Genomic DNA, 115,343 nt, shown 5'->3' with positions numbered 1-115,343 from the left:
AACAAACTTAACAAGCAGAAGCGGAGACGTTAAACAGTAGAATCCATCAAAATGATGATTAAATTTGCTGTGATAAAACCTCTCAAACCATTACCGGAGAATAGTGATTTGAGAGGGTAACTGGAAAATAATTAAACAGTTATTAAAGTAGCTATATTACTGAGCAGGCTTGTAGACAGGTTGTCCATCGCTACCTTTTACATCGTTCCATTTGGCTTTAAACAATGCCACTGCCGTGTCTGAGAAAGGCACATAATCTAATGCCATGGCACTATCATCGCCTTGGCTATAAGCCCAGTCAAAGAAGTTCAATACGCCAGCCACTTGCTGAGGATTCTCTGGTTGCTTATGAACCAAGATGAAGGTTGCAGCAGCGATTGGCCATGCTTGCGCAGTTTCAGAGTTGGTAATAACTTTATAAAAACCGTCTTGTTTTGACCAGTCAATATCACCCGCCGCGGCAAATGTTTCTGCAGATGGCTGTACGATGTTGCCCGCTGCGTTTTTAAGCGCTGTGTGTGACATGTTGTTTTGCTTGGCGTAAGCATACTCAACATAACCGATAGAGTTTTTCATACGGTTGACGTAGCTTGATACGCCTTCGTTGCCTTTACCACCAGCACCAGTTGCAGAGGTTGGCCATTTAACCGTTTTATCAACACCGACCGTATCATTCCAATCTGTTGACACTTTGGCCAAATAATCTGTGAAGTTAAAAGTCGTGCCTGAACCGTCTGAGCGGAAAACGGTGGTGATCGCCGCATCAGGTAGGGTCAAATCTGGGTTCATAGCAGTGATAGCAGGGTCATTCCATTTGCTAATTTTACCTAGATAGATATTGGCTAAGGTTTCGCCATCTAGTTTCAACTGACCAGGCTCAATGCCATCGATATTCACGATTGGTACCACGCCGCCGATGACGGTTGGGAACTGAATAAGACCAGATTCTTCAAGTTCTTCAGGCGTCATTGGCGCATCAGAGGCACCGAAATCAACAGTTTTTGATTGAATTTGTTTGATACCGCCAGAAGAGCCGATTGATTGGTAGTTAACTTGACCGCCAGTCGCAGCGTTGTAGTCAGCAGACCATTTGGCATAGATAGGCTGCGGGAACGAAGCACCTGCGCCTGTAATGTTCATGGCAATGTTTTCAGCAGATTTAAAACCCGTGCCAGCAGCAGGGGCGGTGCTAGTGGTTGCAGTACCAGTGGTTTCAGTCGTGGTAACAGGAGCACTACTAGTATCAGCAGCGGTCTCTGTCGTTTCGGTCGATTTATTACACGCCGTAAGTGCTAAGGTACAGCTGACGGCCACTGCTAATAATGAATAACGCATGTAGGACTCCTAAAGTTTGACAACGATACAAAAAAACATTGTTTGTGACATGCGAGCTATAGTGACAAGTTTTTATGACAGTTTAATGACAACCTTTTTAATCTTTTATTTTGAGTCAAAGTTAGCCATTCATTTTTGCAGAACGTCTATCGTCAATATGACTAGAATCGAAACACAACCTTATGATGCGAGCCTAATGCAATTTTTTTGCAGACTCTGTCAGTATAGAAACAGACACAAGTACAGCAGGCAAAGAGAATCTGGGTCAGTCTCGCTATATTTTTTATGGGCAACATAGTTTTGGCAAAATATTTATCTTTAAATATCATTAGCCGTTAAGATAGGAATTTGCTAGTATAAAGTTGATTTACAACACTGACAGACTCGGGGTGCGGTGTCATATTGGCCTGTTTTAGTAAACTTGCTTTATTAAAATAGTCGCCTTTATACATTCGCTGAGAGATCACCCGCCGAACCTGATGCGGTTAGTACCGACGCAGGGAAGTCTTAGGCTTATGTTCTATATGTACAAAGGGCGCGCAGAAATGCCTTGTTATTATTGCCAACGTTTAGCAGCGGTTTTTTGCCGTTGTATGGCTTTAATAATTTGTGTCCATCAATCTTTGAGTGAATTACTACGCCTCGTTTTGGGCGCACGTTTGCTTTTTGACTGTATTTGTTCATTGCATACGGCTTCACCCCGCAGCGACTGGCGGTGTTGATTTTATTCAAAAACCAACACGCTAGGACAGCATATGAAACCTTCAGATATTCAAACAACATCGAACGTACAAAACCCTCAAATCCATACGCCAAATAGTGACGCGACTGCTACTTCACCGATGACTGATACTTCACCGACGACTGATACAATCAACAGCAAATCTGACAAAAAGTCTGAGGCGCTAAAGACCCCTGCTCACCGCACGGCAAGTGACGTACGCTTTGAAGAAGATGCCCGCGACCTTCATCGTATCCTCCCCGCCTCCAAAAAAGTCTATATCGAGGGCTCGCGTCCTGACATTCAAGTGCCCATGCGCGAAATCAGCTTAGCAAACACACCCATTCAAGGCGTGGAGGAGTCAAGTTGGGAACAAAACCCACCGTTTTATGTGTATGACACTTCAGGCGTTTATACCGACCCCAATGTCGATATCGACTTAACCCGTGGTCTGCCAAAACTGCGCGAACACTGGATTGCCGAGCGCGGCGACACCGAGCAGCTCAGCGGTCTATCCAGCTCGTACGGGCAAGCACGGGCACGCGATATCAGTACTGCCAATCTAAGATTTGCTCATATCGATAAGCCGCGCCGTGCCAAAACAGGCGAAGGGCTGGCAGGTAATGTCACCCAAATGTACTACGCGCGCCGTGGCATCATCACCCCTGAGATGGAATATATCGCCATTCGCGAGACGCAAAAGCAGCACGAGCTGACAGATATGCGCCAACATGATGGTGAGAGCTTCGGTGCCAACACGCCTCAAATCATTACACCTGAATTTGTGCGCAGTGAAGTGGCGGCAGGACGCGCTATTATTCCCAATAATATCAACCATCCTGAGTCTGAGCCGATGATTATCGGGCGCAATTTTTTGGTGAAAATCAATGCCAATATTGGTAACTCAGCGCTTGGTTCTTCTATCGATGAGGAAGTATCAAAAATGACGTGGGCAACGCGTTGGGGCGCGGATACCATTATGGATCTGTCAACGGGCAACCACATTCATGAAACGCGTGAATGGCTCATTCGTAACTCGCCTGTACCAATTGGCACCGTCCCGATTTACCAAGCACTAGAAAAAGTTGATGGCGTGGCAGAAGATTTGACGTGGGAGATCTTCCGCGACACTCTAATTGAGCAAGCAGAACAAGGCGTTGATTACTTCACCATTCACGCGGGTGTTTTGCTCCGTTACGTACCATTGACCGCAAAACGCCTGACGGGTATTGTGTCGCGCGGCGGTTCTATCATGGCGCAGTGGTGTCTTGCCCATCATAAAGAGAGTTTTTTGTACACGCATTTTGAAGACATCTGCGAGATTATGAAGCAGTATGATGTGGCCTTTAGTTTGGGCGATGGTCTGCGTCCGGGCTGCTTACAAGATGCCAATGATGAGGCGCAATTTGGTGAGCTGCGGACACTTGGCGAGTTGACAAAAGTGGCTTGGCAGCACGATGTACAGGTGATGATCGAAGGACCCGGACATGTGGCGATGAACCGTATTAAAGAAAATATGGACTTGCAGCTTGAGCTATGTGCGGATGCGCCGTTTTATACCTTGGGGCCTTTAACCACCGATATTGCGCCGGGTTACGACCACATCACCAGTGCGATTGGCGCGGCCATGATTGGCTGGTTTGGCACCGCCATGCTTTGTTATGTGACACCTAAAGAACACTTAGGTTTGCCCAATAAAAAGGATGTTAAGGACGGCATTATCACCTATAAGATTGCCGCCCATGCCGCCGACCTTGCCAAAGGTCATCCGGGTGCGCAGGCACGTGACAATGCCTTGTCCAAAGCCCGTTTTGAGTTCCGCTGGGACGATCAATTTAATCTGGCGCTTGACCCTGATACGGCGCGTGAGTTTCATGATGAAACTTTGCCAAAAGACGCGCATAAATCCGCGCACTTTTGCTCTATGTGCGGACCAAAATTTTGCTCAATGAAAATTACGCAAAACGTGCGTGAGTATGCAGCAGGACTTGATAAAGATGCTATTAATAAAAAGGTAACTAGCGAAAAAGTCACGCCGCAATCAGGTGATTTAAGCGATGCGGATCATTTGATCAAAAAAGTCGATACAGAACTGGTCGGACAAGTGGGTGAAGCCAGTAGCGAGGAAGTCCGTCAAGGTATGGCAGAGATGATGGAAAGATACAATAAGGAAGGACGTCAATTGTATAAAGAGGTTTGATTGTTTAATATTTAATGCTTAAGCTTAAATCTAGTCGCTAGGTTTAAGCTTTTTTTGCATCTAATTTTGAGTGTTGCGGAAGAACCCGTTTCAAATAAGAATCGCATAACTTCATAATGATTAGATAAAAAGGCAAAACTAGTGGGTAGCCAAAGATAACAATCAAAAATGTATAGCCATGATACTTGCTAGCATGCTCACCTAGTAACCAGTCTATAAAGTAAATTTTATAGAAAACTATTATCAATGCTATGAGAGGCATAATAAACACTCCCAACCAAAGGATTATTTTTGCTTGTTTAGAACGCCTTTTGTGACTCGAACGCAACGATCTATAATGCATAAAACCAAGTAATACTATCGATACTAAAAACACTACTCTTCCATCTAAATCAATCAGCCATTGAGCCAAAGAACTTGGTGGCTGACGGTAGGATATTTCTAATACATCTTTAGGGATGCGATCAAAATGCCACTTGGACTCTGTGGTTATCTTCCCGCCTACAGGCTTTCCAAGATTAGTCTTCAAGTATTGCGACTCATCAGCAATCTTTAGATTAACGGTCAGGTCACCAAAGCTTTTCCAAGTTTTAGCAGGTTTTAATGAATAGCTATAGATATATTGATTGGTCCAATCACTACGGTTTATTGTAGGATAGGCAGAATATTGAACGTTAACGACATGAGTGCCTTCGCTTAAGTTTATCTCAAAATATTTAGCGCTATTATTGAACTGTACAGACATATCCGTTTCCGGATCATAATAAGCGGGCAGTGAGTTTGACTGACTTTCATCGTCATAATTTATCAGTACTGGTACCGTTTGCCCATCCACTTCAACTTTAAAACTGTCGTCTGCATGACTACCTACACGATCAAATACTTCAAAAACCAAAGGTATTCGATAGCCCTCTTCAGCGCTATAAACCTCATAAGTAACATCATAGTTAGCGTGCTTAAAACCTTTATCAATATTGATGTCTATGGTTTCAGATAGTATATCGATATCTTTGCTTGAATAGGCCGTACCAACATTGGTGCCGTCGGTAGTAGGTGATGCCATATTGGCATAGCTGAGTATGCTATGACTTAATAAAAACAACCCTAAAACAATAAAGCGAGCCACAATATCTCCAAAGAATTAAAACAAACTTAAGTTTACTATTAATCTAGTGTAGATACCATTAAAAAAATCCCAGCAAACTTAAAGTCAGCTGGGATTATAATTTTTTTTAATTTCTATTGATTAAACCTTTGACGCCTCATAAATTGCTTGGATTGAAGTATTAATCGTATTGGCAAACTCGCTATCGCTTTGCTGACGGCTCAAGCCTTCGGTAAAGGCACGCGAGAAACTGGCAATGATACCAGGATTTTGTCTGAGCTTAGCGCAAGCCTCGTCACGGCTATAACCGCCAGACAATGCGACCACTTTGAGCACTTTTGGATGATCAATCAATTCTTGATAAAACCCTGCTTCTTCAGGCAGCGTCAGTTTTAGCATCACTTGATGCTCATCGTTTAAACGATCAAGATTGCGCAAGAGATTGGCTTTTAGCAGCACTTCGCATTCATGCTTGTTGGCACTATCGATGTTGACCTCAGGCTCGACGATAGGCATTAATCCTTTTGAGAGGATTTGTTTAGCAACATCGAACTGCTGCTGGACGACCAGCTCAATACCGTCGACATTTGGCTCATAAATCACAGAGCGCATTTTGGTGCCAAATATTGGAAAACTCTTTGCTTTATCTAATAAAGCGTCTAAATCTGGCATGGGACGCATGACTTGCACACCGCTCATTTGCTCAGCCAATCCTTTATCGACTTTTAAAAATGGCACAATATGTTTGTCTTCCCACAAGTAGTTGGCCGTCGATTTACCGTTGACTTCACGTTTCATGGTATCTTCAAATAAAATCGCGCCAAGCACCCGCTCGTTATCAAACGCGTCACAGGTCATAATACGGGTACGCATCTCATGCACCAAATCAAACATCGCGTCATCGTTGTCATAATCCTTATCGGTGACACCGTAATTCTCCAACGCCTTTGGCGTACTACCGCCACTTTGATCAAGGGCGGCAATAAAACCCGAACCATTTTTGATACGTTGTAATTGCTTGTCGTATTCCATTGAGAATGCATCCTATTTTTATTTATTGAAGTCAAAGATCACAAATGATTGGCTTATTGTCAGTGTTATAAGCTTCATTATTTTTAGACAACCTTATCATAGGACACTTTGCCTGCCTATATACGATACGTTAACGCTTTTGTAAACTCATCCACAGCCCGCAATCCATAGATCCTACTTTTAAGCCAAAAACAGCACCCCTACACAACCAATTGCCAGCAGTAGACCCAGCATATTAATACGGTTTAATGTCTCCTTAAACACGCCAACGCCGATCAAGGTAGCAACGGCGATCACGCCAACATTCATACCAGTGAAGACGATACTTGGCGAGTCGGACAACACTTGATGCGCGCGTATGTACGCATAGATATTGCCAACGTTCAACGCGCCCAATAGCACCCCAGCTGCCAACGCATTGCCTTGCCAGCGTACACGAGTGATCAATAGATAAATGAACAATAACAATCCTGCCAAACCAAAACTCACCAACAAAGTGAGTGGAAAAGCAGCGCCCTGTTTGGCAACTTGTTTAAACAAAATATCAATGATGCCATAACCTGCCCACACGCCAAATAGCAAAAGCGGTGTGTATTTGGCCGCTTTATTGACGCTCGTATGCTGCGGGCGATAGACCAAGGCACCCAGCGCCAAAAACCCCAATACCAATCCAAAAACCCGCGTACCAGTCAGTACTTCACCAAATAATAAAAAAGCGGCCACAATGGGGATAATCAAGGACAAGCGTTGAGCGGCATCGGTCGCAACCATACCCACTTCCTCAATAGTACGTCCAAGAATGATAAATACGGCGGGTAGTAATACGCCAAGCGCAATGATAATGCCCCACGCATGACCCAGTGATCCGATCTCGCTTGTTTCAGGTTTTAGCAAAACCCATGTCAGCAAAAAAGCCACCGGATAGCCTGCCACGATTGTTTGGCGTATGTCTATGTTTTTTTGGCGCAATATCTTTAGCAGTACCGAAACGGCAACACTACAAAGTACCGCTATCGTTAAATACATCATCAGCTTTTACCTGTTTAAACCGCATTTTTGCGTGATTGTTATTCGTCTATTAAGGATAAGGCATTACTGATATTCACCGCTTTTAAGTTGAATATCTATGCCATTGGTTTTTATGCCATTGTTCTTTATTAAACTGTTCTTTATCTAATCGAGATTTATCGATATAAAACGAGAGCAGAGTGCAGAATTACTCAAAGCTATAGAATGTAACAAAGTATTTCGACTCCAGCAATCTATTTATCGCTTTTAATACCTCAACAAAACGTATGGTCAGTGGCTTGGCAATTACAATTCATCTGCAGGTCGAATTGGGAAATTTGTTAAAATAATCGCTATCCCTAATAACAAAAGTAAAGATTCAAAATAACGAGTGATATCGTTGATTTTGACGTACTGCTATTGATGTTTGATAACTGCCTATGAATGCTTTATTTCGCTTTTTTGAAAATCGCCTCCCTGCCTTTCCTGAAACGCCTATGCCTTTGCCATCACCGCGTGATGGCATGCTTAAATTTATGTGGGCGTGTACCAACGGCCTGCGTGGTTGGCTGTTGCTATTCATGATTTTGTCCGCAGGTATTGGTATCTATGAGGCGATGCTATTTGCTTGGATTGGTAATATCGTTGACTGGCTAGGCGTCTATACACCGGAGAATCTATGGCTAGAAAAAGGCGATATGCTCCTTTTGATGCTGGCGGTCATGATCGTCAGTCCAATATGGATTGCCTTGTCATCGTTTGTGCATTTTCAAACCTTGCAAGGGGTATTTCCCATGCAAATGCGCTGGCGTTTTCATCAGCGTATGCTTGGACAGTCGATGCAGTTTTATCAGGACGAGTTTTCAGGGCGCGTATCGGCAAAAGTGATGCAAACTGCCTTGGCAGTGCGTGATACGGTCATGACGGTCACCGACATGTTTATGTATGTCGCGGTCTACTTTATTACCTCAGGCGTCATTTTGTTCAATCTAGACAGTTTATTATTGATTCCCTTTGTCATTTGGCTCATCTTGGTTGCGCTGTGCATTTGGTACTTTATTCCCAAGCTAAAACTGACCGCTATTGTACAAGCCGATGCGCGCGCGCTCATGACAGGTCGTATTACTGACGCTTATGCCAACATCATGACCGTCAAGCTTTTTAGTCATTCACGTCGTGAGCTGAGCTATGCCAAAAACGCCATGGGGCAATTTTTAGGCACGGTACATGCGCAAATGCGCTGGGTCAGCTATCTAGAAGTTTCAACCCATATGATCAGTGTCATTTTGGTTAGTAGCACGGCTGGTATTAGTATTTATCTGTGGCAACAAGGCGCGGTCGGCGTTGGCGCGATTGCCGCGGCAACAGCGATGGCGTTGCGTTTGAACGGTCTGACACGCTGGATTATGTGGCAAACCGCCAGCCTATTTGAAAGTATTGGTACCGTGCAAGATGGCATGCGCACCTTGTCTGCCCCGCAAAAAATCGTCGATAAACCGAATGCACCAGTTCTAAAAGTCACTGATGGCCGTATCGTGTTTGATCATGTTGATTTTAGTTATGAGCACGATGACAACACAGATCTAGAAGGTGAGCATATAGATGAAGTAAACGCTTCGACAGCCACAACGACCAAACTTCTCGACAACTTCTATTTGGATATCAAACCTGGCGAAAAAATTGGTTTGGTGGGACGTTCAGGCGCGGGTAAATCAACCTTGGTCAATCTGCTATTACGCTTTTTCGATGTCGACAAAGGTAAAATTTTACTCGACGGGCAAGCCATTGACGAGGTCGCGCAAGAGTCTTTACGGCAACAAATCGGTATGGTCACTCAAGATACGTCCTTATTGCACCGTACAGTACGTGAAAATATCGCCTACGGTCGTCCTGATGCGACCGATGAGGAAATCATTATTGCCGCCAAACAAGCGCAAGCATGGGACTTTATCAAAGACTTGTACGATGATAAAGGTAACAAAGGTCTTGATACGCAAGTGGGTGAGCGCGGCGTCAAACTCTCCGGTGGCCAACGCCAGCGTATCGCCATCTCACGCGTTATGTTAAAAAATGCTCCGATATTGCTATTGGATGAAGCGACCAGTGCGCTGGATTCTGAGATTGAGTTTGCCATTACGGAAAGTTTGAATGACATCATGACGGGCAAAACGGTCATTGCCATCGCCCATCGTCTCTCTACCATTGCCGCCCTCGATAGACTGATCGTCATGGATAAAGGACAGATTATTGAGCAAGGCAGTCATGATGAGCTATTGGCAATGCATGGGGTTTACGCGCGCTTGTGGCATCGTCAAAGCGGCGGCTTCTTGGGTGAAGACAGTTAATGCTTGCAAAAGAATAGTTATATTTACTTTACTTTAAAAGGCATTACGGTACTACTGGGGTAAATTTTGCGAAGCCTCTGTCATGCCTATGACAGCCAGCGAGAAAAATTCATACCAGTAGAACAATATTCGTTTGATCAATAATAGGCTTTGGACATAGCGATGACTGACCTGTTTGCACCCGCCCCTACAGACAACTTATTGCCTTATGATGGTCAGGTCAATGACTTGGGTATGGTCGTTGATGAACCAAGTGTTCTCTATAATGGCCTGTTAACCGAGCTGCCTTGGCAGACCGATATCGTTACCTTATTTGGCAAAACACATATCACGACTCGCCAAATTGTCTGGATGGGCGAAGCGGATACCAAATATCAATATTCAGGACACACACGTCGAACGATTCCTTGGTCAGAGACCGTGTTTCACGTGAAACAACGCATTGAGCAAGCTCTAAAAGAGATTGGTATTTCGGTCGAGTTTAATTCATGTCTACTGAATTACTACCCCTCAGGAGCTGATGGCATGGGCTATCACGCTGATGATGAAAAAGAGCTGGGTCACCAGCCGATTATCGCCGCGCTCTCATTAGGGGCTACCCGTAAGTTTGTTTTTAAGCATAAAAAAACCCAAGACAAAGTCGAGCTTTATCTTGAGTCTGGTCAGCTGATTGTGATGCATGGCGATACGCAAACGTTTTGGAAGCACACCATTACTAAAACCAAAACCGTTGCAGATGGGCGCATTAGCCTGACGTTTCGCTGTATGGTGAGCGCTTAACGTAAAGCGCTCTTACTCTATGCTAGTTAACCACTTACGCCTGTTGTTCCTGACGATCTAAAAAACGCTCGCGGTAGCATTGATAAGCCGCTTCACAAACGCTGGCTGTATAGTTGGCATTGACACCACCTGCGACCACCGCTCCTACTGCTGGAATGATTTGCGCCGCTTTGGTCTTAACCATATTTGTCGCCACTTTGGTCGCTGTCTGACGCAATACTCGCGACATGACCTCCTCATTGACTTGATTAAACGCCAATGTTTCCGGATCTTTCACCATCTTATAGGTATTATCGAGCGCCGCGTTACGCTCCTCAGCAGAAGAAGAAGTAGCCACAGCCAACAATGACATGGCAAATAATTGCTCGCCTTCTTTATTGATATCAAAGCCATAATAAGTGGCATATTCTCCAATGGCACGCAGGTTGGCAGTAATCAAACCCACCACATCAGCAGGAATACCTAACCAACCCGCCACCCCTGTAGTGACCCCTTGCGCACTGGTCAGTGCCACATATTTGCTTTTAAACAGTTTAACCTGTTTATCAACCACGGCAATGGGCAAGCGTTCAATGTCAGAAAGCGTCTTTATAGAAGAACCGGCGATATCAGACTCTTCCTGATAAGCATCGACAACTTTTTGAGTGTCTAGCGTCCAATTGGCCGCATCACTTAAGCGCGTAATGGTTTGTTCAGTGGCATTTTTTAATGTCTCACCAAACTGCGGCGCATTCATCAATGCATCACCTGCGCTAGCGATAGGAGCGTTTATTACGTTGAGTGCTTTATCCAATATACCTTTATCAGGGTTTTTCCAAGCATCTACTTCTTCACGCACTTGTGCCTTATAAGCCGCATGATCAGTCACTTTTTCATCGGTATTCTTATTGTCCGTGTTCTTACTGTCCGTAGTCTTATTAATAGTCATATTACTCCCGTTTCAAAAACTTTATTTATTAAAAACATCTATTTGTTTATGCTTATTCCTCTATGCTAAAGCAAATAGCGTTTGAAAGCAGAAGGGTTCTGTTGTTAAAGAGACGGGTTATGTGTGGTTTTATGAAGCACGTATAATATTTTATGGTTTTTTAATAACAGAGAACAATCCATTGACGATAAGTATTTATCTTCTTAACGTCAATGGACTGTCGACATGTTACCATGTAGGGTTCAATTAAGGATTGGCAGCAAGTACAATTTTGCCGAATGCGTCGCCTTTTTGAAGCTCATGATGCGCGGCGACGACTTCTGATAATGGATAGGTTTGCTGAATACGTAGCGTCAGCTTGCCATCAGCCACTTGTTGTAAAATACGTGCCATATCGTCGCCACTACGCTGCGCTTTATAACCTGCTACCTCTAAGTTTTTTTGCTGACCCGCTTCTTTGAGCTTATCGACCCAAATGGTTGGTAACACATTGACGCGCGCACCTGATTTGAGGACGCTCAGCGCGCGAACTCCTGCCTCATCGCCCACTAGATCTAATAACACATCAGCTTGCAGCGCTGGAAATGCTTCATCCTTGGTATAATCAATCCAACCTGCCAGCTGACTGACGTCTATCAAGTCCTTGAGCTTGGTATGTTTTTCAGGCGAACAAATCACCGTGACTTTAATGTTGTCTTTGGCAACCTTTTCCATTAATAGCTGAATCAATAAGTGCCCAACGCCGCCCGCGGGTGCATTCATGACGACATGCTCGCCTTCTTTAATATCAGCAAACTCCACAAATTGTAAAGCAGTTTGCCCAATACAAGGCAACGCCCCTGCTTGCTCTAACGTCACTGACTCAGGTACTTTTGCCAGCATCTTGGCATCGACTGCCACATACTCAGCATAACAGCCTCCGCCAAAGGTCAGGGCTGCTACGCTATCGCCGACCGCAAACTTATCGCTGTTACTGCGAACGACTTCCCCTGAAACATCAAACCCTAAAATCGCAGGCTGGCCATTGTCAAATTTTTCTTTACGAATATTCTCTGCGCCCCAGCCTTTGCCTTGACGGGTTTTATAATCGACCGGATTGATGCCAGCATAGGCAACTTTGACCAATACTTCATCGTTTTGTAGCTCGGGAATGGCGACACCGTCTTGGTATGTCATGACGTTAGGCTCACCAAATTCACGTATGAGCACGGCGTGTTGGCTGGTTGGTAATTGAGTGTTAGACATGATTCTATATCCTTATACGTCTGGGTTATTTTATTCTTGCTTCTAATGTCAGTTTTGATCGGTGTTTTTTTAATATAGTCGATTCACTTGAAAACCGGTATGGTGACCGTGCTACTGATATAAATTTTTCTTGCTTGCTGATAAACAGAGGCTGCGAAAAATTCATCTCAGTAGCACGAACATCTGTCATTCTTTTTGCCTGTTTTAGCACCCTATCATAATAAAACCAGCTCTGCACTGATGGGCAGATGATCCGACAATGTCGACCAAGGCTTGCCCGTATGTACCCATGCGTCTTTGACGCCCAGATTACGTATATAAATACGATCCAAGCTGAGCACGGGTAGCTTTGCTGGAAAGGTGGCCGATAGTTTGCCATGACAGTGTTTGAATGCCTCTGTCATCCCCAAGCTGGTAGCCAGCTTGTCACAAGACATTTTTTTCCAGTCATTAAAATCACCTGCTAAGATGAGCGGTTGATCAGCGGCAATCTCATTGCGCACATAATCGCTAATCGCTTGATACTGCTTAATACGATCGCGCTCAAGCAAATTTAAATGGGCGCACAGCACAACCACAGGACGCTCCCACCCGACCGGCTGCACTTCACAATGCAGCACCCCGCGCTGCTCAAGCTTATTGACCGTAATATTGACATTGTGTTTTGGGTCTAAAGGAAAGCGGCTGAGCACGGCATTGCCATGATGACCATTGTCATACTCAGAATTTTTACCATAACTGTTTTGCAGCTGCAAATACTCGCCAAACCATTCGTGCTGCGATTGGTCGGGGTATTCGTTATATTGCATATTGCGCTTGAGATTTTGACCTTGTACTTCTTGAAGACACAACACGTCAGAGCCGATGATCTCAAGAGCTTTGGCAATGCCCTGCAATTTTACTTGGCGATTTAGTGGTGACATGCCTTTGTGAATATTGTAGCTGGTCAAAACAAAAGAGGGGGTAGTCATAAATTCAGTCGTCATAAAAAGGTCGATAAGCAGATGAATACGTGACTGAGTATAACAGCAGTCGTATTTATCGACAGCAGTTAATCGGATATAACCTGTAGTAGTATTGCTAAATAAAACGGTTACAAGACATTAGGACACTTAACTGGAATAAATTTTTCTCGCTTGCTGTGCCGTTGCAGACAGAGGCTGCAAAAAATTTATTCCAGTCCCGCTGTATTCATTTTATATTGATCTGACTATCTTAAAAATAACTATCATAAAATCCTTTCGGTAGCTGGCATCAATGACTAATGTGTTGATTTGTTTGAGTCTAAAGGGATCATACGCGGGATATCTGGCATCTCATCCAGTGCAGGATCGACCTCTGGTTGCGGATTGTGAACGATACTATTAATGCGCGCTTTTAATTGTAAAAACGCCTCATCGGTCACGATGCTAGGATCACGCGGCCGTGCAAGTGGTACTTCAATAATATCTTGAACCTCACCAGGATTGGCTTTTAGTGCAATGATGCGATCTGAGAGCAGCACCGCTTCATCCATGTCGTGAGTGATGAATACAATGGTAATATCAATGTTACGCCATAAATCCAGCAGATGTTTCTGCATTTTTTGGCGAGTGTACGGATCGAGCGCTCCAAACGGCTCATCCATGATCAGCACTTTGGGTTCATTGATAAGCGCTCGGGCAATGGCTACTCTCTGCTTCATGCCACCTGATAGCTGATGCGGATAATGATTTTCGTATTTGGTGAGACCGACAATATCTAACCATTCACGGGCGCTACGCTCTGCGTTTGATTTACTGCGACCTTCCATAATGGGGCCAAACATGACGTTTTGCTTGACGGTTTTCCAAGGGAACAAGGTATAGCCCTGAAACACCATGCCGCGACTGGCGCTTGGGCCTTTGACTTTTTCTTTATCAACGATCACCTCCCCGCTTGGATACGCATCTAAACCTGCAATGATGCGTCCCAATGTCGATTTGCCGCAGCCAGAAGGGCCAATCACACAGACAAACTCACGCTCATGAATCTGTAAGCTGACATCTTGTAATATCACTTTTCGGCTACCACCTTGATCAAACGCTTGAATGAGCTGATCGACTTGCAATACCACATCTCGCTGGTAGAGCGCTTTAAAGTAATCATCCGTGTCGCCTTTAGCACTGGTTTGCGCACCTGCTACAGAGGCTAGAGCAATCATATCGTTCGTCATCATTTAATACTCGCTTTCCATTTGAAGAGTTTTTTACCAAGCTGATACAGCAAAATATCTGTACCCAATCCGATAAACCCAATGAGCAGAATACCTGCATAAACATTATCGAAATGCTGGTAACGGGCTTGCTGTACAATAAACCATGTAATACCGGACGTCGTTCCGATCAGTTCAGCGACAATCAAATACGTCCATGCCCAGCCCAATAACACACGCAAATCACGATAGACATCGGGCAGTACAGCTGGCAACAACACATAAAAAAAGCTTTTGAGTTTGGTCGTACCAAGCGTATATCCCGCTTCAATCAATCCAAGATCCATGGTGCGCGTGGTATTGGCGATAATGAGGATTTGTTGGAACAAGGTACCAATCACGATAATGGCAATTTTTGGTCCATCATAAATGCCGAGCACAGCAACGACTAACGGGCCAAACGCTGGCGCTGGTAAATAGCGAAAAAACTCGACAAAGGGCTGAGTAATTTGCGCTATTTTTTGAGAAAATCCGCACAATAGCCCAAGCGGTATCCCAATGATGGAGGAGATAAAAAAGGCGATAAATACCGTGCGAATACTTTGCCATAAGCTCTCATGTAACCACGGGCCATCGGCTTGCGCAGGCGGTGTGACAAAGGCGGTTACCATAGCAGTCGCCACCTCATCGGGTGCTGGCAAGTAAATAGGATTAACCAATTTGCCTTGCGGCGGTACCGCATTAGAAACCATCGCATCCTGTGCCTCTCGGTAAAATACCGATTTGTCGATACGACTGCCCTCTTGTAGATAGGTACTCGCTCCAGCATCTGTGATTTCAACTTGTGGATGCCAAATAAAGGGCAAATAGCTGACGGCGCACCAAAGTAAAATCGGAATCAAAAACGAGAGTATATTGAGTCCAAGGGTGGTTTTCTTGGTTGGATATTGATTGATATGACTCATAAGCTACCCTCTAAAACAATGATAAAGACATAATTTGCAGCGTCTTTGCGACAGACAACACCCGTATGGCGCTTACTGGGTAATTAAATTTGGATAAATAAGTTTATCGATATCAATTTTTTGATTATAAATTTGGTTGTCAATATTGAACTGGTTGACGTGATAGCTCGACCCATAAATGGAGGTTAACTCATCAGATTTGGCGAAGACTTTTTTGTTGTCTTCCAAACTCATCAACTTTGTCCCATTCAAAAAAGCCTTGTATTGATCAGCAGGAACGTTGGCTCGATTGGACATGATGCTGATGGCATCGTCTCTGGTTGCCGGATCATTGATATAGTTGACAACCTTGCCCCACACTTGAATGATTTTGGCGTACTCAGCCTTGTGCTCAGAGAGACTGGCTGGACTGACGGCTAAGGTGTCATAAATCAGACCGGGTTTGTCCGATGAGGTATAGATAGCCTTGGCGTTTGGTACATTTTTTAAGGCCTGATTGGCGTTGGGCTGCCAAATAGAGACAGCATCAATATTGTCATTGGTGAAGACTTGTGGCAGCTCATTGGTCGTGGCGTTCACTAGCGTCACGTCAGCTTCTGTCAGGCCGTTGTCAGTCAACGCACTATTAAGTAATAGGTGATCGACCAAGCCTTTTTCGACCCCAATCGATTTACCTTTTAAGTCTGCGATGCTGGTCACTGACGGTTTGACAATGATTTGATCGTTTCCTGCCGAGTAGTCATTGACCAAAATGATAATGCCTTCGCTACCACCAGCGGCGTTGACAAGGTTGTCACCGTTGGTCACAGAAATGGCATCCAATTGATTGGAAGCAAAAGCTGATAATGAAGCCGAATAATCAAACCATTTAAAATCGACATTCACGCCTGCCTCATCAAACCAGCCTTTATCAATCGCAATCTGCCAAGCGACCCAACCAGGCCAGTCGCTGTAACCAATCGAGATGGGGTCGGTGTTAACAGCAGTGGTTTTTTCTGCGGTTGCCGCGCCTTCTGGCATGGTGACGGTGGCGGTATTGTCACAACCAAATAGCATAAAGCTTGAGAGAACCGCAAAAGTAAATAAGCGTCGATTCATGAGTCTTGCTCCTTGAATAAAGACAGTGCCATGGTGGGCACGCCTACTGATAAGTGTGATGAGATAAAACGGTATTGCTTTTCTAAATAATGAATAAAATTATGCAGCTTAAGAGACTGGCACTGACTGCTTGGCTAGGTAGGACTTCCAGCCACCAAATGCCGTGACATCGGTACCGCCTGCAAATCCGTATTCTTCACAAATAAAGCTCTTAACCCAGCGCCCATCTGCCAATTCAACATTGCCAATCCCTAAGGGTGATGGCACCTCACTAACGATTTCTCCAAATCTCGCTTTGGGTATACGCCAAACCTCGACTGCAATCGAATCCCCGTCGCGATGCCGCTTTAGTCCCGGTTTGGCAGGTGTGGATCCTGCCAGCGCAAAAAGCTGATAGCTCGGTGCAGTTTGTGTTTTTTCGGACAACACCCCGCCTCTATCGGTCAGCTGATAATTGAGCGGCATACCACTCAAATGTGCGCCAACCACAGCCAGCTCAACGCTACTATCGCTGTCAAATACTGTGCTAAGAGGAATGAGCGATTTATCAGATTGCTCATCATAAGGTTGATCGTGGTCAGATTCATAAATTTTCTGAGAGATTCCCATTGGTATGTTTAGAGCGGCTTGCCACTGGTGACCAAAATTGGCTAGAGCTTCATCGTGCCAAGCCATTGCGATAAAGGTGACGCCGCGCGGTAAACCATCCTTAGCAATCACATTTGGTAATGCCAGCGCCGATAAGTCAGCCAAATTCACAAAATTGGTATAAGCGCCCATATGACTGTTTTTGGTTAAAGGATCAGTATTAACCGCGTCAATGGTATAAATGGTCGGCGCCGTTGGTACCATCAAGGCATCAAATTCAGACAGCACCTGTTGAATATGACGGCTGTGTGCGGCGCGCGTATATTCAGCACTCATTGCGTCAACGGCACTATAATTATCAGCTTGGCTAATGATTTGGCGAGTGATGGGCAAGATGTCATCACGGCTGACGAACTGGTCAATTGCAAAAGCGCGCTCACTGACCCAGCTATCGTTATACAGTGTCTCTGCCAGCTTATTAAAAACCGTAAAGTCTATTGGCGTGATCTCATACCCCATAGACTTAAGCTGCTTGATTGCAACTTCAAAAGCACGCTCTGACTCGGCATCGCCATAAAACTCCAAGGTATCTGGAATGGCAATTTTGCCAAGGCTAAAGGCAACTGGGGCAGTAGCGGGATGTACACGACTGTAATCGTCTTCTTTATCGTAGCCTTTCATGATCTGAGCCACTTGCCACGCCTCATCAACGCCCAGCGCAAAAATGGAAATCACGTCATTTAAACGGCAAGCAGGAATAAGTCCTGTACTCGATAACCATCCCTTTGTCGGCTTCAAACCCACGATATTGTTGTGACCAGCAGGTACCCGTCCAGAGCCTGCCGTGTCTGTACCGAGTGCAAAAGGAACCGTACCATTGGCCACACTGACGGCAGAGCCTGAACTTGAACCCCCACTGATATAGTCAGGGTTGAAGCTGTTAGCCACAGCGCCATAAGGTGAGCGCGTTCCTACCAGTCCTGTCGCGAATTGGTCAAGATTGGTTTTACCGACGACAACAGCACCTGCGGCCTTAAGCTTGGCAACCACATGCGCGTCTTTTTCTGCCAGATACAGAGGGGCTGAACAACCTGCTGTGGTATGAAAACCTGCCACATCAATATTGTCCTTTACCGCAAAGGGTATGCCGTATAGCGGTAAATCTTTGGCGTGTTGAGTCGCGATATGATCAAGTTGCGTTATGAGTTGTTCGGTAGTAGCAATCTCAATCCAGGCATGATTGTCATTGCCAATATCTGTCACGTAATCCAGCAAGTCACTCAACTGAATCTCGTTGTTAGCGTAAGCACTTTGCCAATCTTTGATCGTCCAATTCATTTGCATAAGGGTTCTCTCTGTTATCTTTATCGTTGCTGTTTCATCTGATGATTAACCAAATGTAATCAGACAATGTTGTTTAATTGACGGTATCGATCGTCAGTGCATCCGTTACGGTGATAGGTGCCAATACAAACAAAGGCTGCTCAGACTTTACTGTCGTACCAATCTCAATCTCAATGCTGACTACCTTCATCGCAACGGGCGACGTAATCGGAATCTCAATTTTCATGGCCTCTATGATCGCTAACGTCTGGCCTTCATCGACCACATCACCCACTGCACAAGATATCTTCCAGACACTACCCATCATGTGCGCTTTGACGACCACACCGCCCTCAGGTACATCGACCTCTGATGCGACCTCCACTGCGTCGATATCCTCACCAACATACTGATCTAACCCTTGTTGCTTCCAGCGTTGTCGCTCAGCCTCAAAGTTAGCTTGTTGCTGCTCTTTAAAGGTCTGAATGCTGTCTTTGTTCTCATTCAGCATGTCGTAGTAATCAGCAAGATTTAATACCGTGTCCTCAACCTCAATCGATAACTCCCCTGCCTTAAACGCGGTTCGCATAGATAGCAGCTCGTCTTCACTGACTTCATAAAAGCGAATCTGATCAAAGAAGCGTAGCAACCAAGGTTTTTCGGCTTCAAAACTTGGATGTGAGCGATAGCGGTTCCAGATTTGTAGCGTTCTACCAACGAACTGATAGCCGCCGGGGCCTTCCATGCCATAAATACACATGTAAGCGCCGCCGATACCCACGGCATTTTCTGGCGTCCATGTTCTGGCAGGATTGTATTTGGTGGTGACTAGGCGATGTCTGGGATCGAGTGGCGTGGCAACGGGTGCGCCCAAATACACGTCACCCAGTCCCATGACCAAATAACTGGCCTCATAAACAATGTCTTTGACCGCTTGGGCAGAGGCCAGCCCATTGATACGTCTGATAAATTCAATATTGTCAGGACACCAAGGAGCGTCAGGACGCACCAGCTGCTGATACTTTTCAGTGGCCAGTTTGGTTTGCGAATCTGCCCATGCCATCGGCAGATGGACAATTCTAGAAGGAACCTGCATATTTTTGATATCAGGCAAAGCACTTTCTGCTTGCTTGAGCATCGCTAGCAGGGCGGGCTGTGATAGCTTGAGTGAATGATAATGGATCAATAACGAGCGAATACCGGGTGTCAAATCGATAATGGCCTCAATCTTCTGAGCCTGTAGCCACTCCATTAGTGCCTGCACGCGGAAGCGTAGGTGTAAATCAAGCACCTGCTCACCGTACTCAATCAACAAGTAGCTATCCCCAGCAGGGCGATACACCACTTTTGGGTGAACCTCATTCATGGGTAATGAATCAAGTACGGCCGTCTGCAAGGTAGCGTTATCAGTAGCGACTGCTAAGCTGTAATCAACCAAATGGCTGTCGTCTGCCCGCAGCATGTCATCGTAGCGCTGATGCAAGTTTGCTGCTTGCTCGTAGCTGACAGGGACAAACTGGACTCGATCCCCCGCTTTGAGCTGTCCCATTTTCCAGCGCTCACCTGCGACAATGACGCTTAAGCACACAAAGCCGCCTAAACTTGGTCCGTCTGGGCCCAAAATAATGGGCATGTCACCTGTGAAGTCGATCGCACCAACGGCGTAGGCATTGTCATGAATGTTTGAAGGATGTAGTCCCGCTTCGCCGCCGTCTTCACGCGCCCACTCAGGTTTTGGTCCGACCAGACGGATGCCTGTGCGACTGGAGTTATGATGGACGTCCCATTCATACTCAAAGAACTGCGCCACATCTGCATCTGTAAAAAAGTCTGGCGCGCCGTGTGGTCCATACATAACCGCTATTTGCCACAATCCGTTAAATTCTGGACGCTGGGCGGTAGGTAAAATGTTAGTCACGCTAGGTGTGTCGCACTGCGTAATCGGTAGCATGTCGCCAATCAGTAAATTACGACCGGCGTGGCCACCGAACTGACCTAAGCTAAAGGTTGCTTGGCTACCCAAATATTCAGGTACTCCTATCCCGCCTTTGATGGCGATATAGCTGCGGCATCCTGAGGTGATATTGCCACAAGCAAGCGTCTGACCTTTACGCACCGTGATGGTTTGCCACATCGGCTGCTCTTCACCATCCAACTTACAAGCCATCGCGGCGCCAGTGATAGCAATCTGACTGTCACAATGAAAGCGTAGCGTCGGCCCAGTGACCACGCACTCAAGACCTGCGGTGTTAAACGGGTTGCCCAAAAGCTGATTACCTGTATTAAGACTCAAGCCATCTATCGCCCCTGACGGCGGCACGCCCACATCCCAATAGCCTTCTCGGCCAAGCACATCTTGTACGGCCGTCTGTACGCCCGACTGTATCACCTCAATCTTTTGACTGAGCCACGTAAACGTATTCAAAAATCGCGTGGTTTGTGTGCCTTGATAAAACGTCTCTGAGGCCACAATCTGCTGCAAATACTCAAGATTGGTCTCAAGGCCTGCCATGCGTGATATGGCTAACGTTTGGCTCATTTTTGCCAAAGCTTGCTTGCGGTCAGGCGCCGTGACAATAATTTTTGCGAGCATCGGGTCATAAAATGCCGATACCTCGCTGCCTGTTTCTATCCAAGTCTCAACCCGCGCATCTGTATCGAAATGCGCATCTGTTAAAACCCCAGTGCTCGGCTGAAAGCTTTTGATAGGATCTTCAGCGTAGAGGCGTACCTGAATTGAATGACCTGATGCTGGCAAAGGCAGCTTTGGTAATACAAACTCGCCTGCCGCCAGCTCAATCATCCAGCGTACCAAATCTACCTGATAGATTTCTTCCGTCACGCCATGCTCAACTTGCAAACGCGTATTGACCTCTAAGAAATAAAACGCTTGGGTCGATACGTCCATCACAAATTCAACCGTACCCGCAGAGCGATAGTTGACTTGCTGCATCAACTGGGTTGCCACTCGCTGTAGGTTTTGTCTTTGGGCATCTGATAGTAGTGGGGCTGGGGTCTCTTCGATCACTTTTTGATTACGGCGTTGAATAGAACAATCACGCTCCCCCAAAGTAATGATGTTACCCATCCCATCACCGAATACTTGCACTTCGATGTGGCGGGCATGCTCGACGAACTTTTCAAGGTAAAGACCTGCGTCACTAAAGTTGCTTTGTGCTAAGTGGTGCACGGATTCATACGCATCTTTTAATTCGGATGCATTCCAGACCAAGCGCATACCGATCCCGCCGCCACCTGCCGTACTTTTTAACATGACAGGGTAGCCGATACGCTCAGCCTCACACAGCGCTTCCTCAATATCTTGTAGTAACTCACTACCCGGTAGTAGCGGCACTTGGCTCTCAATAGCAAGCTTGCGCGCTGTATGCTTGAGTCCAAAGCTCAGCAACTGCTCAGAGGTTGGTCCAATAAATGCGATACCAGCCGCCGCGCAGCGCTCACAAAATGCAGCGTTTTCTGACAAAAACCCATAACCTGGATGAATGGCTTCCGCCCCTGAATCAATCGCAGCTTGCAGTACTTTGTCCATATTCAAATAGCTATCACTGGCAGGCCCAGCGCCTATTTTGATGGCTTCATCTGCTTGACTGACATGCAGTGATCCGCGATCTACATCGGTATAAACAGCGACTGAACCGACGCCCATTTGTTTTAACGTGCGTATGATTCGACAAGCAATAGCACCGCGATTGGCAATTAATACTTTTTTAAACATGACAATTTCCTCAGCTTTTTTATTCTTAGACCCTGTCTTTATAAACAGATCATGTCTTTATAAACAGACAGCATCGTTTGATTTGCAAACGTCTCACTTACTCATAAATCACAAGCTCAATCGGCGTGGGGTTGTAGCCATTGCAAGGATTGTTGAGTTGAGGACAGTTTGATATAAGAACGATCATGTCCATTTCGGCAGTGATATCGACATACTTGCCGGGCGCTGAGATGCCATCGTCGAATGCCAAACTGCCATCAGGTGTGATAGGCACATTCATAAAAAAATTGATATTGGGGCCGATGTTACGTACGGTCAGACCATACTTTTGCGCAATTGGATGCGTCGCAAGTGTGTGCATGAAGTTGTTGCGACAACTGTGCATAGGATACGTATCATGGGAATAGCGCACCGTGTTGCTCTCGCATGAGCAGGCACCGCCCAACGTATCATGGCGACCGCAGGTATCTTCTGTGATGGTAGCGATGACACGGTCTTTATTTGTAAAAAGCTGACTGCCCATCTCCAAAAACAGCTTTTGGTTCTGTGCCAATGTATCGGTTGCGCTATAACGTTCGGCTGTGTCCGCACAGCTTATAAATAAGGTATCGACTGCCTGATTGCCTTCGGTATCGATGATGCGTAGCGTCTGGCCTTCTTTTATTTCTGCCATCCATCCTTCGCCAGCGCCGCAAACCTCGCGCTGCTGAATGCTTTTAGAATCAATTGAATCGCTACTTTGTACATCGTTGTCTGTGTTCAAAAGGTCATTGTTATGGATAGTCATGATCTGGCTCTCTTATTGATGTGACTGGTTTCAAACGCTATAGGGGTAAATGGGATATAAATAAGCCTATAAAACTCGTTTGATCAGTCAAAAATTAGAAGGATTGCATCTCTTGTCTTATGCGCATATTCGGTAAGCCGACAGTGTTTATACGTTTGTATAGTCACCAAAATAGCGGGCATTGTTCTCAAATCCGCGCTGGTTTTGCTCACAAGAATCACGGCAGACATCAAACTCTGTCTTTGGCACAAGCGGCGCAGCAGGATGAACGGTGAGCTTAATGTCAGCCGGATCATAATTATCAGATGGGTCAAGGGGATGCGGCGCGTTGCAGATGAATACTAAGCAATTCATCTCAAAGCGTAAGGACACAGATTGATCGGTATTGTCGGCAGGCACGTAAGACAGCTGCCCTTGCAAATCCGAGGTAACTTTGGAGAAAAGATTGACCGTCGCACTCAGGTCACTTTCATTTAAAGAAAACTTCGACATTTCAGTCAGCAGCCCATCAAGACCGCTTTGATAGCGTTCATTACGAGCATCTTGGAAGGTTTTTTTGCCGTATTGATGGTGAATCATTGCGGCAGTGCTGGGACCACAAACTGCATCGTTCCAGCCGTGGTCATCGCTGATGATAGAGGCCAATACTCGGCCCATGTCTGAATAGAGCACATGACCTTTTGACAGATATAAAGTATGTTGTGCTTTTAGGCTGTCTGGCATATTGAAGCGCTCAAGCTTCTCATCGGCATTGACCACGTATAGGCTTGCGTTGGCATTGGCTGCCAGCGACTTGAGCGTTAATACATGGTTTTTATTAATTCGGCCGCACCAGTGATGACCACCGGGTAAAGGTGTGGTGAAATGGGCTGAAGATGAGCTATTTGACGTAGTGATTGGCAAGGATGACATAAAAAACTCCACAGTGATGAGCTTAAGTGAGCAGTGTCACTTATAGTCTCCCGGGCTTTTATCCCTCCGTGTAGTTCTTTCGAACCGCCATCTCTCGGACCAGTCATATAGTAGAAAGCGGGCTTTCTTTACTATATCGGAACCCTAGACGGCATTTTTTTAGCTCTTAGATTGATGATAAAACGGTCATTAACCGTGCATTAACAACGGTGCAAGCCCTATGCCAGCCAAAAACTATTACTATCGATTTATTATCCATACTTCGCTAAAAACAAAATTTTCTGATACAAATAACAACGACGACAGTCACTTAAGTCTTGGTAAAAAACAATTTTATAATTCATTACATTAACCGCCATACATGAGCTGTAGTTAATTTCATTGAAGCAACTCACTTTCTTAATGCCAATTATCGACATGAGAAATAACCGCCATAAAAATACTTTTTTGGGAGAGTACCAACCAAATGGGTCAGCGCACTATCGTAGTACATCGTGCACCACAATGATAAATAGCGCCCTATTCTGCACCGCTCAAAATGGATAGAAAATGGCTTTATGTCTATTGGTATAAGTATTTTCAGGCAAAAAAAAGCACTGATTCAGTCAGAATCAGCGCTTTTTAGTTATATCAATACTTAACTTTATTGAACTATAAATCAAAACCGTCTCTTAAACCTACTAGCCATAAGTTTTGTCTAGATACTTAATAATGTCTTTAGATTCAAACATTTTGGTCTCCGTGTTTGGATCAATAAGATAAGGAAACTGCAACTTATCTGGCATTACGTCATTCATGATATGGTCACGCTTGCCGCCTTTAATGGGATGATATTCACCCATATTCAGACGGACACCGAAGCCGCCCACATCTTGGATTTGCTCACGAGCGACATTGTGATTGATATAACCTACCTCCAGCTCGCTTAGTTTTTCTCGTACCAACCGACAAAAAGGACTGGCTTCAAACCCATATAAATGTAGCGGCTCATTAGGCTTACCACGCGCCTGATTTTTTTCAGGATGAACCGCTTTGACACCGCGCATCATCGACACTACGCTGGCAGACTTATTAATGAGCGTGGCATTATCGCCGCTAGGTGCTTTGAATTTATCTGATGTGCTGCCTTTTTTAGAATAATGAGCAAATAGGTGATCAATAATAGCCTGCGAGTCTAAGATTTTATCGCCTGTATTGTCATCGATTAAAAAAGGCACTTGCGCCTTGCCTGCCAGCTCTTTTAACTCATCTCGGTACACATGACCCTTGTGCGGACTGGGACGACTCTCATAATCGAGGTTTAGTCGCGTCATCACTTCACGAACACGGCGCGAATAGGGACACGCTTCATGCTCGTACAGAACCAGCATCTTCTCTGGCATGATCGGCTTAGAGGTGCCCATGTTACCTCGACCGCCGCGTAGTAGGGTGGTCATGGTGGATTGTAGGCTCTTTAAATGAAAGCCCAGTTTATTATTAGGAATAATCATAAAACATCCTTTTTTATCATGATTTTGATAACCGAATTTAATAACCGAATTTGATAACCGTCTCAGCGCTTTAAACAGACCGCTTTTAAGTACTAATAAAACCCAAAAACGCATTGGCTCGTAGTGAACCAATGCGCTTGTTTAGGTTGATCAAGGCATAGCCGATAAAACCATGCTTGATCTATTTATCAGTAGCTACCTACTTATCAATAGCGAGTGACCAAAGCGATTGGCTGATCTTCACTCATAATGTCTTGTGGCATAAACACAGCTTCACCACCATTATGAATCACATGTTCAATGATTTCACCGATAGCATCATCAGTGACATCTTCGGCAGCAGAATCACTTGCCATGCTCAATGTCTGTGCTTTTTCATCAATCTTCGCTGACTGGATATAACCGCGGCGGACATAAAGCGTCTCACCTGCCCCTTGGAAGGCACTGCGATAGACTTCTTGCAAGTCCGTTTGTAGCATGTTGGCACCGCGTGCTTTATCAATCTCACCCAAAGCCGCTTGATGCAATGAGGTGCGATACTCTTCTACGGCTTCTTGAACGCTATCGACGATGTGTTGAGCACTGCCATCATCTAAGTGAGTGGCGTTGGATACCGTCGCGATAATGTTATCTGGACGGTCACATACTTCTTTATAGTATGCAATGTTTTTGGCGTCACCAACGATAACCAGCGGCATTTTATGCTCGCCCCACAGCTCTTGTACGCTCTTATCCACTTGGTTAAAGAACTCTTTTAGATGGCTACTTTCATTGTTCGATGAGCGGTCAGAACCACCGTCACCTGTGGTGTACAATCCGTTGTTTTCGACAGGAAACTGGATGTTTTCCATTTTATTTTGCACGTCATCGTCTTTATCAAATTCTCTGATGACACGGTCATTAGACGCCTCGATTAAACGCGCATGATCGCGAGTCAATACGACGGTATAGTAATGGACGGCGCTTGCCATATCACGAACCAAGTCACGAGTGGCAAAACTGGTTGAAATCACTACACGCTCTTGGGTATCAATCGGCATACGAATAATCTGTACATCATCGACACTAGCAAAGATGGCTAAAGTATCTAAATTATAGTTATGATTGAGATCATCAGTCTTGGCATGAATATTTTCTAAGATAGTGGTGGCGGTACGTTTGTCATACTCATTGGTTAAGCGTTCTTCGACCACTTTTAATTGATTTTTTAGTGCAATCGGATCTTGGTCATTGGCAGGATGGGCACGATGGGTTTTGACGAAAATGCTAACCGCAGGATCTGCTTTTGTCTGGCGTAAGCTTTTGAGAGTTGCTTTCATATAATACTCCTTGTTTTATTATGATGTATGCTCAACGTTGTCGTTTTTCTAAATGTTAAGCAATAGGTACGTAAATACGGCGATATTTTTATTAATAGGTTTTTTATTAATAGCTATAAAAATTGATGAATAATATGAGCCAATGGCTAACAGTCAGTGTTTAACACTCAAAATTTACTCATTTGGGTTTTCCGACCATCCTTGGTCTCGTGTCTGATTGCGCTTATTGTTATAATTGTCTTATTATTATTTTATTGATTATGGCTCTATTTATTTTTTATTATTAATATCCGTGTGAAGACACTTTATTGATTTCTTATTCCATCACAACGATGCTAACAGTTGCCTCTGACCCACTATAGGGTTAATTTGCAAGCAAATGATGACGCTTTGTAAGCAGAACAAACAATACTGTTAAAACCCTATCCTATTCGTTTCAAACCTCTTTTCATCTCTCATTTAAAGCGCTTATGCACCGAACCGTTGCCAAATAGGTTGCATTTTTATTAAATGAACCCATCTTTTATATATCTTACATCCAAACAATAGAATATAAAAAACGCTAGAAACCCAGTATTCTTATACGTTGATACCGCAATACTAGGTGACATATCTGTCTGTTTCTTCGATTACCTCTCCCCCATTCATACCGGATATTTTTATGACCTCTACTCCTACTGATTTACATCTCGTCGATTTTGCTAATGCGGCACCAGATACGTTACAAAGCAACGTCAGTAACGCTATCGATAGTGCCAATGCTTTTTTAGACAAAATGACAGCAACGACGACTGACAATGACGGTGATGCGTCTGCTATCACTGCTGAACAAGCGCTTGCGGACGTCATGGCATTTGACCATATCAATTTGGCTCTAGATCGTAGCTGGGGTATTTTGTCGCACTTAAATAGTGTAATGAGCAATGATGAGATTCGTCATGTTCATCATGAACTACTGCCGAAGCTCTCAGCGTATGGTACGCGTGTGGGACAGCATCAGCCTTTATTCAGCCGCTATCAAGCCATTGTTAACGATACGGCGTTTTTTGCCGCGCTTGAACCTGCCCGTGCGCGCGCTATCGAGCTTGCGCTGCAGAGTTTTGAGTTGTCAGGCGTGGCCTTACCAAAAGCGGAGCAAGAGAAATTTGCTGAAATTCAAAGCAAACTCTCAACGCTATCGGCCACGTTTTCTGACCATATTTTGGACGCCACTCAAGCCTATGCGTTGCCGTTAAATGCTGAGCAATTAGCGGGCCTAACCGAAAGCGGTCTTGCGCTCCTAGCCGATGCAGGCGAGCAGTACAAAACCCGTGCGCTTGCCAGCGGTATATTAACGCAAGCCGACATAGAGGCGCTGCCAAAGCCATATTATGTTGCCAGTTTAAACATACCCGTCTATCTTGCTGTCATGACTCATGCAGATGACCGTCGTTTACGTGAAACGCTGTACCGCGCTTACGTCACGCGTGCGTCTGAGTTCGATGAGCATACCAATGCTAAGGGTGAGTCATTAAATAATGCCGACCTGATGAGTGAGATTCTGCAATTGCGGGAACAAAAAGCCAAATTATTGGATTTTGAGCATTATGCAGATGTGTCTTTATCGACCAAAATGGCGGATAGCGTCACAGAAGTTGAGACGTTCTTAAGAGATTTAGCAGCGCAAGCAACACCCGCTGCCAAACAAGACTTGGCACAATTACAAAAGTACGCGCAGGACTATGGCATTGATGAGTTGCAGCCTTGGGACAGCGCCTATATCGCTGAAAAAGTAAAACAGAAAGAATTCAGCTTGTCGCAAGAAGAGATTCGTCCTTATTTCCCATTACCCACAGTCATTAGCGGTTTATTCACGATTGTAGAGCGTCTCTACGGTATCAAAGTCAAAGAACAGACGCTTGACAATACAGATGCACACTCTGTCTCTCGCTGGCATGATGACGTACGTTTTTATCAATTGTTTGACGCGGACGATCACTTGATAGGTGGCTTTTACTTTGATCTGTTTGCTCGCAGTGGTAAACGCGGCGGTGCATGGATGAATGGTTTTCAGGCACGTTATCGTTATGAGGAACAAGGCCATCAGCAACTGCCCGTCTGCTTTATGGTTGGTAACTTTACGCCCGCCCTTGATGGTAAGCCAAGCTTGTTGACCCATGACGAGGTACTGACCTTGTTCCATGAGTTCGGTCATGGTCTACATCACTTATTGACGCAAGTGAGCGTGGGTGATGTCGCTGGTGTCAATGGCGTGGAGTGGGATGCCGTTGAGCTACCCAGCCAATTTATGGAAAACTGGGCATGGGATGCTGAGGGTATTGCGCTCATTAGTAGCCATGTCGAGACAGGCGAAGCCTTGCCTAAAGACAAGCTCGATGCATTATTAGCGGTTAAGAATTTCCAAAGCGGGCTACAAACACTGCGTCAAATTGAATTTGCTTTGTTTGACTTATTGATTCATGCGCATACACCAGCGCTTGATTATGAAGGTATTTTAGCGACTTTAAACGCGGTACGTAGCGATATCGCTGTCATGCAAACGCCTGATTATAACCGTTTTGCCAATGGGTTTAGCCATATCTTTGCTGGCGGTTACGCCGCCGGTTATTATTCCTATAAATGGGCAGAGCTTTTGTCGGCGGACGCTTTTAGTAAGTTTGAAGAAGAAGGTATCTTTAATCCGATAACGGGTAAAGCGTTTCGCGATACCATCTTGTCGGTAGGCGGTAGCTTCCCTGCCAAAACCAACTTTGAGAACTTCCGTGGTCGTAGTGCCAGTATCGATGCCTTATTGTGCCACAATGGTTTTACAAACGCTGGCGATGCGGCCAATGTCCAGACGACTCGTGAGGTGATCTAAATGCGCTATCAGTCCTCACGTCCAACGCGTCGATTTTTGGCCGGGGTTCGCTGTCCCAAATGCCAGACCATGGATGCAGTGGTACAAGTAAACATTGTGACGCCTGAGCCTGATGAGTACATTGAATGCACTCAGTGCGGTCATACGGAACATAGACCCGATCCTGACGCTATCAGTGCCAAAAACCATCTCGAAGATCAGCTTACTCGTGATGCTATGTCTACGGGCACCAGCGGAACAGTGAAGTTTAAACCATAACTCATAATTTCGAATCTCTCTGTTAATCAGAAATGCGATGTTTAACAGTGTTTTAAGCCTATCTATCAATAGATAGGCTTTTTATTTTGAGTTTGTTATAGTATGTGTACCTATCTCTTTGACATAAATTTGACCAACGTATGAACCATAAAAAAATACCTGCTCAATTCCAGCAAAAATGGTGGCTCGCCATTGTATTGGTAGCGCTATTGATTGGTTATGTAGGATGGAAAATTATTTCAACTGACACCGCTACCAGCCCTGCTCAAAACACAGATTCGGTTGCGCAATCAACTGAGGCCGCACCTAACGCTTCTACACCATCAGATGAAACAGGGTTGAACGAAGAAGCGCTATCAAGTGAAGATAGCTCGTCAACTGATCCAACCTTAAACGACTCAGCATTGGATGAAAGGGATGAGAACATCGGTCTTTCGGATACCTCGAACGGTCAAATACCAAGTCCAAAGGCTATCTTAAATGCGCCGCTGCCCCAAACAGACAGCCTTGCCAAAGAAGAGATAGATCGCTTGGAGGATGAACGTCAACGCTTGGCGGAACAAGAAAAACTGGCGGCCGAACAATTGGCCATGAATAAACAGCTCACTGATATGAAGGCTGAGCAAATCGCCTTACTTGAACAACAAATTGCGCAATTAGAAGCAGAAGATAGCGCTGTAGAATAAAACCATTATGTTTTATAGAGGGGCTGGAAATGGCGAACCTACAATTAACGCACGCCCCTATTTTAAATAGCAGCGCGCAACTGCTTATTCTGCCAGTGAATACGACTGGTATCCTTTTAGATCCTGTGCTCACAAGAACTAAGACTTTATTTCCTGATAATTATCAACATTACCATCGTACTTGCCGTGATGGAAGCTTGAATGTGGGCAGCTGCTTACTACACAAGCGCGCACTTGAACAAACAGGGCTTGGTGTCAGCAGTAGTGGCAACCAGCCAAGTCACATTGCCAACCTCGTCATATCGGATCATCCTTATCATCCAGCGCGAATGCGTTGGCTCAGTGCAGCCTTGATGGATCTACAACAACAGCTTATGCCACTCATTCGTTACCAAGGCATTCGTAAGGCGGCATTACTTGCACGTCCTCTGATCTTTGATAATCCGCGAGACCATCAGACTGATCCGTCCGACTTAACATATTCGCTGCCTTTAGATTGGCACACCGATACTTTGCCTTTATTGACTCAGCATCTACAATCGCTACCCAAACTTCGTATCGATATTCATCTTCCTAAAGACGTCAATATATAAGCCCATCACAGCCTTTGACTATAGTCGATTCATCTTAGAAAGAGTACGGTTCTACTGGGATAAATTTTACGAAGCATCTGTCACGCTTGCGAACAGCCAGTGAGTGAAACTTATACCAGTAGAACATGAGGACCGTATTTACTACTTTTACTTTAGATTAACTATATCTCTAACACATAAAAAAACCGCCTTGAGGACTTATAATAAGTCTCCCAAAGCGGTTTTTAATGATCTAAGCCAAACCAATCATTAAAAATTAGTTCTGCTCGATACCTTTCATGGTCAGTTTGATACGACCACGGTTATCAACGTCTTGTACAAAGACTTTAACCACCTGACCTTCTTTCAGATAGTCTGACACATTTTCAACGCGCTCTTCTGCGATTTGCGAGATGTGAACCAAACCATCGGTGTTTGGTAGTACGTTAACAAACGCACCAAAGTCGACGATACGAGCAACCGTGCCTTCATACGTTTTGCCAACTTCAACTTCAGCGGTCAATGCTTCGATTCTACCGATAGCGGCTTTGGTTGCGGCTTTGTTTTCACCAAAGATACGAATCGTGCCACCGTCATCGATATCGATAACCGCGCCAGTCTCTTCGGTTAGCTGACGAATCATCGCGCCGCCTTTACCGATCACATCACGAATCTTGTCTGGATTGATTTCGATAACCGCGTAGTTTGGCGCATGAGCGTTGATTTCAGTACGGCTTTCTGGCAATACTTTATTCATAGCATCTAAAATATGGATACGACCAGCATAGGCTTGCTTAAGCGCTTGCTCCATGATGTCAGGCGTGATGCCTTCGATTTTGATATCCATCTGAAGCGCTGTGATACCATCTTTAGAACCAGCCACTTTAAAGTCCATATCACCAAGATGATCTTCATCACCTAAGATATCTGACAATACAGCAAAACGCTCGCCTTCTTTAACCAAACCCATCGCGATACCGGCAACGGGTGCTTTTAATGGGACACCTGCATCCATCAATGCCAAGCTGGCACCACAAACAGACGCCATAGAAGATGAACCATTTGATTCAGTAATCTCTGATACCACACGAATGACATATGGGAAGCGTTCGCTGTCTGGTAGCATCGCTTGTACACCGCGGCGTGCTAGGCGACCATGGCCGATTTCGCGGCGCTTTGGAATACCTTCACGGCCTGTTTCACCAACAGAGAAATGCGGGAAGTTATAATGCAACATGAAATGGTCACGAATCGTACCACTAAGCGAATCAATCATATTGACGTCACGGCTATTACCGAGCGTGGTCGTCACCAGTGCTTGCGTCTCACCACGGGTAAATAATGCTGAACCATGCGTATATGGTAGGACACCCACTTGTACATCAAGGGCGCGAACGGTCTCAAGATCACGACCATCGATACGTGGCTTACCTGACAAGATATTGTCACGAACGGTACGATACTTAAGGTCGTTATAAATTTCTTTAAGCTCAGACACCGTATCAGCATAGTTTTCAGATTCTGGATCACCCGCAAGTGCATCGATCACCGATTGCTTAATCTCATCAAGCTTGGTGTAACGATCTTGTTTATTGGTGGTGGTATAAGCATCAGCCACTTGCGCGCCAAATTGCTCTTTCATGCTGCTAGTAAGCGATTGATCACGCTCAGGCGCAGTGAACTGCTGCTTAGCCGTACCGATCTCTTCTGCCATTGATACAATATTATCAATAACGATTTGCTGCTGCTCATGACCGTATAATACAGCGCCTAGCATTTGATCTTCTGATAGCTCTGCCGCTTCAGATTCGACCATCAATACCGCAGATTTAGTACCTGCAACGACCAAATCCAAGTCACTGCTTTCGAGCTGTTCAAGCGTTGGGTTAAGGACGTATTCACCATTGATGAAACCAACACGAGCACCGGCAACAGGGCCATTGAAAGGCGCGTCAGAGATAGCCAATGCTGCTGAAGCACCGATCATCGCAGCGATATCTGCAGACTGAGTCTTGTCCGATGACACAACCGTTGCTGTGATTTGAATTTCGTTCACGTAGCCTTCTGGGAATAGTGGACGAATCGGACGGTCGATCAAGCGTGAAGTTAGGGTTTCAAACTCGCTAGCGCGGCCTTCACGTTTGCCATAGGCACCTGGAATTTTACCAGCGGCATACATTTTTTCTTGATAGTTGACGGTTAGTGGAAAGAAGTTCTGGCCTTCTTTGGCGTCTGACTTTACCACTGCTGCGACTAATACTGTTACGCCGCCCATATGAACCAAAACAGAGTTGGCCTGACGTGCAATGCGACCGGTTTCAATAACAACCTGCTGGTCGCCGTACTGGAATTCACGCTTAATGGTGTTGAACATTGTCATATAATATTCCTAATGTTGACTGACAAAAGTAATATCAGCGCTCTAAAAGCTGATATCCGTCATTAAAATGCTTTATATATAATCATATATTGATAGGCGTTTGCTTACATATCCCAGCAATAAAGACTTATATTGAGATCTAATTATCTGTTTATGATAGTTATCGTACTACCATGTCTACCTAATTACTAAATGTTGCTGTTATTATAAATACTGTCATGAGGCAGAATTCATACATACGAGACGTTTTTAACCAATGGACGCTCTCACCTATAAAACGCTTACTTTATAGTTGGCGTATGAACAAAAGCCATTCTGTCAAACTTTCAATATATCATTTTACAGGGATTTGTCGGCATTGACCAATCAATTGCGAAACCGCACGTAGGCGATAGTTAATTCTAAATAAAATGGACACAGGAGTTCACCACACGTGACTCGTCGAGATTCTTCTTACTGGCGACGCCTTTACTGATAAAGGTGACAAGAAACTTATCTCTCTCACCTTATCTCTTTTTTACATCAACTTGACTGTCGTTTAATCACTTTAGCTTAAGTTCTTTAGCTCTTGCATGCCCTATTAGCACACATAAAAAAAACGGCGTGAAACTATTCCACACCGTTTTTAGAAGAAATCTATTTTATTAAAATCAGCAAGTAAGTGCTAAGCGGTTTGGTTAAATCTCGAAGGAACATCAAATAATGATGTCTTCGTTTTAGCAACCACTCAAACTATGGTCGCTAGATTAACGACGTAGACCTAACTGGCTAATAAGTGTGGTATAACGACCAAGATCTTTACCTTTTAAGTAATCAAGCAGCTTACGACGAGTATTAACCATACGGATAAGACCGCGACGGCTATGATGGTCAGCTTTGTGCTCTTTGAAATGGTTCTGTAAATCGTTAATACGAGCACTTAGCAAAGCTACTTGAACTTCTGGAGAACCAGTGTCGTTTTCGCCGCGCTGGTATTGGGCAATGATTTGTTCACGATCAGTATTAGTTAGCATAAATATCTCCGGCAATGCTAAAAGTCTTGAAACAGATTCGAATTGAATCGTCTTAAAGACAGTAGAATAATAAATAACATCACTTAAACGCCATTCAGGACAACCCTGCATTACTAGAGTTGACCTAGTGTACGATAAGCTCAATCGGTTGGTATAACAGTCATTTGAACAGGCACAGATTAGTTCAATATAGCTTTCAACTCAGTCATCAGCTTAGTGCAATGACAGCGAGTATGACTATTCGTCTAAAACCCGATCCAAATGTAGGGGCGATTATAACAAAAAACTGCTGAACTAGCAGCAGTTTTTCATAATAGTTTTACTAATAAGTGTGATCTAAAACAATGATTAAAATGGTTTTAACCCACTTAACGAGCAAGAACTTTATTTTTTAACATTTTTGTCAGCAGCGCTCTCACCAAGGTCATCATCTGATAAAGGAGCAGTAGTTGCTTCTGCCAAGCTATCAGGTGTTTTGTCTTCTCTTGGGTTGATATCTGCTGCCAGTTCTTGAATCTCTTGTTCCTGATCATCTAACTCTTTAGATGCATTATTCATAATAGCTCCTCATTCGTTATTGATAAGCCTTTTATTTTGATAAGCGTTAAAGTAATAAACATAATATTTAAACAATTAACTTACCTTTTGTGACTTATGCAACCTACATTACCTATTCCTTACCTTCTTTACCTACTTATCTTCTTTGGCATTTTTTAGGTTATTAGCAATACGTTCTGCAGCTGCTTCTGAATCTTCTGTATGATTATTTTCAGTTTGACCTTTAAGTGCGGCAGTCGCTGAATCAGCACGTTCTTGTTCAATTTTAGTATCGTTTGGATTAGGGTTTGACATAATATTTTCCTTGGTTTTATTTATAATTAAGTGAATAATTTTTAAATAGAGGTATGAGATAAAGGTTTAAGAAAGTGCTTTATCAATGGCTTCAACAAAGTTGTCGATATCATCAGGATTACGTGACGTGATTAGGTTCCCGTCTACTTGTACCGTTTTATCTACAAAAGTTGCGCCAGCGTTTTCTAAATCTGTTTGAAGCGACTGATAGGCAGTCAATGTTTTGCCTTTAGCAATCCCTGTATTAATAAGTGCCCATGGAGCATGGCAAATAACAGCTAAAGTCTTACCTGCATCGTTAATGGCGTTGATGATTTTGTGTGCTTCATCATTACCACGTATGGTGTCAGCGTTGACTGTACCGCCTGGCATGACCAAAGCATCATAATCACTAACATTTGCTTCACTAGCAAAGATATCAGCCTTAAAGGTATCACCCTTATTGACGTCTTGATTCATTGCTTGCACTTCTTTGTCTTTGTTAGTAGTGATAAGAACGGTCTTATAACCTTTGTCTTTTAGTTGGTTATCGACCTTTTCATACTCTGCTTGTTCAAAGTTGTTATGGAGTAAAAAAGCAATCGTTTTCATAATATCCCTTCTTCTTTTGTTAATGATTTATTTGTATGTAATCTTGTTTTAAGATTGTTTATTATTATATTTTATAATTATTGTTTACTAATTTTTGGCTTTATCTTATCTAACTTTCTTATTATAAAAATCCGTTTCTTTAACGTTATTATTATTTTATTAATAGTTATTTTTTAACTTTAAATTACTTTATTATTTTATTCAAAAATTCACTATTTTTTATTATTTTAGGGTTATCAATTTATTTTATTATTATTGTCATAATATAGTTGTTATCGTTATTATTTTCTTAAACAGTCCTCCCTAACTGACTTATCTACTATATAAAAAAAGCAGGTTTCACCATAGGAGAAACCTGCAATAAAATGTGACGATATGTGATTAGTGTAAACTGTTAGTAAGTTTACTCAGCGAGTCTTTAAAAAGCTATTCCTATCTCTGAATCAACTTTTTGGGTTGTAATCGTCCGTTAAGACTGACCGCGCCCAAACCAAGAAATTCACCCGATTCATTGAGCAGACGAATATCTACCGCAGTCTCGTATTTGATAGGCTGCGCGCTATAATCATTATTAGCACTGTCATCAGAATACTGATTATGAACAGATATCTGACGATCGGTCTCGTCTTCATCAATAGCAAGCTGGCTATCAACGTTGTCTGCAATGTACTGTTTGAGAGTATCTGTCAGCTGATCGGACACGTTTAAGCGTTGACCCATATGTATGCGAGCGCACTGTTCGGGCAGTAGAGTTAGTTCAGCAGCGATATTGATACAAGCATCTACTGGCATCAATTGTCCTGCTCTATCTGCAAACGTCATGGCTTCTAGTTCCGACAAAGCAATGGCATTATCAACCATAAAGTGACCCACTTGCGACCGTCGCAGCGCTGTCAGATGTCCTAATGTACCAAGCGCTTTGGCAATATCTTCGCCCAATACGCGTACGTAAGTGCCCTTGGTACAAGTCACCGTCAACTGAAGTTGTTCATGGTCAATTACTTTTATATCAATTGCTTTGATCACGATATCTCGCGGCGGACGTTCTAACTCGATACCAGCGCGCGCATATTCATACAGTTTTTTACCGTCTTTTTTCAACGCAGAATACATCGGTGGTATCTGCTGCTGAGCACCTAAAAACTGCTGAGCAATTTGTTCTAAGCATGCGTCATCAAACTTTGGAATAGGCGCTTGTGCAATGATTTGACCTTCTGCATCACCCGTATCAGTTTGGCTACCAAGTAAAATAGTGGCTTGATAAGATTTATCCGCATCCAATTGATAATGACTGAACTTGGTTGCTTCGCCCATACAAATAGGCAATAACCCCGTTGCCATTGGATCAAGGGTGCCAGTATGACCCGCTTTTTTGCTGTCATGGTTCGGTGATTTAAATAGGTACTTTACCTTTGACACCACTTGCTGCGAGGTCAATCCCTTAGGTTTGTCTATTAAGATAACACCAGAGACTTTTGTTTTGTTAGTTTGCTTGGGTGATATAGACATATAGTCAATCCAAATAAAAGTGATACATACAGCCGCCATGTGCTACTGGTATAAATTTTCCTTGCTGGCTGTTCGCAAGCGTGACAGATGCTTCGTAAAATTTATCCCAGTAGAACCATACTTTTTTAAACTGGCTCAACTATGACCGTGACTTACTCATCATTCTCATTTTGTTCTGTCTTAGTGACCGCCTGATTGATCAGATCCATCATATAATTACCACGAGCCGTCACTTCGTCATAATGAAAACGTAAACGCGGCGTGGTGCGAGTCTTTAAACTATGGCTGAGCTCAGTACGTAAAAATCCGGCCGCTTTGTTAAGCACTTTAATGCTGTCTTCATGATTGGTTTTGGTCATAGCATCGTTGAGTTCAGGCTCCATGATGGTGACATACACATCGGCGTAACCCAAGTCTGGACTGACTTTGACGCTAGAGATGGTGACAAAACCTGTCAAACGAGGATCATTGACTTCATCACGGATAAGAACGGCAAGCTCACGCTGAATTTGATCGGCTAAGCGTTGTAAACGTTGGTTCATGTTATTACCTTGTTTTTAATTTGGCTTATTTGTCTTTTGATCTATAGTCGGTGCATGATTAATCAGTACACCATAAAATACATACAGTGCTACTAAGATAGATTTTGCGCAGCCGCTGTCAACAACGGCACAGAACACAAGGAAAATCATCTTAGTAGCGCGTTGCAATATTCTTAAACCTTTTATTTAGGACTGACTATACTGACCTATTTATGAGGTTGAGCATAACTATTTGCTAAAAAAGGCCTAGCAGGGTGTACCTGATAGGCCTAAGTACAGCTTATACGATTAAATATTCTGCTATGCAGTCATCACTTTAGTAATGACTGGCTAACAAGTACTTATTAAATAGTACGAGCGAACTCTTGAATCTCAAAGACTTCGATCTTATCGCCAGCTTCAACATCATAGCCACGAACCGCTAGACCGCATTCCATACCCGTACGTACTTCATTGACGTCTTCTTTATAACGACGCAATGACTGTAATTGACCCGTAAAGATAACTTGGTCATCACGCAATACGCGAATAGGTTTGTTACGATAGATAGTTCCTTCAACCACCATACAACCAGCAGCCGCACCAAACTTACTAGAACGGAATACTTCACGAACATCAGCAACACCAAGAATCTTCTCACGATGCTCAGGCGCTAACATACCGCTCATGGCTGATTTGACATCATCAATCAAACCATAGATCACGCTATAATAGCGAATATCCATGTTGGCCGCATCGGCTTTACGGCGTGCAGTCGCATCGGCACGGACGTTGAAACCTAACAATACCGCTTCACTAGATTCTGCAAGCGTCACGTCAGACTCAGAGATCGGACCAACGCCTGAGCTGATGACTCTGACTTTTACTTCATCAGTCGACAACTCATTCAAAGCAGAAAGCAAGGCTTCAAGTGACCCACGCACATCGGTTTTCAATACGATATTTAAGAATGATACATCGCCTTGACCCATCTGATCGAACATGCTTTCTAAACGCATGGCATTTTGACGCTCAAGTTGACGCTCACGCTCACGGTTTGTTCTGAAATCAGCCACTTCACGTGCTTTCTTCTCATCAGTTACGACTAAGAACTCACTACCAGCAGCTGGCGTTTCAGGCAGACCTAAAATCTCAACAGGGATAGAAGGACCTGCAGATTGAATACGTTGACCATTCTCATCGGTCATTGCACGGACTTTACCGTAGGATTCGCCTGCTAGAACCAAGTCGCCTTGCTTTAACGTGCCTTTTTTGACTAGAACACTAACAACCGGACCACGACCTTTTTCAAGTCTTGATTCAATGACAACGCCCTGTGCAGCCCCGTCTAATGGCGCTTCTAATTCCATAAGCTCTGCTTGCAAGCTGATGAATTCTAGTAGATCGTCAATACCTTCGCCCGTTTTGGCTGAGATACGAGCCATAGGGGTATCGCCGCCCCACTCTTCTGAGACCACTTCTTTTGTGGTTAACTCATTAAGGACGCGATCAGGATCGGCGCTTGGCTTATCCATTTTGTTGATAGCAACAATGATTGGGGTACCAGCAGCACGCGCATGATCAATCGCTTCTGCGGTTTGTGGCATCATACCGTCATCAGCTGCAACGACCAATACGACGATATCAGTCGCTTGGGCACCACGAGAACGCATGGCACTAAAGGCGGCGTGACCTGGCGTATCAAGGAACGTAATAACACCGCGCTCCGTTTTGACATGATAAGCACCAATGTGCTGAGTAATGCCGCCCGCTTCGCCCGTTGCTACTTTTGTTTCACGGATTTTATCGAGTAACGATGTTTTACCATGGTCAACGTGACCCATGATAGTGACCACTGGTGGACGTGTTTGCACGTTACTGCTACGCTCATCAACCGCGTCTTGTAGATCGTCTTCAACCTTGGTATCGCTGACAGGTACTGGGTTGTGACCCATTTCTTCAACAAGCAAACTTGCGGTTGCTTGGTCAATGGTATCTGTCTCACGAGCCATCTCACCCATTTTCATAAGCAGTTTAGTCACTTCGCGTGCTTTAACTGCCATACGTTGAGCAAGATCAGCAACCGTAATATGTTCACTGATTTCGACATCATAAACGATCTTTTCGACCGGTTTTTCAAATTTGTGCTGTGAGGCTTGAGTAGAGCGTAGACCGTTTTTGCGGTTTTTAATTTCACGCTCATCTTGATTCTTACGGCGACGACCACGAGTGCCCGTACTATTGGCACCGCGCTTAATTTCACGACGCTCTTTTTCAAAAGATTCTTCTAATGCGTCACCGACCAAACCTTCTGCCAATGGCTCATCTTTACGAACTTCTGTCACTGGCTCACGATCAGTATATTGACCTGCCATTTTACGCATCTGCTCAAGTGTACGTTTTTGAGCTTCTTCCGCTTGAACGCGGCGAGTCTCAGTTTCGATTTCGCGCAGACGAGCTTCTTCTTTCTCACGAGCTTCGCGCGCTTTACGCTCTGCTGCTGTCTCAACTTTTGGCTTCGTTGCAGCGACTTTTTTCTTGGGCTGATCTTTAGGCTTGACTTCAACAGTCGCTTTGCCGCCTTTTTTCACAACCACTGATGTTGAGATGTCGTCGTTTTTATCGTCTGATTTTTTGCTAGAACCTAGACTTGCACGCATCGCTGCTAAGGTTGCTGCTTGACGTTCTTCAGCTTTTTTCTTAGTTGCCGCACGCTCTTCAGCATCTTTAGCGGCACGTTCTTGCGACTCAATCATCGCTTGTTCACGCGCAGCCAATTCTTCAGCCATTTTTTCTGGATCAGGCTTTTCGAACACTTTCTTTTTACGCACTTCAACATTGACGCTCTTAGATTTCCCTGAAGAGCCGGTCACGCGCGCAGTGCTAGTCGTCTTAGATTTCAGACTGATACGACGCTTTTCTTGCTGACCATGACTTTGCTTTAAATACGTCACCAACTTCTCTTGCTCAAGCTCGGTGACTAGGTCACTCTCTGCACGAGCAGGCAGTCCAGCATCTACCAATTGCTGTTGTACAGCATTTGGAGTTTTGCCTACCATTTCTGCCAGTTCTTTGACGGTCTTATCTGCCATGTATTATCACCTACTGTCTATTATTTGCTATATGTTCAATTCAGTTGTTGGCTACAAATGATTGGGTTAAGGCCAGTATTTATATTACATTCATACCAGCACTTTATTTTCGATAGCATATCACCAAAAGACAGCGATATGCAGTTACCGCCTATTCATTGAACCAAGATTCCCGAGCTTTCATGATGAGTTTTCCTGCGGTTTCAGAGTCTAAACCTTCGATATCTTCTAGATCGAAGACGGCTTGTTCTGCCAAATCATCAACGGTAAGAATGTCTTTTTGTGCCATTTTATAGGCCAAACTGACCGTCATACCTTCAAGCTCTTGTAGCTCTTGACTTGGCTCTTTCATGTTTTGTTGTTTGACCAGCTCATCAGCGATGACCACTTCTTTTGCACGTTCTTGAATCATCTCAATCGCTTCGTCGTCTAATCCTTCGATGTCATAAAAAGTTTCAACGGGAACGTATGCCACTTCTTCAATACTGGTAAAACCAATATCAACAAGGGCTTGAGCTAGGTCTTTGTCTACTTCTAAGCGTTCATAGAATAATTCAATGAATGCTTTTGATTCGTTTTCTTGACGCTGTTGATACTCTTCTTCGAGCATCATATTTAATTTATAGCCTGTCAGCTCTGATGCCAAGCGTACGTTTTGACCTTGTGAGCCAATGGCACGTGCTAATTGATCATTGGTGCTAAAGATAATGTCAGCCGTTTGCATGTCTTCATCTAAAATGATGCTGCTAACGTCAGCGGGTTCTAAGGCACTAATGATAAATTGAGCAGGATCATCAGACCAAACCACCACGTCAATACGCTCACCATCAAGCTCTTGCTGTACCGCTTGGATACGCGTACCACGCATACCAATACAAGCGCCCACTGGATCGATACGATGATCGTTTGTTTTGACTGCTATTTTAGCACGCGTGCCTGGCAAGCGAGCGACGTGACGAATCTCAATAATTTGTTCTGCAATCTCAGGCACTTCTTTTTGCATCAAGGCAGATAACATTTCAGGATGAGTACGAGAAAGCAGTAACTGTGCACCGCGGTTTTCACGGTTGACATGATATAAGATGGCATTGATACGAGATTTGGCACGCAGTTGCTCACGTGGCAACATTTGATCGCGTGACAAATAGCCTTCTGCGTTATCGCCTAAGTCGATGATATAACCATCGCGAGTCTGTTTTTTGACTTCGCCATACATCATCTCGCCCACACGTGGCTCAAAAGCATCAGCGACTAGCGCACGTTCGGCTTCACGAATTTTTTGGATGATGACCTGCTTGGCTTGCGTCGCAGCAATACGACCAAATTCAATCGATTCGATTTGCTCTTCTTTGACATCACCGATTGACCACTCGTTTTCATCAAGATCGCTGATCGCTAGCTGACAAGCTGGCATTTCATGGTCTTCATCTGCAACCACTGTCCAATAACGATAAGTATCATAATCGCCCGTGGCACGGTCGATGGCGACCCGTACAGCCACTTCTGGTTGTTCGGTATAGACTTTTTTCTTCGTCGATACCACCAAAGCGTCTTCTATGGCCTCAAAGATATCTTCAGGATTTAAGCCCTTCTCATTACTGACAGTTTCTACTACCGTTAAGATTTCACGACTCATGCTATACCTGTCCTATCATTTTTTAATTGACTTAAATTTTATAATTTGTGTACCAATACTTTGATTCCACCGCAAGTGATCAATTATTTGGAGAGTAATATTTTGATGTATCAAACATTAACCAACCGAATATATAAACATGAGCTCAAGTGAAACATTGCAATAGACTATACATTTTTATAAGACTTATGCGTCTTCATAAACCAAATTGGCTTTATCAATATTGCTTAATGCAATCTCAAACTGCTCGCCATCACTTGACGTCAGCATTAATGAGCTGGCATCGATACTATCTAAAGTACCCGTTGCTTTACGGCGCTTTTGATCACCTTCACCAATGGCTTGAATCAAACGCAAGCTTACTTTTTGACCAACATAGGCATGCATTTGCTCATCTGAGAAAAATGCACGATCAAATCCTGGTGAGGATACTTCTAAAATGTACTCGCCAGCAATAGGGTCATGTACCTCAAGAATACCGCTCACTTGGTGATTGACGGCAGCACAGTCTTCGATGGTTACTTGCTTATCTTGAGCTTGCTCTTCTGGCAATGCCTCAATATAAATACGTAACAAAGAGCGGCGGCCTTGTGGTGCAAATTCTATACCCCATAGCGCCACATCACAAGCGGCAACGGCAGGGGCAATAATATTGGTCAGTTCTGCAACTTTGGTCGAAAGCTTCATAATCTATTTATATTTTCCTATTCACTGATCTATCGTACTTAGTAAACCGTCGCAAAATTCTAATGGTGCTCTTTTAATGTGTCTGTTTCAAAGTCTCTTTCGCTGTCGAAGCTGTCAAAGTTACTTTTGCTGGTAGACATCACGGTCACTATTGTATTTTAAACCATAATCTTTGTGTGTTGTGCTTTTATATAAGGATGAGCATAGAAAACATCAAGCTCAATCAGCCAATGCTTTTATTATTCGTAAAGCAGTACTATCGATAAAAGAGTCAGGAGTAATAGATAGTGTTGCTTAAGGAAAATCGCGTTATTGATAGCGGCAAGTGACGAAGAGTGTTGTACTCTATAGACCTAGAGATTAGCACAAGTAGGATAGATACCGCGATAACACTGACCGTCAGATACAAAAAAACCCACAAACATAATGGTGGGCTAATCGTTACTGACAAATTTAGTATACAAAACATCAGTATAAAAAGTGGTAGCGGGGGCTGGATTTGAACCAACGACCTTCGGGTTATGAGCCCGACGAGCTACCAGACTGCTCCACCCCGCATCAATCTAGAACGCACATTATAGGGAGGTTTGATAGATGTGTCAATGTTTATTTTAAAATAAATTTAAATGAACCAAATGACGACTATAAAACAGAACCTTACGCTGTGCAGCGTATTAAAACTTGGTGCGATTGGGGGGACTTGAACCCCCACAGCTTGCGCCACCACCCCCTCAAGATGGCGTGTCTACCAATTCCACCACAATCGCATTTTACCTATGTTTTTCTAGCAACCAATGTATCATTAATGACGCTTAAGGTAGGCGTCGATAGCAAAGGCGCTGTAAAAACAGAACAGCATTGTAAATCTAACCCACCAAAATAGCAAGGGCTGCTTGCTTAAAAGACCTTTACTCAGGATTCTGTGTCAATGGGCGCGGCGTTTGCGGTGCTGAAACAGGCGCATCTAAACGAAACTGATCTTCAGCTTGTTTACGGGCATGAACCGCAAGCGTCATACTGGTGATAAAGAATATAACCGTTAATACCGCCGTTGCACGGGTCAAAAAGTTGGCCGTACCAGCCGCACCGAACACGGTCCCTGATGAGCCTGCCCCAAAAGAAGCGCCTGCGTCTGCCCCTTTACCATGCTGTATCAAAATCAAGCCGATCATGGCAATCGCCACAATAATGTGCAGGGCTAATATAAACGTAAACATGGTGGCCTCTTTTGCCGCATAATGACGACTGATAACAGAAAATAAATCTTAACTTTCAATAAGGATGACGATTAGCGTTTGATGACGCAAAATCGATTATATAAATAAGGCGCATTGTACACGATTGCAAGGGCACTGTTAAACTTACTTTTTTTAACTGATAAAGACATTTTGCATGTCCGTTGGCTGTGCCCTGCCTAAGCTTTGTTTAGTGCCATTAACTATGGGCTTGTTCAAAAGCATTGGCGATCGCTAAAAAACTCTCTGCTTTTAAGGAAGCACCGCCCACCAAGGCACCATCGATCATAGCATCGGCCGCAAAACTGTCCGCGTTTTCAGCATTGACACTGCCGCCATATAAAACCGTCATGTTATCTGCTGTAGAAGCAAAACCTGCAACCGTTTGTTTGATATGCGCGTGAGTCTTACTGACTTCCTCTACGGTTGGCACTTTACCCGTACCAATGGCCCACACAGGTTCATAGGCGATGATTAAGCGATTAGCAAGCGATGCAACCAGCTCTGGTTGCTGAGTCATTAAGTCTTTGATAACTGATAACTGCGTATCAATCACTTCAAGGGTTTGCTTATTATCGTATTGTGCCTGAGTTTCGCCAATACAGAATACAACCCTCAGGTTTTGTGCAAAAGCATGCGTTAGCTTTTTGACTAGGCTATCATGAGCTTCACTATGGTACTGGCGACGCTCAGAATGACCAAGTAGTGTCCAAGTGGCTCCCGAATCTGCAACTTGCTTGGCTGAGCAGTCCCCTGTGTACGCCCCAGTGTTGGCGCTATGTTCGCTAATGTCTTGAGCGGCGCATATTACTGGGCTATGCTTTAAACGCGTACTGACTTCAGCCAAATGGATACAGCTTGGTGCCACCATCAACTGACAATGTCTGTCTGAATGACTGCCTAATAGCGACGTATTAGCTTGCGCTTTGGCATCAATCTCAGTCAATAGATTGTCCAATAACGCATTGACGTCATGTCTCGTTGCTGGATTTTGCTTCCAATTGCCAATTACCCAAGCTTGCATATTCATCTACCTTGTCTCATGTGTTTATGCCAATTCGGCTAATATGCGCGTCAGTATAACAAATAATCTACAAGTGCTATAGTATGCTACTGCCAGAAACAAACAGACGTTTAAGAGGCCTTGGCTACTGACTTGATACGACGCGGTGTTTTTTTCTATATTACTGGTTTAATAGTTCATATAAAGTATCTACACTAAGCCCATTCTTTATTTTATACCATCATTAAACCATACAACTTTATCAAAACAATTTTATCAAATAGTTAAACCATTAAGCTGCTAGTAACGGCACACCTGATTAAAAAACATGAACGGTTGCACATAGCGATATTGATATCTTTTAAAGCAATATTGGGATCTTTTGAAAAGTAACGCGCCATCCACTCTTATACAATAAGTTAAAGGTTGGTGACGACTTAAATAAGATGTCTGTCAAATGCTATCAATAGTGCGTGAGTTTTAACTAAGGATGCACAGTACTGAGTATTAAGGAGAAGTCGTAATGTCTGTCACAGCGAGTAAATATGGTGGATTGGCGCAGCAGCTGATCAGCGAAGGTATCGTTAGCGAAGCGCATATGAAGACGGCGCAAACCGAGTCGCAGCAGCAACAGATTGGGTTAGTCCCTTATCTAGTAGATAATAAATTGGCCAATGCTTATGATCTTGCCCAAATGCTGTCCCAATCCTTTGGTGATCCTTTATTTGATCTTGATGCATTGAGTGTCGATGTCGTGCCAAAAGACTTGGTGGACGAAAAAATTGTTCGTAAGTTTAATGCTTTGCCGCTTTTTAAGCGCGGACAACGCTTATTTGTCGCACTCAGTGACCCAACACGCGTAGATGCGATTGATGCGATTGCCTTTAACTCTCGCTTGTCCGTTGAAACCCTGGTCGTCGAAGAAGATAAACTAAAAAGGCACATCGAAAATCTGTATGCCGATAGCATGCAAAACTTCGACAGTTTCTCTGACGGCGATTTGAATGTGGGGTTTGAAGAGGGCGAAGAAGAGGAAGGTGAAACCAAGCTGACAGATGGTGTCGATGAAGCGCCTGTTGTGAAGTTTGTGAATAAAATGCTGGTTGATGCCATTCGAATGGGTGCCTCTGACTTACATTTTGAGCCTTACGAAAAAACGTATCGCGTTCGCTTCCGTGTTGATGGGGTCATGCAAAAAATGGCCAGCCCGCCAGTACAATTGGCAGGGAAAATTGCGGCCCGTCTAAAAGTAATGTCACAAATGGACATCTCCGAACGCCGTGTCCCGCAAGATGGACGTATTAAACTCAAGATTTCTAAAAGTAAAGCCATTGATTTTCGTGTGAACTCCTTACCGACTTTGTTTGGTGAAAAAATTGTCCTACGTATTTTGGATCCCTCTTCAGCCATGCTTGGCATTGAAGCATTGGGTTACGAGCCTGATCAAAAAGAGATGTTTTTAGAGGCGCTGCACAAACCGCAAGGCATGCTCCTCATTACGGGTCCTACGGGTTCTGGTAAAACGGTCTCGCTTTATACAGGTATCAACATTTTAAATACTGGCTCAACCAACATCTCAACCGCTGAAGACCCCGTAGAGATTAACCTAGAAGGTATTAATCAGGTCAATGTGAACGCTAAAGTGGGGCTGACCTTTGCCAATGCTCTCAAGTCATTTTTGCGTCAAGATCCTGATATCGTCATGGTAGGTGAGATTCGTGATCTCGAAACGGCGGAAATTGCGATTAAAGCGGCGCAGACAGGTCACATGGTTCTCTCAACCCTGCATACCAACTCAGCACCCGAGACTTTGACGCGTTTGCGCAACATGGGTGTGGCGTCTTTTAATATCGCCACCTCTGTCAATCTGGTTATCGCTCAGCGCTTGGCACGGCGCTTGTGCAAAAACTGCAAAAAACCCCTTAGCATTCCCCGCCAAAGTCTATTAGAACTTGGTTTTACAGATACTGATTTGGATAATGCAGACAATGTCATTTACGAGCCTGTCGGTTGTAACGAATGCCGGGAAGGCTATAAAGGGCGTGTGGGTATTTATGAAGTGATGAAAGTCAGTCCTGATATTTCACGCATTATCATGGAAGACGGCAACGCCATCGACATCAAAGACGCAGCTCTTAGAAACGGTTTCCGTGACTTGCGGCGCTCTGGGATTTTAAAGGTATTGCAAGGGGTTACCAGCATCCAAGAGATGATGCGCGTGACTTCTGAATAATTATCCTTTGATAATGAACTGAAGCACTTAAAAATAAAACAGATAGACACTGGTTTTTTACGTTAAAATACAGTATATGATTTCGCACGATTGAATAGTCTATCGTTGCTATATCTTAATATCCAAATTGTAATATCCAATCAGACAATTTTTAAGAGCAATAACTTTGAGGGTAATGCCATGGCAAAAGCTAAGACGGATGCGCTGTTAGACTTTGTCTATGATGGGGTAAACCGGCGCGGACAAAAAGTAAAAGGCGAAACGACCAGTCGTAGCTTGGAGCTTGCTAAAGCAACACTGCGTAAGCAAGGCATTACAGTCAAAGGCATTAAGAAAAAGCCGAAGCCCCTCTATACTTTCAAAAAATCCATCAAACCCATCGATATTGCTATTTTTGCTCGTCAGTTGGCGACGATGATGAAAGCGGGCGTGCCCTTGACCCAATCTTTTGAGATTGTGGCCGACTCGCTCGACAATCCGAGCATGAAAGACTTGGTGTTGCAGATAAAAGCGGACATTGAAGCTGGGGGCACGTTTGCTTCAGCCCTGCGAAAACATCCGCGCTATTTTGATGATCTGTTTTGCTCGTTGGTTGAGTCTGGTGAACAATCAGGTGCGCTTGAAACCATGCTTGAGCGCGTGGCGACCTATAAAGAAAAAAGTGAATTACTTAAAGCCAAAATCAAAAAAGCCATGAAGTATCCCATTGCGGTTGTCATTGTGGCCATCATCGTTACCATGATTCTGCTAATCAAAGTGGTTCCCGTATTCTCTGGATTATTTGAGTCTTTTGGTGCTGAATTGCCCGCGTTCACACAGATGGTAGTAGGTATGTCTGAGTGGATGCAGTCATGGTGGTTTATTTTGATTGCCGTTATTGGCGGCGCAATTGTCGGTTTTTCAGAAGGCAAAAAACGCTCTAAAAAATTCCGTGACTTTTTAGATAGAGCCGCATTAAAAGCGCCTATATTTGGCAATATCGCTTATCAAGCCGTCATCGCTCGTTTTGCTCGTACGTTAGCGACAACGTTTGCTGCTGGTGTACCGCTGATTGACGCCTTAGACTCTACGGCAGGGGCAGCCAACAATGTGGTTTTTTACAATGCCATTCAGCAAATTAAGAACGATGTAGCGACTGGTCAACAATTGCAGTTTTCGATACGTTCAACCAACCTATTCCCAAGTTTGGCGATTCAAATGGTCGGTATCGGCGAAGAGTCTGGTAGCTTAGAAGAGATGCTAGACAAGGTGGCGGTTTATTACGAAAACGAAGTCGATAATGCGGTGGACGGTTTAACCAGTTTGATGGAACCACTCATTATGGCGGTACTCGGGGTGTTGGTCGGTGGCTTGGTTATTGCAATGTATTTGCCGATATTCCAAATGGGCTCAGTGGTAGGATAACGATTTGATGCAATTTATAGCGTTGTTACAAGACAACATGGCAATGGCTTTGGTCGTATTTGGTCTATTAGGCCTTTGTATCGGCAGTTTTTTGAATGTGGTGATTCATCGTTTGCCACTCACCATGGTTTATGATTGGCGACAAGAATGTAGCCAATTTATGTCTGACCAAGTCGATATGCCGCGTGAACACACTCAGCCTTTGGCCACTATCGTGGCAACCGACCAACCCATTACCTTGAGTCGACCAGCATCACGCTGCCCGCATTGCGCGCACAAAATTAAATGGTATGAAAATATCCCCTTAATCAGCTGGCTCGTACTACGCGGTCGTTGTTCGGACTGTAAAGCGTCCATCGGTCTACGCTACCCACTGGTCGAGCTGGTTACTGCCCTGCTCTCAGTATTGGTGATTTATCAATTTGGTGTCAATGCAACTGGGCTATCAGCGCTGGTTTTGGTATGGACGCTCATTGCTTTAACTGGTATTGACTTTGATACCCAGCTACTACCTGATCGTCTCACCTTTCCATTGGCAGGTTTGGGATTGGCCGTCAATTCACAGGGCTGGTTTGTTTCCCCCACTCAGTCAATCTGGGGTTTGTTGCTTGGGTTTTTGTTGCTATGGATAGTGGTGAAAATATTTTATCTGATCACCAAAAAACACGGCATGGGACAGGGAGATTTTAAATTATTGGCGGTACTGGGCGCTTGGCTTGGTCCCATGATGTTGCCATTGATTATTTTATTATCATCTCTGCTTGGGTCTATTGTTGGACTGATCTTGATGAAAAAACAAGGTGAGAGTCGACCGTTCGCTTTTGGGCCCTATATCGCGGTGGCAGGTATCGTGGCATTATTATATGGCGCAGATATCGTCAACTGGTATCTTGGGATGTATACTTAATAAATTAGATTAGCAAATTTTCGGCAGTTACCTTCACGCTTTGAAGTCAGTCAATTTTTAAAAACTGGCTTTTTAAGGGGTGACTGCCACTTTTATCATATCAGTCAGATAAGTCATTATTATGTCAAAACATAGCGCCGCTCCCCTTTATTCACATCAACCTCAAAGCCTGCCTGCAAAAAGCAAAACCTTAGTCGTCGGTCTAACAGGCGGTATCGGTAGTGGCAAATCTGCTGCCAGCGCTTGGTTCGCTGAGCAAGGTATCGATATTATCGATGCGGATGTGATTGCGCACGAAGTCGTTGCCAAAGGCAGTGCAACTTTACGCAAAATCCAGAAAAAATTCGGTGATTGGGTATTAAACAGTGATGGAACGATGGATCGCGCAGCGGTAAGAACACATGTGTTTGCGTCTCCTGAAGCACTGATTGATTTGGAGGCGATCACGCATCCAGCGATACGTGAGGCCGCAAAAGCACAGCTGGTGGCCAGCACATCGCCTTATGTGGTTTTGTCAGCGCCCTTACTCATTGAAGGCGCAGAAGCGGGACTTGCCAATTTATGCCAACGCATTTTGGTGATGGATGCCACTGAAGACACTCAGTTGGCACGTGCCAGCCGACGTGACGAACAAAGCATACAAAAGATTAAAGCGATCATGACCAACCAGCTAAGCCGCGAAGAGCGCAATCGTCATGCCGATAACGTCATACTCAATGAGAGTGATCTCGCTTCTCTTTATATCAAACTTGCACCCTTGCACCAAGAGTATCTTACACTTGCCCAGCAGCTAAAGTACGCTGTCGATTGACCTCGTATAACGCCATGCCTGTGGCAACACTGACATTTAAGCTTTGTAGGTTGCCATGCTCGTTGCCTGACATGGGAATATAAACCAGCTCATCACAGCTCTCTGTCGTCAGGCGGCGCATGCCCTCACCTTCTGATCCCATAATGATTGCAGTCTTACCTGTCAAGTCAGCGGCATGTAGCGGCTTGGCATCCGCATTCAATGCCGTACCAAAAACAAAGACACCCGCGTTTTTAATTTGCGACAACGCCCGTGCCAAATTGGTCACACTGATAATCGGCATCATCTCGGCCGCGCCCACAGATACTTTGGCAACGGTTGGCGTTAAGGTTGCTGCATGATGTTTAGGGCAAACGACCGCGTCCACTCCCATCGCCACTGCTGTACGCAGGCAAGCTCCAAAATTATGGGCATCAGTGATTTGATCGAGTACCAATAACAAACACTGCTCACGTCCAGCAATCGTCTCCAGTAAGCCTTCATCCGCAAAGCCCAATGGACGGGCATGAAGCACAACACCTTGATGCTGCGGGCTACCACATAACTGTGTCAGCTTGTCTTTTTGCGCCGCCTGAATACTAATACCATTATCACCAGCTTGCGCCATGATGGCTTGTACATGACTGTCGCTCTCGCGTCCTTGCTGTACAAATAAGCTGAGCCCATCAAGCGGACGGTGTTCGAGTAAGGCATCAATCGCGTGAATGCCGTAAAAATAAATAGGTTTTGCCATAATAGGCCTATTAAATATGAGTGGGTATCGCGCAGGGCGATAAAATAAAAAAGATGGCTTCATCGCATTAACCAATACTGTGCTGACCAATACTGTGCCAACCAGTATTGTACCAACCAATCAACGACTGGTTATCAATAATGTCTGCCAAAAAAAGAAATAAACAATACCAATCGGATATTGTTTATTTTTTGAGTGCTTCAGAATAAGTGTGATAGCGCACTACCTGATGAGTATATCCTGCGTACTAACCAACCACTTAGCCTTCTAAGTGGCAGACATACTGAACAATCTCTTCGGTGCGTAGATTGAAGCCACTATTGCCTTCGACTACGAATGATTGACCCGCACGGTAGTAACTAAAGTCCTCATCACCATTTATTTTGACTTCACACTCGCCGCTCGTGATTTCGATACGCTCAGAGGTATTGGTACTAAAGTGATAATGCTCAACCAAATTATCACAAGGCAAGATCACACCCAATGTTTTATGGCGACCATCTTCGAACATAATGGTATGGCTCGAACAACGACCATCATAAGATACTGTCGCTTGGGCATTGACGGTTACATTAGTAAATTGCGCCGCTGTCATAGTGGCTTCCTTATCAAATAATTATTGTAAAACTAAAAAATAAGTAACTGATTTGAATCAGTTATTGAGGGCGTTTTTTAAGAAGTGCTCAACATTAAATGCTGGATGCTTTCGTACTAGAGACCTGTGCGCTATCTATAGAGCCAAGTTTTATAAAAACGTGCTGACGTCATGGTTCAGTTGCCATATTTTCTTACTATATGCCTCTATTTTTACGAAATTATGACGTAATGTCATGGCATACGCTGCATAAAACTTATAGGAAGAGTTTATCATTATGTGAGATTATGCTACCACATTATCTCTATAAAGTTTGTTACAGCACGAAGTAAATTCTGTCCGATAGGATGTGTGCTGTTTTCTACTGCTTGGTAGTTTAGCCGCTCTTACCATTATAATAGATATGCCCCAAAAAGCTGTCTTTTAATCCAATAACGTATTTTTTAAGAAATGAGATGGAAAGACAAGCTAAGACTAATGCTCAATTTTTATCAACTTTATGATAGTCTTAACAAACCCATGTATCATATTAACGGTCTTTAATATTTGTATTTAACCGCATTTAACACCATAATATTTGCCAATCATCTGTATCTAGTAACCCGATTAATTGAGCCCATTCATTCCTTTATTCATCCTATTTGAGACATGACTTCTAACGACTGCTTATCACCAATAAGTTTTACAATTGAAGGTCATGGTCTGTCATGAGAGGCGTTGATGCTAGTATCATTAACTTTACATCAGTTTGCGTTAATCGCTCAGCATGAGCTGAACGTGGCTGAAGGTTTTAATGTCATCACCGGTGAGACGGGCGCTGGCAAGTCGTTGTTATTAGATGCGCTGTCCTTGTGTGTGGGCGAGCGCGCAGACAGTGCCATGGTCAGACATGGCGCGGCGCATGCCGATATCTATGCGCAGTTCGATGTAGAGGACAATGCGGTCGTCGCGGATTGGTTTGTTGGAAATGACCGATCGCTCGAAGAGCCTGAGGTGTTGATTCGTCGCCAATTGAGTAATACGGGGCGCTCAAAGGCGTGGTTAAATGGCACGCCGGTAAGCTTGTCGGAATTAAAAAGCTTAGGTGCCTTACTGGTTAACATTCATAGTCAACATGCTCAGCAAGCCCTGCTCAAACCGCAATTTGTGGTGCAATGGCTCGATGAGATGGCGCAGATAACGCCTCTTGCTGCCCAAACGGCCAGCAGCTACCAGCAGTATCAACAGCTCAAACGCCGCGCTGATGACATTGCCAGCCGCGAATCCCAGCGCCAAGACCGTATTCAACTGTTGCAAAACCAGCTGGCCGATGTTGCACCTTTACTGGCTGTTGACTATGCAGAGGTCGAGGCCGAACACGAAGAGCTGTCTAATATTGAAGCGCTAATGACGGAAGCCAGTCACGGTTTGCACCTGCTAGATAATGATACCGACGAGCCGGATGTCATGACTTTGCTCGGACAAGCCATCAAGCTTTGTGACCATCAAGTGGGTGTCAGTCCAACCTTTGAGCAAGCGTCTGAACAGCTACATTTGGCGCAGCAGCAAATCACGGAAGTGACCGCGCTTCTCTCAGATTATGCCGAGCAGCAACTGCCTGACCCTGAGCGTTTGCAAGCATTAGACAATTTAATCAGCTTGGGTCACCGCTTATCCCGCAAACACAATCTGCCTGCAAGCGACCTGATTGTTGAAGCAAAGGATTGGCAAGCGCAGTTAGAACAATTAGAAAATGAGCCAAGCAGTGACGCGATGGCATCGCAAATTGAGCAAGCTTGGCAAGACTATTTGGCATTAGCCACACAATTGAATACAGCGCGCTCAAAGGCTGCCCCTAAAGTCAGTAAACAGCTGATCAAACAATTACAACCTCTGGCACTGCCCAATGCTCGTTGCGAGTTTGTGTTTACCAAAAAAGCAGAGGCCAGTCAGTACAATGCGCAAGGTTGTTTTGAGATTGATTTATTGTTTAGTGCCAACGTCGGTATGCCGATGCAGCCGCTACATAAAATCGCCTCAGGTGGCGAGCTGTCACGTATGGCACTGGTGATGCAAGTACTGCAAGCGACCAGTGCCGATCACAATGCCGCCAAGCCCATGCTGGTATTTGATGAAGTCGATGTCGGTATCAGTGGTGGTACAGCACAAGTGGTCGGAGAGCTGCTGCGTACGCTTGGACAAACGCAGCAATTGCTTGCCATCACTCACCAAGCCCAAGTCGCCGCGCAAGCCCATCAACATATACTAGTGCAAAAACATCATCAGGAGCAGACGGAAAGCGAGCTGCTAATACTCACAGGCCATGCGCAAGTCGATGAGCTGGCACGTATGTCCGGCGGCGTGACCATTACTGATATCACGCGTGACCATGCTCGTAGTCTATTGAGCGATGTTAAATAAAAATGCATGACTCTCAACCACTGACGACTCGTTGATAAACAACGGCTTTGGTTGATTTTTGACTCATTATCGCCATATAGTGGTCTCTCACCTTTATTTAGGTTGCGTTTGATTTTATGTCTAAAGCCAATTTGACCCACCATTTCTTAATTGCGGCACCAGAGCTGTCAGACCCAAGGTTTGCCCAGGCTTTGATCTATATTTGTCGTCATGATAAATATGGCGCACTCGGTTTGATGGTCAATCGCCCACTGACAAGCTCTCGAGTCGGTAAGCTGTTGGAGGATTTGAGCATTGAGGTGACTGATCCGCAAGTGATGGAAGATTTTGCCTTAGAAGGCGGCCCTATGTACCCTGAAGTTGGTTTTGTGTTGCACACAGGCCAGCCAGAATGGGCCTCTTCTTTTGCGATTTCAGAAAACGTCTGTATCACGACCAGCCAAGATATTCTCAAACGTATCGCAGCAGGTCAAGGCGTTGGGCATTATCAGCTGTGCTTGGGGCACGCCAGTTGGGGCAAAAAACAGCTAGAAAAAGAGTTGGGTAATGGCGATTGGCTGGTGTGTCCTGCCGATTTAAACTTATTGTTTGATACGCCCTTTGAAGAGCGTTGGCAAATCGCCGCTGATAAAATTGGTGTGAATTTTGATTATCTCAGCAGCGATATTGGTCATGCTTAATACGTTTTAACTCATGTACCATTTATATCACAAACTTTGTGAATACATACCTAACCATAGGAAATCCCCTTTATTATGGTAGATAGCACGCTTATAAAAGATGCCATAGAAGCGATTGATGATAGCGTTTCTGCACCGGCGGTCAAACCGCATCTTGTTTTGGCTCTAGATTATGGGGTCAAAAAGATGGGCATGGCCTTGGGCAATACGGTGACCGAAACCGCGCGTGCCTTTGATATTTTGGCGATGGATAACGGTCAACCTGATTGGGACAACCTACTGGGTATTATCAAGGTATGGGGCGTGGCAAAAGTGGTGGTTGGCCTGCCTTTGAACATGGATGGTAGCAGCTCTATGCTATCAAAGCGTGCGCACAAATTCGCTCGTCGCCTTGCTCATAGAATCATGGAGCAGCATTTGCCTGTTATTGTCTCTTTATGTGATGAGCGCCTAACCTCGGTTGCTGCACGAGAGATCGCGTGGGACAATGGCTGGATCAAGCATGAGCGCGACCCGATTGATGACATCTCTGCCTGTATTCTGATGTCCACTTATTTTGCTGATCCCAATACTAGTATCGCCATCGATGCGATTAAAGCAGATTGATGACTATGACCTCTGTTTCAGACCAAGCCTTGCACAATAAGTCGCAACATGGTTTTGCTCCGCTTGCTATTGCGCGTATCAAAGGCGCTCAGCGTATCAACCAAATAGCGATTTATCTTATTTATGCGGCGATTCTTGCCTTTGTGGTTTTTGGCACCATTGCCAGTATTAAAGCGTTCCATGACAATCAGCTGCTGTATCAATTGTTTTATAACCTGCCCTACGCGTTGGTCGCGCTGACGATTCCTATCACCATTTATGATGCCTTGGTGATTTATCGTTATCGCTTGAATCAACCGTCAATGATTGCGCTCAGTATTGGTGTGTCGACCATAATCTTAGTCGGTGAGTTAATCCTTTCTAATACCGCATGGTTAGGGTTGTCCTGTTGGTTGGGCGTGGCTTTTTTATTCAAAGTGACTTTTAAGCGCTTCTTTAACTTCATAGAGATGCAAGAAGACGCTGATATTGTTGAAGAAGCTTAACTCACACGATTGAATATACGCCAGAAAATAGACATGGCTGACTCAAAATAAAAGCATTATATAAAAAAGTTATGCTGGTAACAATTTTCCTCGCTTGCTGTGCCATTGCCGACAGAGGCTTCGAAAAATTCTTCCCAGCATTCTATATCTTTTCTCGATTGAATTGCCCATAACAAAATATCTGTAAACCTACCTTATTGAATCAAAAATATATTATGACCACTTCTACCATGCAAACGACTATCAACCATCATCTAGACACGCAAGGACTGATCTGTCCTGAACCGGTGATGATGCTGCATCGAACCATTCGCAAAGCAGAGGGCGGTGATGTGATTGAAATACTCGCCACTGATCCTGCCACCACTCGCGACATTCCTAATTTTTGTCGTCATTTGGGTCATGAGCTGCTCGGTCAGGAGACACTGGCTGAAAACGTGAGTTTGGACGCTGATCCTGACGAGATCAGGGTTGCAGGCGATGATGTGACATCTATAAATAATACGCTATATCGTTATTTGGTTAAAAAGAAAAGCGTCTAGTGATGAATAAGTTAGCAAATTAACTGCTCAAAAATTTTGCCTCGAATCCCCTAAAATCTAACAAGGAAGACTGATGAATAAAGTTGATATTGCAGAAAAATTCACTCTATTCACTGAGGAATGGACACCAAAAATCATCGCAGAATCAAACGGTCAATTGGTAAAAATAGCCAAAGGTAGTGGCGAGCTGGTTTGGCATCAGCATGATAATGAAGACGAGTTGTTTATCGTGTTCAAAGGCAAGCTCACGTTGCAGATGAGAGATAAAAATATTGAACTCGGCATAGGTGAGATGTATGTGGTACCAAGAGGGGTTGAGCATTGCCCACTTGCTGAGCCAAATACGCATTTTATGATGATTGAACCTGCTCAAACGGCTCATACTGGTAGCGTAAGTGATGATGTAACTGTTGCTTTAGAAGATCAGCATTGGATTTGATGCGCTAATCTTACTCTATAGAATCTGAAGACATAGTACATAACGCAAAATACAAAATGCAAAAATACAGTTTATTTTTTGAGACTACCTTATGAGCCGTGATCGTGCTGTACAACAAAGGCAACCCAAGTCACTGGCAGTCGATGATGAACCAAGCTATATGACGGAGTTTCGTCAAGCCATGCTGGCTCGTGGTTTGGCGACGCGCACCCGTAACGCTTACGTCCGCGATTTGCGTTCTTGTGAGTTGACCAATCCTATCGCGCTGACACGTTGGCAGCCTGATGATGTGCTGCATTGCTTGTCCCTTCTCACTCAAGACGGCAAAACACCACGTACCCAAGCACGCATGCTTTCAAGCTTGCGTCAATTTTATCTGTGGATGATCGCAAGCAATTTGCGTGAGGACAATCCGTGTGAGCGTATCAAAAGCCCAAAACTTGGCCGTCCACTGCCGAAAGATTTGAGCGAAGCAGATGTTGATAATTTACTTGCCGCGCCCGATACCAGCACCGCACTGGGACTACGTGATAAAGCCATGTTAGAAGTGCTCTATGCCTGCGGTCTACGCGTCAGTGAGCTGATTAATCTGTCATTAGAACAAGTCAATCTCAATTCAGGCTGGCTACAGATCACGGGTAAAGGCAATAAGACGCGGCTGGTACCACTCGGCGAATATGCTAGCGATGCGCTAGAAGATTATCTGTCACATGGGCGTGGGGATTTGATTGCGCATCTAAAATCAGGCAACTGCCAAGCGGTGTTTTTGACGGCGCAAGGCGGTTATATGACGCGGCAGAACTTTTGGTACTTGCTTAAAAAATACGCGCAAGTTGCCAGTATCGATAAAGAGCTTTCACCCCATACCTTACGTCATGCTTTTGCCACGCATTTGCTCAATCATGGGGCGGACTTACGTAGCGTGCAATTATTGCTTGGTCATAGTGATCTATCAACGACGCAGATTTATACGCATGTGGCGACGGCGAGATTGCAGAAGTTGCATGCTGAGCATCATCCACGTGGGTGATTGATAGTTATTTCAACTGAAAATTCAATCACAGTGATATTTTCAAGTAAGAGAAATTATAATGAAACTATTAAAAAATATATGGCTTTATAGAATTATCTCTATAATCTTTTCATTGGGAATCGCAACTCCTTCTATGGCAACCTATTTTGAAATGGTTGAATCTTTAGCAAAGCAAGGAAATGCCAGTGCTCAACTTAGTCTTGCAACTATGTATTATGAAGGTCAGGGTGGTAGAAGATACCTCATCAGAATGGCTGATAGGCTTGAAGGATTAGACAATTATGCTGGAAACGCTTTTGATGATGAAGGTATTCCTAGAGATGATGAAAAAGCATTTGAATGGTTTGAAAAAGCAGCTAATCAAGGGCTTGTAGAGGCTCAGTATAAACTTGCAGAAGCATATGATAAAGGTATAGGGGTATCAAAAGATAAGGTTAAAGCATTTGAATGGTATCAGACCGCAGCAAATCAAGGATTAAGAGAGGCGCAAAAAAGTGTTGCTCTAGCTTATTTTGTGGGTGAAGGAATAAATAAGAATTATACAAATGCCTTTACATGGTTTAAGAAAGCAGGTCATCAAGGTAATGAGGATTCTCAATATTTTGTTGGTTGGATGTATGCTAGTGGATTAGGCACTCCTCAAAATTTTGGTGAAGCAATCAAGTGGTATCGAAAAGCTGCTGAGCAAGGAGACCTTAGTTCTCAAAAAGCTCTTGGTAAAATTTACAATGAAGGAAAAGTAGTTGTCAAAAATGATAAAGAAGCATTTAAGTGGTATAAAAAAGCTGCTGAGCAAGGCAATACTTTTTCACAATATACTGTTGGATCTATGTATGAAGAAGGTCGAGGTGTTACTAAAGATTATATTAAGGCAGTTAAATGGTATGAAGAAGCCTCGGATATGAGAGAAGGCGTTGCACAGTTTAGCCTCGGAAAAATGTACTACAATGGAAAGGGTGTTGATCAAGATAAAATTAAAGCCATAGAGTTGTTTGGTGAAGCTTGTGAGAATGAAGAGGATCGTGGTTGTAAATATTACCGAGAACTAAATAATTAATTTAGAATTGTAGGAGGATGATGTTAGATATTATTTTGGTTAAGAGGCGCAAGGTGTGCCTTACTTTTCTTCAATTCTTGCAACAATCCCATCAATCCCTAGCTGCAAACCTGCCCTTTTCTCGTTACAATACTCGTCATACTGCGTGAGCTAACTAATTGTACCGCGCACCCCCTTTTACTTATCTATTATTTGAGAATCTCATGAGCCATAGACCGCCTGCTGACCTACTAAAAAACGCCCAACATTGGCGCGAAGACATTAATTTTCGCCAAGAAGTACTGGGTAAGCCATTTGATTTTGCGACCACGTGGGGTATTTTTTCACCGCAAAAGCTTGATGATGGTAGCTTGATGCTACTTGATTATGTCGATTTCCAAGCGGATGATGATTCAATAGATTTGGGCTGCGGCTATGGCGTACTCGGAATGACAGCAGCGCGTGAATGTCCGAATGGTCAGCATACGCTGATTGACAAAGACTTTATGGCAGTAGAATACGCACGCCGTAACTGTGAGAAAAATGGTCTAAAAAATGTCGATGTACATTTATCAAACGGCTTTAATCACGTAGCAAAAGACAAAGACTTTAGCCTTGTTATGTCAAACCTACCTGCCAAAGTTGGTAAAGAGCAGCATTATTTGTATTTCCTAGATGCCTACGCCCGTATGCGCCAAGGCGGACGTTTTTATGTGGTGACCATCAACGGGTTGCGTCAGTTTATGAAACGCTCATTTACGGAAGTGTTTGGAAACAGCGAAAAGATCAAACAAGGTAAGACGTATACGATTACCATGGCGACCAAAGACTAAGTTTTTAAAAGCTTAATGTTAAAACCTAGCTATAAAGAACCCCGCTAAAACAGCACAGTCTTGGCGGGGTTCTTTATAGTGGACTGCTCTGTTTTACATCTTTCTTTTAAGCAAATAACCACCCAAGATCGCACTGGCAACAATCGGTAATAACACCATAAGCATGGGCGAAAACCCTGTCGCCAGCGAAACAAAACCTACCAAATCCTGAACGTAACTGAACAGCAAGCCGAATAATAAGGCCACGACGATACGCAAACCCAAACTGTGCGTCCGCAATGAGCCAAAGACAAATGAGCAAGCCACAATGACCAGCGATAAGATAGACAAAGGTGACAGTAGTTTTTGCCAAAATGCCAGTTCATGACTCAAAGAGCGCGTGCCTTGTTGACGCATAAACTGACGATGCTCATACAGCTGGGTCAATGACAAATCTTCTGCTTTACGCGTGAGCAAATACACAGATTCAGGGGCAAAAGGCAGACTTAAGGTATCAGATGGTGAGACGGCTTGACTGCTATCGAATCCTTGATTGATCGTCAGCTTGGTCATGTTATTCAGTTGCCACTCGTAACGATACTGCTCGCTTGGCTCGCTATCATTACTCTCTAACGGTTCGCGGCCAACATACTGCCCGTCCTCAGCATGGACAGCCGTTTGCAGATTGCCGTTATTATCTAAGTGCCAGCGTTTGACCTCACCGATATTGCCTTGCACATCCGCGTAATCGATATATAAAATATCACTACCATCAGGCGTTGTACCGCCCTCCGCCGTGCTGTCGAAACGCGGCTGCACTGTCCAATAACCACGTACCGAGGTGACCAATGAGCGGCTGTCTGCATCGTTGATCTCTTTTGCCAACTGATTGGAAGTCGGCAACACAAACTGGTTCACTGCCAGTGCCAACAGCACAAAAATCAATGCTGGTTGTAATACCCAGCCCACGATACGATACACACTCACGCCAGCCGCGCGCATCACGACCAGCTCGCTTTTATTCGCCAGTAGCCCCAGTCCTATTACTGCGCCAAGTAGCGCCCCTGTTGGGATAAACTGCTCTAAAAAGTAAGGTGAGCGGTAAAAGATGTATTTGATGGCCTGACCCATCGTATAGCTGTCATCTAAAGAATCCAGCTCAGACAGATAAGAGAACACTAATTGTAGCGCCCACAACCCGATGACCGCGCCGACGATGGCGAGTAAGGCGTTGAGTTTGACGTAACGACTAAGCACTTTTAGCTGACTTGGCATTGGAGACAGCTGCTCGTCAGATGCAGATTTTGAAAATAAGGCGCGCATTAAGACGGTCCTCCGTGCGAACCACTGCTTTGATGATTAGTGGCCGTTAAATGCTGGCTGTCCGATTTGCGAAAGCGCAAGCGATGCTGCACCCGGCTGCCCCAATTCATATAAAGGGCCAATGCCATAAATCCTATAACAAGCCACGCATACGCCCATACGCTCACGCTGCCTTTACTCACCGCATTTTTGAGCGAGATAATCCCAAGTGCGCAGCTGACAAATAGCAAAATAGATGGGAACAGACGCAGCCAGCGACCTTGACGCGGACGTACTTGCGCCAGTGGTACTGCCAGCATCGGCGCAATGATCATAAGCCATGGTAAGGCAAAACGATAACCAAGCTCACCCTGCGCGGCGCGTAACGAATTTTCACTACTCGTCTGCGTGCCCCCTGTGGCGGTCTGCCATAAAGGACCAATCGGTTGGGTCTCAATATTGTCTTCGGTGACCACTTCTTGAGAGGATTCAGTCAAGGTGATACGGTAACGATCAAAGCCGACCTGATTGTATTTTAAGCTGCCCGCGCCCACTTCATAACGGCGACCTTGGAATAAGTCCAACTGAGTCACGCCACTGTCGCCTGACTCCACTTGCTCTGCGCGTTTGGCCAAAGTAATCGTGTCTTTGCTAATGGCGTTATTGCTGATCAACGCGTTTGGTAGCTCTGGGATATCCAACTGCTCAGCCGTCTCGGCATCAATACGCTCATTGACCTCGACAGCGTCACTGTCGTCTCCTGCCTTACTACCTGCATTGCCCTTTTGCTGAGGCTCAGACTGAATCAGTATCACATCTTGTAGCTGTTTTTTGTCATCACTCAAGCTGCCCACGTATAAATGGTAATTGCCACTACTGATAAATTGGTTTGGGCGAATCAAATCAAAGGCACTGGTCAGCGCTTGTTGTTGCCAAACTTGCTCAGATGAGCGCACACCCCACGGTTTACCAACGATAGAAAGCGCCGCTTCACCCACGAATAGCGCCAATATCAGTGGCGTCATCAAACGCGCAAGCTTTCCACGCGACACGCCGCTGGCGTTGATTACCGCCATTTCTTGATCGACATACAAGCGCCCAAAGACCAACATCAGAGCAATAAAAAACGCCAATGGCAAAATCAGCTCTAAAAAATACGGTAAGTTGTAACCAATGATTGTGAATAACAAACTGATATCCAGATTACCTTCTGCTGCGATACCAAAGTAACGGATCAAACGACCACCCAGCATCATCACCACTAAAAACCCCAACACCAAAGCGGTCGTTGAGGCAACTTGTTGAGTCATATAGCGGCGTAATATCACAATAGATACTCTTTATAAATGGTTCTTTATGGGTTGGTATTGGCACAGCGCATCACACGCGTATTATCGATTCATAAGCACAGCAATGCTCAGCCACCCATTTAATAGCTGGGTAATACATCAGCCAAATGCGTGGTCAAAAGCAACACTAGAGGCGTTATTTATGCGCTCTGCCTTACAAATATAAGCGGCAAAGATAACCAAATATAGGCGACATATAGGCGACATATAGGCGACAAAGATAACCGCTAATCGTATCATATTTTGGTCAAAAATAGCGGTAAAATGTGTTTGCAATAGATTGCCTCAACCTTACTGTTTTTGCATCAGAATAGGCAAGCATGGGCATTAAAGGCAGATAAACAACTGAAACTTAGCGCCTTTATTCTCACACGTTTTTATTTTATTTACTTTAGCAAGGTTTGTTTGTCATTCGTATCATCGACCGCGCGTCTGCCCTATTAGTTGCTAGACTGATTGATTATCAACTTTCTCATTCATATCGCTCAAGGAGCCTATCATGTCTACGCCCTCAACTTTACTCGAACTCGCTGGCGGCGAATTTGCACCGCTTGATTGGTCAAATTGCACACTGGTTTTAATTGATTATCAAAACGAATACGTCGATGGCGCAATGCCGTTGGGTGAAGCAGGCAAAAAAGCGACTGAAAATGCGCGTTTATTGCTCGATAAAGCTCGCTTGCAAGACATTCCTATTTTTCATATTACTCACCACGGTGCCGATAATGGTAATGTGTTTGATCCGTTATCGGACAAGGTTGAGATTGTCAGCCAGTTACAACCGCAAGGCAATGAGACAACCATTGTCAAAAACCATCCCAATGCTTTTTATGACACGCAGCTGCACTCATTGATTAAAGATAGCAATAAATCGCAAATTATTTTTGCTGGGTTTATGAGCCACATGTGCGTCAGCTCAACCGCCCGCGCCGCGTTTGATTTGGGTTTTGATAGTATTGTTTGTCACGATGCCTGCGCCACTCGTGATTTGCCTAGCGCCAAATCCAGTGCTAAGCCAGAAACCATCAGCGCCGAGGTGGTACACCAAGCTGCGATGGCCGCGCTCCAAGACAGATTTGCAGCATTGGTCACGACTAATGAGCTGATTACTGACTAATTTGATACCTTTATGCCCATATTTTGATAAAGTATGAAAGTAACTGTTTATAACGACATATAGTTGATCCTAAATAAAATGGATACAAGACATGATAGCGCGAGACTGGAACCAATTTTTCTTGCTTGCTGTCCCTTCGCAGACAGAGGCATCAAAAAATGAGTCCCATTCTCGCTATGCCTTTTCTATATTGGATTGTCTATATATTGTCTATAACTTCACGTATGACTGTTAAAAAATCTCTTTTTAATATAGTCATACGTAAACGAGCTTAGCAGAGTTGTTCGAAGATATTACCTGAGCCTTGCTCACTGCGAACTTTCCTTGCAATATGCTACACTACGATGGCGGCTTCATGAGCCAAAGGATTAAACAAGTATAACCAATCAAATAAAACCTGCATTTTATTACTTTAAATTTCATAATTCTAAGTTTTATAACTCTAATAAGGATAATTATATGAATATTCAATTAACCCAAAGTTTGCCAAAGACACACACGCAAAAAATACTTAAAAAAGAAGCCAAAAGTAAAGACGCAGCCTGTCTTGTGGTTTTAGTCGATGATAAGAAAAACATCTTAGCCGAGGCCGCGTTGAGCGATTACCAAACGCGCATTGAGCAATTGATTGAGGTATCACACTTCAACGGTAAAGCTTGTGAAACCGTAGCAGATTATGCATTGGCAGGTGACAAAAAAACCACCAAGCAAAACCCCGTACAATTGCTTTTGGTCGGCGTGGGCAATGTTGATAAGCTCAGCCACAGCGTATTACAAAAGATTGCGAATACTATTTATCAAAGCACGCAAAAACGCGTTGATTCTATTACCGTAGCTCTAGGTGATGCGCTCGAAGAAAATCAATTTGGTCAATTGGCGTTAAATCTATTGGCAGCGACTTATCGCTTTGATAAATACAAGTCTGAGCAAACAACACCTGTATTAACCGATATTTACTTGCTGGCTGACAAATCATTGCAAGCGGCGTTAGAATTTGCCCAAGCTGTGTTTGCTGGTCAAAGCCTAACTCGTGACGTCGCCAATGAGCCGGGTAACATTTGCTTCCCCGCTTATATGGCCGAACAAGCACAGGAAATGGCAAACACGTATCCTGACCTGTTAAAAGTCACTGTATTGGGTGAAGACGAGATGTCAGCGCTGGGTATGGGCTGCTTCTTATCCGTCGCACAAGGTTCTACCAAAGAAGGTAAGCTGGTACTGATGGAATATCAAGGCAAATCGGCCTTTGGTAGCAATGCAAGCGCGAAAGTCACTGGCGGTCTCAAAGCGTTGGCTGATAAATTGCCTACGAAGAAAGCATCTAAAAAGGCAAGCAAAAATAGCGATGCCAATACTCAAACTGGTAATAACGACGCGCCTATCGTTTTAGTGGGTAAAGGCGTGACCTTTGATTCAGGTGGTATCTCAATCAAGCCAGGTGCGGCAATGGATGAGATGAAATTTGACATGGGCGGTTCAGCATCAGTACTCGGTACGATCAAAGCCTTGTGCGAAGCGCGCTTACCGATCAATGTCGTTGGCGCCCTTGCTTGTGCTGAAAATATGCCATCAGGTGATGCTACTCGTCCGGGCGATATCGTTAAAGCCATGAACGGCACCTCTGTTGAAATCCTAAATACCGATGCAGAAGGTCGTTTGGTACTAGCAGACACATTATGCTACGTACAGCGCTATCAGCCAAAAGCCATCATTGATGTGGCGACATTGACGGGCGCTTGTGTGGTTGCCTTGGGTCACGTGCGTTCAGCGGTCTATAGTAATGACGAAGATGTGTTATTCGATCTTGAAAATGCCAGTAACCTATCAGGTGATCTCATCTGGCATATGCCAATGGATGACGAGTACCAGTCGCAGCTCGAATCGCCTATCGCTGATTTGCAAAACATCGGTGGCAAGGCTGGTGGCTCTATCACTGCCGCCTGTTTCTTGTCTCGCTTTGTAGAAGAAGGTCAAGCATGGGCGCATTTAGATATCGCTGGCACGGCATGGAATTCAGGTACAAACAAGGCAGCCACAGGTCGTCCAGTACCTTTGTTTATGCAATACCTAAAAAACAGCGCCAACGTTGCCTAATTAACTTATAAAAGCTAATTTGTGAAAAGCATTTTATGAATATCAGTTTTTATGTATTAAGTGAGAGTAAAGCCCAAGATTTCTTGGGCTTTATTTGTCAGCTCACGCAAACCGCGCTTAACAAAAGCACGCAGTCTGTACTGATTCTTGTAGAAGATGAAGCGTTATTGTCAGCGCTTGATGAGGCATTATGGGCGCAAGAAGCGACCAGTTTTATACCGCATCAACGCCTGTTAGCTACTGACTCTGCTGACACGTCTGTTACTCATCAAGTATTGGCGCCTGTTCTGCTTGCCAGCTATTTGCCCGCTGATTTTAAAGGCATCGTGATTAATACCGCCTCACATCCAATCAATCGCTTTATCGCTGCAACCAACAACGCCCAGCCTACTCGCGTACTTGAGCTGATAAAACCCGATACGAACAGTGTGGATGAAGGTCGTCATAAATATAAAACCTATCAACAAGCAGGCTATCAGTTGACGCACTTTAAGGTCTAATCTATAGACCATCCTCCATAAAGCCAGTATAAATAGCGTCACGCGCTACTTAAATTCTTTATCAGTCATTATGTCGCATCTCTTTTCTTCTATAAAACTTTTCAGATAGGCTCTTAGGTAGGCGTCTACTGTAAAAAGTGCTACTATTCTTCGATTGCTTTTTTGTATCCATTACAAATGTATTATTTGCTTACTGATTTGAGGATGTATAGATGCGTTCATTGGTTGCGATGTACCAGCGGATAGGACTGGTGCCTTTGATTATTATGGGTTTGATATTGGGAGTATTAATCGGTTGGCTTGCGCCAAGCGTTGGTATTGCTTTGGGAATATTGGGCACGTTGTTCGTTGGTGCTCTAAAAGCCGTCGCACCCATACTGGTGTTTATTTTGGTGATGGCCGCTATTAGCCAGCACCGTAGTGGCAACGAAGTGTATGTCAAGCCTGTGCTTATTATGTACATGTTTGGCACTTTTTTGGCAGCCCTGACTGCGGTGATGGCAAGCTTCTTATTTCCAACCGATCTTGTCTTGGTCAATGCCTCGATTGAACAAGTTCCGCCCGCCGATCTAAAAGAAGTATTGACCAATCTTTTGATGAATCTGGTCGCAAACCCTGTCAGTGCGGTTGCCGAAGCCAACTATATTGGTATTTTAGCGTGGGCAATTATCATTGGTTTTGCGCTGCGTCAAGCCAGTGATACGGCTCGTGCCGTAGTCAGTGATTTTTCTGACGCGATCTCACAAGTGGTGAAATGGATCATTGCGCTAGCGCCTTTTGGTATTTTAGGTTTGGTGGCGAATACGGTCGCTGAAACCGGCTTTGCGTCTTTGGCAGGCTATGCGCGTATTTTGCTGGTCTTGGTCGGTTGTATGCTATTTATCGCGTTAATCGCAAACCCAATCATTGTACTTATTAAGACAGGTAAGAATCCTTATCCCTTGGTATTCACCTGCTTGCGTGAATCAGGTATCACTGCCTTTTTTACTCGTAGCTCGGCGGCCAACATTCCTGTCAATATGAACCTTGCGCGCAAACTGGGTCTTCATGAAGACACCTATTCAGTGACCATTCCGCTGGGTGCAACCATCAATATGGCAGGCGCGGCGATCACGATTAACGTGTTAACGCTTGCGGCGGCTCACACCCTTGGTATCGAAGTATCCTTTGCATCAGCCCTATTATTAAGTTTGGTTGCTACGATCAGTGCGTGCGGCGCTTCTGGTGTCGCGGGTGGCTCATTGCTTTTAATTCCGCTGGCAGCGAGTCTGTTTAGTATCCCCAACGACATTGCCATGCAAGTAGTGGCAATTGGCTTTATCATTGGGGTGATCCAAGATTCCGCAGAAACCGCGTTGAACTCTTCAACGGATGTACTGTTTACTGCCGCTGCTGATCCTACGTATTCACGTTAATCTCCTATCTGCATTAACCGATAGAACGCATTGCTATAAAATAAAAAAGGGCCCTTTAAAGGCCCTTTTTTATTGTTAAAAAATTTGGTTGTATGCACTAAGATATTTTTTTAATCTCAAAAACGATACATAGCACCATACGTCTTATTGAAAAACCCATTTATACTGCCCATCTCTTTTAGACTCTATTTCGCAGTTTTCACAGTCACCCTTACAGTCCTGTCTACATCAATTTTGGTGCTTAATCACCTCTATCGATAAATACTCCAAATACACGAATACCCTAGCCATTTATGGACAGGGGTTTTACCTATTATTAAAAGAAATTAACATGAACATTAACAGCATTATTTTTCCTATATCCTATATTACTTTTGTCCTCTGGATGGCAGTGGAGGCAAAGGCTATATGAATATCGACGAACCTAAAGCCTCTGAGCTTAACGCTCCACGTTTACCTATCTGGAAGCTGCTGGCATTCACACTAGCAGGCTTTCTCACTATCATGACCGAAACCATGCCAGCTGGTTTGTTACCACAAATTAGTGAGTCCTTAGGGGTTTCTAAGGCGCTAGCAGGCCAGCTGATTACGTTTTATGCACTAGGCTCTGTGCTAGCCGCTATCCCAGTTATTGCTGCCACTCGTAGTTGGAATCGCCGCCGATTGTTCTTATTGGCAATTGGAAGCCTATTGGTATTCAATATTATTACGGCCTTGTCGAACAGCTATGGAATCATTATAGCGGCACGCTTTGCTGCAGGTATGGCAGCAGGAGTGATATGGGGATTACTACCCGGCTATGTGTTACGTATGGTGGCAGACAACATGCGAGGGCGTGCATTAGCGATAACAGGAGTGGGTCAGCCAATTGCACTGGCTTTTGGCGTACCTTTAGGAACATGGTTAGGTCTGCTATTGGACTGGCGCGGCGTGTTTTGGATCATGTCAGCGTTAACATTGCTATCGTTGATTTGGGTACGTCTGGCATTACCTGACTTCGCTGGTCAGTCAGCCAAACAGCGCTTATCAATTCGGCACGTTTTTTCGATGCCAGGTATTCGCCCTGTATTGCTCACGTTGTTTGTATGGATCGCAGCTCACAACATTCTCTATACTTACATCGAGCCATTTTTAGCATCGGTCGGGTTGGCACAGCGAGTGGATGCTATATTACTGCTATTCGGCATTGCTGCTATAGTAGGGATCTGGCTTACTGGGCTGTTAGTAGATAACTGGCTACGGTTGATGGCTTTGATAAGTCTGAGTGTGTTTGCGATAGGAGCGTTAATATTGGGTTTCTCTGGTGGCTCTACAGCCATCGTTCTAGTGGGTATAGCCATATGGGGACTGACCTTTGGGGGCGCACCGATATTGTTACAGACCGCACTTGCAGGCGCCGCAGGTGATAACGCTGATGTTGCACAGTCCATGCTTGTGACAGTATTCAACCTAGCGATAGCTTGCGGCGGAGTAGCAGGTGCAATACTATTACAACGCCTTGGGGCAGTATCGTTTCCGTGGGCAGTCCTTGCACTTGCTTTATTAGGACTATCAGTAGTCTGGTCTGCTAAAAGAAATGGGTTTGTTTCGAGCTAAAACTTGAAGTTCTACTACCCAAAAGAGAATATGTTCGATAAAACATCAACGTATATCCGCTATTTTTGGTTATTCATAAACATAAAAAAGAGCCACTTGGCTCTTTTTGATCGTCTATTCTGTATGGTTATCTCACTACTTCAAATGATCAATGTCTACTTCAATGACAGTGGCTGGTTTGTCTATTTGCCGTTTGAGTTGGCGTAATTGCTCAAGCTCATCTAATAACTCTAGTATCAACCCAATCGCGGGAACACTAGCATCAAAATCGCGACTCAGGCGGGAAGCACGGCGCACAGTCGTCAGCTGATAACCAGTGAATTGCTCCTGCTCTGGCACATCATATTCGATGATGTTTTCTTCAATCAATTCAATGACCCATTGGCGATCTTGGCCACAGGTAGAAACCAGCTCATCTAAGCTCATGATAATGTCGGTAAATTCAGGCGAGTGTTTCATAACTATTATCCTCGTTTGCGCTTTATTTCATCGTTATCGGGTGGTGTTCGTCTCTCTTACAATGGTTTTTGGCTATGATAAAACACCACTATCAACGGTCAATATTGGTATCGGCAAAAGCTTGTTTTAGCTGCTCGTATGCTTGGGTCGCCGCTTCAGTACTGATATCGGGGTTAACAATGTTTAGGGTTAAATATAAATCGCCTGCTTGCTTGGCAGGAATACCTTTGCCTTTTAGGCGTAAGTTGCTACCCGATTTGCTGTTTTTGGGAATGGTCACGGCAAGCGTGCCTGTAGGCGTTGTAACATTGATTTTCTCACCCAATGCCGCCTCCCAAGGAGCGATATTCACGGTTTGATAGACATCAGCCCCTTCGATACGAATGTTGTCTGCGTGACGGATTTTCACTTTTAAAAACAAATCGCCATTACTGGCATCGCCCAACCCTGCCGCGCCTTGGCCTGCTAAGCGGATTTGTTTGCCATCCGTGATGCCTTTTGGAATTTTTATTTTTAGCGTTTTATTGTCGTAGGTAACGCTGCCATTAGGCTGACGAACTGGTACGTTTAATTTAATACTGTAGTCATCGCCAGTATAGACGGAGGCCAAGTCAACGGTGATCTCCGCATGTTGGTCTTGGCCTTTACTGTCTTGTGTACCAAAACCGCCACCAAATTGATCAAAACCACCGCGCTGCGACTGTCCGCCTCTTTGTCCATTGGTGGATCCGCGCGCCCCGCGACCAAATGCTGAAAAAATATCGTCAAAACGAAAGCCGCCTTCGCCAAAGGCTTCGCCGTCACCAAACTGACCTTTTATGTCTTCCCAGCGAAAACCGCCCTGACTGCCGCCCGCCGACTGACCAGCAAAACCGCCACCTTGACCAGCAAAAGGATTGTCTAACATGGCATCGTATTCTGCTCGCTTGTCTTTGTCCCTGATCGTTTCGTACGCGTTGTTGATTTCTGCGATCTTATTATCTGCGTCTGGATCGTCACTGACATCAGGGTGGTATTGACGAACAAGCTTACGGTATCTTTTTTTAATATCAGCGTCTGAGGCGTCTTTTTTGACCCCTAAAATGTCGTAGTAGTTTTTCTCTGCCATGTTGTGTTCCCCAAGATAAAAGTATGTGTACGATACTGGTATGCCTACTTTGAACGCCATGGTGTGAAAATTTGTTTAGCGGCGACATAGCCTGTGATGTTTATACTCTACTAATAATGATAGCAATAAAAACAACGAATACCGTTATAGAAATATTAACGTCAAATCCTTTAGCGAATGCTGATATAAATGTCCCTTGCATACTGCTAAACAGAAGCTACGAAAGACTCATCTCAGTACTGTATTGGTTTTAGAATAGATCAACTATAAGTGAGTCATGCTTTTAATACAGGCATAAAAAAAGAGCAAACACTCACTGTCTACTCTTTTTATGATGGAACGTTTCCAATACCTTTAAGGCATGAGGTACTTTACTATTTACAGAAAACTTTAGCTGTACGAGGGGTATAGATACCGAACGTTACCACGCCTAAAGCAACATCTGTAGGAGACTGAATGGTTTGTACTTTGGCTACATTTGCCGCGCCGCCACAAACTTCAGCCGCATTTACAGATTGTGTTTGACCAATACCAGCTATAAAGAAAGACTGTGATTTCGAATACGTTGGTGTCACTTGTTGAGTTGGCTGAATAAGTGCCGTCTGTGTAGCACAACCTGACGCCAATAATACTGAGCCCATCAATGCGATTGTTATGATTTTTTTCATAGTAGTATATCCTTACTTACAATAAACGCGGGTTTGACGGGGAGTATAAATACCATAAGAGACGATGCCCAATACGATATTGACAAAGTTACTTTGGGTTTGAATACTACCAACGTTGTCTTTACCTTCACATACTTGAGCGGCATCGATTTCCTGCTCTTGACCCAATCCACTCACAAAAAACGTCTGCATTTTGCTTTCATCTGCTTCAATGGCGGTACTCGGTGCGACTGGTGACGAAACCAAATAGTTTTGCGTCGCGCATCCTGAAGTCAAAATGGCCAATAATGCCACCGCAACAACTTTCTTCATATATTAATTCCATTAATTGATTTTTGTTCGGAGTGCAACATTACTCTTTAAAAATCTCAAATGCAACATAAATGTAATTAAATTTATAAAAATGTTTTATAAATGTAATAGTAGACATTAGAATAAGACTACTGCTGACCATACTGTAGAATTTAATCGTAAAAATGTAGAGGTTTTAATGCTATTTGCTAATGCATTTCAGTACAAAAAATGGGCAAATCATGAGCTGTTGATGTTTGGAGAACATCAAATCTCCAAACTCTCGGTCAGTAAGGCCACCTTTTTTGTTCGGATTTTAAATCATACAGCCGTCGTTGATAGTTTTTTTATTAGTCGAATTTTGGGTGAAGCAGACCCGTTTGCTGCGGACAATACTGAAGAGACGCCTACTTTAATAAAATTGCGTCAGAGAATGGAGACAAATGACAGCTGGTTGGTTAACTTTACACAAACCGTATCAGCTGCTGAGCTAGCGCGAGTCATATCATTTCAATTCATTGATGGAGACTTTGGTCAATTAACCGTAGAAGAGATTCTATTGCATTTGTTAACTCATGGTAGTAATCACCGCGGTATGGCCTCTAGAGTACTAGCGTCTAACAGTCTTGAACGTCCAAAAGACACCTTTACGCGTTATCTGCATTCGGCTGAACCATCAAGAAGACAGTTTGCCAAAGAAGCTATCATTAGCCAGACTATCACGACTAACGATTAGGACTGCTGAGACAAGCTGAATATCTATTACCAAGTTTGAAGAATATGACAGAAAGTAATGTAAATACACTTTTCGAAGACACTATCCTTTCAATTTTTATAAATAACAATATAGATATGATGTATCGCATGAACCATAAATCGTTCATTATAAAAACAACGACTATCTTGGAGATTATTTGAACTCGAGCGTTTTTTACATCTCTGTAAGAATACGACAAGCTCTGTATTGTAAAATATCCATATAATTCATACTCTTATTGGATATGGATAACATAGGCAGGTATATCTGTCTATTTCTTCAATTGCAGAAAGGTAAGAAAGGTATTAGATGTCTTATTTAATCAAGTCTTTGGTTGTCGCGTTATCACTTATGCTGAGCACGGCCGTTTTTGCGGGTAACACCAGTTTTTATGGCAGCAAATTTCATGGTAAGCGTACGGCAAGTGGTAGTATCTTCAATATGAACTCACTGACGGCGGCGCATCGCACGTTGCCGTTTGGTACGAAGGTACAAGTGACCAATAAAAAGACAAAAGAGAGCGTTGTTGTCAAAATCACAGACCGAGGCCCATTTATTAGCGGCCGTATTCTTGATTTATCAAAAGCCGCTGCTGGTAAAATAAACTGTCAACTGTGTACCACGACGATGGAAATTCTCTCTTACGGTGATGGTAAATACCGTAGGGAATAACGTAAAAAATAACGTAAAAAAAAGGGAAGGCTAATGCCTTCCCTTTTTTATGACTCTTTTTATCAATCAGTCAACCGATATAAATGAATAGCTGTTTCGATCCAAACCTTTTTATTCAAAACCCGCTTCCATGTCCTCTAAAGTCGTCATCGCTTGCAACAATGTCTCTTCATTATCGCTATGCTGCTGCTGCAATGATGTCTGCTCATTCAATAACACCAGCAAGTCAGACTTACGACTGTCTTCATAAAGCGTGGTATCAGCGAGCTTATCTTCGAGAACATTGAGTTTATTGTTAATCTGAGCCAACGTCTTTTCTAAATTTTCAATATCACGGCGAATAGGCGCGGTTAACTTGCGTTGTTCGGCCGCCAGCTTGCGCTGCTCTTCTTTACTTAGGGTCGAGTGAGCAGATGCTTTATTGCTCGCTGTTGTCGTATTAGCAGCGGTGGCTGATTTATTTTTGCTCTCTGCACCAACAGCTGGTTGATTGCTAGATGGCGTGTCATTCGTTTCACGTGAAACAAACTTCTTATTGGCTTTTTTGTTCTTTTTCTTGCTGGTACTTTTGTCTTGTGAGTTCTCTTGTTTGCGCTTTTCTGCCAGCCACTTACCATAGTCGCTGATATCGCCTTCAAACTCATCAATTTGACCATCATGCACCAAAAACAACTCATCACAGACATTGGCAATCAACTCGCGATCATGTGAGACCAGTACCACAGCGCCCTGAAAACCTTGCAAGGCGATGGTCAATGCTTGACGCATTTGTAAGTCTAAATGGTTGGTTGGCTCATCGAGTACCAGCACGTTTGGACGCTGCCAAACGATCAATGCTAAGGTTAAACGCGCACGCTCACCGCCCGAAAACAACTCACTGGGCGTATCAATGCGATCACCGCGAAAGTCAAAACTGCCCAAAAACGAGCGCAACTCAGCATCTGAGGTCTTGCCTGCTAGGCGACGCATCATTTGTAACGGCGTGGCAGCTGAGTCAAGCACGTCCATTTGATGCTGATTAAAATAACCGAGTTTTATGGTGTCAGACACCCGATACGTGCCTGATAGCACGCCAAGCTCGCCCACTAAGGCTTTGATCAGCGTTGATTTACCCGCGCCATTCATACCGAGTAAACCAAGACGCGTATCAGGCGTTACCTGTACATTGGCATTATGCAACAGCGGCGTATCACTATAGCCAATGTCAGCTTGGGTCAGCTCAATCAGTGGCGAGCTCATGTTTGCTGGCTCATAGAAGCGGAATGAGAATGGGTTGTCTGCCATCATGGGGGACAGCTCCGCCATACGCTCAAGTTGCTTGATACGGCTCTGCGCTTGTTTGGCCTTACTGGCTTTGGCGCGGAAACGACGAATAAAGTCATCCAAATGCGCTTTGGTCGCTTGCTGCTTCTCAAACGCTTGCTGCTGCTGCGCCATACGCTCATGACGCGTACGAATAAACTGCTGATAATTACCCGTGTACAGGGTGATTTTTTGTTGTTCGACGTGCAAGATATGACCGACCGTCGCATCCAAAAATGCTTGGTCATGCGAGATAACAATGACCAAACCGGTATAGGCATTGATCCAAGTTTCAAGCCACAAGATAGCATCCAAGTCCAAATGGTTGGTTGGCTCATCGAGCAGCATGAGATCCGCACGGCTCATCAAAGTTTTGGCAAGGTTTAAGCGCATGCGCCAACCGCCCGAAAACCCTTCTACCGGCAGTTCATGCTGGGTGGTGTTAAAACCAAGGCCTGCCATGATTTGCGCCGCTTTGGTTGGGGTGCGATAGCCATCGATTTCATCAAACTGCTGGTGCAATACGCCAATCTGCTCGTCGCTTACGCTACTCAAATCGTTTAATGCGGCATTGATCTCATACCACTGCTCGTCGCCGCTCAACACATAGTCAATCGCCGTTTGCGTGCTCGCACCCACTTCCTGTGCCATATGCGCGACATGCCAGCTGTCAGGAATACTGACCTCACCCCGATCCAGCGTGACTTCGGTTTCACCGGTGCCCATCTGCGTCAATAATAAGGCAAACAAGGTCGACTTGCCTGTACCGTTGTTGCCCGTTAAGCCAACCTTGTGGCCCGGATGTAGCTGAAAGCTTGCCCCCGCAAACAATTCACGGCCATCACGGCGAACACCAACGTCTTTAAATTCGATCATATAATTTCTTCATCTCAACAGTAATATAAAATATAAGGCAAGCAGAAAAACACACATCTGGCATGTCAATGGCGGCTATTATTTCAAACGCTTGCCCCATAGGCAAACGATTAAATAACTATTTCAAAACTAAGTATTTATTCAGGTCAAAAACGGTATGCTTGACCGTAAAAAGTAAAGGTCATAAAGCGTGTATGCAAGTGAGTTAAATTTGGTTGGCAGGAACACGCTTGACAAACGAATCCTCACCCCCATTATGATATACTGCTACCAAATAAGTGTCAGACGTCAGCGACGACGTGATGATGACACGCCTACACTATTTATTTTGCATTATAATGCGCTAATAGCATTGCTTTAATGACAGCACCCACTCGAATCAAACGCCGACCGTATCTTTATTTGCACTCTATAAATGGCAAACCCAAACAGGATGACGACAGCATTTGATCCTAGCAACTGAGGTAGATATGAACGAATCAGCCAACCAATTTAACCCAAGCGCAAGCCAGCCTGTAGATCCAACGGTATTAAAGCTAACCGATAGTGCCGCGCAAAAGGTTCGCCGCCTACGTGAAGAAGAAGGTGATAGCGACCTGATGCTACGCGTCTATGTAACAGGCGGCGGCTGTTCAGGTTTTTCTTATGGCTTTAATTTTGCCAATGACTTAAATGAAGACGATGCCAACTTTGATAATGGCGATGTGACACTGGTCGTTGACTCATTAAGCTATCAGTACCTACAAGGTTCTACCGTTGATTATACGGAAGGACTAGAAGGCGCACGCTTTATTGTGACCAACCCCAATGCCACCACCACGTGCGGCTGTGGTTCTTCGTTTTCTATCTAGCGCCATTAGTACCACTTTTCTGTCAGAGCGTTGTTAGTGAATGCGTCTAAATGGTTAGCCTGTGCTATGAGACAGCGCTCACTTGGCGTATTGAAAGCATCTATCCATTTGGTAGATGCTTTTTTTATACGTTTTATACCGTCACTCTAAAGTACAATTTGCGCCAAATATCTGCTGTAATCTAGACAGGTGCGTCCTTGTAAAGCTTATCGTATTTGTAATTGTTCGTGGTTTTCAAAGCAGGTTTGAGCTAAACTGACGGAATTCTAAATCTAATATTTACCTTCTTTATGGTCAAACACCCATCGTGTTTTGAGCCCCCATAATAAATAACAATAGATGACTATTATGAGTAATTTTGCGAGTAGCTTTGACATTCCTAGCTGGTTTGACAGCGAACAGTTAACAGGTATGCTGCGTGGTATTGAAAAAGAAGGCTTACGCGTTAGGCCAGATGGTTATTTGGCACAAACGCCGCATCCGAGCAAACTTGGGTCAAAACTAACCCATCCATTTATCACCACCGATTATTCAGAAAGCTTACTTGAGCTGATTACTGATCCCAAAACCACACCAAAAGAAACGCTAAATATGCTGCGTCAACTGCATGTCTTGGTCTATCAAGGCATACCAGAAGGTGAGCTGATGTGGCCATTATCGATGCCATGTATGCTGTCAGCCGATGATAAAGACATTCCTTTGGCGGATTATGGTAGCTCGAATACGGGTAAGCTTAAAACCTTGTATCGTAGTGGTCTTGGCATCCGTTATGGTCGCCGCATGCAGACCATCGCTGGTTTACATTATAACTTGTCGTTTGGAGATGGCTTGTTTGAAGTTTGGCAAGCACAAACGTCAGCTGCCCAAAGCCAAACGCTGACTGAGTTTAAAAACGAGAAGTACCTAGGGCTCATTCGTAATTTTAAACGTCTGACCAGTCTCATTCTTTATTTACTGGGTGCCAGTCCAAGTGTCTGTCCTTGCTTTGTCGCAGGCCGCGAACATGATTTAGAAAAGCTAAACGACTCAACCTTCTATAAACCTGCCGCCACCAGTCTGCGTATGGGCAAGCTTGGTTATACCAATAGTGTGCAAGAGCACCTTGATATTCGTTATAATTACCTACCAGAATATGTCGATGGACTGCGCCGTGCGATTCAAACGCCGCACTCAAGCTTTGAAAAGCTTGGCTTGAATGACGCGGATGGCAATCCAATTCAAATCAACAATCATATTCTACAAATAGAAAACGAATACTATAGCCCCATTCGCCCAAAACAGATCACCATGAGCGGTGAGACGCCAACCGAAGCCCTTGAGCGCCGCGGTATCGCCTACGTTGAGTTCCGTGCCATTGATCTTGACCCTTATAGCGATGTCGGTATTCGTCTGTCTAGTGCTTGCTTCTTAGAAGTGATGGCACTGTATTGTTTGCTTAGCGACTCGCCAGATTTGTTGCCAGAAGAAGAAGACACGCTGGCCATCAATCTTGAACGCGTGGTCAATGAAGGCCGCCGTGAAGGCTTGCACATTTTAGACGATGGCAAAGAGCAGTTACTAGAAAGCTGGATGCTTGAGCATTTAGAGCGAATGCAACCGCTTGCCGCTTTATTGGACGCTCATTATGGTGGCAACGATTACCGCGCCGCCGTGGCCTTAATGCAAGGCAAAGCTGGTCATCCTGAGTCAACCATCTCAGCGCAGGTCAACTCTGATAGTAAGCGATTGGGGAGCCTATGGCAGCTTGGCTTTACACTGGCGCAGCAGCACCGCGCGTCGTTGTTGCAACAAACGCTCAGTCCCAATACGCAGGCCAAGTATGAAGTGCTGGCAGAAAAATCTATGTTGCAGCAAACTGAGATTGAAAACACCGAAACAGAAGACTTCATGGAGTTTTTGCAGCAATACCGTTAAACACCAATGTTTATTTGTCAGTGATAGCTGACTAACTTGATAAGAGTAACCATCCGATGGAAAAGCTGACCACTTACCGCAGTTTACAGATATTTTTGGTACTTATGGCCGTTATAGGCATGAGTTTTGCACTGCTTTTCTTACAAAGTCATTTAGGACTTTCACCGTGTCCACTTTGTATTTTTCAGCGAGTTGGCCTGATGGTCATGGGTGGTTTTGCTCTGATAGCCGCTTTGTTTAATCCCAAATCGATGGGCGTTAGGTTGGTATTGTGGTTCGGTAGCCTAATCGGGATCGGTTGGGCGACGTTGGTAGCAGCACGTCATGTTTGGATACAACACTTACCAGCCGATCAGGTGCCATCATGTGGCCCTGGTTTGGACTACTGGCTCGATACCTTACCTATTTTACAAGTGTTCAGAGAGGTTTTTACTGGCTCTGGTGAATGTGCCGTTGTCGATTGGACATTTATGGGAATGAGTATTCCTGAGCAGTCTTTGATTTTGTTTACTGTCTTATTGCTGGTACATGTATTAATACTATGGCGCATCGTGCGTCCTGCTGCCCCTAAGCGTCTGGCTTAAAAGCGGGTTAGCATACACTATATTTTTTCGCTATAATTCTTTACCCAAACTAGGGCATAGTCTAATAAACTTATTTTATTATGACTAATCATTTAGATAAGGCGACTGTTAAGCCCCGCTGATAACGTTTATTAGTAACTTGTGTCTCTAGTAAACGTTTATTTTTACTTACTATAGCTTTTGGTTATAACAAAATATCCACAAAGATAAGTCAAACCTTTGATATCTTGAGACAGTTTATTCGATCTTTTCGTTGATTTAATAGCGGTAACAACTCGCTTAAGCGCTAAGAGGTATCGGCGATTGACAGTATGACACAATACGGTATTGTCCAATCTTGAAGACTCAAATAAATGGATTAAACTTACTATCTTTTATTTTTAAAGCATTCGTATTTTTATTATGTTTTCGATGATGACAGCAAATAAGTTGCCAAGCGTATTGGCAGTCTTTAGAAGCTATTGTTTTAGTAACACTGTTTGGAAAACTGTTTTTTGGGGTGACCATGATATATTTTGCGCTGACTCACGCTAACCGACCCACTGTCATCAAACGCCTCAGCTGCGCATTGCTGGTACTACCACTTTGTCTGGTACTGAGCAGTTGCGACAGCGCCTCCTCTAACGATAGTAAAGGGTTGAATACCAAGGTCGCTCTGTCTGACAACCTAGAAAACGCTGATACACAAGATCTCACCCAAAGCTTGCAAGACACAGATAATTATCAGTCAGATGCGGATGCAGTGGATAAAGTCGCAGAAGGACAATCGCTCATCGCAGCAGCCCAGTCAGTGAATGACGCGCACACCAACCAATCCCTAATGAGCGCAGAGTCAAATAATCGTAGCAACACCTTGCAAGCGACCCTAATGGGAGATTATGGCGGCATTGTTCCCTGTGGCTCTTGTAGTAGCATTGATGTCACTTTGAATTTGTTTTCTGATGGTACTGTCTTAAAGACCAGCGTTTATAATAATCCTGAAAATCCACGTGGGCCGCTCACTGAATCTGGTGTTTATCGCCAAGATAACGACACCATTATCATTGTCTATGAAGATAAGAAACTTGAAACATATAACATTCAAGACAATCATCTATTGTTATTAGATGAAGATGATAACGCCAATACTGACTATATCTTGTCGCGTCAATAACCACTTCTACCCTATCCTTTTATTCTCTTACTCTACGCTAGTACGGAACGTCTATGCATATTCACATTCTTGGTATTTGTGGTACTTTTATGGGTTCGCTGGCGCTGATTGCGCGTGCACTTGGACACAAAGTAACAGGTTCAGACGCCAATGTTTACCCGCCCATGTCCACCCAGCTTGAGAATGCATGCGTCACCATCCAATCGGGTTATCTGATTGAACACTTACAGCCAGCACCAGATTTGGTTGTGGTTGGTAATGCCATGAAGCGCGGCATGGATGTCATCGAATATATGCTAGACACCGGTCTGCGCTATACCTCAGGACCACAATTCTTATCTGAGCAGGTGCTACAATCACGTCATGTCATCGCGGTAGCGGGTACTCATGGCAAAACAACGACCACTACGATGCTCGCTTGGATATTGCATTATGCTGGAATGGATGCGGGATTTTTGATCGGCGGCGTGCCCTTGGTTAACACTACTGATAAGCACCTACAAAACGTTTTTGCCCATAGCAGTTATTTGGGAGCAGAACAGAGTAGTGAGGATAACTCACAGACTGGCTATTTTGTCATTGAAGCCGATGAGTACGACTCGGCGTTTTTTGATAAGCGCTCAAAATTCGTTCATTATCGCCCGCGCACCGCTATTTTGAACAATCTAGAATTCGATCACGCCGATATTTTCGCGGATCTCAACGCCATCCAGACTCAATTTCACCACATGGTGCGCATGATACCGAGCACGGGTAAAATCATCATGCCAGCCGCCACCATTAGTCTAGAAGACACCTTGGCAAAAGGCGTTTGGACACCGATTTGGCGTACTGCGGTTGTCGATGCCACTACGGCCAATGAAAACATAGAAGAGACTGATCTAAAAACTACCGATCTAAAAAACAACAGTGACTGGCAAGCAGAGCTAATCAGTCAAGACGGCGGTCAATTTAAGGTTGTTTTTGCTAATAACGGTAAAGGTGATAGCGGTGACACAGGTATCGTTGATTGGTCAATGAGCGGCATTCACAATGTTAATAATGCCCTAGTCGCGGTAGCAGCGGCCTATGATGTTGGGGTCAATGTTGCGACTGCTTGTGCCGCCTTATCTGCTTTCGCGGGCATCAAACGCCGCATGGAGCTCATTGGTGATGCTGGCGACGTTTTAGTGTTTGATGATTTTGCTCATCATCCAACTGCCATTGCTACCACGTTAGATGGTGCTAAAAAGAAGCTGGCTGGCAGACGCATTTGGGCGATTATAGAGCCGCGTAGTAACACGATGAAAATGGGCATTCATCAAGACAGCTTGGCTGAATCTGCTGCCCTCGCTGACTACACCTTGTGGTACGAGCCTACAGGCTTGGAATGGGGACTAAAAAAAGTCATCGATGATGCAAAGGCTACGAAAAATATTGGCAATCAACAAGTACTCTCTAGTATTGACGCGATCATTGAGCATATCAATACCCACGCACAAGCAGGTGATGCCATTGTGATTATGTCAAATGGTGGCTTTGAAGGGATTCATCAGCGTCTTTTAGCGACCCTACGTAGCCGCTAAAAACTGACTGACAAGAGATTAATACCCTTTTAGATATAGCGCATTATAGACAACACAAAGCGTCGCTTCGTAATTCACGAGTGACGCTTTTTTATATAGTCGATTCTAAATAAAACAGATACGTTATTTTATGACGCGGAACTAACATAAATTTCTCTGGCTTGCTGTGCCTATGCCTATGCCTATACCGACAGAGGCTAAAAAAAATCCATATCCATCCCGCTATATCGTTTTTATACCGAACTCACTACACTCAAAATTCTGCAAATAACTCCAATCGATGCTTAACGCTATTTGCGACTTTGCTACCTTTGTAACCTTTCATTTACTTATCCGCCTTCCATCTTAGCAAATCCCTGTTTTTTCTCACATAGCTCATACACTGGTAACATTTCGCGCTTACCTTTATTTTTGTGCAGTCCCTACAATAGACTTATTAAATTAACCAACATTATAAATGACAAAAAATTAGGAGAATGCAATGAGCTTTATTTGGATGATTATCGTAGGTCTGGTTGCTGGTTTGTTGGCACGTGCCATTAAGCCAGGTAGTGACCCTATGGGTTGGATTATGACTATTGTATTGGGTATTGTGGGTGCCATGTTAGGTGGCTTCCTCGCTGGTCTGATCGGTATTGATGCCGATGGCGGTTTCACTGGTCTTATCTTCTCAGTGATTGGTGCGATTATCCTTCTGTTCTTGTATGAGATGATTGTGAGCAAACGCCGCGTATAGAATTACGTGAGAGATGACGCAATTAAGCACATGAGATAAATAAGAGAAAGCCTTGCAAATAGCAGGGCTTTTTTGTTGCTGGGTTTAGCCAATCGTTTTAGGTGTTTAAACTCTTAAAACAAGGATATAGTCGCGAAAGTATTGATAAGCATTACTTTTGTCCCCATTTATCTTATAATATCAACCCTATTTTATCCTGATCATTAAGGTGAGCGTTATGGCACTACTCCCTATCCTAAATTACCCAGACCCGCGCTTGCGCACCATTGCCAAGCCTGTCAAGGAAGTGACTGCTGACATCAAAACCTTAATCGCTGATATGATTGAGACCATGTATGATGCTCAAGGTATTGGTCTGGCCGCCAGTCAGGTGGATCAACACATCCAACTTATCGTGATGGATCTGTCAGAAGATAAAAACAGTCCTCGGGTCTTTATCAACCCAAAAGTGACGCCATTGGTAGAAGAAAAACAAGCGTATGAAGAAGGGTGTTTGTCAGTTCCTGATGTCTATGACAAAGTTGAACGTCCTAATAAAGTGCGCATTGAAGCATTAGATGAAAATGGCGAAAAAATTGATGAAGTCGTCGAAGGGTTATTGGCGGTCTGTATCCAACATGAGATGGATCACCTCAATGGCGTCATCTTCGTCGATTACCTATCACGCTTGAAACAAACCCGTGCTCGTGACAAAGTACGCAAAGTTGTCAAAATAAGAGAAAAACAAGGTGAACTCGCTGCTGAAAAACAGCCAACCAATTCTTAATTTGATGTCTTTATCTGCTCAGCCAATCGTTGTTCAAATCCAGTTTTTATAGTCTTATATCGTTTTATAACGCACTGCGCCACATTGTCTTACCAAAATAGCGATGTACGCAGGTTCTTATTATTAAACACATATTGTCTTCATTAAAGGGTTCGTACCATGACCATGATCAAAATTGACCAGTATTTTGACCCTGCCAGCTGGCAGAAATTCACCAAAGCTGCTGAAGGTCGTGAAACGCCTCTTTTGGTAGTGGATTTGAGCCGTATTAAGACCAAATATCATGAAATGGTTGGGTTTTTTCCTAACGCTAAAATCCATTATGCGATGAAAGCCAGCCCAGCGGTCGAAGTCATCAATCTACTTGCTGATCTTGGCTCAAACTTTGATTGTGCGTCGATTTATGAGCTTGACCGAGTGCTTGATTGTGGTGTGGAACCGTCACGTATCTCTTATGGCAATACCATTAAAAAAGCGGAGCATGTCAAATACGCTTTTGAGAAAGGAATTGATTTATATGCCACTGACTCAGAAGCTGATTTAAAAAATATCGCGAAATACGCGCCCGGTTCAAAAATATTTGTGCGTATCTTGGTGCAAGGTTCTGAGACAGCAGAATGGCCATTGTCGCGTAAATTTGGTTGCCACCCTGATATGGCGATTGAGCTGTTGATTCAAGCGCGCGAATTGGGTTTGGTGCCTTATGGCATCTCGTTCCATGTGGGCAGTCAGCAAAAAGATGTCGCTGCTTGGGACGACGCACTTGCCAAAGTCAAATACATGTCTGACTGGATGAAAAATGAAGAAGGCATCAAGCTAAAAATGATTAACTTGGGCGGTGGTTTTCCAGCCAACTACATCAGCGAAGTGAATCCCATAAAAGTATATGCCGAAGAAATCAACCGGTATTTGACTGATGACTATGATGCTGAAGACATGCCTGAGATTATTCTTGAGCCAGGACGTTCATTGGTTGGCGGTTCAGGCGTACTGGTCAGTGATGTGGTCTTGATTTCGCGTAAGTCAAATACAGATTTGACGCGCTGGGTATACACGGATGTGGGCTTGTTCCAAGGCTTGATCGAAACCTTGGGCGAATCTATTAAGTATCCTGTTTATACCCCAAAGATGGAGACATCGACCAAGGAAGGGACGGTGGTATTGGCAGGCCCTACCTGTGATTCAACCGATATTATGTATGAAGAAGCGGGCTATCAGCTACCTGAAGAGCTTGAGATTGGTGATAAGATTTTTTGGTTGACGACGGGTGCGTATACCAATTCTTACTCATCAGTTGAGTTCAATGGTTTTCCACCATTAGAAGTCGTCTACGTTGATTAAAGATCAATGAATAAGCAGTAATTAAAAAGCGCGGCACTGTGATTGACAGTACCGCGCTTTTTTATGTGCATTTATTTATGTGCTTAGCTATATCGATTACCAACTATAATCAAAATATCTCAAAAGCGCTACGGTACTGCTGATATCAATTTTTGCAGCCTCTGTCTGCGCAGGCACAGCAAGCAAGAAAATGGATATCAGCAGTGTATGATGTATCGATATTACTTCTCACTGACTATATAACGATTACCTACTACTGCACCATCAAAGAAATAGGCACGCTATTATTGCTAGTGGTAACGCCATAACGACCACCACTGCTTCGTTGGTTTTGGTTGCTTTGAGAGATTTGACCGATATCAACCCACTGTCCCCGCGGCACAATAAGAGTACTGTTTAGGCTTTGACCCTGAATCTGATCTTGAACGCGATTGTTATTATAACGGTTTTGGGAATAAGACGAATTGGAACGTATCAAGGTTTCTTCAACTTGGGACAACCTTACTTCGACTTGACCATTCGGTAGTAGCCTTGGGGTCACGCTGATACCTTGCGTGGTTGGCAGTAATATCTGCTGTTGAATAATGATTTGCCCTGATGGCCGAGGATATGTCGACGCTATAGGATAATTACTTTGCGACAATGACCACAATGTCCCCGTGCCGATACTGGCCGCACTGCCAGACAGCGTTTGTACTTGATACAAACTGCTGCTTTGCTGTTGGCTATTACTTTGATTCCAAACGCCTGATCCTTGAATGCCGCGATTGGTAATCACGATTTGATTTTGTTGGTTGTCGTTTTGAGCACGGCTGTCTTGACCGACCCGCACACTGACGGTTAATGCTTGCGGCTGTCGATCAATTTGCGCCAGTAACTGCTGAACCGCTTGATAATTGGCAGGCGTCGTTTGCAATACCAGCTTGCCTTGATAAGTGGCAACCGTGCCGCCATCACGGCTGCTACTTAACTGCTGACGCACCGCTGGCAATAAGCTATCACCACCGTAAGTGGGAATGACGTAGGTTTGGTAAGGGGCTGCTATCGCTGACAAGCTATTCAAAGACAGCGTAGCTATCATCAGTAAAGCTATTTTTAAGTATCTAATATGAGCGTCCATAAGCGATTAAATCCGAATCAAGTGACCAAATAAATACTTCTACGTGTTTACTTCTATTCGCTTTGTTTTTTGCTTGAATGTCTTCATACTCTTTAATAATGGATAAGTCTGTCAAGCTCATACCTTCATTAGGTTTAGCAGCCGTTTTGTTTTGTCCAGCTTTATCAACAAATTCAGAGATCCATTTTTGCCATTCTAACTTTAGGTCAAAATCACTAATCTCAAATGGTGAGCTACCATTAAACGTTTTTTGCATCATATCTACAAACTGTTTAGCGATTCCTCGGCGTGTATCTCCATTGCCATTTTGGCTGATATGATTACCGACTTCTACTGCTACCACTAAAGGAATAATAAATCGACAGTTTGATTCAGCATAGGTTCTAAACTCACCTATAACCTTAACTCTATTCTGATTCTTATTCGGAACATTCAATATATTTAATATTATGCTAGTGTCTAATATACAAATATCTGCCATCTAATCAGCCCCTTGTAGCTGATTTAGCCAGTCCAATGCTTGTTTTTTACGCTGCTCTGATGTGGTTGGATGTTTTACAAAGCGCTCGACAATACCTTGAGTCACTAAGTCACCAAGCGTTCCTTGAGCAACTAAGCCAAGATAGTCATCTAAATCACCCAAACGCACCAATTTGCTGTCACCCTCTTTTGGATCTCTGTAGCAAAATACAACATCTGCCAATGCCTCATCAGGCAATGCATCCATCAAAGCAGGGTTGTGCGTTGACAACAAAAGCTTCAGATTACGCTCTTCTGCATATTGGCGCATCAAACTTAATATCTGATGTGCGCGTGTGGGATGAATACTGTTATCAATCTCTTCAATGACTACCGTTGACCCTTCAGGCACAGCTAATAGAGCAGCTGCAACTCCCAACACTTTTAACGTACCATCTGATAGTAAATCCATTGTACGTTCAACAGAAACGTCGCCGAAGCTTTCACACAATAAAAACTCTACTCGGTCCCTTTTATCTATATAAAATTTAATATCAGTAATGTCTTGCTCAGGTAAGCTTTGCACTAATCCTAATATTTTTCCTTTATATTCTAAATTTTCTTCACAAAGGTAAGACAATACGCCTGCTAAATTTGAACCACTATTATTTAACAAGCTGTCTTTAATACTGTCTTGACGCATGATACTAGGTACAAAATCATAGAAAAAAGTATTTGTTAAAAAATTTGCTAATTTGTCAAAAGAGCCTGTATTTTTTGGATTAACTTCGGCATCATCATAGAATCCTCTCCACAAAAAGATGTATAACCAATCTTTCATCGAAAGTACGGATGAGTCTTGCTCTGGAAAATACACCGAAACTTCAGAATCACTGATTTTTTGAAAAATTTCATTATTTTCTTTTTCATTTAAGTTCAAAATAGTTTCTAGTGGAGTAAGCTTTATTAGGTCACTAGCACTAGCATTAAAGTAACGCAGAGCTAATGCTGTGTATTCACTACTTCTATAGAAAAAAAACTTCTTTTCTTTCTCCTGATAAGTTTCACCAGTTAAATGAAGTTGCATATTCACGTTGAGAAATATACCAGAGTAGCTAATATCAGGAGTAAAGTTAAATGATAGTGAAAAACTATCTTCATGATTAAAAGCCAAATCTTTGATATTACCCCGAACAACCTTATCACTATCATTTACTCTATTTTTGAGTGTCGATAAACGCTCACCACCAGCGACCCAACTTAAAAATCGAAACGCTTCTATGGCATTGCTTTTGCCTGACGCATTCGCCCCTATCAGAAGAGTCAAAGGTGATAAAGGTAAGGTTGCATCTTTATAGCTTTTGAAATTTTTAATAGTAATACTGGCATTGTTTTCCATAACAACCTCACTTACGTTAGATGGCTTAAGACTACTCGCTTAACCCCAGCACATCTTGCATGTTATATTGTCCAACTTCTTGCTGGATCACCCAAGTCGCTGCCCGTACTGCCCCTGCTGCGAATGTCATGCGCGCGCGTGCTCGGTGGGTGATTTCAACCACTTCCCCATCTGCGATAAACATCACGGTATGGTCGCCCACGATTTCGCCGCCACGCACCGCATGAATACCAATTGTTCCCGTTTCGCGCTCGCCCGTCTGACCTTCGCGGCCATAAACAGCAACCTCTTTTAAGTTCTGTCCGCGAGCAGCTGCGACGGCTTCTGCCATCATATAGGCGGTGCCAGACGGTGCGTCGATTTTATGCTTATGGTGCGCTTCAATGATCTCTACATCGGCATCAGTCCCAAAGGCTTTGGCAGCCATCTCTAATAGCTTTAACGACAGATTGACGCCAGTGGAGTAATTGCCCGCGTATACGATGGCGATTTGCTCACTTGCTTTTGCTAACACTTGCTCTTGCTGCTCGTTAAACCCTGTCGTACCGATGACCATAGCCACGTTATACTCAGCGCAAAGCTGCATGTTTTTTTCTGTGGCATCCGGCAAGCTAAAGTCAATCAGGACATCAATGTCGTTCACCACCGCTTGCAAATCATCAACGATCTGCACATCCAAGCGTCCGATAGCGGCCACTTCGCCTGCATCCGCACCGACGAGACTTGAGCCTTGACGCTCAATCGCCGCCTTTAGCGTGGTTTGCGAGTTGTCCTTCACCGCTTCGATGAGCATGCGACCCATGCGGCCGCCCGCACCGATAACACCGACGTTAATAACTTTTTTACTTACTTGCTGACTCATATTTTTGTCCTAAGTACTTTGTACAGTCGATACCAAATAAAATGGGTACACGATATGATAACGCAAGACTGGCACAAATTTTTCTTGCTTGCTGTACCTTCGCAGACAGAGGCTACGAAAAATTTATCCCAGTCTCGCTGACTCTTTTTTATGTTGATCTGACTATAGTTGATATCGTTATTTTTGAATATCATTTAGCTTAATTTTAGCAAATATAGTCGGTGAAAAGTAATATCGATACAACACGTACTGCTGGTGCAAATTTTTCTTGCTTGCTGTGCCTTCGCAGACAGAGGCTGCAAAAAATTTACACCAGCCATACTGTAGCGACTTCAAGGTATTTTAACTATATCCGCCTATGAATGGTGCTTTATCCAGCCAATAAAAAGCCCAGATGTTTCATGTGAAACCTCTGGGCCTACTTTAATGGTTATTTAACTATCATTATTATTAGTCAAATAACTCGCCAATCTTTTTAAAGAAAGATTTTTTGTGCGGCGATTGCTGATGCTTGCTGTCATCATCTAAAGTGTCTTGGAACTGACGCAACAGGTCTTTTTGCTCACGCGTCAAATTCACGGGCGTTTCGATGACAACACGGCAGATCAAATCGCCTTTCATCGTCGTGCGTACTGGCGTCACGCCTTTACCACGTACACGCAGCAATTTGCCACTTTGTGTGCCTTCTGCTACCTTGATTTTTACTTTGCCATCTAAGGTTGGGATTTCAACTTCTTTACCAAGGGCGGCATCGGTAATGCTCACGGGCACATCCATATAAAGATCAGCCCCTTGACGGGTAAAGACATTGTGGGCTTTGACGCGTACTTCGACGTATAGATCGCCGTTTTGCACGCCAGCACCGCCCGCTTCCCCTTCGCCCGCTAAGCGAACGCGATCGCCATCATCGACGCCCGCTGGGATAGATACTTCAAGCGTACGCGATTTGTCTTTGACGCCATTACCATGACAGTCAGGGCAAGGGTTTTTGATTTGTTTACCTGTGCCGCCGCACTGCGGGCAAGCTTGCTGTACTGCAAAGAAACCTTGCTGCATACGCACTTGGCCTTGACCATGACACATCTGACACGTCACGACATCTGAGGCATCTTTTGCCCCTTTACCATCACAAGTGTCACAAGGTGCAGGCGCGGTAAAACTGATCTCTTTTTTGCAGCCGCGTACCGCTTCTTCCAAGGTCAATTCGATCACATAACGGAGGTCTGAGCCACGGCGCGAACGTCCACCGCCACCGCGCGATTGACCAAAGATATCACCAAAGTTGCCAAAAATATCGCCAAAGATGTCTTGGAAGTTGCCACCGCCTGCACCGCCGAAGCCGCCACCGCCCATGCCGTTTTCAAAGGCAGAGTGACCCATACGGTCATAGGCTGAGCGTTTTTCTTCGTCACTCAGTACTTCATAAGCCATTGACGCTTCTTTAAATTTTTCGTCAGAGTCAGGGTCATCAGAGTTGCGGTCCGGATGGTATTTCATCGCAAGCTTGCGATAAGCTCGCTTGATCTCCTTGCTATCAGCGGTCTTGCTGACACCTAATACTTCATAAAAATCGCGCTTACTCATGGGCTCTCCTATCGTCTTTACAGTCCACCAGCCAGTCGATTCGTTACCTTCAATCCATTTTCTTTTGAATCAATCAGACCTGTCATCGTTTCTTAAGGTTTCACATGAAACATAGCAGATACTAAATAGTAGAGAAAAAAGTATGAGAATAAAATAAATCTTACAAGCGAATACGGCAGGGTGCTGCTTAGTCAAATCAATTATAAAAAGTTTGCGCTATTTATGGAGATGGTATGGGGATTTATCAAGCGTCTAGCTCAGGAAAGTGTGCACTCAGATGACTTATCGCTATTAAAAAGGTTTTATTAAGGAATGAACAAAGGTTTTCATACCTTAATCGATATGAGCCATGCTACTATTTATCGCCGTATTGGTTGTTGCTCATAGCGTATGAGTGCGCTTGCTATTTATATTTGAGTCCCTTAACTGGTGTTTAAAGCCATTAATTTTGCGATAAGGTATCCGTTTTTATGAAGAAGCTGATTGTACTATTGATTGTAATTGCTGTCGCAGTCTTTGCAGGCTCGCCTTATTACAGCGCTTATCAGCTCAAAAATGCTTATGAGGACAAAGACGGCAGCACCATCGCCGCAGCCATCGACTATGAGCAAGTGCGCCCCAGTATCCAAACCCAATTGACCACGCAATTTACCGCAACGATGGCCAAATATCCCTTGGTCGCTGAGCTTGGCGGTGAGCCGCTTACGCAAGCTGCCAACAGCTTTATCACGCAGGCCGTGGACGGCGCAATCACACCGCAAAACATCGAAAAAATTATCGATACGCAAGGTCAAGCCAATACCGCCACCAAAGAGCTGGCCGCCGCGTGGGCCATCGCGAGCAATCAAGTGGACTTAAGAAACCTGATTCAGAGTTTAATCATTCAGCGCGGTGATGTGAATGCGGTGGTACAAAGTCAAATGCAGCAAATCATGAAAAAACAAGCGGCTGAGCTTGAAAAACAGGCGGCACAAGGATCGGATAGTGATAAGCCAACCTTGAGCTATTGCGGCATCAATTGCTTTACCATTAGTGGTCAAGTCAAAGGCTATCCGCTCACCATCGAGATGCAGCGTGAGGGTCTGATTGACTGGAAAATTGTAGATATCGTTTTGCCTTAATCCATATGAAGTACAGTCAGTCATAAAGGCCAGTCATTATGATGGGCGAGTGGGATGACGTTTATTGAATAACGTAGCAATTATCTATAAAAAAAGCAGCACACTATGTAGTGGCTGCTTTTTTGCTATCAGTTAAATGAAAATCTCAACGTTACTACGCAGGTTTAAAATTTAGCGACTTCATCGGCAGTTAAAAAGCGACTGTCACCTTTTTCTAAACCGTCTAGATTGATATGACCAATGCTGGCACGATGCAGCGCCGTTACTTTATTACCAAAATAGCCCATCATGCGTTTGACTTGATGATACTTGCCCTGCTCTAGCGTCAGACGCGCTTGTGTCTCATCGATGAATTCAAGAACGGCAGGCTTGGTTGGCTCATGATCGCCTTCTAACAAAATCCCTTCAGCGACTTTTTTCACCGCTTTTTGTTGGGCATCCTCATCCATCGGATCAGCCAAGGTCAGCTCATAAACTTTTGCGTGTTCATGTTTGGGACTGGTGACACGGTGCAGCCAGCCACCATCATCACTGATAAGCAGTGCGCCTGTAGTATCGACATCGAGTCGTCCTGCGATACGCAAGCTACCAAGCTCCGGTACGGCAATCAGCTCAGTGACGATTGGGTATTCTTTGGCTTTTAGCGTACATTCAAACCCTTCTGGCTTATGCAGCAAAATATAGCGATTGCCAGTGGCGACCGATAGCGGTTCGCCTGCCCACATGACATCGTCATTGATGATATCGACGTGCAAACCTGGATCCTTGACCACTTGATCGTTGACCGTCACCTCTCCTGCGTGCATGATCTTTTTTGACTCTTTGCGCGACAGCTCGGTGGCTTTACTAATAAATTTATCTAGACGCATACGTTTGACTACCATTTGTTTTATGATACCGACTTATCTCAAAAGCCAATAGCGCAAGCACGCAGCCGTGTCTTGTTCGCTGTCTTCCGTAGTGAGAAGTGGTACTATAATAAAAAATAAAATGAACACGGCGCCGAATACCGACGACAATGAAAGTTAGGTAAGTTTACCATATCCAACCTAGACCTGATGAAATATGAGTTATCAAACGTTAAAACGTGCTGTTACCGCGCGCTTAGAAATTAAAAAATCTGAATTCATTGCTTATGCTTATCCAGTGACGTCACGTGAAGCTGCCATGTTTCACGTGGAACAATTACGAGAGCAATATGCGGATGCGCGTCATCATTGCTGGGCTTATATCATTGGCGACCCCAATAACACGACCAGCGCAGGCTTCGATGATGATGGTGAGCCAAATGGTACGGCAGGCAGACCCATATTAAATGTCTTGCAGCACAAGTCTATCGGTAACGTCATCATCGTTGTGGTGCGGTATTTTGGTGGTATCAAACTGGGTGCTGGCGGTTTAACACGGGCTTATGCCGGATCGGCGCAAGCGGCTGTTGATATGATGACGCTTAGTGACCATGTGCCATTAGTGCAAGTACAGATACTGGCAGAATTTGCCACCGAAGCGCAGTGCCGTTACGTGGTCGATAGTATTGGTGGTCATATTGATGATGTCACTTATAGCAAGCAAGTGACCTTGACTGCGACGCTTGCCGAAGCGGATATCGACAGCTTAAAAGAGCGCCTTGCCATGGATGGGCGGGTGTTAGACCCATCTTAGTGCTAACTATGTTTGCGTGCATATTTTTTTGATTAACTACCCTCAAGATACTTTTTTCAGTATTTCCTTTGGGTAACCATTTTTCAGTAACTGTTTTGAGTGACTGGCTTTGAGTGACTGGCTTTGAGTAACCGTTTATGAGTAACCGCTTCTGAGTAACCAAGCGTTCACTGAAAAGCGTTGGTTTTGATAACGGCTGGCGCTATGATAAGGCATTGCTTTTTAACAACAATTAAATAAGACTCTCTTATGTCAAACATTCAACCCACCAAACCATTTTCTCCTACGCCTTTTAAGCCGCCATTTTGGCTAAGTAATGCCCATCTACAAACGATCTTGCCGAGATTTATCGCCGCCAAAGCGCCCAACTATCGACGCGAGTTGCTCAAAGACTCACTCGATGAGAGTGAAATTGCTTATGATTTTTATGATGCTGATGAGACGCGTCAGGGTGATGATAAATACCAAAAGCCCCTCGTTGTCTTGTTCCACGGCATGGAAGGCAGTAGCGACAGTCACTACGCACGTACGCTTGCCCACGCGGTACACCAAAACGACTGGCACTTTGTGGTGGTGCATTTTCGTAGCTGCGGCGGCGTCCCTGTTAAAGGCCAAGTGTTCTATCAAGCGGGCGACACCATCGAGCTTGAGCATGCATTGCAGTACATCAATAAGCAATACCAAACCGTGTATGGCATTGGAGTGTCTTTGGGCGGTAATGCCTTAGCAAAATATATGAGTGAGTATAGAGATAAAGCGCGTTGTGAAGCAGCCGTCATCGCGTCAGCCCCTGTTGATTTGATCTCATCCTCACAGGCGATGGAGCGCTTTTTGGGTCGCCGTATTTATACGCCGTACTTGCTCAATCCTATCGTCAGCAAAGCCATCAAAAACAATCTGACGGAAGATGAAATCAAAGCCATCAAGGCCACTAACCGCATCAGCGAGTTTGATGATATCTTTACCGCACCGCGCCACGGCTTTCGCTCAAAAAATGACTATTACTATCAAGCCTCTGCCCTACCGCACTTGATTCATATCACTAAGCCCACCTTGATCATCACCGCCAAAGACGATCCATTTTTGGGAGCGACCGCCACACGTGGTGATGTGTCTGAGCAAGTAACTTTGATTGATACCGAGCATGGCGGTCATATTGGGTTTATCAATTACCGCAAACGTAAATTTGACTTGGGTTGGCTGCCTAGTACGGCGATGCAGTTTTTTGTAGAAGTAACCAATACGGATGATGAAATTGAGGTCGAATCCGCCTAACTCGTCCGTAGCATCTGTTACTTTTACTGTCATTTTTTATCAGAGTCCAACTATGTACCCATTTATCCGTTACGCCGCTACCATTGCTCATGCTGCCCTAAAAGTAAAAAAAGGCGATACCTTAACGCTTAAAGAGACCAGCGAGATCACCTTTCGCTGCCGTTTGTCAGACATTGATAATTTCTTTGAGATGAATAATGGTCGCGTGTTTACGCTGTATGACTTGGGACGTATGGACTTTGCGGTACGGACAGGCCTTGGTAAGCAGCTGTTAAAACAGCGTTGGGGTTTGGTCGTCGCTGGTAGTACCATCCAATACCGCAAGCGGATTCGCGCGTTCGATAAGGTCACGCTTAAGACCAAAATCGTCGCTATCGATGCGCGCTGGATGTATATCGAGCAGTCGATGTGGGTCAAGGGCAAGCCCTGCTCTTCTGCCATACTGCGTACTGGCGTTACTAAAGGTGGCCGAGTCATTGAAACATCGGGTGTGCTTGCAGCGTTGGGTCAGTCTGATTGGGAGCTGCCACCGACGGGATTTGTGGCAAAATGGATTGAAAGCGATGCTGAGCGTCCGTGGCCGCCTGTGGGTTAGAGTTCAAAAGAGAAAGTTATAAACCGCAGAAACGAAATATTTCTGCGGTTTTTTATTAATTTAATCTTATTAAGATCTCTGTATATCAAGTCATTGCTAATCCACAAATGTTAATGGTAGATTGAACATATCTGACGCTTATAGAACAATAAAAATGCAAAATTATATTCCCAGAAATCTCGAATATAAACTCCGTAATGATGAAGAACAATTCGAAACTATAACTGTAGAAGATCTGCAACTATTAGACATAGCCGAGTCTAAACCTGTTGTTATTCTTGCTGATGCAGGAATGGGCAAGACTTTATTGATGGGGAAATTAGCTGAATCCTCTAAGTATATAACAAAATCTTTAAGTGCTTCGGATTTGATTCAAAAGTCAGTCGAAAGACTAAACGTTCAGTCTAACGAAATTCTACTAATAGATGCATTTGATGAGATACCTTCTACTAACGACAACAGTGGTATTAATAGCGTTTTGAACAAACTTATAAAGCTAGGCCGTCCAAAATTTATATTAACTTGTCGAAGTATTGAATGGAATGATAGTAACAAGAACGAAATCGAAAATGACTATAAGGATATATTAACTGCTAACCTAAAAAATCTCTCTAGAGAAGATGCTGAGCGCTTTTTGCAGTTACGAGGTCTATCTTTAGAACATGTCTCTCAGCTCATCAATCAATTAGAAGCAAACAGCTTATCTTCTTTTTATGAAAATCCAAGAAATCTAGCATTATTAGCAGAAATTGATTTTTCAGTTCATTCAGTACCAAAGAGTAAGGCTAAGTTATTTCAATTAGCTTCTGAACACTTATGGCAAGAAGTGGATCTAAAAGCACAAAATATACTTGGACAGCTAAATCAAGAACAAGTCATTGACAGTGCTGGATTGATCTTTGCTACTTATCTATTAGCAGGGAAGCAATTTATTTATAAGGGCACTCCAGCCACTACACCTGACAATGCAACAAATATTTATGCTTTAAAAGGCCTAATAGAAACTGAAGTATTACAGGGAACTGTGCAATCACGATTATTCCAAACAGTGGATAACAATTCATTTAAACCCTGGCACAGAAGTATTGCAGAGTATCTAGGTGCCAAGTGGCTAGCAGAAGCGATGTCTAACCCTATAATCAAACGTCATATCCTCTCTTACTTAGTGGTAGATAATGGTGTGATTGCTTCGTTGAGAGGTATTTTTGCTTGGCTGCCAACCTTCAACCCTAATTTATCTCAAATAGTAATCGAAACTGACCCTTACGGACTGATAGAGTATGGCGATACTAACTATTTTTCAGATACTGACAGTATTTTATTATTCGATGCTTTAGAAAAGCTAACTATAGAAAATCCTTGGTTTCGTAAAAATAATTTTTGGAAAAAAACAAAAGCTGAAGGATTGGTAAGTCGTTCACTACTTAAAAGATACAAGGAAATACTGAGTAATAAGGAAGGTAACCTTCATTTCTTAACAACTATACTTGAAGCATTACAAGGTGCTGATTTTATTTCAGAGTTAGCCAACGAGTTGTTCTCTATAGTTTACGACGATAACTGGTATTACTCTGCTCGATTTGATTGTTTAATGTTACTCCATGGCAACAACTTGATTAATACCCCTGCTAATTTTACACCATTGATAGAACAGGGTAGCTATTCATCCTTGAGACTAGTTTTCGCGTATGCTAATAAACATGATTATGGGCTAATTACAGATGAGCAAGTTATTTTATTAATTATGAAATCTTATAGTTTTAAAATGTCTGACGGAAATGATGAAGACAGTTTTGCACCTCGACATGGTAGTTATTACTATTTCTTAGAATATCCAGTTGATAGAATTCTTGATTTTCTGAAAAATCTTAGAGAAAGAATTATATTACTAAATATTGATAAGGATAACTTTAGATATGAAACAGTCTTAGATATCAGTGGCATAATTATCACTCTTATCCAACGTTATGTATCAAAAAAACAGCAAGCTATAGACCCTCTAATTTTATGTCAAAGCCTATCGATATTTAATAGCGCCTATGGCTCTGAAATGAGTAAAGAAGATTCAAAATTCTTTATAGATTATTTCCAAAAAAATCCAAAAGAAAAAATAAAGATTTACAAATATTGTTTAGATTATAAAAATGATATTCGTGACCTACATATGTTTTATCAAAATATCTTATATTTTATTTATCTTACTAAGCAAGATATAGAGGAATTATTAACATATATTCAGCTGAAAAATGTGACAGAACAAACTATTGCTAAATGGAAATATCTTGTAGATATACACTGTGACAGAGTTGCTATTTCTGATGAACTTTATAAACTTGCACTCACTTACGCTCAAAGCAATCATCTTGTAGAATATTTAGATAACAAGAAAAAACCTATCATTTTTGAATGGGAAATAAAAAATAGACGTCGTAGCCGTTATAGAAAATTAAAAAAGAGACTAAGATTTAAAAAAGTTAGAAGTAATTTATTTCCATATAGGACTGAATTAGATGGAGGAAATGCTAAATACTGTAACTATCCTGCTAGAGTTTTATTATATAAAAACTATGACATTCCTGATGATATAAAAGAAACTGATAAAATCAAGTATATCTTTGGAAACAGTCTGACCGAATCTGCTATGAAAGGTTTTGAAGCCAGTCTACACAACTCAGTTCCTACTATATCTGATATCATCCAAAACTCATCTCCTATCGAACCTGTTTTGATAGCTGGTATTTATTGCCGACTACTAAGAAATCAATCACTTTCAGCTTTATCCAATGATGTTATCTTAGCTTGCGCTATTATTTTAGATTATGACAGCTATCTAGGCTTTAGATTTCATAAGGATAAGCGTCCTAATGTTTGCGAAGCTATCAGGGATGAAATAATATCAAGAGGGTTAAAAAATATAGTTATTGATGAATTTTTTGTTCCTCAGTTTCAAATCAATGGTGCACTAATACAAGGAATACATTGGGTTTACGGCGAAGATGTGGATGACTTTTCAATTGAGACGATTGTTTATTTACTGAATACCTACCCTAAAATGCACAATGAGACAAAAGATAGATTTATTGACACTCTCGTCAATAATGATGCATTAATGAGAATAAATGACTTAATTACTGCTAACGTAGAAGCAATAAACAATATTGATAAAAATATTGAGACCCACAGTAGGTGGTTATCGCTCTTGAGCATTATCGATGACAAAAGCTTTCTACATTATTTAAAATGTGTTCAATATCCACAGTTGATATTTTGGCAGTTAAAAGAAACGTATCATGAATCCCGCTTAACCAAAAATCCTAAGATGAGTCTGACATTTATGTCTTGGATTGCGTATCGCTTTAGCTATCCATTTCCTAATATTGATAGACCTCAAGGCGTAAGCTCTGGAAGTAGGAATGCGTGGCAGGCAAGTGAATTCATCAGCTTTTGCTTATCAGAAATTAGCAATATCACTACCATTGAAGCTCAGGTAGAACTTAGAAAACTCAAAAACTGTGTTCATTCCAGTTATACAGTCTTCATTACCAATCTACTAGCAGAACAAGCTAACAATATTAGAGATGCCCATTATCAAGCGCCAAGACTAGTTGATTTGTTAAACATCTTCCAAAACAAAGCGCCTAAGGATTGTAAAAATTTAAAACTCTTAATTTTAGAACTGCTTGATGAGATACAAGTTAAGGTCAAGTCCAGTGAACTTGATACCTATAAGATGTTTTACGAGGATGGCAAAAGTAAAAAGCCTCAAAAGCCTCATGGCGAAAACTACTGTAGAGATAGATTAGCGGATTTATTAAAACCTTATATTGAACCTTATCAGTTCAGATTAGATACTGAAAAAGATATGTCGGATGATAAACGTGCTGATTTGGTTTGTAATAGTAGTGAAATTCAGTTGCCTATAGAAGTTAAAGGGCAATGGCATCCTGATTTATGGACAGCTATGAATAATCAACTTGGTGACTTATATCTCAAACACCACGAATCTCAAGGACAAGGTATCTATTTAATATTTTATTTTGGTGAAACTTTGACTAAGAAACTCAAAAGCAATAATGTATATAAACCGCAAAATGCTCTGCAACTTCAAGAGTATTTGACTGTCTGTATCGAGGAGAAATACAAACAAGGTATAGATGTATTTGTGATGGATTTATCAATTGAAGCAACTTAACTACAAATCCATAGCCAAATATTTTAACTCCAACTTCGTAGTCAAAACCCACCACCCCATTTAGCAACTAAATAAACACTATCTCCTACGCCCTTTATCCTGCTCTGTTAAAGTAAGTCATGCCAATATCCTAATAAAAAGGAGCCAATCATGAGCTTACTTAATACTCTCAACCTAATTTACCCCATTATTCAAGCCCCAATGGCAGGCGGAGCGACCACGCCTGAACTGATCGCCTGCGTCAGTAACTTCGGTGGACTGGGGTCATTGGGCGCTGGCATGACCGCGCCAGACGTTTTAAACAGTCAAATCAATACCATTAAAACCCTGACGGATAAACCCTTTATGGTCAATCTAATGGTGTTGTCTGAGCATGAGTCTAGTACCTTTGATACCGAAATTCCCACTTGGCTAACTGAGTATTATCAAAAACATAATATAGACGTCACGTTACCTGAGCGCCCCGCACAAAACTTTGAAGACCAGTTACAAGTCCTGTTTGACAATCCTGTGCCCGTCGCCAGTTTTACCTTTGGTATTATTGATGTCACGCAAGTTCAGCGTTTGCAAAGTGTCGGCACGCGCGTCGTTGGCACCGCCAATCATCCATTAGAGGCAAAACAGTGGACAGAGATTGGCGCGGACGCGGTATGCGTGCAAGGCGTAGAAGCTGGCGGGCATCGCGGTGGCTGGTTACCACAAAGCGAAACCGACCCTTTAGGATTATCGACGCTCATTGGCCAAACGCGTGCTTGCACCGACATTCCCTTGATTGCCGCGGGCGGCATTATGACGGCACAAGACATTAAAGCGGTGCAAGCAGCAGGCGCTGAGCTTGCACAAATGGGAACGGCGTTTTTGACGACAGACAAGTGCGGAATTAACAACACTTATAAGCAAGCGCTACTCAATGCCAGTGAGGGCAAGCGCCCTACTGAGACGCGCTTGACTCGTCTGTTTTCAGGCAAGCTTGCGCGTGGTTTGTTAAATGAGTATCTACGTGACTTTGTCCAATTTGAGCATCGTGGCGAGCTACCGCCCTACCCACAACTCAATGCCATGACCAAGTTTTTGCGGGCTGATGCGACCAAGCGTTTGGACGCCGAGCATCAATCCTTGTGGGCAGGACAAGGCGTGTCATTGGTAAGACATGAGAGTACGACTGCCTTGCTGGAGCGTCTCGTAAAAGGACGGTGACTTACTCATCTTTGAGCGTTTCGCGGAACGCTTTATAATCGTCTGCCGTTTGCTCTACTGCTTCTACCATAGGAACGTGACCAACATCAGGCATCATAATGATTTGTGCCTGAGGTACGATGGATTTGATTAAATTGACCGTTTCAGGTTTGATGACTTGGTCTTTTTCGCCCCACACCACCAAGGTCGGAATTTTATTTGCCGCGATGACTTTGGCGCGCGTCTCGACATTGTCTTCTACGATTTGCTCAAGAATCTTAGCATGTAGCGCTTTATTGGCGATACGATCTTGCGCAAACACGGCCTTGACCGTTTTGGGGATATAAGGCGGCTTGTACATCACAAAGTCATATAAGTTATAAAAGTCTTCCGTGCTATCGACCAGTAGCGGATTATTCTCAAGGGTCGCATTTTTTAACGACTCAGGCATGCCCGCTGACCAAAAGCCTGCACTGTCCACCAACCATAAGCTTTGTACCTCTTTTGGATACATCGCTGCATAGGCCACACTAATCGCACCGCCCATCGAGTTGCCACCGACATGCAGATTGGACGCCACGCCTTTGGCTTGCATCAACTCATGCAAACGCTTGGCTTGCGCATCGGCACGATAGTCAGCGCTCATCGGCTTACTTGAGTCACCAAAGCCCAATAAATCTGGAATGATCAGATGATAGTCTTCTAACTTGTCCGCAAGACGGGTAAAGTTGTCTTTATTACCGCCAAACCCATGAATCAGTAGCAAAGGCTTGCCATCAACGTTATGGTTTTCGGCGTAGACCATCTTCTCGCCTGAGGCCAGCGTAAATACTCTGGTCTCAAGATCTGCTTTGGCGCGTTCGTGTTGGATAATTTTTTGAGTAGTTGCCACGGTAAAACTGTTGGGCGTCGTACAGCCTACAATCGATAAAGCCAAAGAGGTCGCCAATGCGATACGTCGTAGTGTCATCGAAACATCCTTGTTAAAAGATAGTATAAAAAGTATTTACGCTCCGATTCTAACGGTAAATGCTTCTTCATATTTATAAATCTATTACTTGGTAGTCAAAACGAGATATGAATATAACAATGCGATATGGGGTGCATTTTTCTTACTATGCCTGCGCAGACAGAGACTACGCAAAATGCACTCGATATCGCTGTATTTATTTTATAGTGAATCGACGATATAAATCATAACGTTCATCCGCACTGTATTTGTTTACCGTTCTAATCAAGATGGCACGGGCGTTGTCATTTATAATAAGCGTTTTTATGCTATCAATCCTAAGTCTGCTATTTATGGTCAATTGAAAATAAAACGATTATATAGATTCAAAAGCGCTACTAGCACAAATTTTACTTGCGTGCTGTGCCTACGCCGACAGAGGCTACGTAAAATTCACCCTAGTAGCGCTATAACACTTTTGGAGTGCATTGACTATAACGGCTTTCTTTCTTAGGACGCATTTTTATAATAAACCGAAGCCCAATTGAATGGTGCAAAAGGAAAGACATTGAGCGACACCAGTATTGCCACTGACAAACGGCGCGACCTCACCGAGGGGTCGATTGCCAAAACGATGATCCTATTTGCCTTGCCAACACTGGGATCATCAGCGCTACAGTCGTTAAACGGCTCAATCAATGCCGTCTGGGTGGGACGGTTTTTAGGGGAAGAGGCACTCGCCGCGACCGCGAACGGCAACATTTTGATGTTTATCCTCATCTCCTTTGTTTTTGGTTTTGGTATGGCGTCTACTATTCTGATTGGTCAAGCCATGGGCAGCCGTGACGAGACGATGGTCAAAAGAACCATGGGAACGGCGCTCGGCAGTATTATTCCGATCAGTATATTGGTGTCGGCAGGTGGGTGGATATTTGCGCCGATGCTCCTTGATTTGCTTGGTACGCCGCCTAGTGCGGTAGATCTTGCCCTGACCTATCTACGGATGATTTTCGTTTCGATGCCATTCACCCTCACCTTTACGCTGATCATGATGGCACTGCGCGGGACGGGCGATTCTACGACGCCGCTTTGGTTTATCATTATATCGGTAATTATTGATCTGATTTTGACGCCGACGCTGATTTTGGGTATAGGACCTTTTCCCGAATGGGGCATCTTTGGTTCGGCCTTCGCCACAGCCGTCGCAAACACGCTAGCGCTTATTGGCATGGTGATTACGATGTACCTGCGTGGCTCTGTGCTGACACTCAGCATGCCAGAGCTGCGATTTTTGCGCGCAGATCGAGGCATTTTAAAATCGATGTTCTCAAAAGGGTTGCCGATGGGTCTTCAGATGATCGTCATCTCTTCGGCGGCGCTAACAATGCTATCGCTGATCAACCGGGAAGGCGTACAGACCACAGCCGCTTATAGCGCCACCCAGCAACTTTGGACATACGTGCAGATGCCTGCCATGGCGTTAAGTGCCGCCGCTAGCGCAATGGTTGCACAGAATATCGGTGCCAATCAATGGCACAGAGTCTCAGGGATCACCCGCTGGGGACTCATTTTTAACGTAATAATGACAGGCGCGCTGATTGGGGTGTTGACCATTTTTAATGGCACCATTTTGGGCTTTTTCCTTGGTAGTGACAGCGCAGCGTTGCCAATCGGGCGACACATTCAGCTCATGGCGACATGGGGGTTTATCTTTTTTGGGATAGCGCAGGTGCTCTTTGGCACCATGCGGGCAAACGGCTATGTGATTTGGCCACTGATCGTCATGGTGATTTCGATGTATCCGGTACGTCTTGGATTTGCGTTTGGGCTGTATCCACTATTGGGAGAAGACGCGCTTTGGCTATCATTTCCAGCAGGGATGGTCGCCACCGCGCTGATGGGGGCAGGGCTATATCTGTATGGCGGATGGCGTCAGGGTAAAAACTTGGTCGCAGAAGAAGCGGCACAAGGGTCTGAAGGCTATCTGGCACATGGCGGCACCTCTGCGTCATGTCGTGATGTGACACCGACGACTGTGTGGAAACTGTTCCCTTTAGGCCGTATCACAAGGTTACACCGACGACTTCGTAGACGACTTTATAGACATCGTATGATCAAGAGTAATAAATGACAATAGCGTGGTTCATATAGACTTTGGCCTATCAAAAAGCACTGTTCAAAAAGTACCGTCTGTAAAAATCTTCACTGGGCTATCCGCTTGAGCAATGAGAACCCAATGATATGACTAAAGCGGCTCGTAACAGCGATATGGCTTAGTTATTTTTAAGCCCTGCACGAAACGCTTTATAGTCTTTTGCCGTCTGATCTACTGCTTCTATCATCGGTATGTGCCCCACTTTAGGCATCGTGATTACCTTCGCTTGGGGCATGATTTTTTTCATCACCACTGCCGTCTCAGGCTTAATAATTCTGTCCTCAGCGCCCCAAATGACAAGCGTTGGGATGTTGTACTCGGCGATGACTTTGGCGCGTTCTTCTACACTGCTTGTTGAGTGTTGCTTGAGGATTTTGCCGTGCAGTTCGCGATTGGCAATGTTGGTTTGGGCAAAGACCGCTTGCAAGGTTTTGGGAATGTACGGCGGGTTATACATAACCAGATTATATAAAGCGAAATAGTCCTCTTTGGTTTCAATGAGCAGTGGGCTACTCTCTATACTACTATCGCCAAAACGGTCTGCTGCAAACCCTACTGACCAAAAGCCGCCACTATTGAGCAGCCACAAGCTCGCAACGCTATCGGGATACATGGCCGCATAAGCAACACTAATCGCGCCGCCCATCGAGTTACCGCCTACATGAATGTTTGAGGCCGCGCCTTTGGCTTGCAACAGCTCATGTAAGCGCTGCGCCTGTGCATCTACGCCATAGTCTACCTGCGCAGGCTTGCCAGATTCGCCAAAGCCGAGCAAATCTGGAATAATTAAATGATAATCGCCCAGCTTTTTAGCGATACGCAGGAAGTTATCCTTGGTGGCACCAAATCCATGCACCAGTAACAAAGGCTTGCCGTTCACATTGCCACCTTCTAGATAGATCAGGGTGTCGCCAGATGCCAATGTAAATTCTTTTTTCTCAAGATTGGCTTTTTTGCGCTCATTTTTTATGAGCTTTTGGGCGGTATTGGCCTTTACCTTATTGGGCATGGCATACGTAACAATCGTCCCCAATAATAATACGGCCATACTTGCACGCAGTAATGTCATTAAAATCTCCTTATTTATCATAGACAACGAGCGTAGCGTCATTCTTGACTTGCGATCAAACTATAACGGATAAGCACCTATTAGTCTTTATTTAATAAAAAATCTACCGCAGCGGCGGCATGAATGGCGGTGGTATCAAACACAGGGATTGGGCTATCGGCTTGTGTGATCAGTAGACCAATCTCAGTACAACCTAATATCACCCCTTCTGCGCCTTGCGCTGCCAATGTTTCAATCACTTGACGGTAATATGCCCGCGAGCTATCAAGTAGCTGTCCTTGACACAGCTCTTCGTAGATAATGCGATGGACTTCTGCTCGCTCGTCCTCAGCGGGTATCAGCACCTGCAAGCCTGCATCGATCAAACGCTGCTTATAAAAATCTTGGGTCATTGTAAACTGTGTACCCAGTAACGCTATTTTGGTGAGACCCTGCGCTTTGATGGCATCAGCCGTCGCATCAGCGATATGAATAATCGGTAAATCAGTAGCTGCTTGCACATCATCTACTAACTTGTGCATGGTGTTGGTCGCGATTAATAGCCCTTGCGCGCCCGCCGCTTGCAGACGTTTGCCACTACTTGCCATGATTACACCCATCTCCTCCCACGCCCCTTTTGCTTGCAAGGCACTGATCGGCGCAAAATCGACACTATGAATCATTAAGTCCGCTGAGTGTAACTTACCAAGCTTGGCTTTGACGCCTTCATTAATCAAGCGATAGTAGCTCTCGGTACTCTCCCAGCTCATACCGCCAATGATACCAAGCGTTCTTTGAGTGCTGTGTTGAGCCGTGGTTTGCTGAGTAAATTGCTGTTGCGGCTTTTGGTTAGGCATTTTTCTTCCTTATTAGATACAAATGAATAAGCGTAAAAGTCATTCAATCGTAGCAAAAACCGTTATATTATATAAATTATTTTTAAGACAGTTTTTATAACCGCTATAGCAAAGAGTATTCCAGACTTATCTATTGTTTTGTGAATCAATAGTTTATACCCATCCGACCACTAGGAAATACTATGAAGACCCGTCAGTCAACGCTATATTCAAAGATTCGTTCATCGATGCTATTGCCTATTGGTTTACTGGCCTCAGTAGTGGTTGTATTACCTGCTTGCGGTGGCGGCGACTCAGATGAGGATGCAAGCGCTGCCAACCCGCCTGTTTCTGCTCCTCCGACTACTTCTGAACCGACGACGCCCGCTATACCGAACAATCCATCGACTCCTGCAACAGTGCCGCCGATATCTAGTAGCCAAGCATTTTATGATCGCAGCTCAGCGCTTGACAGTTTAGAGATGGATGACAGTACGCGTCAGCATATCTACGTGGCGACAACGGGTAGCGATACCGCATCAGGTAGTGCCAACTCCCCTGTTCTAACCCTACAAAGAGCCGCGGATCTTGCCACTGCTGGCACAACGGTACATATTGCCGCGGGTACTTATAAAGGGCCTGTCTATGTTGAGAACTCTGGAACATTGGCGCAGCCCATTATTTTTGAGGCGATGCCAGCGGCAAAAGTGATCATTACAGGCACGCCAAGTGTAGATGATGAGCATCTATTTCATATCGAAGACCAAGCTTATGTGATTATTCGCGGTTTAGAATTTACTAACTTTTGGACAACTAGCAATCAGATTACGCCCATTGCGATTTATGTGACTGGCAATAGCCATCATATTCTCATCGAAAACAATTACATTCATCACCTAGGCACGCGCGTTAAAAATGATGAGGGTAATGCGCACGGTATCGCGGTTTACGGCACGCAGCCTATTAAAGACATTCAAATTAATAACAATCGAGTCGAAAACCTCACCCTAGGTAGCAGTGAGGCGATCGTCCTCAATGGCGATGTAACGAACTTTGAAGTGAACCACAACCAAGTCAATAATAACAATAACATTGGCATCGACGTCATTGGTTTTGAAGGAACAGCAGATACCGCAAATGACTACGCCCGCCGCGGCGATATCATCGGTAATACGGTCACGCGCAATAGCAGCGGCAGCAATCCCGCCTACAATGGTGATCTTTCAGCGGGTGGTATTTATGTCGATGGGGGCAAGCAAGTATTTATTCAGAATAATACCGTGACGGGTAATGATATTGGCATCGAAGTCGCTAGTGAACACTTCCAAAAGTTAACAGAAAACGTCTGGGTAGAGGGCAATACGATAACCGATAATCGCTATACAGGTATCGCGGTCGGCGGCTATGAGAAGCAACGTGGCGGGGTCAGACAAATCAGTCTTATTAATAATACGGTCACCAACAATGATCTGGACGAGCAAGAAGGTGGTCAGCTGCTGCTACAATACAATATTCAACAGTTAAATGTGAAAGGTAATACCTTCACCAGCTCGCCCTCACGCTATATGATTGTTGCCAGTCAGCTTGATCGCGGCGAAATCAGCTTTCAAAATAACCGCTACCTTTATAATCCGTTAAACAATCCAAACAGCAATTTGCCCTTAATATGGGTGCTCGGAAATAAAGAATTTAATAGTAGTACGGCTTTTGAGAACTGCGCGGTATTGCTACAATGCAAATAGAGTCAATATTTCATTAGAGCATGTCCTGATTTTAAAAAGAGTACAGCGATGCTGGTATGAATGTTTCGATGCCTCTGGCGTGCAAAGCGCACAGTAAGCGAGGAAAATTTATACCAGTAGAGCCCCTTATCCATCGTATCTCTTTTATATTGAACGGACTATAGCTACTTTTTATTGCTAACCTTTTATTACTAACCTTTTATCAATGAACCGTTATTACTGACCTGTTACTAAAGAACTATTATTAAAGAGCTAAGCCAACTTATGACTAAAACACCCACCATTAGAATACGTACACGCCGCAAATACTACCGCTTGATTTTTACCTTTTTAATGGCATTAATGATGTCTTTGATTATCTCGACCGCGTTACTACTCGTCAAAGTAGGCTACGGGGACGGCTTTTTTACCGAATTGATGCAATCTTGGGCATTGGCCTTTGCTTTTGCATGGCCAAGCGCTTATGTCTGCGCATATTTGGTTCAAGAGCATGTGCTTAGCCGCATTGAGTTTTATTAAAGAGCAGGCTACGTGCTATTAACATAAATTTTACTTGCTTGCTGTGCCTTCGCCGACAGAGGCTGCGCAAAATTTATGTCAATCTCGCTATATTTACTTTATCGTGATTTATGGTATTTTGAATATTCGACATGCCATAAATATATCCACACTCACACCCAAAAAAATACCAAAGATGATGTTATTCACCTTTGGTATTTTTATATCTTCAAGTTTTTTTAAACGGTTGCTAACTTACGACACTTCTTCGACTTTGTTTTTTAGGCAAGCCACTCGGTGATTGATATTCCCTTCTAACATCGGTTTGATCTGGGCACATTCCTCGTCAGCGAGCGGGCAACGGGTTCGAAACACACAGCCTGAGGGCGGATTAATCGGGCTTGGCAAATCGCCTTCTAATAGCTGAATGGTTTTATTGCGCTCAGCAATCGGATCGGGTAGCGGTACCGCCGACATTAGGGCTTGAGTATAAGGATGGGTCGGCTTACCGTACACCGCCTTATTTACCCCAAGCTCGACCGCGTTACCCAAATACATGACCAGCACTCGATCGGCAATATGCTTAATCACCGATAGATCATGGGCAATAAAGATGAGCGCGAGTCCCATCTCTTCTTGGATATCTTGCAACAAATTGATGACCTGCGCCTGAATGGAGACATCCAAGGCAGAGACTGGCTCATCACAGATGATGATTTTGGGTTTTAAAATCAAAGCGCGGGCAATACCGATACGCTGACACTGTCCACCTGAAAACTCATGCGGGTATCGGTTAATCTGATTAGGCAGTAAACCCACCTTTTTCATAATCTCGCGTACTTCGCTTTGGACGTCGCTCTTTTTCATTTTGGGATAATACGTACGCAGCGGTTCGGCAATGATATCGCCCACCGTCATACGCGGGTTTAGAGACGCAAGCGGGTCTTGAAAAATCATTTGAATGTCTTTTCGTTTCATTCGCATGGTTTTTTTGGAGGCGCCGACCAGCTCTTCCTCATTAAATAGGATGCTACCAGAATTGGCTTCGATCAAACCCACGATAGTACGAGCAAGGGTCGATTTACCGCAGCCCGACTCGCCCACCACGCCCAATGTCTCGCCTGCAAATATCTCAAACGAGACGCCATTGACGGCTTTTAACGTCGCAGGCTTTTGCCAAAAGTAAGTGCCTTTTTGTTTGATGTTAAAAGTAGTATGCACATCGCGCACTTTTAGCAATGGCGTTTTCAGCGGGTTGTCGTTGCTATGAACAGTCTGTGTCATCATCGTCTACCCCTCTATCTCTGATGGCTGATTGGCATCGGTATCTTTTGATGTATCAATTGTCATTTCAGGGTGCCAATGACAAGCGCGCTGACGATCGTGCGGCAAAAACTCCAGCGGCGGCGGTGTATCACGGCAGATATCCATCGCATGTGGACAACGCTCATAAAAAGGACAGCCTGCTGGCAAGTCTAGTAAGTTTGGCGGGCTACCGGGAATCGTCTCAAGCTTGCCCATCTCATTATCCAAACGCGGAATGGCTTTTAACAGGCCGATGGTATAGGGATGGGTTGGCGTATAAAAAATCTCTTCTGTATCACCATAGGCCATCGTGCGACCGGCATACATCACAAGGACGCGATCACAGATACCTGCCACGACACCTAGATCATGCGTAATCATGATGATCGTCGTACCGAAGTCGCGTTTTAGCTCGTTCAATAGCACCATGATCTGTGCTTGAACTGTCACATCAAGCGCGGTGGTCGGCTCATCAGCAATCAATAACTTGGGACGACACAGTAGTGCCATCGCAATCATGACTCGCTGACGCATACCGCCTGAAAACTCATGCGGATACATGCCAATGCGTTTTTTGGCCTCGGGGATTTTGACCGCGTCCAACATGCGTATCGACTCGGCCCACGCCTCTTTTTTATTCATCCCTTTATGCAAGGTCAATACTTCGGCGAGCTGGTCGCCGATCTTCATATAAGGATTGAGTGAGGTCATGGGGTCTTGAAAAATCATCGCCACTTGCTCGGCACGGATTTTATTCAGTGCCTTTTGCGACAAGCTGAGTAGCTCATTGCCTTGAAAGCGTACCGAGCCTTTGGCAAGACCATTTTTTGCCAACAGTCCCATAATGGCAAAAGCGGTCTGCGACTTGCCAGAACCGGACTCGCCAACGATGCCCAAGGTTTCACCCTCATGCAGATCAAAATTCAATCCATTCACTGCCGTCACCAGACCATCTTCAGTCTTAAACTGAACGGACAGATCTTTCACTTCCAATAAGGTATTAGAAGGGGTAATGAGCTTGTCATTAAAACCGTCATTAAGATTGTCATTAATGGTGTTACTGAATTCTTTAGTTACCACGATGTCACTCTCCTAGCGATCTTTAGGGTCAAACGCATCACGTAGACCGTCGCCAATAAAGTTAAAGCAAAATAAAGTCACGACCAAAAAAGCCGACGGAATCAAAATCTGCCAAGGGGCAACCTGCATGGTGCGAGAGCCTTCTTGCAGTAGCGCGCCCCAGCTGGTCATCGGCTCTTGTACACCCAGTCCCAAAAAGCTCAAAAATGATTCAAACAAAATCATCGTCGGTACCAGTAGGGAGGCATAAATCACCACCACGCCCAGTACGTTAGGGACGATATGACGCAGGATAATATTAAATCCTGACACACCGCCTACGTGAGCCGCTTCAATAAACTCTTTGCTCTTTAGGCTGAGCGTCTGACCACGCACAATCCGAGCCACATCCAACCAAGACACCAGTCCGATAGCGACAAAGATCAAGATTAGGTTGCGACCAAATATTGTGACCAATAAAATCACAAAGAACATGAACGGAAAAGCACTTAAAATCTCTAAGAACCGCATCATTATCATGTCGACTTTACCGCCAAGATAGCCTGACGTTGCACCATAAATAGTACCAAATAGCACAGCAACGGCGGCTCCCGCTATTCCGACCATCAAGGAGATACGACCACCAACAGCCGTACGCACCAACAAATCGCGTCCGAGCGAGTCGGTACCAAAGTAATGCTTGTTCTCGATAGAAGGTGCAGCTTGCATAAAGTTCCAGTCGGTTTCAGCGTAACCAAACGGGGCAAACAAAGGGACAAATATGACGAAAGCGCCAATCAATAATAAGATAAAGAAACTGGCAACGGCCGCCTTGTTTTGATAAAAACGTCGCCACGCATCTTGCCAAAGACTGCGACCTTTAATCTCTTTCGCTGGCGACAGGATAATGTCGGTTGGCTGGTCTACAATAAGGCTCATAGTTGTCCTTGTAATGATCTACTTAAATAATAATTCATCATATTTAATACTGGATTTTTGGGTCAATCATGGCGTATAAAATATCAACAATGGCATTAAACGCGATGGTCAGTACACCGACCAAAATCGTCAAACTGAGCACCACACCATAATCGCGGTTGAGTGCGCCATTCACAAATAACTGCCCGATACCCGGCAAACCAAAAATCGTCTCAATCACGATAGAGCCGGTGATAATACCGACAAAGGCAGGCCCTAAATAGGAAATCACGGGTAACATAGCCGGTCTCAGCGCATGCTTCATGATAATCTGACGCATCGGTAAGCCTTTGGCTCTCGCCGTTCTGATATATTGACTGTTCATGACCTCAATCATCGACCCACGCATGATACGCGCGATACTGGCCGTATATGCCAGCGCTAACGCCGTGACGGGTAAGATAAGGTTTTGTAACGCCCCATCGTTCCAGCCACCTGCTGGCAGCCAGTGCAAAATGATTGCAAAAATCAGTACCAATAATGGCGCTTTAACAAAGCTTGGAATGACCACACCCGTCATCGCAAATGCCATGAGTACATAATCTAGCCATGAGTTTTGCTTAAGCGCGGCGATTACCCCAAAGATGAGTCCCAAGACCAATGCTAAGACAAACGCATAAACCCCAAGCTCCATCGATACTGGAAACGACTGCGACAACAGCTCATTGACCGTATAATCTTTGTATTTGAAGGAAGGTCCAAGGTCACCGACGGCAAGCTGTCCTAGATAATGGATATATTGTAGCCACAAGGGATCGTTAAGATTGTACTTGGCTTCAATATTGGCCATTACAGCGGGTGTTAAGGTACGATCGCCTGAGAAAGGATTACCAGGCGCTAAGCGCATCATAAAAAAGGAGACAGTTATCAAAACGAATAAGGTCGGGATGGCCTCTAAAATACGCCGAAAAATCAGTTTTAACATAATACCTCTTTATGGAAGTGCCTCCTCCTAAGCTTAATAAAAGCTGGAAGGATACAGCAGATGTAACACGCAGTAATAACTTACTGGCAATAGCAGTAAGTGCGATGAATCAGCCACGGCCTCAATCATCGCACTTACTTTTTAAAACTTTGATCTATCAATGCTTAGCAATTGATAAATCTTTTGCCTGCCAGTTATTCAAGGCATCTTTCATTGGGAAGCCGATGACATAAGGCTTAATCAAACGAGGGCTAACATAGTGATACACATTCAATAACGGCATATCTTGGTCAAGCTGAGCTTCAGCTTTTACGTATAAATCGGTACGCTGCTCAGGTGTCACACCTGGTTTGAGTGTTTGTGCCATCAGGCTATCAAAGTTGGCATTGGAGTATTTGCCGTGATTATTACTGTTACCCGTTTTTACGATATTCAAGAAGGTTGAGGCTTCGTTGTAGTCACCACACCAACCAGCACGCGCGATTTGATAGGTACCATTACGGCGAGTATCGAGGTAGGTTTTCCACTCTTTATTGATCAAGCTCACATCAACAAAGCCAAGCGATTGTTTCCATAGCGAGGCAACGGCAACCGCCGTTTTCTTATGAAGATCGTTGGTGTTGTATAGCAGCTCAAACGTCAGCGGATTACTCTCGTTATAGCCGGCTTCATTCAGCAGTTTTTTGGCTTCAGCAATACGCTTCTCTTGATCCCACGTTGACCATTCTGGCGTGTTTTCCACGCCGCCGTTGGTTGCGGTCGGCGTCAGCTGATAGGCCGCTGTTTGCCCTTGACCGATGACTTTATCAACTACCGTGTCACGATCTAACGCTAAGGCGAGCGCACGGCGCACTTTGACATCATCAAATGGTGGTTTGACGGTATTAAATTCATAATAATAGCTACATAGATAAGGAGAAACGGTGAGCTCATCGCCAAGCTGCTCTTTGAGGGAAGCGAATTGCTCAGTCGGAATCTCATTGTAGGTCATGTCAATTTCGCCAGCTTGATAGCGCGCCACATCGGTGGTACTAGAAGGAATCGCTAGCATGGTGACGGTATCAATTTTGGTATTGGCATCATCATAATAAGAGGGGTTACGCGTCAAGACGATTTGGTCGTTGACTTGCCACTTACTGACTTTGTATGGGCCGTTGACCACGATATTGGCAGGGTCAGTCCATTTGTCACCAAACTCTTCAACCGTTTTTTGATGCACAGGCTTAACCGAGTTATGAATCATCATGTCTGGGAAATAAGGCACAGGCTCTGATAACGTTACCTGCAAGGTCTTGTCATCGAGTGCTTTAACGCCAAGAGTATCTATACCTGCTTTGCCCTCAACGATTTGTTCAGCACCCACAATTTTGGCATCGACTAGATAGCTTGAATAAGGGGATGCGGTCTCTGGATCAACCAGACGGCGCATACTATAAACAAAATCTTCTGCCGTTACAGGATCGCCATTTGACCACTTGGCATCACGCAGCTTAAACGTCCATACTTTATTGTCTGGACTCTCCCAACTTGTCGCTATACCCGGAATGGTTTTGCCATCTGCATCACTATTGGTCAGTCCTTCAAACATCTGACGGTCGATACCCGCTTCTGGAACCCCTGATACTTTATGCGGATCAAGTGACTCAGGCTCAGCGGCGTTATTGACAACCAACTCTTGCGTATCGGCCAATACATTGGGATCGATGTTTGATGATTGACTGGCGGTGCCATCGTTCGCAGACTTATCACTACAGCCTGTCATAAACATAGCAAGTACCAAGGAGGTGGGCAAAAATACAGACGTCAAAAGGCGGTTGGAAGGTCGCATCATGTAATATCCTAGCAGGTAAGTGGCTGGACGGATTTACTGAGTGGTAGTAAGTCCATTTAATTTATCCGTATGCTCATACTATCCACTCTATTAACGGTTCTAACAATTAATGAGCTAACAACAATCACTTCAATAATGCTCACAGCAATCATCATCACAGCAACAAATGCTGCAGTGCTCGTGAAATCGCGGTCTTGTCTTATAGGCTTGAAGGCGTTAGATCTGAGCACAGGTCAATTCTCGATTTTTATACCATTCATCGCTTTATTGAGCCGTTGAGGAATAATCATCGAAACAAAATTGAGACTTAACCGTGTTAATAGAGATGACTTTGGATAATCATAAGTAACATTTTGGATAACCATTAGTAATAAAAAACGGTAAGAATGTCAACAATTTTTGATGTGCTCTCATTGAACATAAATATGACAGGAGGATGAAAAAAGGGTTTTTGATGGGCAAAAATCAAATAGAATTTTAACAATAATGGACGACTTTTTTGTCTGATTTATGACCTTTTATCCCTCATATAATACCGCTAATATTTTTCTAATTAGCAAGATTTATCGAACACTTTGAACGAGCAACAATGACTCTCATGGTTGATTTTTAAAGGGCACTGCGCAAAATAATCAAACCATTTCAATAACTTTGACTTATAAGATTATTCTCACTGGCTAACAAATAAACGACCAATAATAGGTAGGAATAATTTTTTAACCGTGAAACGTTATTGTTATACATAACCAAACTTATTTTCTATATTACAGGCGTCTCATTATTTTATTTTTTTCTTCATTTATTTTGTAAGACTTGCCCAAAATCCTGACAGAGGTCTTTTATGGCAAAATATGACTTTACGATTCTATAATCAAATATATATTACGGCGATTATAGGCTACAAAATTATAGCCAAATTCGACTTAATTTGATTAATAGCGTGTAAGACCATCGATAATAGATATCACTGGCCTACAAAAACAGATAAGATAGATTACCAACTGTTTTTAATGGAAGCGTGATATGAGCCAATTCCAGCGCACTATTGAGCATCTAATGAAACAGGGCATTCTCCCCATCACACACGCCGATGCGGCGGCAACTCATCTCGGCGTCTATCCTAGTAAAAGGACTTGGCTGACCTTTTTTGATAAAGCATTGTTAATCATTGGCGCGGTGGCACTGGTATTGTCGTTGGTTTTTTTCGTGGCTTATAACTGGCAAACCTTAGGCAAGATGGGCAAGTTTGCGCTGGTTGAAAGCGCGCTGGTTATGACCATTGCGCTCTATGTTGCGCTTTTTTTTGGACGACGATTCAGACAGCGCTTTCGGCTCATTCGCCAATTATTATTGCTGATCGCCAGTATCATTACAGGCAGCCTACTCGCCTTATTCGGGCAGGTGTATCAGACGGGGGCTGACACGTGGCAGTTGTTTTTTGTGTGGGCATTATTG

General features: G+C 44.0%; 96 protein-coding genes, 2 tRNA genes and 2 riboswitches (1 of these 100 only partly in view). Of the genes, 45 read left to right on the top strand and 53 right to left on the bottom strand.

Annotated features, from left to right (window positions below; all coding sequences use genetic code 11):
• Nucleotides 1-156 precede the first annotated feature (156 nt).
• Nucleotides 157-1,335, bottom strand: coding sequence for a phosphate ABC transporter substrate-binding protein PstS (gene pstS, locus AAJP47_RS04675; protein WP_346716750.1), 1,179 nt, complete (start codon nt 1,333-1,335; stop codon nt 157-159).
• A 375-nt stretch (nt 1,336-1,710) separates the two neighbouring features.
• A riboswitch (TPP riboswitch) is annotated at nt 1,711-1,855 on the top strand.
• A gap of 322 nt (nt 1,856-2,177) precedes the next feature.
• Here pstS and thiC point away from each other — a divergent pair.
• Nucleotides 2,178-4,256: a phosphomethylpyrimidine synthase ThiC gene (thiC, locus tag AAJP47_RS04670; RefSeq protein WP_346717096.1), complete on the top strand. Its 2,079-nt coding sequence runs from the start codon at nt 2,178-2,180 to the stop codon at nt 4,254-4,256.
• A 43-nt stretch (nt 4,257-4,299) separates the two neighbouring features.
• Here thiC and AAJP47_RS04665 read toward each other — a convergent pair whose 3' ends face one another.
• The 3 genes from AAJP47_RS04665 to AAJP47_RS04655 all read right to left on the bottom strand — a co-directional run bounded on the left by AAJP47_RS04665 (nt 4,300) and on the right by AAJP47_RS04655 (nt 7,422).
• Nucleotides 4,300-5,382, bottom strand: coding sequence for a cytochrome b family protein (locus tag AAJP47_RS04665; protein WP_346716749.1), 1,083 nt, complete (start codon nt 5,380-5,382; stop codon nt 4,300-4,302).
• Nucleotides 5,383-5,502: 120 nt separating this feature from the next.
• Nucleotides 5,503-6,393 (bottom strand): fructose bisphosphate aldolase, encoded by an 891-nt coding sequence (locus AAJP47_RS04660; protein ID WP_346716748.1) that lies wholly within the window; start codon nt 6,391-6,393, stop codon nt 5,503-5,505.
• A gap of 180 nt (nt 6,394-6,573) precedes the next feature.
• Entirely contained in the window at nt 6,574-7,422 is an 849-nt protein-coding gene (locus tag AAJP47_RS04655) for a DMT family transporter (protein WP_346716747.1), read from the bottom strand.
• A gap of 419 nt (nt 7,423-7,841) precedes the next feature.
• Here AAJP47_RS04655 and AAJP47_RS04650 point away from each other — a divergent pair, with 419 nt between their 5' ends.
• Nucleotides 7,842-9,746: an ABC transporter ATP-binding protein gene (locus tag AAJP47_RS04650; protein ID WP_346716746.1), complete on the top strand. Its 1,905-nt coding sequence runs from the start codon at nt 7,842-7,844 to the stop codon at nt 9,744-9,746.
• A gap of 162 nt (nt 9,747-9,908) precedes the next feature.
• Nucleotides 9,909-10,526, top strand: coding sequence for an alpha-ketoglutarate-dependent dioxygenase AlkB family protein (locus AAJP47_RS04645; RefSeq protein WP_346716745.1), 618 nt, complete (start codon nt 9,909-9,911; stop codon nt 10,524-10,526).
• Between the two features lie 34 nt (nt 10,527-10,560).
• Here AAJP47_RS04645 and AAJP47_RS04640 read toward each other — a convergent pair whose 3' ends face one another.
• The 12 genes from AAJP47_RS04640 to AAJP47_RS04585 form a co-directional block, all read right to left on the bottom strand.
• Nucleotides 10,561-11,454 (bottom strand): EcsC family protein, encoded by an 894-nt coding sequence (locus AAJP47_RS04640; protein ID WP_346716744.1) that lies wholly within the window; start codon nt 11,452-11,454, stop codon nt 10,561-10,563.
• A 246-nt stretch (nt 11,455-11,700) separates the two neighbouring features.
• Nucleotides 11,701-12,699, bottom strand: coding sequence for an NADP-dependent oxidoreductase (locus tag AAJP47_RS04635; RefSeq protein WP_346716743.1), 999 nt, complete (start codon nt 12,697-12,699; stop codon nt 11,701-11,703).
• A 215-nt stretch (nt 12,700-12,914) separates the two neighbouring features.
• Nucleotides 12,915-13,670: an endonuclease/exonuclease/phosphatase family protein gene (locus tag AAJP47_RS04630; RefSeq protein WP_346716742.1), complete on the bottom strand. Its 756-nt coding sequence runs from the start codon at nt 13,668-13,670 to the stop codon at nt 12,915-12,917.
• Nucleotides 13,671-13,960: 290 nt separating this feature from the next.
• Complete coding sequence (locus tag AAJP47_RS04625; RefSeq protein ID WP_346717095.1) at nt 13,961-14,881, bottom strand: ABC transporter ATP-binding protein; 921 nt, start codon at nt 14,879-14,881, stop codon at nt 13,961-13,963.
• Between the two features lie 11 nt (nt 14,882-14,892).
• Complete coding sequence (locus AAJP47_RS04620; protein WP_346716741.1) at nt 14,893-15,837, bottom strand: ABC transporter permease; 945 nt, start codon at nt 15,835-15,837, stop codon at nt 14,893-14,895.
• A gap of 72 nt (nt 15,838-15,909) precedes the next feature.
• Nucleotides 15,910-16,935, bottom strand: coding sequence for an ABC transporter substrate-binding protein (locus tag AAJP47_RS04615; RefSeq protein ID WP_346716740.1), 1,026 nt, complete (start codon nt 16,933-16,935; stop codon nt 15,910-15,912).
• Between the two features lie 108 nt (nt 16,936-17,043).
• Entirely contained in the window at nt 17,044-18,867 is a 1,824-nt protein-coding gene (gene atzF / locus AAJP47_RS04610) for an allophanate hydrolase (RefSeq protein ID WP_346716739.1), read from the bottom strand.
• Between the two features lie 73 nt (nt 18,868-18,940).
• Complete coding sequence (uca, locus tag AAJP47_RS04605; protein WP_346716738.1) at nt 18,941-22,582, bottom strand: urea carboxylase; 3,642 nt, start codon at nt 22,580-22,582, stop codon at nt 18,941-18,943.
• 97 nt (nt 22,583-22,679) lie between these two features.
• A complete protein-coding gene (locus AAJP47_RS04600) occupies nt 22,680-23,369 on the bottom strand; it encodes an urea amidolyase associated protein UAAP2 (protein ID WP_346716737.1) in 690 nt (229 codons plus the stop codon).
• A gap of 147 nt (nt 23,370-23,516) precedes the next feature.
• The gene (locus AAJP47_RS04595; RefSeq protein ID WP_346716736.1) at nt 23,517-24,281 is read right to left on the bottom strand and encodes an urea amidolyase associated protein UAAP1; all 765 of its coding nucleotides are present in this window, start codon (nt 24,279-24,281) and stop codon (nt 23,517-23,519) included.
• Between the two features lie 45 nt (nt 24,282-24,326).
• A riboswitch (guanidine-I (ykkC/yxkD leader) is annotated at nt 24,327-24,440 on the bottom strand.
• A 521-nt stretch (nt 24,441-24,961) separates the two neighbouring features.
• Nucleotides 24,962-25,771 carry a glutathione S-transferase N-terminal domain-containing protein gene (locus AAJP47_RS04590; protein WP_346716735.1) on the bottom strand — a complete coding sequence of 270 codons (810 nt, stop codon included), beginning with the start codon at nt 25,769-25,771 and terminating at the stop codon, nt 24,962-24,964.
• Nucleotides 25,772-25,977: 206 nt separating this feature from the next.
• Nucleotides 25,978-27,090, bottom strand: coding sequence for an AOC03_06830 family ribosome hibernation factor (locus tag AAJP47_RS04585; RefSeq protein ID WP_346716734.1), 1,113 nt, complete (start codon nt 27,088-27,090; stop codon nt 25,978-25,980).
• Between the two features lie 661 nt (nt 27,091-27,751).
• On the opposite strand from AAJP47_RS04585, the gene AAJP47_RS04580 reads away from it, so the two are divergent.
• The 4 genes from AAJP47_RS04580 to AAJP47_RS04565 all read left to right on the top strand — a co-directional run bounded on the left by AAJP47_RS04580 (nt 27,752) and on the right by AAJP47_RS04565 (nt 31,487).
• Nucleotides 27,752-29,950: a M3 family metallopeptidase gene (locus AAJP47_RS04580; RefSeq protein ID WP_346716733.1), complete on the top strand. Its 2,199-nt coding sequence runs from the start codon at nt 27,752-27,754 to the stop codon at nt 29,948-29,950.
• The gene (locus AAJP47_RS04575; protein ID WP_346716732.1) at nt 29,951-30,208 is read left to right on the top strand and encodes a YheV family putative metal-binding protein; all 258 of its coding nucleotides are present in this window, start codon (nt 29,951-29,953) and stop codon (nt 30,206-30,208) included. It abuts the gene before it with no gap.
• Nucleotides 30,209-30,348: 140 nt separating this feature from the next.
• A complete protein-coding gene (locus AAJP47_RS04570; protein WP_346716731.1) occupies nt 30,349-30,894 on the top strand; it encodes a hypothetical protein in 546 nt (181 codons plus the stop codon).
• A 29-nt stretch (nt 30,895-30,923) separates the two neighbouring features.
• Nucleotides 30,924-31,487: a hypothetical protein gene (locus AAJP47_RS04565; protein WP_346716730.1), complete on the top strand. Its 564-nt coding sequence runs from the start codon at nt 30,924-30,926 to the stop codon at nt 31,485-31,487.
• 256 nt (nt 31,488-31,743) lie between these two features.
• Here the strand turns inward: AAJP47_RS04565 and pnp are convergent, their stop codons facing one another.
• The 14 genes from pnp to tpiA all read right to left on the bottom strand — a co-directional run bounded on the left by pnp (nt 31,744) and on the right by tpiA (nt 46,006).
• The gene (pnp, locus tag AAJP47_RS04560) at nt 31,744-33,846 is read right to left on the bottom strand and encodes a polyribonucleotide nucleotidyltransferase (RefSeq protein ID WP_346716729.1); all 2,103 of its coding nucleotides are present in this window, start codon (nt 33,844-33,846) and stop codon (nt 31,744-31,746) included.
• Nucleotides 33,847-34,592: 746 nt separating this feature from the next.
• A complete protein-coding gene (rpsO, locus tag AAJP47_RS04555; protein WP_058023603.1) occupies nt 34,593-34,859 on the bottom strand; it encodes a 30S ribosomal protein S15 in 267 nt (88 codons plus the stop codon).
• A 384-nt stretch (nt 34,860-35,243) separates the two neighbouring features.
• On the bottom strand, nt 35,244-35,417 hold the full coding sequence (locus AAJP47_RS04550) for a hypothetical protein (RefSeq protein WP_346716728.1): 174 nt from the start codon (nt 35,415-35,417) through the stop codon (nt 35,244-35,246).
• A 132-nt stretch (nt 35,418-35,549) separates the two neighbouring features.
• On the bottom strand, nt 35,550-35,711 hold the full coding sequence (locus AAJP47_RS04545; RefSeq protein ID WP_346716727.1) for a hypothetical protein: 162 nt from the start codon (nt 35,709-35,711) through the stop codon (nt 35,550-35,552).
• 66 nt (nt 35,712-35,777) lie between these two features.
• The gene (locus tag AAJP47_RS04540) at nt 35,778-36,302 is read right to left on the bottom strand and encodes a type 1 glutamine amidotransferase domain-containing protein (protein ID WP_346716726.1); all 525 of its coding nucleotides are present in this window, start codon (nt 36,300-36,302) and stop codon (nt 35,778-35,780) included.
• A gap of 432 nt (nt 36,303-36,734) precedes the next feature.
• Entirely contained in the window at nt 36,735-37,811 is a 1,077-nt protein-coding gene (truB, locus tag AAJP47_RS04535; protein ID WP_346716725.1) for a tRNA pseudouridine(55) synthase TruB, read from the bottom strand.
• A 152-nt stretch (nt 37,812-37,963) separates the two neighbouring features.
• On the bottom strand, nt 37,964-38,353 hold the full coding sequence (locus AAJP47_RS04530; protein WP_346716724.1) for a ribosome-binding factor A: 390 nt from the start codon (nt 38,351-38,353) through the stop codon (nt 37,964-37,966).
• A 344-nt stretch (nt 38,354-38,697) separates the two neighbouring features.
• A complete protein-coding gene (gene infB / locus AAJP47_RS04525; protein ID WP_346716723.1) occupies nt 38,698-41,424 on the bottom strand; it encodes a translation initiation factor IF-2 in 2,727 nt (908 codons plus the stop codon).
• Nucleotides 41,425-41,575: 151 nt separating this feature from the next.
• Nucleotides 41,576-43,060 (bottom strand): transcription termination factor NusA, encoded by a 1,485-nt coding sequence (gene nusA, locus AAJP47_RS04520; protein ID WP_346716722.1) that lies wholly within the window; start codon nt 43,058-43,060, stop codon nt 41,576-41,578.
• A 186-nt stretch (nt 43,061-43,246) separates the two neighbouring features.
• The gene (gene rimP / locus AAJP47_RS04515) at nt 43,247-43,747 is read right to left on the bottom strand and encodes a ribosome maturation factor RimP (protein ID WP_346716721.1); all 501 of its coding nucleotides are present in this window, start codon (nt 43,745-43,747) and stop codon (nt 43,247-43,249) included.
• 481 nt (nt 43,748-44,228) lie between these two features.
• A tRNA-Met gene (locus AAJP47_RS04510) sits at nt 44,229-44,305 on the bottom strand.
• Nucleotides 44,306-44,429: 124 nt separating this feature from the next.
• Nucleotides 44,430-44,514 (bottom strand) — tRNA-Leu (locus AAJP47_RS04505).
• Nucleotides 44,515-44,655: 141 nt separating this feature from the next.
• Nucleotides 44,656-44,964, bottom strand: a complete 309-nt coding sequence (secG, locus tag AAJP47_RS04500) for a preprotein translocase subunit SecG (protein ID WP_021814138.1) — start codon at nt 44,962-44,964, stop codon at nt 44,656-44,658.
• A gap of 217 nt (nt 44,965-45,181) precedes the next feature.
• Nucleotides 45,182-46,006 (bottom strand): triose-phosphate isomerase, encoded by an 825-nt coding sequence (tpiA, locus tag AAJP47_RS04495; RefSeq protein WP_346716720.1) that lies wholly within the window; start codon nt 46,004-46,006, stop codon nt 45,182-45,184.
• Nucleotides 46,007-46,508: 502 nt separating this feature from the next.
• On the opposite strand from tpiA, the gene pilB reads away from it, so the two are divergent.
• The 4 genes from pilB (at nt 46,509) to coaE (ending at nt 51,340) form a co-directional block, all read left to right on the top strand.
• Nucleotides 46,509-48,218, top strand: a complete 1,710-nt coding sequence (gene pilB, locus AAJP47_RS04490; protein WP_346716719.1) for a type IV-A pilus assembly ATPase PilB — start codon at nt 46,509-46,511, stop codon at nt 48,216-48,218.
• 180 nt (nt 48,219-48,398) lie between these two features.
• Nucleotides 48,399-49,622: a type II secretion system F family protein gene (locus AAJP47_RS04485; RefSeq protein ID WP_346716718.1), complete on the top strand. Its 1,224-nt coding sequence runs from the start codon at nt 48,399-48,401 to the stop codon at nt 49,620-49,622.
• Between the two features lie 7 nt (nt 49,623-49,629).
• Nucleotides 49,630-50,529 (top strand): prepilin peptidase, encoded by a 900-nt coding sequence (locus AAJP47_RS04480; RefSeq protein ID WP_346717094.1) that lies wholly within the window; start codon nt 49,630-49,632, stop codon nt 50,527-50,529.
• Between the two features lie 121 nt (nt 50,530-50,650).
• Nucleotides 50,651-51,340 carry a dephospho-CoA kinase gene (coaE, locus tag AAJP47_RS04475; protein WP_346716717.1) on the top strand — a complete coding sequence of 230 codons (690 nt, stop codon included), beginning with the start codon at nt 50,651-50,653 and terminating at the stop codon, nt 51,338-51,340.
• Here coaE and rlmB read toward each other — a convergent pair.
• Both rlmB and ppnP read right to left on the bottom strand, forming a co-directional pair.
• Nucleotides 51,303-52,073 (bottom strand): 23S rRNA (guanosine(2251)-2'-O)-methyltransferase RlmB, encoded by a 771-nt coding sequence (rlmB, locus tag AAJP47_RS04470; RefSeq protein WP_346716716.1) that lies wholly within the window; start codon nt 52,071-52,073, stop codon nt 51,303-51,305. The genes coaE and rlmB overlap by 38 nt on opposite strands.
• A gap of 259 nt (nt 52,074-52,332) precedes the next feature.
• Nucleotides 52,333-52,668 carry a pyrimidine/purine nucleoside phosphorylase gene (gene ppnP / locus AAJP47_RS04465; protein WP_346716715.1) on the bottom strand — a complete coding sequence of 112 codons (336 nt, stop codon included), beginning with the start codon at nt 52,666-52,668 and terminating at the stop codon, nt 52,333-52,335.
• A gap of 720 nt (nt 52,669-53,388) precedes the next feature.
• On the opposite strand from ppnP, the gene recN reads away from it, so the two are divergent.
• From recN to AAJP47_RS04420, 9 genes are all read left to right on the top strand, one after another.
• Nucleotides 53,389-55,068, top strand: a complete 1,680-nt coding sequence (gene recN / locus AAJP47_RS04460; RefSeq protein ID WP_346716714.1) for a DNA repair protein RecN — start codon at nt 53,389-53,391, stop codon at nt 55,066-55,068.
• Between the two features lie 116 nt (nt 55,069-55,184).
• Entirely contained in the window at nt 55,185-55,748 is a 564-nt protein-coding gene (locus AAJP47_RS04455) for a YqgE/AlgH family protein (protein ID WP_346716713.1), read from the top strand.
• A gap of 75 nt (nt 55,749-55,823) precedes the next feature.
• Nucleotides 55,824-56,354 carry a Holliday junction resolvase RuvX gene (ruvX, locus tag AAJP47_RS04450; protein WP_346716712.1) on the top strand — a complete coding sequence of 177 codons (531 nt, stop codon included), beginning with the start codon at nt 55,824-55,826 and terminating at the stop codon, nt 56,352-56,354.
• Complete coding sequence (locus AAJP47_RS04445; RefSeq protein WP_346716711.1) at nt 56,354-56,839, top strand: hypothetical protein; 486 nt, start codon at nt 56,354-56,356, stop codon at nt 56,837-56,839. The genes ruvX and AAJP47_RS04445 overlap by 1 nt, the downstream gene beginning before the upstream one ends.
• 215 nt (nt 56,840-57,054) lie before the next feature.
• Entirely contained in the window at nt 57,055-57,381 is a 327-nt protein-coding gene (tusA, locus tag AAJP47_RS04440) for a sulfurtransferase TusA (protein WP_346716710.1), read from the top strand.
• A gap of 73 nt (nt 57,382-57,454) precedes the next feature.
• A complete protein-coding gene (locus AAJP47_RS04435) occupies nt 57,455-57,820 on the top strand; it encodes a cupin domain-containing protein (protein ID WP_346716709.1) in 366 nt (121 codons plus the stop codon).
• A gap of 91 nt (nt 57,821-57,911) precedes the next feature.
• Complete coding sequence (xerD, locus tag AAJP47_RS04430; protein ID WP_346716708.1) at nt 57,912-58,850, top strand: site-specific tyrosine recombinase XerD; 939 nt, start codon at nt 57,912-57,914, stop codon at nt 58,848-58,850.
• Between the two features lie 61 nt (nt 58,851-58,911).
• Nucleotides 58,912-59,910, top strand: coding sequence for an SEL1-like repeat protein (locus AAJP47_RS04425; RefSeq protein ID WP_346716707.1), 999 nt, complete (start codon nt 58,912-58,914; stop codon nt 59,908-59,910).
• A 203-nt stretch (nt 59,911-60,113) separates the two neighbouring features.
• Nucleotides 60,114-60,722, top strand: coding sequence for a class I SAM-dependent methyltransferase (locus AAJP47_RS04420; protein WP_346716706.1), 609 nt, complete (start codon nt 60,114-60,116; stop codon nt 60,720-60,722).
• Between the two features lie 93 nt (nt 60,723-60,815).
• Here the strand turns inward: AAJP47_RS04420 and lptG are convergent, their stop codons facing one another.
• Together lptG and AAJP47_RS04410 are read right to left on the bottom strand one after the other, a co-directional pair.
• A complete protein-coding gene (lptG, locus tag AAJP47_RS04415) occupies nt 60,816-62,024 on the bottom strand; it encodes an LPS export ABC transporter permease LptG (RefSeq protein ID WP_346716705.1) in 1,209 nt (402 codons plus the stop codon).
• A complete protein-coding gene (locus tag AAJP47_RS04410) occupies nt 62,024-63,313 on the bottom strand; it encodes an LPS export ABC transporter permease LptF (RefSeq protein WP_346716704.1) in 1,290 nt (429 codons plus the stop codon). Before AAJP47_RS04410 ends, lptG begins: the two co-directional genes overlap by 1 nt.
• Nucleotides 63,314-63,851: 538 nt before the next feature.
• Here AAJP47_RS04410 and AAJP47_RS04405 point away from each other — a divergent pair.
• The 5 genes from AAJP47_RS04405 to AAJP47_RS04385 all read left to right on the top strand — a co-directional run bounded on the left by AAJP47_RS04405 (nt 63,852) and on the right by AAJP47_RS04385 (nt 70,074).
• Entirely contained in the window at nt 63,852-64,469 is a 618-nt protein-coding gene (locus tag AAJP47_RS04405) for a cysteine hydrolase family protein (RefSeq protein ID WP_346716703.1), read from the top strand.
• 459 nt (nt 64,470-64,928) lie between these two features.
• Nucleotides 64,929-66,563 (top strand): leucyl aminopeptidase, encoded by a 1,635-nt coding sequence (locus AAJP47_RS04400; RefSeq protein WP_346716702.1) that lies wholly within the window; start codon nt 64,929-64,931, stop codon nt 66,561-66,563.
• Nucleotides 66,564-66,598: 35 nt separating this feature from the next.
• A complete protein-coding gene (locus AAJP47_RS04395) occupies nt 66,599-67,063 on the top strand; it encodes a DNA polymerase III subunit chi (RefSeq protein WP_346716701.1) in 465 nt (154 codons plus the stop codon).
• A 212-nt stretch (nt 67,064-67,275) separates the two neighbouring features.
• Nucleotides 67,276-68,478, top strand: coding sequence for a serine/threonine transporter SstT (sstT, locus tag AAJP47_RS04390; protein ID WP_346716700.1), 1,203 nt, complete (start codon nt 67,276-67,278; stop codon nt 68,476-68,478).
• A gap of 408 nt (nt 68,479-68,886) precedes the next feature.
• Nucleotides 68,887-70,074 (top strand): MFS transporter, encoded by a 1,188-nt coding sequence (locus AAJP47_RS04385; RefSeq protein ID WP_346716699.1) that lies wholly within the window; start codon nt 68,887-68,889, stop codon nt 70,072-70,074.
• 135 nt (nt 70,075-70,209) lie between these two features.
• On the opposite strand, the gene AAJP47_RS04380 is transcribed toward AAJP47_RS04385, so the two are convergent.
• From AAJP47_RS04380 to AAJP47_RS04365, 4 genes are all read right to left on the bottom strand, one after another.
• On the bottom strand, nt 70,210-70,533 hold the full coding sequence (locus AAJP47_RS04380) for a chaperone modulator CbpM (protein WP_346716698.1): 324 nt from the start codon (nt 70,531-70,533) through the stop codon (nt 70,210-70,212).
• A 91-nt stretch (nt 70,534-70,624) separates the two neighbouring features.
• On the bottom strand, nt 70,625-71,641 hold the full coding sequence (locus AAJP47_RS04375; protein WP_346716697.1) for a DnaJ C-terminal domain-containing protein: 1,017 nt from the start codon (nt 71,639-71,641) through the stop codon (nt 70,625-70,627).
• A gap of 374 nt (nt 71,642-72,015) precedes the next feature.
• Nucleotides 72,016-72,309: a Bor family protein gene (locus tag AAJP47_RS04370; protein ID WP_346716696.1), complete on the bottom strand. Its 294-nt coding sequence runs from the start codon at nt 72,307-72,309 to the stop codon at nt 72,016-72,018.
• A 12-nt stretch (nt 72,310-72,321) separates the two neighbouring features.
• Nucleotides 72,322-72,621, bottom strand: coding sequence for a Bor family protein (locus AAJP47_RS04365; protein ID WP_346716695.1), 300 nt, complete (start codon nt 72,619-72,621; stop codon nt 72,322-72,324).
• A 232-nt stretch (nt 72,622-72,853) separates the two neighbouring features.
• Between AAJP47_RS04365 and AAJP47_RS04360 the strand changes: the two genes are divergently transcribed.
• Nucleotides 72,854-73,336, top strand: a complete 483-nt coding sequence (locus tag AAJP47_RS04360; RefSeq protein WP_346716694.1) for a DinB family protein — start codon at nt 72,854-72,856, stop codon at nt 73,334-73,336.
• A 330-nt stretch (nt 73,337-73,666) separates the two neighbouring features.
• Nucleotides 73,667-74,029, top strand: coding sequence for a septal ring lytic transglycosylase RlpA family protein (locus tag AAJP47_RS04355; protein WP_346716693.1), 363 nt, complete (start codon nt 73,667-73,669; stop codon nt 74,027-74,029).
• Nucleotides 74,030-74,140: 111 nt separating this feature from the next.
• Here the strand turns inward: AAJP47_RS04355 and AAJP47_RS04350 are convergent, their stop codons facing one another.
• A complete protein-coding gene (locus AAJP47_RS04350; protein WP_346716692.1) occupies nt 74,141-76,207 on the bottom strand; it encodes an ABC-F family ATP-binding cassette domain-containing protein in 2,067 nt (688 codons plus the stop codon).
• Nucleotides 76,208-76,677: 470 nt separating this feature from the next.
• On the opposite strand from AAJP47_RS04350, the gene erpA reads away from it, so the two are divergent.
• From erpA to AAJP47_RS04310, 8 genes are all read left to right on the top strand, one after another.
• Nucleotides 76,678-77,058 carry an iron-sulfur cluster insertion protein ErpA gene (gene erpA, locus AAJP47_RS04345; RefSeq protein WP_346716691.1) on the top strand — a complete coding sequence of 127 codons (381 nt, stop codon included), beginning with the start codon at nt 76,678-76,680 and terminating at the stop codon, nt 77,056-77,058.
• Between the two features lie 348 nt (nt 77,059-77,406).
• On the top strand, nt 77,407-78,972 hold the full coding sequence (gshA, locus tag AAJP47_RS04340) for a glutamate--cysteine ligase (protein ID WP_346716690.1): 1,566 nt from the start codon (nt 77,407-77,409) through the stop codon (nt 78,970-78,972).
• Between the two features lie 56 nt (nt 78,973-79,028).
• The gene (locus AAJP47_RS04335) at nt 79,029-79,556 is read left to right on the top strand and encodes a disulfide bond formation protein B (protein WP_346716689.1); all 528 of its coding nucleotides are present in this window, start codon (nt 79,029-79,031) and stop codon (nt 79,554-79,556) included.
• 505 nt (nt 79,557-80,061) lie between these two features.
• Nucleotides 80,062-80,709: a copper resistance protein NlpE N-terminal domain-containing protein gene (locus AAJP47_RS04330; RefSeq protein ID WP_346716688.1), complete on the top strand. Its 648-nt coding sequence runs from the start codon at nt 80,062-80,064 to the stop codon at nt 80,707-80,709.
• A 53-nt stretch (nt 80,710-80,762) separates the two neighbouring features.
• Nucleotides 80,763-82,274, top strand: coding sequence for a UDP-N-acetylmuramate:L-alanyl-gamma-D-glutamyl-meso-diaminopimelate ligase (gene mpl / locus AAJP47_RS04325; RefSeq protein ID WP_346716687.1), 1,512 nt, complete (start codon nt 80,763-80,765; stop codon nt 82,272-82,274).
• A gap of 481 nt (nt 82,275-82,755) precedes the next feature.
• Nucleotides 82,756-83,010 (top strand): GlsB/YeaQ/YmgE family stress response membrane protein, encoded by a 255-nt coding sequence (locus AAJP47_RS04320; RefSeq protein ID WP_062843489.1) that lies wholly within the window; start codon nt 82,756-82,758, stop codon nt 83,008-83,010.
• Between the two features lie 217 nt (nt 83,011-83,227).
• The gene (gene def, locus AAJP47_RS04315) at nt 83,228-83,776 is read left to right on the top strand and encodes a peptide deformylase (RefSeq protein ID WP_346716686.1); all 549 of its coding nucleotides are present in this window, start codon (nt 83,228-83,230) and stop codon (nt 83,774-83,776) included.
• Between the two features lie 165 nt (nt 83,777-83,941).
• Entirely contained in the window at nt 83,942-85,117 is a 1,176-nt protein-coding gene (locus AAJP47_RS04310; RefSeq protein WP_346717093.1) for a type III PLP-dependent enzyme, read from the top strand.
• A gap of 253 nt (nt 85,118-85,370) precedes the next feature.
• On the opposite strand, the gene AAJP47_RS04305 is transcribed toward AAJP47_RS04310, so the two are convergent.
• From AAJP47_RS04305 to dnaJ, 5 genes are all read right to left on the bottom strand, one after another.
• Entirely contained in the window at nt 85,371-86,237 is an 867-nt protein-coding gene (locus tag AAJP47_RS04305) for a hypothetical protein (RefSeq protein ID WP_346716685.1), read from the bottom strand.
• Nucleotides 86,221-86,718 carry a hypothetical protein gene (locus AAJP47_RS04300; protein WP_346716684.1) on the bottom strand — a complete coding sequence of 166 codons (498 nt, stop codon included), beginning with the start codon at nt 86,716-86,718 and terminating at the stop codon, nt 86,221-86,223. The genes AAJP47_RS04305 and AAJP47_RS04300 overlap by 17 nt, the downstream gene beginning before the upstream one ends.
• A complete protein-coding gene (locus AAJP47_RS04295) occupies nt 86,719-88,095 on the bottom strand; it encodes an AAA family ATPase (protein WP_346716683.1) in 1,377 nt (458 codons plus the stop codon). It lies immediately after the preceding gene.
• A gap of 31 nt (nt 88,096-88,126) precedes the next feature.
• Nucleotides 88,127-88,957: a 4-hydroxy-tetrahydrodipicolinate reductase gene (gene dapB, locus AAJP47_RS04290; RefSeq protein WP_346716682.1), complete on the bottom strand. Its 831-nt coding sequence runs from the start codon at nt 88,955-88,957 to the stop codon at nt 88,127-88,129.
• Nucleotides 88,958-89,407: 450 nt separating this feature from the next.
• A complete protein-coding gene (gene dnaJ / locus AAJP47_RS04285; RefSeq protein ID WP_346716681.1) occupies nt 89,408-90,541 on the bottom strand; it encodes a molecular chaperone DnaJ in 1,134 nt (377 codons plus the stop codon).
• A gap of 470 nt (nt 90,542-91,011) precedes the next feature.
• Here dnaJ and AAJP47_RS04280 point away from each other — a divergent pair, with 470 nt between their 5' ends.
• Nucleotides 91,012-91,662 carry a DUF2939 domain-containing protein gene (locus AAJP47_RS04280; RefSeq protein WP_346716680.1) on the top strand — a complete coding sequence of 217 codons (651 nt, stop codon included), beginning with the start codon at nt 91,012-91,014 and terminating at the stop codon, nt 91,660-91,662.
• A gap of 164 nt (nt 91,663-91,826) precedes the next feature.
• Here AAJP47_RS04280 and AAJP47_RS04275 read toward each other — a convergent pair whose 3' ends face one another.
• Nucleotides 91,827-92,531, bottom strand: coding sequence for a pseudouridine synthase (locus tag AAJP47_RS04275; RefSeq protein WP_346716679.1), 705 nt, complete (start codon nt 92,529-92,531; stop codon nt 91,827-91,829).
• Nucleotides 92,532-92,727: 196 nt separating this feature from the next.
• On the opposite strand from AAJP47_RS04275, the gene AAJP47_RS04270 reads away from it, so the two are divergent.
• The 5 genes from AAJP47_RS04270 (at nt 92,728) to AAJP47_RS04250 (ending at nt 100,583) form a co-directional block, all read left to right on the top strand.
• Nucleotides 92,728-93,324, top strand: coding sequence for a YigZ family protein (locus AAJP47_RS04270; protein ID WP_346716678.1), 597 nt, complete (start codon nt 92,728-92,730; stop codon nt 93,322-93,324).
• 249 nt (nt 93,325-93,573) lie between these two features.
• Nucleotides 93,574-94,599, top strand: coding sequence for a YheT family hydrolase (locus tag AAJP47_RS04265; protein ID WP_346716677.1), 1,026 nt, complete (start codon nt 93,574-93,576; stop codon nt 94,597-94,599).
• Nucleotides 94,600-94,651: 52 nt separating this feature from the next.
• Complete coding sequence (locus AAJP47_RS04260) at nt 94,652-95,194, top strand: acyl-CoA thioesterase (protein ID WP_346716676.1); 543 nt, start codon at nt 94,652-94,654, stop codon at nt 95,192-95,194.
• A gap of 154 nt (nt 95,195-95,348) precedes the next feature.
• Nucleotides 95,349-99,386, top strand: a complete 4,038-nt coding sequence (locus AAJP47_RS04255) for an NACHT domain-containing protein (RefSeq protein WP_346716675.1) — start codon at nt 95,349-95,351, stop codon at nt 99,384-99,386.
• Between the two features lie 150 nt (nt 99,387-99,536).
• Nucleotides 99,537-100,583, top strand: coding sequence for an NAD(P)H-dependent flavin oxidoreductase (locus tag AAJP47_RS04250; RefSeq protein WP_346716674.1), 1,047 nt, complete (start codon nt 99,537-99,539; stop codon nt 100,581-100,583).
• A gap of 1 nt (nt 100,584) precedes the next feature.
• On the opposite strand, the gene AAJP47_RS04245 is transcribed toward AAJP47_RS04250, so the two are convergent.
• Complete coding sequence (locus AAJP47_RS04245) at nt 100,585-101,532, bottom strand: alpha/beta hydrolase (RefSeq protein ID WP_346716673.1); 948 nt, start codon at nt 101,530-101,532, stop codon at nt 100,585-100,587.
• A gap of 547 nt (nt 101,533-102,079) precedes the next feature.
• Between AAJP47_RS04245 and AAJP47_RS04240 the strand changes: the two genes are divergently transcribed.
• Nucleotides 102,080-103,642 (top strand): MATE family efflux transporter, encoded by a 1,563-nt coding sequence (locus AAJP47_RS04240; RefSeq protein WP_346716672.1) that lies wholly within the window; start codon nt 102,080-102,082, stop codon nt 103,640-103,642.
• A gap of 142 nt (nt 103,643-103,784) precedes the next feature.
• Here the strand turns inward: AAJP47_RS04240 and AAJP47_RS04235 are convergent, their stop codons facing one another.
• The gene (locus AAJP47_RS04235) at nt 103,785-104,735 is read right to left on the bottom strand and encodes an alpha/beta fold hydrolase (RefSeq protein WP_346716671.1); all 951 of its coding nucleotides are present in this window, start codon (nt 104,733-104,735) and stop codon (nt 103,785-103,787) included.
• An 80-nt stretch (nt 104,736-104,815) separates the two neighbouring features.
• Nucleotides 104,816-105,571 (bottom strand): aspartate/glutamate racemase family protein, encoded by a 756-nt coding sequence (locus AAJP47_RS04230; RefSeq protein WP_346716670.1) that lies wholly within the window; start codon nt 105,569-105,571, stop codon nt 104,816-104,818.
• Between the two features lie 182 nt (nt 105,572-105,753).
• On the opposite strand from AAJP47_RS04230, the gene AAJP47_RS04225 reads away from it, so the two are divergent.
• Both AAJP47_RS04225 and AAJP47_RS04220 read left to right on the top strand, forming a co-directional pair.
• Entirely contained in the window at nt 105,754-107,292 is a 1,539-nt protein-coding gene (locus AAJP47_RS04225; RefSeq protein WP_346716669.1) for a right-handed parallel beta-helix repeat-containing protein, read from the top strand.
• Between the two features lie 264 nt (nt 107,293-107,556).
• Nucleotides 107,557-107,811: a DUF2798 domain-containing protein gene (locus AAJP47_RS04220; RefSeq protein ID WP_346716668.1), complete on the top strand. Its 255-nt coding sequence runs from the start codon at nt 107,557-107,559 to the stop codon at nt 107,809-107,811.
• A 234-nt stretch (nt 107,812-108,045) separates the two neighbouring features.
• Here the strand turns inward: AAJP47_RS04220 and oppF are convergent, their stop codons facing one another.
• The 5 genes from oppF to AAJP47_RS04195 form a co-directional block, all read right to left on the bottom strand.
• A complete protein-coding gene (gene oppF / locus AAJP47_RS04215) occupies nt 108,046-109,077 on the bottom strand; it encodes a murein tripeptide/oligopeptide ABC transporter ATP binding protein OppF (protein ID WP_346716667.1) in 1,032 nt (343 codons plus the stop codon).
• Between the two features lie 3 nt (nt 109,078-109,080).
• On the bottom strand, nt 109,081-110,175 hold the full coding sequence (gene oppD, locus AAJP47_RS04210; protein ID WP_346716666.1) for an oligopeptide ABC transporter ATP-binding protein OppD: 1,095 nt from the start codon (nt 110,173-110,175) through the stop codon (nt 109,081-109,083).
• Between the two features lie 12 nt (nt 110,176-110,187).
• Nucleotides 110,188-111,093: an oligopeptide ABC transporter permease OppC gene (oppC, locus tag AAJP47_RS04205; protein ID WP_346716665.1), complete on the bottom strand. Its 906-nt coding sequence runs from the start codon at nt 111,091-111,093 to the stop codon at nt 110,188-110,190.
• A gap of 43 nt (nt 111,094-111,136) precedes the next feature.
• Nucleotides 111,137-112,057, bottom strand: a complete 921-nt coding sequence (gene oppB / locus AAJP47_RS04200; protein WP_346716664.1) for an oligopeptide ABC transporter permease OppB — start codon at nt 112,055-112,057, stop codon at nt 111,137-111,139.
• Between the two features lie 157 nt (nt 112,058-112,214).
• The gene (locus AAJP47_RS04195) at nt 112,215-113,888 is read right to left on the bottom strand and encodes an ABC transporter substrate-binding protein (protein ID WP_497198681.1); all 1,674 of its coding nucleotides are present in this window, start codon (nt 113,886-113,888) and stop codon (nt 112,215-112,217) included.
• Nucleotides 113,889-114,911: 1,023 nt separating this feature from the next.
• Between AAJP47_RS04195 and AAJP47_RS04190 the strand changes: the two genes are divergently transcribed.
• Nucleotides 114,912-115,343: the 5' end (the start) of a DUF2157 domain-containing protein gene (locus AAJP47_RS04190; protein WP_346716663.1), read on the top strand. Its footprint extends 693 nt past the window's final position; 432 of the gene's 1,125 nt are visible here — the first part of the coding sequence; its start codon is at nt 114,912-114,914; the stop codon falls past the right edge of the window.

This window comes from Psychrobacter halotolerans (assembly GCF_039680845.1).
GTDB lineage: Bacteria > Pseudomonadota > Gammaproteobacteria > Pseudomonadales > Moraxellaceae > Psychrobacter.
The sequence above is the reverse complement of the archived record's forward strand: the minus strand, read 5'-3'. Positions and strand labels throughout refer to the sequence as shown.

What these genes read in the sequence shown, in the direction of transcription:
- pstS (WP_346716750.1), bottom strand. Translation starts at nt 1,335, where the DNA reads ATGCGTTATTCATTATTAGCAGTGGCCGTCAGCTGTACCTTAGCACTT.
- thiC (WP_346717096.1), top strand. Translation starts at nt 2,178, where the DNA reads ATGACTGATACTTCACCGACGACTGATACAATCAACAGCAAATCTGAC.
- AAJP47_RS04660 (WP_346716748.1), bottom strand. Translation starts at nt 6,393, where the DNA reads ATGGAATACGACAAGCAATTACAACGTATCAAAAATGGTTCGGGTTTT.
- AAJP47_RS04655 (WP_346716747.1), bottom strand. Translation starts at nt 7,422, where the DNA reads ATGATGTATTTAACGATAGCGGTACTTTGTAGTGTTGCCGTTTCGGTA.
- AAJP47_RS04650 (WP_346716746.1), top strand. Translation starts at nt 7,842, where the DNA reads ATGAATGCTTTATTTCGCTTTTTTGAAAATCGCCTCCCTGCCTTTCCT.
- AAJP47_RS04645 (WP_346716745.1), top strand. Translation starts at nt 9,909, where the DNA reads ATGACTGACCTGTTTGCACCCGCCCCTACAGACAACTTATTGCCTTAT.
- AAJP47_RS04640 (WP_346716744.1), bottom strand. Translation starts at nt 11,454, where the DNA reads ATGACTATTAATAAGACTACGGACAGTAAGAACACGGACAATAAGAAT.
- AAJP47_RS04635 (WP_346716743.1), bottom strand. Translation starts at nt 12,699, where the DNA reads ATGTCTAACACTCAATTACCAACCAGCCAACACGCCGTGCTCATACGT.
- AAJP47_RS04630 (WP_346716742.1), bottom strand. Translation starts at nt 13,670, where the DNA reads ATGACTACCCCCTCTTTTGTTTTGACCAGCTACAATATTCACAAAGGC.
- AAJP47_RS04625 (WP_346717095.1), bottom strand. Translation starts at nt 14,881, where the DNA reads ATGATTGCTCTAGCCTCTGTAGCAGGTGCGCAAACCAGTGCTAAAGGC.
- AAJP47_RS04620 (WP_346716741.1), bottom strand. Translation starts at nt 15,837, where the DNA reads ATGAGTCATATCAATCAATATCCAACCAAGAAAACCACCCTTGGACTC.
- AAJP47_RS04615 (WP_346716740.1), bottom strand. Translation starts at nt 16,935, where the DNA reads ATGAATCGACGCTTATTTACTTTTGCGGTTCTCTCAAGCTTTATGCTA.
- atzF (WP_346716739.1), bottom strand. Translation starts at nt 18,867, where the DNA reads ATGCAAATGAATTGGACGATCAAAGATTGGCAAAGTGCTTACGCTAAC.
- uca (WP_346716738.1), bottom strand. Translation starts at nt 22,582, where the DNA reads ATGTTTAAAAAAGTATTAATTGCCAATCGCGGTGCTATTGCTTGTCGA.
- AAJP47_RS04600 (WP_346716737.1), bottom strand. Translation starts at nt 23,369, where the DNA reads ATGACTATCCATAACAATGACCTTTTGAACACAGACAACGATGTACAA.
- AAJP47_RS04595 (WP_346716736.1), bottom strand. Translation starts at nt 24,281, where the DNA reads ATGTCATCCTTGCCAATCACTACGTCAAATAGCTCATCTTCAGCCCAT.
- AAJP47_RS04590 (WP_346716735.1), bottom strand. Translation starts at nt 25,771, where the DNA reads ATGATTATTCCTAATAATAAACTGGGCTTTCATTTAAAGAGCCTACAA.
- AAJP47_RS04585 (WP_346716734.1), bottom strand. Translation starts at nt 27,090, where the DNA reads ATGAAAGCAACTCTCAAAAGCTTACGCCAGACAAAAGCAGATCCTGCG.
- AAJP47_RS04580 (WP_346716733.1), top strand. Translation starts at nt 27,752, where the DNA reads ATGACCTCTACTCCTACTGATTTACATCTCGTCGATTTTGCTAATGCG.
- AAJP47_RS04575 (WP_346716732.1), top strand. Translation starts at nt 29,951, where the DNA reads ATGCGCTATCAGTCCTCACGTCCAACGCGTCGATTTTTGGCCGGGGTT.
- AAJP47_RS04570 (WP_346716731.1), top strand. Translation starts at nt 30,349, where the DNA reads ATGAACCATAAAAAAATACCTGCTCAATTCCAGCAAAAATGGTGGCTC.
- AAJP47_RS04565 (WP_346716730.1), top strand. Translation starts at nt 30,924, where the DNA reads ATGGCGAACCTACAATTAACGCACGCCCCTATTTTAAATAGCAGCGCG.
- pnp (WP_346716729.1), bottom strand. Translation starts at nt 33,846, where the DNA reads ATGACAATGTTCAACACCATTAAGCGTGAATTCCAGTACGGCGACCAG.
- rpsO (WP_058023603.1), bottom strand. Translation starts at nt 34,859, where the DNA reads ATGCTAACTAATACTGATCGTGAACAAATCATTGCCCAATACCAGCGC.
- AAJP47_RS04550 (WP_346716728.1), bottom strand. Translation starts at nt 35,417, where the DNA reads ATGAATAATGCATCTAAAGAGTTAGATGATCAGGAACAAGAGATTCAA.
- AAJP47_RS04545 (WP_346716727.1), bottom strand. Translation starts at nt 35,711, where the DNA reads ATGTCAAACCCTAATCCAAACGATACTAAAATTGAACAAGAACGTGCT.
- AAJP47_RS04540 (WP_346716726.1), bottom strand. Translation starts at nt 36,302, where the DNA reads ATGAAAACGATTGCTTTTTTACTCCATAACAACTTTGAACAAGCAGAG.
- truB (WP_346716725.1), bottom strand. Translation starts at nt 37,811, where the DNA reads ATGTCTATATCACCCAAGCAAACTAACAAAACAAAAGTCTCTGGTGTT.
- AAJP47_RS04530 (WP_346716724.1), bottom strand. Translation starts at nt 38,353, where the DNA reads ATGAACCAACGTTTACAACGCTTAGCCGATCAAATTCAGCGTGAGCTT.
- infB (WP_346716723.1), bottom strand. Translation starts at nt 41,424, where the DNA reads ATGGCAGATAAGACCGTCAAAGAACTGGCAGAAATGGTAGGCAAAACT.
- nusA (WP_346716722.1), bottom strand. Translation starts at nt 43,060, where the DNA reads ATGAGTCGTGAAATCTTAACGGTAGTAGAAACTGTCAGTAATGAGAAG.
- rimP (WP_346716721.1), bottom strand. Translation starts at nt 43,747, where the DNA reads ATGAAGCTTTCGACCAAAGTTGCAGAACTGACCAATATTATTGCCCCT.
- secG (WP_021814138.1), bottom strand. Translation starts at nt 44,964, where the DNA reads ATGTTTACGTTTATATTAGCCCTGCACATTATTGTGGCGATTGCCATG.
- tpiA (WP_346716720.1), bottom strand. Translation starts at nt 46,006, where the DNA reads ATGCAAGCTTGGGTAATTGGCAATTGGAAGCAAAATCCAGCAACGAGA.
- pilB (WP_346716719.1), top strand. Translation starts at nt 46,509, where the DNA reads ATGTCTGTCACAGCGAGTAAATATGGTGGATTGGCGCAGCAGCTGATC.
- AAJP47_RS04485 (WP_346716718.1), top strand. Translation starts at nt 48,399, where the DNA reads ATGGCAAAAGCTAAGACGGATGCGCTGTTAGACTTTGTCTATGATGGG.
- AAJP47_RS04480 (WP_346717094.1), top strand. Translation starts at nt 49,630, where the DNA reads ATGCAATTTATAGCGTTGTTACAAGACAACATGGCAATGGCTTTGGTC.
- coaE (WP_346716717.1), top strand. Translation starts at nt 50,651, where the DNA reads ATGTCAAAACATAGCGCCGCTCCCCTTTATTCACATCAACCTCAAAGC.
- rlmB (WP_346716716.1), bottom strand. Translation starts at nt 52,073, where the DNA reads ATGGCAAAACCTATTTATTTTTACGGCATTCACGCGATTGATGCCTTA.
- ppnP (WP_346716715.1), bottom strand. Translation starts at nt 52,668, where the DNA reads ATGACAGCGGCGCAATTTACTAATGTAACCGTCAATGCCCAAGCGACA.
- recN (WP_346716714.1), top strand. Translation starts at nt 53,389, where the DNA reads ATGCTAGTATCATTAACTTTACATCAGTTTGCGTTAATCGCTCAGCAT.
- AAJP47_RS04455 (WP_346716713.1), top strand. Translation starts at nt 55,185, where the DNA reads ATGTCTAAAGCCAATTTGACCCACCATTTCTTAATTGCGGCACCAGAG.
- ruvX (WP_346716712.1), top strand. Translation starts at nt 55,824, where the DNA reads ATGGTAGATAGCACGCTTATAAAAGATGCCATAGAAGCGATTGATGAT.
- AAJP47_RS04445 (WP_346716711.1), top strand. Translation starts at nt 56,354, where the DNA reads ATGACTATGACCTCTGTTTCAGACCAAGCCTTGCACAATAAGTCGCAA.
- tusA (WP_346716710.1), top strand. Translation starts at nt 57,055, where the DNA reads ATGACCACTTCTACCATGCAAACGACTATCAACCATCATCTAGACACG.
- AAJP47_RS04435 (WP_346716709.1), top strand. Translation starts at nt 57,455, where the DNA reads ATGAATAAAGTTGATATTGCAGAAAAATTCACTCTATTCACTGAGGAA.
- xerD (WP_346716708.1), top strand. Translation starts at nt 57,912, where the DNA reads ATGAGCCGTGATCGTGCTGTACAACAAAGGCAACCCAAGTCACTGGCA.
- AAJP47_RS04425 (WP_346716707.1), top strand. Translation starts at nt 58,912, where the DNA reads ATGAAACTATTAAAAAATATATGGCTTTATAGAATTATCTCTATAATC.
- AAJP47_RS04420 (WP_346716706.1), top strand. Translation starts at nt 60,114, where the DNA reads ATGAGCCATAGACCGCCTGCTGACCTACTAAAAAACGCCCAACATTGG.
- lptG (WP_346716705.1), bottom strand. Translation starts at nt 62,024, where the DNA reads ATGCGCGCCTTATTTTCAAAATCTGCATCTGACGAGCAGCTGTCTCCA.
- AAJP47_RS04410 (WP_346716704.1), bottom strand. Translation starts at nt 63,313, where the DNA reads ATGACTCAACAAGTTGCCTCAACGACCGCTTTGGTGTTGGGGTTTTTA.
- AAJP47_RS04405 (WP_346716703.1), top strand. Translation starts at nt 63,852, where the DNA reads ATGTCTACGCCCTCAACTTTACTCGAACTCGCTGGCGGCGAATTTGCA.
- AAJP47_RS04400 (WP_346716702.1), top strand. Translation starts at nt 64,929, where the DNA reads ATGAATATTCAATTAACCCAAAGTTTGCCAAAGACACACACGCAAAAA.
- AAJP47_RS04395 (WP_346716701.1), top strand. Translation starts at nt 66,599, where the DNA reads ATGAATATCAGTTTTTATGTATTAAGTGAGAGTAAAGCCCAAGATTTC.
- sstT (WP_346716700.1), top strand. Translation starts at nt 67,276, where the DNA reads ATGCGTTCATTGGTTGCGATGTACCAGCGGATAGGACTGGTGCCTTTG.
- AAJP47_RS04385 (WP_346716699.1), top strand. Translation starts at nt 68,887, where the DNA reads ATGAATATCGACGAACCTAAAGCCTCTGAGCTTAACGCTCCACGTTTA.
- AAJP47_RS04380 (WP_346716698.1), bottom strand. Translation starts at nt 70,533, where the DNA reads ATGAAACACTCGCCTGAATTTACCGACATTATCATGAGCTTAGATGAG.
- AAJP47_RS04375 (WP_346716697.1), bottom strand. Translation starts at nt 71,641, where the DNA reads ATGGCAGAGAAAAACTACTACGACATTTTAGGGGTCAAAAAAGACGCC.
- AAJP47_RS04370 (WP_346716696.1), bottom strand. Translation starts at nt 72,309, where the DNA reads ATGAAAAAAATCATAACAATCGCATTGATGGGCTCAGTATTATTGGCG.
- AAJP47_RS04365 (WP_346716695.1), bottom strand. Translation starts at nt 72,621, where the DNA reads ATGAAGAAAGTTGTTGCGGTGGCATTATTGGCCATTTTGACTTCAGGA.
- AAJP47_RS04360 (WP_346716694.1), top strand. Translation starts at nt 72,854, where the DNA reads ATGTTTGGAGAACATCAAATCTCCAAACTCTCGGTCAGTAAGGCCACC.
- AAJP47_RS04355 (WP_346716693.1), top strand. Translation starts at nt 73,667, where the DNA reads ATGTCTTATTTAATCAAGTCTTTGGTTGTCGCGTTATCACTTATGCTG.
- AAJP47_RS04350 (WP_346716692.1), bottom strand. Translation starts at nt 76,207, where the DNA reads ATGATCGAATTTAAAGACGTTGGTGTTCGCCGTGATGGCCGTGAATTG.
- erpA (WP_346716691.1), top strand. Translation starts at nt 76,678, where the DNA reads ATGAACGAATCAGCCAACCAATTTAACCCAAGCGCAAGCCAGCCTGTA.
- gshA (WP_346716690.1), top strand. Translation starts at nt 77,407, where the DNA reads ATGAGTAATTTTGCGAGTAGCTTTGACATTCCTAGCTGGTTTGACAGC.
- AAJP47_RS04335 (WP_346716689.1), top strand. Translation starts at nt 79,029, where the DNA reads ATGGAAAAGCTGACCACTTACCGCAGTTTACAGATATTTTTGGTACTT.
- AAJP47_RS04330 (WP_346716688.1), top strand. Translation starts at nt 80,062, where the DNA reads ATGATATATTTTGCGCTGACTCACGCTAACCGACCCACTGTCATCAAA.
- mpl (WP_346716687.1), top strand. Translation starts at nt 80,763, where the DNA reads ATGCATATTCACATTCTTGGTATTTGTGGTACTTTTATGGGTTCGCTG.
- AAJP47_RS04320 (WP_062843489.1), top strand. Translation starts at nt 82,756, where the DNA reads ATGAGCTTTATTTGGATGATTATCGTAGGTCTGGTTGCTGGTTTGTTG.
- def (WP_346716686.1), top strand. Translation starts at nt 83,228, where the DNA reads ATGGCACTACTCCCTATCCTAAATTACCCAGACCCGCGCTTGCGCACC.
- AAJP47_RS04310 (WP_346717093.1), top strand. Translation starts at nt 83,942, where the DNA reads ATGATCAAAATTGACCAGTATTTTGACCCTGCCAGCTGGCAGAAATTC.
- AAJP47_RS04305 (WP_346716685.1), bottom strand. Translation starts at nt 86,237, where the DNA reads ATGGACGCTCATATTAGATACTTAAAAATAGCTTTACTGATGATAGCT.
- AAJP47_RS04300 (WP_346716684.1), bottom strand. Translation starts at nt 86,718, where the DNA reads ATGGCAGATATTTGTATATTAGACACTAGCATAATATTAAATATATTG.
- AAJP47_RS04295 (WP_346716683.1), bottom strand. Translation starts at nt 88,095, where the DNA reads ATGGAAAACAATGCCAGTATTACTATTAAAAATTTCAAAAGCTATAAA.
- dapB (WP_346716682.1), bottom strand. Translation starts at nt 88,957, where the DNA reads ATGAGTCAGCAAGTAAGTAAAAAAGTTATTAACGTCGGTGTTATCGGT.
- dnaJ (WP_346716681.1), bottom strand. Translation starts at nt 90,541, where the DNA reads ATGAGTAAGCGCGATTTTTATGAAGTATTAGGTGTCAGCAAGACCGCT.
- AAJP47_RS04280 (WP_346716680.1), top strand. Translation starts at nt 91,012, where the DNA reads ATGAAGAAGCTGATTGTACTATTGATTGTAATTGCTGTCGCAGTCTTT.
- AAJP47_RS04275 (WP_346716679.1), bottom strand. Translation starts at nt 92,531, where the DNA reads ATGCGTCTAGATAAATTTATTAGTAAAGCCACCGAGCTGTCGCGCAAA.
- AAJP47_RS04270 (WP_346716678.1), top strand. Translation starts at nt 92,728, where the DNA reads ATGAGTTATCAAACGTTAAAACGTGCTGTTACCGCGCGCTTAGAAATT.
- AAJP47_RS04265 (WP_346716677.1), top strand. Translation starts at nt 93,574, where the DNA reads ATGTCAAACATTCAACCCACCAAACCATTTTCTCCTACGCCTTTTAAG.
- AAJP47_RS04260 (WP_346716676.1), top strand. Translation starts at nt 94,652, where the DNA reads ATGTACCCATTTATCCGTTACGCCGCTACCATTGCTCATGCTGCCCTA.
- AAJP47_RS04255 (WP_346716675.1), top strand. Translation starts at nt 95,349, where the DNA reads ATGCAAAATTATATTCCCAGAAATCTCGAATATAAACTCCGTAATGAT.
- AAJP47_RS04250 (WP_346716674.1), top strand. Translation starts at nt 99,537, where the DNA reads ATGAGCTTACTTAATACTCTCAACCTAATTTACCCCATTATTCAAGCC.
- AAJP47_RS04245 (WP_346716673.1), bottom strand. Translation starts at nt 101,532, where the DNA reads ATGACACTACGACGTATCGCATTGGCGACCTCTTTGGCTTTATCGATT.
- AAJP47_RS04235 (WP_346716671.1), bottom strand. Translation starts at nt 104,735, where the DNA reads ATGACATTACTGCGTGCAAGTATGGCCGTATTATTATTGGGGACGATT.
- AAJP47_RS04230 (WP_346716670.1), bottom strand. Translation starts at nt 105,571, where the DNA reads ATGCCTAACCAAAAGCCGCAACAGCAATTTACTCAGCAAACCACGGCT.
- AAJP47_RS04225 (WP_346716669.1), top strand. Translation starts at nt 105,754, where the DNA reads ATGAAGACCCGTCAGTCAACGCTATATTCAAAGATTCGTTCATCGATG.
- AAJP47_RS04220 (WP_346716668.1), top strand. Translation starts at nt 107,557, where the DNA reads ATGACTAAAACACCCACCATTAGAATACGTACACGCCGCAAATACTAC.
- oppF (WP_346716667.1), bottom strand. Translation starts at nt 109,077, where the DNA reads ATGATGACACAGACTGTTCATAGCAACGACAACCCGCTGAAAACGCCA.
- oppC (WP_346716665.1), bottom strand. Translation starts at nt 111,093, where the DNA reads ATGAGCCTTATTGTAGACCAGCCAACCGACATTATCCTGTCGCCAGCG.
- oppB (WP_346716664.1), bottom strand. Translation starts at nt 112,057, where the DNA reads ATGTTAAAACTGATTTTTCGGCGTATTTTAGAGGCCATCCCGACCTTA.
- AAJP47_RS04195 (WP_497198681.1), bottom strand. Translation starts at nt 113,888, where the DNA reads ATGATGCGACCTTCCAACCGCCTTTTGACGTCTGTATTTTTGCCCACC.